Source organism: Sphingopyxis sp. USTB-05, assembly GCF_023822045.1.
In the GTDB taxonomy this organism is placed as follows: domain Bacteria; phylum Pseudomonadota; class Alphaproteobacteria; order Sphingomonadales; family Sphingomonadaceae; genus Sphingopyxis.
The window spans coordinates 2726285-2841210 of record NZ_CP084712.1; the positions used below are offsets into that span (position 1 = coordinate 2726285).

Annotated in this window: 101 protein-coding genes, 2 tRNA genes and 2 riboswitches (2 of these 105 running past the window's edge); of the genes, 32 read left to right on the plus strand and 71 right to left on the minus strand. The window is 64.6% G+C overall.

What is annotated here, in order from left to right; genetic code table 11:
- Positions 1-187 carry the 5' portion of a family 20 glycosylhydrolase gene (locus KEC45_RS12620; RefSeq protein WP_238586585.1) on the minus strand. 2366 nt of this gene lie to the left of the window's left edge, so only the first 187 of its 2553 coding nucleotides appear in the window; the start codon lies at positions 185-187; its stop codon lies off the left edge, out of view.
- 377 nt (positions 188-564) lie between these two features.
- On the opposite strand from KEC45_RS12620, the gene KEC45_RS12625 reads away from it, so the two are divergent.
- The 5 genes from KEC45_RS12625 to nagE all read left to right on the plus strand — a co-directional run bounded on the left by KEC45_RS12625 (position 565) and on the right by nagE (position 8046).
- A complete protein-coding gene (locus KEC45_RS12625; protein ID WP_062178739.1) occupies positions 565-1302 on the plus strand; it encodes a GntR family transcriptional regulator in 738 nt (245 codons plus the stop codon).
- A gap of 322 nt (positions 1303-1624) precedes the next feature.
- Entirely contained in the window at positions 1625-2662 is a 1038-nt protein-coding gene (locus KEC45_RS12630; RefSeq protein ID WP_062178736.1) for an SIS domain-containing protein, read from the plus strand.
- Positions 2659-3801, plus strand: coding sequence for an N-acetylglucosamine-6-phosphate deacetylase (gene nagA, locus KEC45_RS12635; RefSeq protein WP_252171092.1), 1143 nt, complete (start codon positions 2659-2661; stop codon positions 3799-3801). Before KEC45_RS12630 ends, nagA begins: the two co-directional genes overlap by 4 nt.
- Positions 3802-3871: 70 nt before the next feature.
- Positions 3872-6367, plus strand: a complete 2496-nt coding sequence (ptsP, locus tag KEC45_RS12640) for a phosphoenolpyruvate--protein phosphotransferase (protein ID WP_083435697.1) — start codon at positions 3872-3874, stop codon at positions 6365-6367.
- Positions 6364-8046, plus strand: a complete 1683-nt coding sequence (gene nagE, locus KEC45_RS12645; protein WP_252171094.1) for an N-acetylglucosamine-specific PTS transporter subunit IIBC — start codon at positions 6364-6366, stop codon at positions 8044-8046. The genes ptsP and nagE overlap by 4 nt, the downstream gene beginning before the upstream one ends.
- 26 nt (positions 8047-8072) lie before the next feature.
- On the opposite strand, the gene ndhC is transcribed toward nagE, so the two are convergent.
- The 3 genes from ndhC to KEC45_RS12660 all read right to left on the minus strand — a co-directional run bounded on the left by ndhC (position 8073) and on the right by KEC45_RS12660 (position 9090).
- On the minus strand, positions 8073-8489 hold the full coding sequence (gene ndhC, locus KEC45_RS12650) for an NADH-quinone oxidoreductase subunit A (RefSeq protein WP_062178716.1): 417 nt from the start codon (positions 8487-8489) through the stop codon (positions 8073-8075).
- A 115-nt stretch (positions 8490-8604) separates the two neighbouring features.
- Entirely contained in the window at positions 8605-8925 is a 321-nt protein-coding gene (locus tag KEC45_RS12655; RefSeq protein ID WP_062178715.1) for a multidrug efflux SMR transporter, read from the minus strand.
- An 89-nt stretch (positions 8926-9014) separates the two neighbouring features.
- Positions 9015-9090, minus strand: a tRNA-Trp gene (locus tag KEC45_RS12660).
- 182 nt (positions 9091-9272) lie between these two features.
- On the opposite strand from KEC45_RS12660, the gene KEC45_RS12665 reads away from it, so the two are divergent.
- Entirely contained in the window at positions 9273-10151 is an 879-nt protein-coding gene (locus tag KEC45_RS12665; RefSeq protein ID WP_368389945.1) for a DMT family transporter, read from the plus strand.
- Complete coding sequence (locus KEC45_RS12670; RefSeq protein ID WP_062178710.1) at positions 10148-10771, plus strand: glutathione S-transferase family protein; 624 nt, start codon at positions 10148-10150, stop codon at positions 10769-10771. Before KEC45_RS12665 ends, KEC45_RS12670 begins: the two co-directional genes overlap by 4 nt.
- A 977-nt stretch (positions 10772-11748) precedes the next feature.
- On the opposite strand, the gene KEC45_RS12675 is transcribed toward KEC45_RS12670, so the two are convergent.
- The 32 genes from KEC45_RS12675 to KEC45_RS12830 all read right to left on the minus strand — a co-directional run bounded on the left by KEC45_RS12675 (position 11749) and on the right by KEC45_RS12830 (position 45823).
- The gene (locus tag KEC45_RS12675) at positions 11749-12102 is read right to left on the minus strand and encodes a hypothetical protein (protein WP_062178704.1); all 354 of its coding nucleotides are present in this window, start codon (positions 12100-12102) and stop codon (positions 11749-11751) included.
- 74 nt (positions 12103-12176) lie between these two features.
- Complete coding sequence (locus KEC45_RS12680; RefSeq protein ID WP_062178702.1) at positions 12177-13736, minus strand: fatty acid--CoA ligase; 1560 nt, start codon at positions 13734-13736, stop codon at positions 12177-12179.
- Between the two features lie 101 nt (positions 13737-13837).
- Positions 13838-14473 (minus strand): DUF938 domain-containing protein, encoded by a 636-nt coding sequence (locus KEC45_RS12685; protein WP_062178700.1) that lies wholly within the window; start codon positions 14471-14473, stop codon positions 13838-13840.
- The gene (locus tag KEC45_RS12690) at positions 14470-14916 is read right to left on the minus strand and encodes an ABA4-like family protein (protein ID WP_062178697.1); all 447 of its coding nucleotides are present in this window, start codon (positions 14914-14916) and stop codon (positions 14470-14472) included. Before KEC45_RS12690 ends, KEC45_RS12685 begins: the two co-directional genes overlap by 4 nt.
- A gap of 19 nt (positions 14917-14935) precedes the next feature.
- Positions 14936-15283, minus strand: coding sequence for a hypothetical protein (locus KEC45_RS12695; protein WP_062178694.1), 348 nt, complete (start codon positions 15281-15283; stop codon positions 14936-14938).
- Complete coding sequence (gcvPB, locus tag KEC45_RS12700) at positions 15283-16791, minus strand: aminomethyl-transferring glycine dehydrogenase subunit GcvPB (protein ID WP_083435897.1); 1509 nt, start codon at positions 16789-16791, stop codon at positions 15283-15285. The genes KEC45_RS12695 and gcvPB overlap by 1 nt, the downstream gene beginning before the upstream one ends.
- A 32-nt stretch (positions 16792-16823) precedes the next feature.
- Positions 16824-18182: an aminomethyl-transferring glycine dehydrogenase subunit GcvPA gene (gcvPA, locus tag KEC45_RS12705; RefSeq protein WP_062178687.1), complete on the minus strand. Its 1359-nt coding sequence runs from the start codon at positions 18180-18182 to the stop codon at positions 16824-16826.
- 3 nt (positions 18183-18185) lie between these two features.
- Positions 18186-19001 (minus strand): glycosyltransferase, encoded by an 816-nt coding sequence (locus KEC45_RS12710; RefSeq protein WP_062178684.1) that lies wholly within the window; start codon positions 18999-19001, stop codon positions 18186-18188.
- A gap of 52 nt (positions 19002-19053) precedes the next feature.
- Entirely contained in the window at positions 19054-19425 is a 372-nt protein-coding gene (gcvH, locus tag KEC45_RS12715) for a glycine cleavage system protein GcvH (RefSeq protein WP_062178681.1), read from the minus strand.
- A gap of 3 nt (positions 19426-19428) precedes the next feature.
- Positions 19429-20553, minus strand: coding sequence for a glycine cleavage system aminomethyltransferase GcvT (gcvT, locus tag KEC45_RS12720; protein ID WP_083435696.1), 1125 nt, complete (start codon positions 20551-20553; stop codon positions 19429-19431).
- A gap of 56 nt (positions 20554-20609) precedes the next feature.
- Positions 20610-20718, minus strand: a riboswitch (glycine riboswitch).
- Positions 20719-20809, minus strand: a riboswitch (glycine riboswitch).
- 58 nt (positions 20810-20867) lie between these two features.
- Positions 20868-21515, minus strand: a complete 648-nt coding sequence (locus tag KEC45_RS12725) for an NAD-dependent dehydratase (protein ID WP_062178678.1) — start codon at positions 21513-21515, stop codon at positions 20868-20870.
- Positions 21508-22680: a deoxyguanosinetriphosphate triphosphohydrolase gene (locus tag KEC45_RS12730; RefSeq protein WP_062178675.1), complete on the minus strand. Its 1173-nt coding sequence runs from the start codon at positions 22678-22680 to the stop codon at positions 21508-21510. Before KEC45_RS12730 ends, KEC45_RS12725 begins: the two co-directional genes overlap by 8 nt.
- Entirely contained in the window at positions 22677-24527 is a 1851-nt protein-coding gene (locus tag KEC45_RS12735; protein WP_062183641.1) for a tetratricopeptide repeat protein, read from the minus strand. Before KEC45_RS12735 ends, KEC45_RS12730 begins: the two co-directional genes overlap by 4 nt.
- Before the next feature lie 61 nt (positions 24528-24588).
- Positions 24589-26034: a cell division protein FtsZ gene (gene ftsZ / locus KEC45_RS12740; protein ID WP_062178672.1), complete on the minus strand. Its 1446-nt coding sequence runs from the start codon at positions 26032-26034 to the stop codon at positions 24589-24591.
- A gap of 152 nt (positions 26035-26186) precedes the next feature.
- A complete protein-coding gene (gene ftsA, locus KEC45_RS12745) occupies positions 26187-27443 on the minus strand; it encodes a cell division protein FtsA (protein WP_062178669.1) in 1257 nt (418 codons plus the stop codon).
- 4 nt (positions 27444-27447) lie between these two features.
- Entirely contained in the window at positions 27448-28386 is a 939-nt protein-coding gene (locus KEC45_RS12750; RefSeq protein ID WP_062178665.1) for a cell division protein FtsQ/DivIB, read from the minus strand.
- Positions 28383-29309: a D-alanine--D-alanine ligase gene (locus KEC45_RS12755; RefSeq protein WP_062178662.1), complete on the minus strand. Its 927-nt coding sequence runs from the start codon at positions 29307-29309 to the stop codon at positions 28383-28385. Before KEC45_RS12755 ends, KEC45_RS12750 begins: the two co-directional genes overlap by 4 nt.
- The gene (gene murB, locus KEC45_RS12760) at positions 29306-30205 is read right to left on the minus strand and encodes a UDP-N-acetylmuramate dehydrogenase (RefSeq protein ID WP_062178659.1); all 900 of its coding nucleotides are present in this window, start codon (positions 30203-30205) and stop codon (positions 29306-29308) included. The genes KEC45_RS12755 and murB overlap by 4 nt, the downstream gene beginning before the upstream one ends.
- On the minus strand, positions 30202-31632 hold the full coding sequence (gene murC / locus KEC45_RS12765) for a UDP-N-acetylmuramate--L-alanine ligase (protein WP_062178656.1): 1431 nt from the start codon (positions 31630-31632) through the stop codon (positions 30202-30204). The genes murB and murC overlap by 4 nt, the downstream gene beginning before the upstream one ends.
- The gene (gene murG, locus KEC45_RS12770; protein WP_062178653.1) at positions 31632-32816 is read right to left on the minus strand and encodes an undecaprenyldiphospho-muramoylpentapeptide beta-N-acetylglucosaminyltransferase; all 1185 of its coding nucleotides are present in this window, start codon (positions 32814-32816) and stop codon (positions 31632-31634) included. Before murG ends, murC begins: the two co-directional genes overlap by 1 nt.
- Entirely contained in the window at positions 32813-34045 is a 1233-nt protein-coding gene (locus KEC45_RS12775) for an FtsW/RodA/SpoVE family cell cycle protein (RefSeq protein ID WP_193749114.1), read from the minus strand. Before KEC45_RS12775 ends, murG begins: the two co-directional genes overlap by 4 nt.
- Positions 34042-35346: a UDP-N-acetylmuramoyl-L-alanine--D-glutamate ligase gene (gene murD / locus KEC45_RS12780; protein WP_062178650.1), complete on the minus strand. Its 1305-nt coding sequence runs from the start codon at positions 35344-35346 to the stop codon at positions 34042-34044. Before murD ends, KEC45_RS12775 begins: the two co-directional genes overlap by 4 nt.
- Positions 35343-36413 carry a phospho-N-acetylmuramoyl-pentapeptide-transferase gene (gene mraY / locus KEC45_RS12785; RefSeq protein ID WP_062178647.1) on the minus strand — a complete coding sequence of 357 codons (1071 nt, stop codon included), beginning with the start codon at positions 36411-36413 and terminating at the stop codon, positions 35343-35345. The genes murD and mraY overlap by 4 nt, the downstream gene beginning before the upstream one ends.
- Positions 36413-37789: a UDP-N-acetylmuramoyl-tripeptide--D-alanyl-D-alanine ligase gene (gene murF, locus KEC45_RS12790; RefSeq protein WP_062178644.1), complete on the minus strand. Its 1377-nt coding sequence runs from the start codon at positions 37787-37789 to the stop codon at positions 36413-36415. The genes mraY and murF overlap by 1 nt, the downstream gene beginning before the upstream one ends.
- Entirely contained in the window at positions 37786-39225 is a 1440-nt protein-coding gene (locus KEC45_RS12795) for a UDP-N-acetylmuramoyl-L-alanyl-D-glutamate--2,6-diaminopimelate ligase (RefSeq protein WP_062178641.1), read from the minus strand. The genes murF and KEC45_RS12795 overlap by 4 nt, the downstream gene beginning before the upstream one ends.
- Positions 39225-40913 carry a penicillin-binding protein 2 gene (locus KEC45_RS12800; protein ID WP_062178638.1) on the minus strand — a complete coding sequence of 563 codons (1689 nt, stop codon included), beginning with the start codon at positions 40911-40913 and terminating at the stop codon, positions 39225-39227. The genes KEC45_RS12795 and KEC45_RS12800 overlap by 1 nt, the downstream gene beginning before the upstream one ends.
- Positions 40910-41518: a hypothetical protein gene (locus KEC45_RS12805; RefSeq protein ID WP_062178635.1), complete on the minus strand. Its 609-nt coding sequence runs from the start codon at positions 41516-41518 to the stop codon at positions 40910-40912. Before KEC45_RS12805 ends, KEC45_RS12800 begins: the two co-directional genes overlap by 4 nt.
- Positions 41512-42507, minus strand: coding sequence for a 16S rRNA (cytosine(1402)-N(4))-methyltransferase RsmH (gene rsmH, locus KEC45_RS12810; protein ID WP_062178632.1), 996 nt, complete (start codon positions 42505-42507; stop codon positions 41512-41514). The genes KEC45_RS12805 and rsmH overlap by 7 nt, the downstream gene beginning before the upstream one ends.
- Positions 42504-43004, minus strand: a complete 501-nt coding sequence (locus KEC45_RS12815) for a division/cell wall cluster transcriptional repressor MraZ (RefSeq protein WP_062178629.1) — start codon at positions 43002-43004, stop codon at positions 42504-42506. The genes rsmH and KEC45_RS12815 overlap by 4 nt, the downstream gene beginning before the upstream one ends.
- Positions 43005-43281: 277 nt before the next feature.
- A complete protein-coding gene (locus KEC45_RS12820) occupies positions 43282-44445 on the minus strand; it encodes a GldG family protein (protein ID WP_238586584.1) in 1164 nt (387 codons plus the stop codon).
- A complete protein-coding gene (locus tag KEC45_RS12825) occupies positions 44442-44837 on the minus strand; it encodes a hypothetical protein (protein ID WP_062178626.1) in 396 nt (131 codons plus the stop codon). The genes KEC45_RS12820 and KEC45_RS12825 overlap by 4 nt, the downstream gene beginning before the upstream one ends.
- Positions 44834-45823 (minus strand): cysteine synthase A, encoded by a 990-nt coding sequence (locus tag KEC45_RS12830; protein WP_062183631.1) that lies wholly within the window; start codon positions 45821-45823, stop codon positions 44834-44836. The genes KEC45_RS12825 and KEC45_RS12830 overlap by 4 nt, the downstream gene beginning before the upstream one ends.
- A 192-nt stretch (positions 45824-46015) precedes the next feature.
- On the opposite strand from KEC45_RS12830, the gene KEC45_RS12835 reads away from it, so the two are divergent.
- Positions 46016-48142: a TonB-dependent receptor gene (locus KEC45_RS12835; RefSeq protein WP_062178623.1), complete on the plus strand. Its 2127-nt coding sequence runs from the start codon at positions 46016-46018 to the stop codon at positions 48140-48142.
- A gap of 42 nt (positions 48143-48184) precedes the next feature.
- Here the strand turns inward: KEC45_RS12835 and KEC45_RS12840 are convergent, their stop codons facing one another.
- The 5 genes from KEC45_RS12840 to KEC45_RS12860 form a co-directional block, all read right to left on the minus strand.
- Complete coding sequence (locus KEC45_RS12840; RefSeq protein ID WP_152682304.1) at positions 48185-48724, minus strand: hypothetical protein; 540 nt, start codon at positions 48722-48724, stop codon at positions 48185-48187.
- Positions 48725-48758: 34 nt separating this feature from the next.
- The gene (gene fabG / locus KEC45_RS12845) at positions 48759-49499 is read right to left on the minus strand and encodes a 3-oxoacyl-[acyl-carrier-protein] reductase (RefSeq protein WP_062178617.1); all 741 of its coding nucleotides are present in this window, start codon (positions 49497-49499) and stop codon (positions 48759-48761) included.
- A 1-nt stretch (position 49500) separates the two neighbouring features.
- Positions 49501-49932, minus strand: a complete 432-nt coding sequence (locus KEC45_RS12850) for a GxxExxY protein (RefSeq protein ID WP_062178614.1) — start codon at positions 49930-49932, stop codon at positions 49501-49503.
- A gap of 71 nt (positions 49933-50003) precedes the next feature.
- A complete protein-coding gene (fabD, locus tag KEC45_RS12855) occupies positions 50004-50942 on the minus strand; it encodes an ACP S-malonyltransferase (RefSeq protein ID WP_062178611.1) in 939 nt (312 codons plus the stop codon).
- A gap of 45 nt (positions 50943-50987) precedes the next feature.
- The gene (locus KEC45_RS12860; RefSeq protein WP_062178608.1) at positions 50988-51815 is read right to left on the minus strand and encodes an LD-carboxypeptidase; all 828 of its coding nucleotides are present in this window, start codon (positions 51813-51815) and stop codon (positions 50988-50990) included.
- Positions 51816-51968: 153 nt separating this feature from the next.
- Between KEC45_RS12860 and KEC45_RS12865 the strand changes: the two genes are divergently transcribed.
- The 4 genes from KEC45_RS12865 (at position 51969) to rplI (ending at position 54761) form a co-directional block, all read left to right on the plus strand.
- On the plus strand, positions 51969-53357 hold the full coding sequence (locus tag KEC45_RS12865; protein ID WP_062178605.1) for a Mur ligase family protein: 1389 nt from the start codon (positions 51969-51971) through the stop codon (positions 53355-53357).
- Positions 53358-53516: 159 nt separating this feature from the next.
- Positions 53517-53882, plus strand: a complete 366-nt coding sequence (gene rpsF, locus KEC45_RS12870; RefSeq protein ID WP_037517585.1) for a 30S ribosomal protein S6 — start codon at positions 53517-53519, stop codon at positions 53880-53882.
- 11 nt (positions 53883-53893) lie between these two features.
- On the plus strand, positions 53894-54118 hold the full coding sequence (rpsR, locus tag KEC45_RS12875; protein ID WP_037517582.1) for a 30S ribosomal protein S18: 225 nt from the start codon (positions 53894-53896) through the stop codon (positions 54116-54118).
- Between the two features lie 13 nt (positions 54119-54131).
- Positions 54132-54761 carry a 50S ribosomal protein L9 gene (gene rplI, locus KEC45_RS12880; RefSeq protein ID WP_062178602.1) on the plus strand — a complete coding sequence of 210 codons (630 nt, stop codon included), beginning with the start codon at positions 54132-54134 and terminating at the stop codon, positions 54759-54761.
- A 483-nt stretch (positions 54762-55244) separates the two neighbouring features.
- On the opposite strand, the gene folE is transcribed toward rplI, so the two are convergent.
- On the minus strand, positions 55245-55847 hold the full coding sequence (folE, locus tag KEC45_RS12885) for a GTP cyclohydrolase I FolE (protein WP_062178599.1): 603 nt from the start codon (positions 55845-55847) through the stop codon (positions 55245-55247).
- Between the two features lie 435 nt (positions 55848-56282).
- On the opposite strand from folE, the gene KEC45_RS12890 reads away from it, so the two are divergent.
- Positions 56283-59336: a TonB-dependent receptor gene (locus KEC45_RS12890; RefSeq protein WP_062178596.1), complete on the plus strand. Its 3054-nt coding sequence runs from the start codon at positions 56283-56285 to the stop codon at positions 59334-59336.
- Positions 59337-59477: 141 nt separating this feature from the next.
- On the opposite strand, the gene KEC45_RS12895 is transcribed toward KEC45_RS12890, so the two are convergent.
- Complete coding sequence (locus KEC45_RS12895) at positions 59478-62051, minus strand: TonB-dependent receptor (RefSeq protein WP_062178593.1); 2574 nt, start codon at positions 62049-62051, stop codon at positions 59478-59480.
- A gap of 324 nt (positions 62052-62375) precedes the next feature.
- Between KEC45_RS12895 and KEC45_RS12900 the strand changes: the two genes are divergently transcribed.
- Positions 62376-64097: a sulfatase-like hydrolase/transferase gene (locus tag KEC45_RS12900; protein WP_083435694.1), complete on the plus strand. Its 1722-nt coding sequence runs from the start codon at positions 62376-62378 to the stop codon at positions 64095-64097.
- A gap of 48 nt (positions 64098-64145) precedes the next feature.
- Positions 64146-65666 carry a lipopolysaccharide biosynthesis protein gene (locus KEC45_RS12905; RefSeq protein ID WP_083435693.1) on the plus strand — a complete coding sequence of 507 codons (1521 nt, stop codon included), beginning with the start codon at positions 64146-64148 and terminating at the stop codon, positions 65664-65666.
- Here KEC45_RS12905 and KEC45_RS12910 read toward each other — a convergent pair.
- From KEC45_RS12910 to KEC45_RS12945, 8 genes are all read right to left on the minus strand, one after another.
- A complete protein-coding gene (locus tag KEC45_RS12910; protein WP_062178586.1) occupies positions 65663-66595 on the minus strand; it encodes a hypothetical protein in 933 nt (310 codons plus the stop codon). The two genes, KEC45_RS12905 and KEC45_RS12910, sit on opposite strands and share 4 nt — an antisense overlap.
- 185 nt (positions 66596-66780) lie before the next feature.
- Positions 66781-66856: transfer RNA gene (locus KEC45_RS12915), tRNA-Phe, on the minus strand.
- An 84-nt stretch (positions 66857-66940) separates the two neighbouring features.
- On the minus strand, positions 66941-67123 hold the full coding sequence (locus tag KEC45_RS12920) for a DNA gyrase inhibitor YacG (RefSeq protein WP_062178583.1): 183 nt from the start codon (positions 67121-67123) through the stop codon (positions 66941-66943).
- Positions 67113-68105: a ribonuclease gene (locus KEC45_RS12925; protein WP_062178581.1), complete on the minus strand. Its 993-nt coding sequence runs from the start codon at positions 68103-68105 to the stop codon at positions 67113-67115. The genes KEC45_RS12920 and KEC45_RS12925 overlap by 11 nt, the downstream gene beginning before the upstream one ends.
- Positions 68098-68670, minus strand: coding sequence for a nucleoside triphosphate pyrophosphatase (locus tag KEC45_RS12930; RefSeq protein ID WP_062178578.1), 573 nt, complete (start codon positions 68668-68670; stop codon positions 68098-68100). Before KEC45_RS12930 ends, KEC45_RS12925 begins: the two co-directional genes overlap by 8 nt.
- Positions 68671-68696: 26 nt before the next feature.
- Complete coding sequence (gene infA, locus KEC45_RS12935) at positions 68697-68915, minus strand: translation initiation factor IF-1 (protein ID WP_010162480.1); 219 nt, start codon at positions 68913-68915, stop codon at positions 68697-68699.
- A 119-nt stretch (positions 68916-69034) separates the two neighbouring features.
- Positions 69035-69901: a cupin-like domain-containing protein gene (locus tag KEC45_RS12940; RefSeq protein ID WP_252171095.1), complete on the minus strand. Its 867-nt coding sequence runs from the start codon at positions 69899-69901 to the stop codon at positions 69035-69037.
- Entirely contained in the window at positions 69898-71082 is a 1185-nt protein-coding gene (locus KEC45_RS12945) for a GNAT family N-acetyltransferase (protein WP_062178572.1), read from the minus strand. Before KEC45_RS12945 ends, KEC45_RS12940 begins: the two co-directional genes overlap by 4 nt.
- Before the next feature lie 681 nt (positions 71083-71763).
- Here KEC45_RS12945 and KEC45_RS12950 point away from each other — a divergent pair.
- On the plus strand, positions 71764-72339 hold the full coding sequence (locus KEC45_RS12950) for an NUDIX domain-containing protein (RefSeq protein ID WP_062178569.1): 576 nt from the start codon (positions 71764-71766) through the stop codon (positions 72337-72339).
- Positions 72340-72440: 101 nt separating this feature from the next.
- Here KEC45_RS12950 and KEC45_RS12955 read toward each other — a convergent pair whose 3' ends face one another.
- The 12 genes from KEC45_RS12955 to KEC45_RS13010 form a co-directional block, all read right to left on the minus strand.
- On the minus strand, positions 72441-74336 hold the full coding sequence (locus KEC45_RS12955; protein ID WP_062178566.1) for an XrtA/PEP-CTERM system amidotransferase: 1896 nt from the start codon (positions 74334-74336) through the stop codon (positions 72441-72443).
- Between the two features lie 10 nt (positions 74337-74346).
- Complete coding sequence (locus KEC45_RS12960; RefSeq protein ID WP_062178563.1) at positions 74347-75825, minus strand: EpsI domain-containing exosortase; 1479 nt, start codon at positions 75823-75825, stop codon at positions 74347-74349.
- The gene (locus KEC45_RS12965) at positions 75822-77027 is read right to left on the minus strand and encodes a TIGR03087 family PEP-CTERM/XrtA system glycosyltransferase (RefSeq protein ID WP_062178560.1); all 1206 of its coding nucleotides are present in this window, start codon (positions 77025-77027) and stop codon (positions 75822-75824) included. Before KEC45_RS12965 ends, KEC45_RS12960 begins: the two co-directional genes overlap by 4 nt.
- Positions 77027-78109: a FemAB family XrtA/PEP-CTERM system-associated protein gene (locus KEC45_RS12970; protein WP_062183625.1), complete on the minus strand. Its 1083-nt coding sequence runs from the start codon at positions 78107-78109 to the stop codon at positions 77027-77029. Before KEC45_RS12970 ends, KEC45_RS12965 begins: the two co-directional genes overlap by 1 nt.
- The gene (locus KEC45_RS12975; RefSeq protein WP_062178557.1) at positions 78091-78951 is read right to left on the minus strand and encodes an XrtA system polysaccharide deacetylase; all 861 of its coding nucleotides are present in this window, start codon (positions 78949-78951) and stop codon (positions 78091-78093) included. Before KEC45_RS12975 ends, KEC45_RS12970 begins: the two co-directional genes overlap by 19 nt.
- 45 nt (positions 78952-78996) lie before the next feature.
- Entirely contained in the window at positions 78997-80226 is a 1230-nt protein-coding gene (locus KEC45_RS12980; RefSeq protein WP_062178554.1) for an XrtA/PEP-CTERM system-associated ATPase, read from the minus strand.
- 22 nt (positions 80227-80248) lie between these two features.
- On the minus strand, positions 80249-81961 hold the full coding sequence (locus KEC45_RS12985; protein ID WP_062178550.1) for a hypothetical protein: 1713 nt from the start codon (positions 81959-81961) through the stop codon (positions 80249-80251).
- The gene (locus KEC45_RS12990) at positions 81961-82986 is read right to left on the minus strand and encodes a P-loop NTPase (protein ID WP_062183620.1); all 1026 of its coding nucleotides are present in this window, start codon (positions 82984-82986) and stop codon (positions 81961-81963) included. The genes KEC45_RS12985 and KEC45_RS12990 overlap by 1 nt, the downstream gene beginning before the upstream one ends.
- 14 nt (positions 82987-83000) lie before the next feature.
- On the minus strand, positions 83001-84527 hold the full coding sequence (locus KEC45_RS12995) for an XrtA system polysaccharide chain length determinant (protein ID WP_062178547.1): 1527 nt from the start codon (positions 84525-84527) through the stop codon (positions 83001-83003).
- A gap of 48 nt (positions 84528-84575) precedes the next feature.
- Positions 84576-85232 (minus strand): XrtA/PEP-CTERM system exopolysaccharide export protein, encoded by a 657-nt coding sequence (locus tag KEC45_RS13000; RefSeq protein WP_062183617.1) that lies wholly within the window; start codon positions 85230-85232, stop codon positions 84576-84578.
- A gap of 172 nt (positions 85233-85404) precedes the next feature.
- Complete coding sequence (locus KEC45_RS13005) at positions 85405-86634, minus strand: pyridoxal-dependent decarboxylase, exosortase A system-associated (protein WP_062178544.1); 1230 nt, start codon at positions 86632-86634, stop codon at positions 85405-85407.
- The gene (locus KEC45_RS13010) at positions 86631-88163 is read right to left on the minus strand and encodes an acyl-CoA ligase (AMP-forming), exosortase A system-associated (RefSeq protein WP_062178541.1); all 1533 of its coding nucleotides are present in this window, start codon (positions 88161-88163) and stop codon (positions 86631-86633) included. The genes KEC45_RS13005 and KEC45_RS13010 overlap by 4 nt, the downstream gene beginning before the upstream one ends.
- 74 nt (positions 88164-88237) lie before the next feature.
- Between KEC45_RS13010 and KEC45_RS13015 the strand changes: the two genes are divergently transcribed.
- Genes KEC45_RS13015 through KEC45_RS13030 form a run of 4 tightly spaced genes read left to right on the plus strand, consistent with a single transcriptional unit; the run spans position 88238 to position 90919 of the window.
- On the plus strand, positions 88238-89194 hold the full coding sequence (locus KEC45_RS13015) for a GNAT family N-acetyltransferase (RefSeq protein WP_238586583.1): 957 nt from the start codon (positions 88238-88240) through the stop codon (positions 89192-89194).
- Complete coding sequence (locus KEC45_RS13020) at positions 89191-89457, plus strand: phosphopantetheine-binding protein (RefSeq protein ID WP_062178535.1); 267 nt, start codon at positions 89191-89193, stop codon at positions 89455-89457. Before KEC45_RS13015 ends, KEC45_RS13020 begins: the two co-directional genes overlap by 4 nt.
- A gap of 14 nt (positions 89458-89471) precedes the next feature.
- The gene (locus KEC45_RS13025; RefSeq protein WP_062178532.1) at positions 89472-90140 is read left to right on the plus strand and encodes a hypothetical protein; all 669 of its coding nucleotides are present in this window, start codon (positions 89472-89474) and stop codon (positions 90138-90140) included.
- Positions 90125-90919: a hydrolase 1, exosortase A system-associated gene (locus KEC45_RS13030; protein ID WP_062183614.1), complete on the plus strand. Its 795-nt coding sequence runs from the start codon at positions 90125-90127 to the stop codon at positions 90917-90919. The genes KEC45_RS13025 and KEC45_RS13030 overlap by 16 nt, the downstream gene beginning before the upstream one ends.
- Before the next feature lie 487 nt (positions 90920-91406).
- On the opposite strand, the gene trxB is transcribed toward KEC45_RS13030, so the two are convergent.
- On the minus strand, positions 91407-92372 hold the full coding sequence (gene trxB, locus KEC45_RS13035; RefSeq protein WP_062178529.1) for a thioredoxin-disulfide reductase: 966 nt from the start codon (positions 92370-92372) through the stop codon (positions 91407-91409).
- Positions 92373-92465: 93 nt separating this feature from the next.
- Here trxB and KEC45_RS13040 point away from each other — a divergent pair, with 93 nt between their 5' ends.
- Both KEC45_RS13040 and KEC45_RS13045 read left to right on the plus strand, forming a co-directional pair.
- Entirely contained in the window at positions 92466-93089 is a 624-nt protein-coding gene (locus KEC45_RS13040) for a class I SAM-dependent methyltransferase (RefSeq protein ID WP_062178526.1), read from the plus strand.
- Between the two features lie 15 nt (positions 93090-93104).
- Positions 93105-94409, plus strand: a complete 1305-nt coding sequence (locus KEC45_RS13045) for a caspase family protein (RefSeq protein WP_062178523.1) — start codon at positions 93105-93107, stop codon at positions 94407-94409.
- A gap of 459 nt (positions 94410-94868) precedes the next feature.
- Here the strand turns inward: KEC45_RS13045 and KEC45_RS13050 are convergent, their stop codons facing one another.
- The 3 genes from KEC45_RS13050 to KEC45_RS13060 form a co-directional block, all read right to left on the minus strand.
- Positions 94869-95597, minus strand: coding sequence for a rhodanese-related sulfurtransferase (locus tag KEC45_RS13050; RefSeq protein WP_083435692.1), 729 nt, complete (start codon positions 95595-95597; stop codon positions 94869-94871).
- Positions 95598-95716: 119 nt separating this feature from the next.
- Positions 95717-97729, minus strand: coding sequence for a GMC family oxidoreductase N-terminal domain-containing protein (locus KEC45_RS13055; protein ID WP_062178520.1), 2013 nt, complete (start codon positions 97727-97729; stop codon positions 95717-95719).
- Positions 97730-98184: 455 nt separating this feature from the next.
- Positions 98185-100278, minus strand: coding sequence for a malate synthase G (locus KEC45_RS13060; protein ID WP_062178517.1), 2094 nt, complete (start codon positions 100276-100278; stop codon positions 98185-98187).
- Between the two features lie 171 nt (positions 100279-100449).
- Here KEC45_RS13060 and KEC45_RS13065 point away from each other — a divergent pair, with 171 nt between their 5' ends.
- Positions 100450-100749, plus strand: a complete 300-nt coding sequence (locus tag KEC45_RS13065; protein ID WP_062178514.1) for a hypothetical protein — start codon at positions 100450-100452, stop codon at positions 100747-100749.
- 3 nt (positions 100750-100752) lie between these two features.
- On the opposite strand, the gene KEC45_RS13070 is transcribed toward KEC45_RS13065, so the two are convergent.
- Positions 100753-101928, minus strand: a complete 1176-nt coding sequence (locus tag KEC45_RS13070; protein WP_062183611.1) for a GGDEF domain-containing protein — start codon at positions 101926-101928, stop codon at positions 100753-100755.
- Between the two features lie 193 nt (positions 101929-102121).
- Here KEC45_RS13070 and KEC45_RS13075 point away from each other — a divergent pair, with 193 nt between their 5' ends.
- The 8 genes from KEC45_RS13075 to KEC45_RS13110 all read left to right on the plus strand — a co-directional run bounded on the left by KEC45_RS13075 (position 102122) and on the right by KEC45_RS13110 (position 108938).
- Positions 102122-103333, plus strand: coding sequence for a hydrolase (locus tag KEC45_RS13075; RefSeq protein WP_062183607.1), 1212 nt, complete (start codon positions 102122-102124; stop codon positions 103331-103333).
- Complete coding sequence (locus KEC45_RS13080; RefSeq protein ID WP_062178511.1) at positions 103330-104343, plus strand: arginine N-succinyltransferase; 1014 nt, start codon at positions 103330-103332, stop codon at positions 104341-104343. Before KEC45_RS13075 ends, KEC45_RS13080 begins: the two co-directional genes overlap by 4 nt.
- A gap of 3 nt (positions 104344-104346) precedes the next feature.
- On the plus strand, positions 104347-105597 hold the full coding sequence (locus KEC45_RS13085; protein WP_062178508.1) for an N-succinylarginine dihydrolase: 1251 nt from the start codon (positions 104347-104349) through the stop codon (positions 105595-105597).
- Positions 105598-105603: 6 nt separating this feature from the next.
- The gene (locus KEC45_RS13090) at positions 105604-106272 is read left to right on the plus strand and encodes a spermidine synthase (protein WP_062178503.1); all 669 of its coding nucleotides are present in this window, start codon (positions 105604-105606) and stop codon (positions 106270-106272) included.
- Positions 106273-106533: 261 nt separating this feature from the next.
- Positions 106534-107493: a DUF5996 family protein gene (locus KEC45_RS13095; protein WP_252171096.1), complete on the plus strand. Its 960-nt coding sequence runs from the start codon at positions 106534-106536 to the stop codon at positions 107491-107493.
- Positions 107490-107792 (plus strand): UBP-type zinc finger domain-containing protein, encoded by a 303-nt coding sequence (locus tag KEC45_RS13100; protein WP_062178497.1) that lies wholly within the window; start codon positions 107490-107492, stop codon positions 107790-107792. The genes KEC45_RS13095 and KEC45_RS13100 overlap by 4 nt, the downstream gene beginning before the upstream one ends.
- Before the next feature lie 104 nt (positions 107793-107896).
- On the plus strand, positions 107897-108136 hold the full coding sequence (locus KEC45_RS13105) for a hypothetical protein (protein WP_062183604.1): 240 nt from the start codon (positions 107897-107899) through the stop codon (positions 108134-108136).
- A gap of 46 nt (positions 108137-108182) precedes the next feature.
- On the plus strand, positions 108183-108938 hold the full coding sequence (locus KEC45_RS13110) for an alpha/beta fold hydrolase (protein ID WP_062178494.1): 756 nt from the start codon (positions 108183-108185) through the stop codon (positions 108936-108938).
- Here KEC45_RS13110 and KEC45_RS13115 read toward each other — a convergent pair.
- The 3 genes from KEC45_RS13115 to KEC45_RS13125 all read right to left on the minus strand — a co-directional run bounded on the left by KEC45_RS13115 (position 108889) and on the right by KEC45_RS13125 (position 113174).
- Positions 108889-109932 carry an alpha/beta fold hydrolase gene (locus KEC45_RS13115; protein ID WP_062178491.1) on the minus strand — a complete coding sequence of 348 codons (1044 nt, stop codon included), beginning with the start codon at positions 109930-109932 and terminating at the stop codon, positions 108889-108891. The genes KEC45_RS13110 and KEC45_RS13115 overlap by 50 nt on opposite strands.
- A 60-nt stretch (positions 109933-109992) precedes the next feature.
- Positions 109993-111660: an MFS transporter gene (locus KEC45_RS13120; RefSeq protein ID WP_062178488.1), complete on the minus strand. Its 1668-nt coding sequence runs from the start codon at positions 111658-111660 to the stop codon at positions 109993-109995.
- Positions 111661-111791: 131 nt separating this feature from the next.
- On the minus strand, positions 111792-113174 hold the full coding sequence (locus KEC45_RS13125; RefSeq protein WP_062178485.1) for a DEAD/DEAH box helicase: 1383 nt from the start codon (positions 113172-113174) through the stop codon (positions 111792-111794).
- Positions 113175-113533: 359 nt separating this feature from the next.
- Here KEC45_RS13125 and KEC45_RS13130 point away from each other — a divergent pair, with 359 nt between their 5' ends.
- Positions 113534-114926: the 5' portion of a glycerol kinase gene (locus tag KEC45_RS13130; protein ID WP_062178482.1), read on the plus strand. 80 nt of this gene lie beyond the right edge of the window; 1393 of the gene's 1473 nt are visible here — the first part of the coding sequence; its start codon is at positions 113534-113536; its stop codon lies off the right edge, out of view.

Below are 114926 nucleotides of genomic sequence, written 5' to 3' on the forward strand. Positions count from 1 at the left end.
TGATCGTGGACAGGAAGCAGCCATCGATCCCCGCGGGGCATGCAGGCCCGTTGTCGACGACCCTATATTGGTAGTCCAGCGTATCGGCGAGACGGTCGAGCGCGGCCTGCGACGGCGCTTCGGCAGCCTGTGCGGCCGACGCTGCCAGCGCAACCATCGCGATTCCCGTCAACGCTTCGACCCGCATCCATAGTCTCCCATTCAAAATTTGTATCTAATTTGTCATGTACGATCGCGACGGTCAACGCTTATCAGATTTGGCTGTTTTGACGATAATCATCGACAATTTCCAGAAAAGATCGACGGACAGCCTCGACGCGAGATGCCGATTGGTTTCATATTAGTATTATATTCGGGGTCCGCCGACCAAGCACCCGCAGCGCGCGGATCAACCACCACCTCACGGCACTTAGGGGTCAGGGCGACCATCCTTCCGGACCCATGCTCTGCGCCGGGCGGTGCGAATAGCTCGCAGCAGGATTGACGCGACGATACCAATGCAACACATGGGACAGAGACACCGGCCCTGTCGGCCGTGTCCGTCGCAACGGTGGAGCAACATTCTTGTCACTGATCGCACGCGTGGGCCCGCTTCAGAAGGATGATCCGACTCCGCTGTACCTGCAATTGCAGAAGATCTTGCGCGACGCCATCGAAGGACAGGTGGTCAAAGCCGAAGAGGCGATCCCGACCGAACGCGACCTTGCCGAAGAATTCGAAGTGTCGCGCATCACCGTGCGCAAGGCGATCGACGGACTGGTCGCCGACGGGATAGTGACACGGCGCCGTGGTGCAGGAACCTTCGTCACCCGGCCGCGCGTCGAGAAAAGCTTTTCGAAGCTCACATCCTTTTCGGAAGACATGGTGTCTCGCGGGCGCAAACCGCACAGCAAATGGGTAAGCAAGACCACAGGAGCCGTGACGCCCGAGGAGGCGCTGTCGCTTGGTCTTTCGCCGGGGTCGCTCGTCTATCGCTTCCACCGCATCCGCTATGCCGACGACACATCGATGGCACTCGAATATGCGACGATCCCAGCCTATTGCCTGCCGTCGGTCGAGGCAGTGGGCACGTCGCTCTATGAAGCGCTCGAAGCCGCAGGCCATCTGCCCGTCCGCGCGCTCCAGCGGTTGCGCGCAGTCGCCTTCTCCGCCGAACAGGCCGAAGTGCTCGGGATCGAAACGGGCGCACCGGGACTGTTCATCGAACGGCGCGGTTTCCTGTCCGACGGTCGGACCGCCGAGTTCACGCAGAGCTATTATCGCGGCGACGCTTATGACGTCGTTGCAGAGCTTAACGGCTAGGCCTCAAAAAAACCTCCACGAGAGATACCGGCAAGCCGCGCCCGACGCGCGACCGAATCCGTTCTTCCTCCGGGATATTCACAAGACCAATACCGGCCGATTCTTATTACCAATACGCTACAGGCTTCCCCGTCGCTTGTCGCTAAGCGGCATCCGGGCCGCCCGTAATCAATCGCCGCTACTTAGCCAAAACGCCCACATAGCCTGGACTGGGCGCCCAAAATCCGCGCGTAGCAAACATATATCTTGCTGGAATGGATATAACCTATATAGTACCAATATATCGGATGGTCACACACCACCGGCCGGGAGACAGAATATTATGACGCCGAACGCCGCATCGGACGGACGACAGACGCTGATGGAGCAGGAAGCGGGCGAGGCAGCGGACGCCGTCGCAAATATGCTGGAAGCGAATCGCGATGCGTTCGGCGCGATCGGCCGGCGCCTTCGCGCCTCCCCCCCGGCCGCCGTCGTGACCTGCGCACGCGGATCTTCGGACCATGCCGCGACCTATGCCAAATATCTGATCGAGACGATGACGGGAACGCCGACCGCATCCGCAGCGCTGTCGATCGCATCGCTCTACGATGCGCCCGCGGTGGCCGGAAACCGGCTGTGCCTTGCGATATCACAGTCGGGCAAGAGCCCCGACCTGCTCGCCGCAGTCGAACAGCAGCGCGATGCGGGGGCGTTTGTCGTCGCGCTCGTCAATGCGGAAGACTCGCCGCTCGCAGCCCTTGCCGACGTCGTGATCCCGCTGTCCGCCGGGGTCGAACGGTCGGTGGCGGCGACAAAATCCTATATCGCCTCGCTTGCGGCGATCGCAGCGCTGGTGGCGGCATGGACCGAGGATGCCGCGCTCGAAAACGCGCTGACCGCCCTCCCCGGTCAGCTTGCAGAGGCGTTCGCGCTCGACTGGTCGCCCGCGATCGGCGCCTTTAAGGGCGCGACAAATCTGTTCGTTCTCGGGCGCGGTTATGGCCTGGGCGCCGCGCAGGAGGCAGCGCTCAAATTCAAGGAAACGTCGGGACTGCATGCCGAAAGCTTCAGCGCCGCCGAAGTGCGCCACGGCCCGATGGCGATCGTCGGCGATAGCTTTCATGTCCTCGCGCTGGGCGGCACCGACCGCGCCGCAGCCGGTGTTCGCAGTGTCGCCGACGAGTTCCGCGGGCGCGGTGCAACCGTCTTGCTGGCCGACCCCGCTGGCGGCGACCTCCCCGCGATCGCAGCGCACCCGGCGATCGAACCGATCCTGCTGATCCAGAGCTTTTACCGCATGGCGAGCGCGCTGGCGCTGACACGCGGGCGCAACCCCGACTCGCCTCCGCATCTCAACAAGGTTACCGAGACTTTATGATCTTTCGTTTCCATAACGGCCAGGTCGTGTTGCCAGGCGATGCCGTCGGCGCCGTGGACATCGCCGTCACCGACGGCACCGTCACCGCGGTCACCCCCGCCGCCGACGCGCCCGCGGACCGCGAGATAGATTTGGGCGGCGGCTGGTTACTTCCCGGTTTCGTCGACACGCAGGTCAATGGCGGCGGCGGGGTGCTCTTCAACGACCAGGTCGATGTCGAGGCGATCGCAGCGATCGGCGCCGCGCATGCGCGTTTCGGCACGACTGCTTTTCTGCCGACGTTGATCAGCGACACACCCGCGCAGATCGCCGCGGCACTCGCGGCGGTCGACGCCTCGATTGAGCAAGGCGTTCCCGGTGTCGTCGGTATCCATATCGAAGGCCCTTTCATCAACGAGGTGAAGCGCGGCATTCACGAGGCGCACCGTATCCGCCGTCTCGACAACGATATTCTCGCGACGCTTACCGCGCCGCACCGCGGGCGCGTGATGCTGACGCTCGCGCCAGAGCTTTGCGACGAGGAGGACATCCGCACCCTCGTTCGTCATGGCGTGATCGTCAGCGCGGGGCACAGCGACGCGACCTATGACGAGGCGCAGCGCGCGGTCGGCGCGGGCCTCTCGGGCTTCACCCATTTGTTCAATGCGATGTCGCCGTTGCACCACCGTCATCCGGGCGCGGTTGGCGCGGCGTTTGATTCCGATGTTTATTGCGGACTCATCGTCGATGATGTCCATCTCCATCCTGCGGTCGTGCGACTGGCGGTTCATGCGAAAGGCATGGACCGCATCATGCTGGTCACCGACGCGATGCCGAGCGTCGGCACCGACGTCAGCGAATTCACGCTGCAGGGTAAGCGCATCGCCGTGAAGGATGGTGTTTGCATTTTCGAGGATGGCACGCTGGCGGGGACACATCTCGACATGGCGTCGGCGCTGCGCAAGACAGTCGAGGTGACCGGCTTGTCGGTACCCGACGTGTCGGCGATGGCGAGCGCAACTCCGGCGACCTTCCTATCGCTGCGGGACCGCATTGGTTTGATCGCGGCCGGACAGCGGGCAGACTGGGTCTGGCTGGACGCGGACCTGGCTCCGCGCGCGACATGGATCGGTGGGCGGCCCGTTTCCGAAACCGCCTAGATTCCTGTTCAAATACACAATGATAGAAGCCGTGCGACAACAAGCGGCGAAAGTTTTGGGGAATGAACCGATGAGCCTGATCATCACCTCTCCGCTCAGAGGATGGGCGACGACGCTGGACAGCGTTCCGGACCCGGTCTTTGCGCAGCGCATGATGGGCGACGGCGTTGCGATCCAGCCGCTCGGCGACACCGTCGTCGCGCCGTTCGACGGCGAGGTGGTGACGCTTCACGACGCGGGCCACGCCATTTCATTGCGCAGCGCCGAGGGCGCCGAAGTGCTGATCCATATCGGGCTCGATACGGTGATGCTGAAGGGCGAAGGCTTTACCCCGCTCGTTGCAATCGGCGACAAGGTGTCGCGCGGCGATCCGTTGATCCGCTTCGATCTGGACGCCGTCGCTCTCGCGGCCACCAGCCTGATCACCCCGGTCATCGTGACCAACGCCGACGCCTTTGCAATCAGCCGCCGCACCGTCGATTGTTCGGTCGGCGCATGCGAGGCGCTGATGACGCTCGTTCCGGTGCAGGCCGAGGCGAGGCGCCGGTCGGATGACGGAACCGTGGTCGAGCAGGCGGTGACGCTGTCGCTGCCGCACGGCATCCATGCCCGCCCTGCCGCGCGGATCGGCGAAACCGCGCGTGGCTTTGAAGCCGACATACATCTGCTGAACGGCGACAAGCGCGGCGATGCGCGGAGCACCGTGGCGCTGCTCGCACTTGGCACCCGTCTGGGCGACGAAGTCCTCGTGCAGGCGCGCGGCGCCGATGCCGAAGCGGCGCTTGCCGCCATCGTCGCGTTGCTGGCAACCGATATGGGTGAAAGCGCGCCTGCAGCCCTCGTCGCGACGGCCGGATCGGTTGAAGCATCGTTGCTGCGCGCAGGACAGATCGGCGGTGTGATCGCCTCGCCCGGCCTTGCCAAGGGGCCGGCGGCGCGGCTGCGGCAGGTCGCCATTGCCGTCGCGCGCGACGGCAATGGCGCCTCCGCGGAACGAAGCGCCCTGCGCGCCGCACGCGACGATGTCCGCGGCCGGATCGCCGCGCGAGCCGACGACGCGGAGGGCAGCGTCGCGGCGGTCATGCACGCGCATGTCGCGCTGCTTGACGATCCTGAACTGCTCGCGGGCGCGGAAAAGCGCATAGCTGAGGGACGTAGCGCGGGCTTCGCATGGCGCGGCGCAATCCACGATCAGATCGACGCGATCCGCGCCACGGGCAATGCGCATCTGATCGAACGCGCCGACGACCTTGTCGACATCGAGCGGCAATTGCTGGCGGCGCTGACCGGCACGTCGCTCGACGGTACTGCGGTTCCGGCCGGGGCGATCGTCGTTGCCGAGGATTTACTGCCGTCGCAGCTGCTCACTCTTGCCGCCGCGAAACCGGCGGGCCTGTGCCTCGTTCGCGGCGGCCCGACCTCGCATGTCGCAATCCTGTGCGCGGGGCTCGGCTTGCCCGCACTCGTCGCGATGGGCGATGCGCTGGACAATATCGAAGACGGCACGCCGTTGCTGCTCGATGCCGAACTCGGCCATCTGACCGCAAATCCGGGGACAGTGGACGACGAGGCCTTTACCTCACGGCTCGCAAAGCGCTATGCGAGGCGCGCGGCGGCGCAGGCGGCGGCAAGCGACGCCTGCCAGACTGCCGATGGCGCGCGCATCGAAATCTTCGCGAATATCGGCACGGTCGAGGACGCCGCGGTCGCCGCCGCGCAGGGCGCCGAGGGATCGGGGCTCGTCCGCAGCGAATTCCTGTTCCTGGACCGCGACACCGCGCCGTCGGAGGAGGAGCAATACGCCGCCTATCAGGGCATCGCGGACGCGCTCGCGGGCAAACCGGTGATCATCCGCCTGCTCGACATCGGCGGCGACAAGCCAGCCGGCTATATTCCGTTCGCCCACGAGGAGAACCCCGCGCTCGGCCAGCGCGGCATCCGCGTTGCGCTTGCGCAGCCCATACTGTTGGAAACGCAGCTCCGCGCGATCCTGCGCGTGGCGCCCGTCGGTCAGTGCAGGATCATGATCCCGATGGTCGCAAGCGTCGATGAACTGCGGCAGGTCCGGGCAATCGTCGACCGCCTCCGCGGCGAAATGGGAATCGCGTCGCCGGTCGAAGTGGGCGTGATGGTCGAAACCCCGGCCGCTGCGATGACCGCCGACCTGCTCGCCACCGAGGCCGACTTTCTGTCGATCGGCACCAACGACCTCACCCAATATGTGCTCGCGATGGATCGCGGCAATCCTGCGGTCGCTGCCGGGGTCGACGCGATGCACCCGGCGGTGCTGCGCATGATCGGCGAGACCTGTCGCCTCGCGGCCCCGCGCGGGCGCTGGGTCGGGGTGTGCGGCGGGCTCGCTTCCGATCCCGCGGCACTGCCGATCCTGATCGGGCTCGGCGTCACCGAATTGTCGGCCGTCCCCGGTTTCGTCGCAGAGGCGAAGCAGATTGTGCGCGGGCTGACCCGGATCGAAGCGCGTGCGCATGCCGAGCTCGCGTTGCAATGCAAGTCGGCAGCCGAGGTTCGTGCGCTCGCCCGCGCTTTCGAGGAGACACGTCGATGAGAAAGATGCTCGAAACGCTCCAGCCGCTTGGCCGCGCGCTGATGCTGCCGATCGCGGTGCTGCCGATCGCGGGTCTGCTGCTGCGCATCGGTCAGCCCGACCTGCTCGACATTGCCTTCATCTCGGCTGCGGGCGCCGCGATCTTCGAGAATCTGGGCATCCTCTTCGCGATCGGCGTGGCGGTCGGTTTCGCGCGCGACGGCAATGGCGCCGCAGCGCTTGCGGGCGTCGTCTGCTATCTGGTCACCACCACCGGCGCCCAAACCTTTCTGACCGCGCCGCTCGACGTGGGCGCAGGCTTGCCCGAGGCGGCAGCGGCCTTGGCCGCGAAAAATTGGGCGCTGACACAGATCGACAAGCTGGAGGTCCCGATCGGCATATTGTCGGGGCTGATCGGCGGCAATTTCTACAACCGCTTCGCGACCATTGCGCTGCCCGAATACCTCGCCTTCTTCGGCGGCCGGCGCTTCGTGCCGATCGCAAGCGGTGTCGCGGGGCTGCTGCTCGCGGCCGTGCTGGGCTATGGCTATGCGCATATCAGCGGCGCGATCGATGCCGCGAGCCGTACGGTCGTCGAAAGCGGCGGCGCCGGCCTGTTCGTCTATGGCGTGCTGAACCGGCTGCTCATCGTCACCGGTCTCCACCACATCATCAACAATGCCGCCTGGTTCGTCGTCGGCGATTTCCAGGGAGCGACTGGGGATTTGCGCCGCTTCTTCGCCGGCGACCCCAATGCCGGCGCGTTCATGTCGGGGTTTTTCCCGGTGATGATGTTTGGCCTGCCGGCCGCGTGCCTCGCGATGTATCATGAAGCGCGGCCCGAACGACGCAAGGCGGTTGGCGGCATGCTCTTCAGCCTTGCCTTTACCAGCTTTCTGACCGGCGTGACCGAACCGATCGAATTCACCTTCATGTTCGTCGCGCCGTTGCTCTACGCGATCCACGCGCTGCTGACCGGAGTCGCAATGGCGCTGATGAACGCGCTCGACGTAAAGCTCGGTTTCGGATTCTCGGCGGGGCTGTTCGACTATGTGCTGAACTTCAGCCTCGCGACGCGGCCGTGGATGCTGCTGCCGGTGGGGGCCGTATATGCAGTGCTTTATTACGGCCTGTTCCGCTTCTTCATCCGCCGTTTCGACCTCGCGACGCCCGGACGCGAAAAGGGCGTGGTCGCCGAAACCGCCACTGCATCGGCGGGCGGCGCGCGGGGCGAAGCCTTTGTCGCGGCGCTCGGCGGCGCGGCCAACCTGGTCAGCGTCGATGCCTGTACCACGCGCCTCCGCCTGATCGTCGCCGACCAACAAGCGATCGACGACGCCGCGCTGTCCTCGCTCGGCGCGCGCGGCATCATCCGCCCGTCGAAAAAGGCGGCGCAGGTGGTGCTCGGACCGATTGCCGACCTGGTCGCCGAAGAGATCCGCGGCGCGCTGGCGTGGAGCGGCGCCGCGGTCGCTGCCACACATCGGCCGGTGATCGCCGGCAGCACCGATGCTTCCGGGCTGCCCGCCGAAGTCGTTGGCGCGCTCGGCGGCGACGCCAACCTCCGCACCGTTCACGCGCTTCACGGCCGCTTCCGCGTCGAGCTCGCCGACCCCGCGCGCGTCGACGAGGGCGCTCTCGTACGGATCACGCACGGGATCGCCCGCCCGCAAACCGACGTCTGCCACATCCTGCTATGACTTAGCGCGGTCGCCTTCGGCCCTGGCTAGTCCCAATCGAGCGCGCCCTTTTTCCATTCGTAGATGAAACCTACCGTCAAGATGCCCAAAAAGACCATCATGGCGCCCCATGCTTCCCAGCCGAGATCGTCGACGACGATGGCCCAGGGAAAGAGGAAGGCAGCCTCAAGGTCGAAAATGATAAACAGGATCGCGACCAGATAGAAACGGACGTCGAACGGCTTGCGCGGTGCTTCGAAGGCGGGAAAGCCGCACTCATATTCGGAGAGTTTCTCACTGTCCGGCGCGTGAGCGCCGGTGACGCGCGACACCGCCATCGGCAAGAAGACGAACAGGAGCGACAGCGCCAGCGCGACGCCCATGAAGATCAGGATCGGAAGATAGTCGAGCAACAGCGTGGACGACGACGCCAGATTGGCGCCGGATACGGATTGGGACGGCATGGCGGCCTCCTTCGAAGTCGCCGGGCCGTCCCGGACCTGATGCCGACGCACCCGCCCATGCCAGAGCCGAACGCGCCGGGGAGGACGTGGCCTCGCTGATTTTGGTCAACGCCGGTCAGACGGACGATGAAAGCTTCATCATCACCAGTCCGCTGACGATCAGAAGCGCGGCGGCGATCCGCATCGCATTCGCCTGTTCACCGAGGACGAAGATGCCGACAAGAAACGCCCCGACCGCGCCGATCCCGGTCCAGATCGTGTAAGCGGTGCCGAGTGGCAGCGACTTCATGGATAAGGAGAGCAATGCGAAGCTTATAATCATCGCGCCGATCGTGATGGCGGTCGCGCCAGGGCGCGTGAAACCCTCGGACTGCTTCATCGAATAGGCCCACACGATTTCGAAAATTCCGGCGATCGTCAGATAAATCCAGGCCATGACAGCCTCCTTCAAAGGCTGCCGGGCCGTCCCGGACTTGGGAAACCCGCATCATGTGCAGGCGAGGACGTGGCCTCTGGAAGGCGGCCTGGCAGGGGCAGCAGGACTCGAACCCGCGACCCTCGGTTTTGGAGACCGATGCTCTACCAACTGAGCTATACCCCTAGGCCGGAGTGCGCCACTAGCCGGATTGCAGGGGCGGGGCAAGAGGGATGACGGGTTGCGCGTGCGGGCGGGGCTGATATGCGCAATTTTGCATGAGCGCAGCGCCGTCCCCCGCCCGGTCCCCGTCCCCGGCCCCCGCCCCGCCCGACGGGCCTCCGCAAAATTATCTGGGCGGAATCGGATTGCGCCTGCTCGCGATGGTCAGCCTGTCGCTGATGTTCGTGCTCGTCAAAATGATCGACGCTGCCGATATCCATATCGTCGAGAGCCTGTTCTGGCGCCAGGCGCTCGTCCTGCCCTTCCTGCTGGTCTGGGTACAGGCGACCGGTGGCCTGTCGTCACTGAAGACGCAGCGCATCGGCGCGCATGCACGGCGGATGCTGATGGGCCTGACCGGCATGGCTTGCAATTTCGGCGCCATGATCCTGCTGCCGATGGCGGAAGCGACGACGATCAGCCTGTCGGTGCCGATTTTCGCGGTGATCTTTGCGGCGATCCTGCTGGGCGAGGCGACAGGGTGGCAGCGATGGAGCGCGGTGATCATCGGCTTTGTCGGCGTCCTCGTCGTGCTCGACCCGATTTCGGGCTTTGCCGGCGGCTTCGGCGGAACGCATGGCGTCGGCACGCTGATTGCGCTCACCGGCGCGGTCATGACGGCGCTGATCACGATTGCGGTACGCGACCTTGGCCGAACAGAAAATGCGGGGACGATCGTTTTCTGGTTCAGCCTCTTGTCCATGATCCCGCTCGGGATCGCCCTGCCCTTTGTCTTCACGCCGCATGACGGCCGCGAATGGCTGCTCCTGGTCGGCCTCGGCTTTCTTGGCGCCGTCGTCCAGATGTCGCTGACCGGCGCGCTGCGCCTCGCCCCCGTGTCGGTCGTCATCCCCATGGATTATTCAAGCCTGCTATGGGCGATCGCCGCCGGCTGGTGGTTCTTTGGCACGCTGCCCGCCGACACGACCTGGGTCGGTGCCCCCTTGATCATCGCGTCGGGCCTGTTCATCGCCTGGCGCGAGCATCGCCGCCATATCGACCGGCCCAAGGAGGTTGCTGCATGACATTACCGATCCTCTATCACTGCCCCGACGCCCGCTCGCTGCGCTGCCTGTGGGCGGTCGAGGAAGCCGGGATCGACGTGGACCTGCGCCTGCTGAAATTCCCCCCGCGCGCGTTCGAGCCCGATTATCGCGCCGTCAATCCGTTGATGACGATCCCCGGCTGGGTCGAGAACGGCCAGTTGATGACCGAGTCCGCCGCGATCTGCGAACGCATCGCCGAAGGAACTCCGCTGGAGGTTCACCGCGACGAGAATGATTATTGGGCGTGGCGCAACTGGCTGCACCGCAGCGATGCGACGCTGACCTTCCCGCTCGCGATCATGATCCGCTACACGCGCGTCGAACCCGAGGAGCGCCGGCTTGCCCAGGCGGTCGAGGACTATAAGGCGTTCTTTGGCGGCCGCGCGAAGAGCATCGAGGCAGCGCTGGCCGACGGCCGCGAGTGGCTCGTCGCGGATCGCTTTACCATTGCCGACATCGTGATCGGCTATGCAGCCTTCCTCGCGACGACATTGCGTGCTGACGATGTACTTGGCGATGCGACGAAGGCGTGGCTCGGCCGCTGTATGGCGCGCGAGGGGTTTCAGCGCGCGCGGCAGCGCCAGAAAGCAGCCGAATAACGAAAAAGGGCTCCACCATTTGGTGGAGCCCTTCGTGCCCCCCGTGCATGGCAAAGCCAACGAGGAAAACGCATCGGCCTTTCGGGGTGTAGGTCGCGTGAAAGGCCGTATGTGGGGCCAATTTATGGTGCGCCGCAGAAGTTGGCTTTCACATTCTCCCGCGCTTAAAGCGACAAAAGATACGGACGTGCGCGTCGAAAATGTTTCCTTTGTCGCTTTAGGGGCGGATGGCGAAGGCCGACGATGTCTAAGAGCGTGCTGGCGGCTGGCACGACGGGACGATGTAGGACAGCGGCTTCTGGTATCGGGGTGGCGGCGACTTTGGGGTACCCTCTTTGGACATCGCCCGGCTGGATCCGGATCGGATCGGCGCAACAGCCGCGCAATATTCCAAAGTTCAGGAAAGTTCAGCCCTGTGAGCGCCCCGATTTGCAAGTCGCGGAATGCTGGATGTCCGCGGCACGTCCGATCATGGCTGCACTCGCAAGCGGGGCAGCGACCATCTTTTTGTTCACCGAATGAAAGAGCCGGATGAAGGCTGGCACAGCCGAATAATGTAGGAAAGACCTATTTGAAGGCGATGTCTGTTTTGGCGTGGGAGCAGGCGTTTGCTACTATGTTGTACCCCGGCGAAGGCCGGGGCCCAGGGCTTTCGAAAGCCGAGCTGTGCGGATTGCCGCCCTGGACCCCGGCCTTCGCCGGGGCACACATTACCGTCGTTAGTGTCCGGTCGTTTCTTCGCCTTGTCATCCCGGGCTTGACCCGGGATCCCGCTTTTTGACGCACTCACCGACTTCTAGCGGGACCCCGGATCAAGTCCGGGGTGACGAGGATGTGGAGGGCAGCTTAAGCCACTCTCTTTCTCCGTTCGTGTCGAGCGAAGTCGAGACATCCATCGACGTCGAGCCTGGCCCGAGGGGCATCTCGACTTCGCTCGATGCGAGCGGGCCGATAAGCCAGAGCGCAGCAATCGGTCGCTACCCGTCGCCTTGCTCCGATCCGCGTGCGCGTTGGAAACCGTCCGGGCGTGCCCGGCGCCAGCGTAGCCCGACCATCAGGACGAACGGCCAGAATATCGTATTGAGGACATCGAACGCGCTGTCGGGCATTCGCCAGGCACCATGTGCGATGCGATCGGCGACCTCCTTTGCGATGGCCGCAGCCAGGACGAACAGAAACGGCGTCCATGTCGCAAGCGAACGCCGTGTCACGATTCGCGCAAGAAACAGGACGACCATGCCGCCGTGGACGTGCAGCAGGCTGTCCGACGCACCGGTGCTCATGCCCAGCGCGGAGCTCAGCGGGCGGTAGAAATCGATGAGGTTTTCCATCGCGACGCGCTAAAGCATCAGGCAAATGAACCTGCCGTTACCGACGACATGTGCGCCAAAGAAACGTCAGGCGTTCAATTCACCATCCGCTCATAGCCCTCCCAATAGGGAGCGCGCAGGTCTTTTCTCAAAATCTTGCCGCTGGCGTTCCGGGGCAGCGCATCGATCACGTCGATGCTGCGCGGGCATTTGAAGGGAGCAATGCGTTCGCGCGCCCAGGCGATGATGTCGGCTTCTTCGACGCTCGTTCCGGGTTTGGCGACGACGACCGCCTTCACCGTCTCCCCCCACTTCTGGTCGGGAATGCCGATCACAGCGACTTCCTGCACCGCCGGATGGCCGAAGATCGCGCTTTCGACTTCGGCCGGATAGACATTCTCGCCGCCGGTGATGATCATGTCCTTCATCCGGTCGTGGATGAAGAGATAGCCGTCGGCGTCGAGATAGCCCGCATCGCCGGTACGGATCCAGCCCTCGTCCGTCATCGTATTTGCCGTCGCGTCGGGCAGATTCCAATATCCCAGCATATTGTTCGAAGAGCGGGTGACCACCTCACCCACTTCGCCCGTCGGAACGGATTGACCGTCGGGTCCGAGGATGACGATTTCGACGCCGGGAAGCGCCTTGCCCGCCGACCGCATCCGCACATTGCCTTCCGGGTCGTGATCCTCGGGCGGCAGCATCGAGATCGTGCCCGTCGTCTCGGTCATCCCATAAGCTTGGATGAACTGCGCGCCGAAGACCGCGATGCACTGGCGCAGCAGTTCGAGCGGGATCGGCGCGGCGCCATAGAGGATATATTTGAGGCGGCTGTAATCGACGCTGGCGCAGCGCGGGTGCATCAGCAGCATCTGGAGCGCCGCGGGAACCATGAAGAAGCGGGTGACGCCGTGCTGCTCGACCGCGTCGAACACCCCGTCGGGGTTGAACTCCGCGAGCACGACGCCCGGCAATCCAGCGGCAAGCGCCATGATGCCGAGCCCGGTGCCGCCGATATGCGCGCACGGCATCGCGACCAGCACCGCCTCATCATCTTCCCATTTCGTGTACGGCAGATCGAGCGTGTTCGAATGTTTGCGCAGCGCGAAGAGATTGCGGTTCGACAGCACCGCACCCTTGGGGTTGCCGGTGGTGCCCGAGGTATAGAGCTGAAGCACCGCGTCGTTGGTACCCGACGGATCGAAGGACAGGCGCTCGGCCCCGTCGATCATCGACCATGCGTCGGCGGCGCCGACGATCTTGGGATCGTTCTGAAGCTTTCCCGCTAGCTGTTCGGCGAGCGCATCGAACCCCGGGCCAGCAAAGACCATTTTCGCCTTCGTATCATTGACGATGAAGGCCCATTCGGTCGGCGAGAGGCGCCAGCCGATCGGTGCCATCACGATCCCCGCGCGCGCCGCGCCGTAGAAAAGGGTGAAATAGAGGTCGCTATTCTTGCCGATCCACGCGATGCGGTCGCCCTTCCGGAGCCCCGCCGCGATCAGCGCCGACGCCGCCCGCGCAGTGCGGTCATCGAGTTCGGCATAGGTATAGACGCGGTCCTCTTCGCGCAGCGCCACCCGATCGGGGCGCTCGCTGGCCCAATGGGTCAAGAATTCGTCAAATGTGAAAAGGTCCGAAACGTCGCGGCCCATCGCCTCTCTCTCCTCGAATCGCATCTCTTTCGTGCAATTGGTGAGAGGCTAGCGCCTGCGGGGGCCGCGTAAAGCGCCGATCGCCCATACTGTCAGGTCCGTCAGGTGCGGCGGAACAACAGCATCAGGTTATTTGCAGGCATCGCGCGGCGTTCAGCGAAGGCGAGACCGGCATCGACGGCGGCTGCTTTTACGGCGTCGGTATCGCGAAGCCCCCACGCAGGATTACGGCTGCGCAGGCTGGCATCGAAGGCTAGATTGCTCTCCGCCGTCGGGGCATCGGGCTCAAAATAGGGGCCGTAAAGGATCAACGGCGCGCCGCGGGCAAGCAGCCGGACTGCGCCAGCGAGCAGGCCCGTCGTCGCCTCCCACGGGCTGATATGCACCATATTGATGCAGAGGATCGCATCGGCGCGGTCCAACGGCCATACATCGGACGCCGCATCGAGGGCGATCGGCGGAGCAATATTCGCCAGCCCGGCGTCAACGCGATAGGCCGCGATCGACGTCAGCCCGGCGGGGTCGGGATCGGTTGGTTGCCAATCCAGATCCGGAAAAGCAGCGGCGAAATGCACCGCATGTTCGCCCGATCCGCTCGCGACTTCCAGCACTGACCCGGTCGCAGGGAGCCAATCGCGCAGAACCGCAACGATCGCGTCGCGATTGCGCAGCGTTGCCGGTGCATGGCGCTTGTCACCCGGCGCGCCCTCCCCCGGCGTCCAGGGTTGCGGCGTCACTTGGTCGCCTGTGCCCGCGCGCGGCGTTCACGCACGATCAGCCAGCCGAACAAGCCCACCGGGCCGGCCATCAGCGTCAGAAACAGGAAGGGAAATTGCACGATGCGGCTGAAGCCCTTCTGATCGGCGTCGCGCGCGATCCACATGCCGGTAAAAAGGTCGAAGGCCAGGTAATGGATCCACCCCATCGTCGCGCCGCCCGGGCTGTCGAACAGCTTCATCACGCCCTTCAGCGTGGTGAAGTCCGCCCCGCTCGCTCCGCCGGGGTCGATGCCGCCGGTCAGGAAACCGACGATCAATATCGTATAGGCAAGGCAGAGCAGGAAGACGCCCGCATAGAGGATCGCCGCGAGGATTTTCGGGCTGCGCGGCAGAAAGGCGAGTGCGATCCAGCCCGCGAAAGCCCAGTAATTGGCCAACAGAAAGATATTGTCCCAGCTCATCGCGCGCTCCCCCGCCCTGTCAGATCAGTCCGCCGAGCCCGAACAGCACGACGCCCGCCAGCAAAGCAATGGCGCCGGTGACGGTGATCAGCAAGGTCATTCGCGCGGCCGACGCGCGGCGCGAGATGAAGAAGGCCGTCGCGAGGCCGAGCCCGATCGCGAAAAGCGGTGCGTAGACGAACGCCCAGTCATAGCTGAACTCGCGGCGAACCCGGACCATCTCCCATTGCTCGACGACAAGACCATAGGCAGTGATCGCGATCAGCCAGCCGAGAAGCGCGACGATCGCGAACAACGCACCGGCCGCGATGCAACCCGCGCCGGAGCGCGGCTGGGGACGTTCGGGGCCGGGCGCCGGTTCGGTCATCAGCCCTCCCAGGCGAGGACGGGCTTGCGTGCCGCGAGCGTCTCGTCGAGGCGCGCGCGCGGTGCGAAGTGCGGCGCGGTCTTCAGCGCCGGGTCGCCGTTCTTCGCGCGCATTGCGATGCTGCGGAGGGCGCCGATGAACTGGTCGAGCACGGCCTTGCTCTCGGTCTCGGTCGGCTCGACGAGCATCGCGCCATGGACGACGAGCGGGAAATAGACCGTCATCGGGTGATAGCCCTCGTCGATCAGCCCCTTGGCGATGTCGAGCGTCGAGAAACCCTCGGCGAGGCCTTTATCGCTGAACAGTGCTTCGTGCATGCACGGCCCCGAGCGGCCGAAGGGCGCGTCGAGCACATCCTCGAGGCTGCGCAGCACATAGTTCGCGTTGAGCACCGCATCTTCGGCAACCTGCTTGAGGCCGTCGGCTCCGTGGCTGAGGATATAGGTCAGCGCACGGGTGAACATGCCCATCTGACCGTGGAAGGCGGTCATGCGGCCGAAGGTCTGCGGATGATCCTCGCCCGCATTTTCCTCTTCGATCAGGCGGAAGCTGTCGCCTTGCCGGGTCACGAAAGGCAGGGGTGCGAAGGGCGCGAGCGCCTCGGACAGCACGACCGGACCCGAGCCAGGACCGCCGCCGCCGTGCGGGGTCGAGAAGGTCTTGTGCAGGTTGATATGCATAGCATCGACGCCAAGGTCGCCGGGGCGCACGCGCCCGACGATGGCGTTGAAGTTCGCGCCGTCGCAATAGACATAGCCGCCCGCAGCATGGACCGCATCCGAGATCGCCTTCATGTCGCGCTCGAACAGGCCGCAGGTGTTAGGGTTGGTGATCATCACCCCGGCGACGTCGGGGCCAAGGCGTGCCTTCAACGCTTCAAGGTTGACGCGGCCGGCCTCGGTCGCCGGGATATCCTCGACGGTAAAGCCCGCAAAGGCCGCAGTCGCGGGGTTGGTGCCGTGCGCGCTTTCGGGGACGAGGATGACACGGCGGTCTTCGCCGCGCGCCTCGAGCGCCGCCTTGATGCAGAGGATACCGCAGAGTTCGCCATGCGCGCCGGCCTTGGGCGACATCGCGACGCTGTGCATGCCGGTGAGCGTGATCAGCCATTCGGCGAGCTCGTGGATCACCGCATAGGCACCCTGCACCGTTTCCTGCGGCTGCAGCGGGTGGACGTCGGCAAAGCCGGGCATCCGCGCCACCTTTTCGTTGAGGCGCGGGTTATGCTTCATCGTGCAGCTACCGAGCGGGAAGAGACCGAGATCGATCGCATAATTCTGGCGGCTGAGGCGCGTATAGTGACGCACCGTTTCGGACTCGCTGAGGCCCGGCAGGCCGATGGGCGCGGTGCGCGCAAGGCCGCCGAGGTCAAAGGCAGGTGCCGTTTCGTCGAAATCGACCCCGGTCGTCTCGCTGCCGCCAATCTCGAAGATCAGCGGTTCTTCGAGCATCAGCGCGCGGTTTCCTGTAAAGGTGACATTGTCGTCGGCACCGCCGGCAACATTCATTTCGGGGCGCCAGCCGGCGCGGTTGAGCGCGGTCATGCCAGCACCTCCTTCAGGGCAGCGGCGAAGGCGGCGATATCCGCCTCGGTCACGGTTTCGGTCACGGCGACGACGAGGCCGTTTTCAAGGCCTTCATTGTCGGGATAGAGGCGGCCGAGCGAGACGCCGCCGAGGATATCCCGCTCCGCAAGCTTGTGGATCACCGGGCGTGCCGCGGTGGGAAGCAGCAGCGTGAATTCGTTGAAGAAGCTGTTGTTCAGCACCGACACGCCCGGCAGCTTCGCGAGTTCGGCGGCAGCAGCCTGCGCGCGGCCGTGATTGATCGCGGCGAGTTGACGAAGGCCCGCTTCACCGAGCAACGTCATATGGATGCTGAAGGCCAGCGCACAGAGCCCTGAATTGGTGCAGATATTGCTCGTCGCCTTTTCGCGGCGAATATGCTGTTCGCGCGTCGAGAGCGTCAGCACGAAACCGCGCTTGCCATTGGCGTCGACGGTTTCGCCGCACAGGCGACCCGGCATCTGGCGGACATATTTGGTCTTGCACGCGAACAAGCCGACATAGGGTCCGCCGAACTGCAGCCCGACACCAAGCGATTGGCCCTCACCCACGACGATATCCGCGCCCATTTCGCCCGGCGACTTGATGAGACCGAGCGCGACGGGTTCGGTCACGACCGCGATCAACAGCGCACCCGCCGCCTGGCAGGCCTCGGCCAGCTTCGTCATATCATCGATGCGGCCAAGGATATCGGGATATTGGACGACGACGCAGCTTGTGTCCTTGTCGATCGCCGAGGCCAGCGCCGCCCAGTCGGTCCCAGCCTCGAGACTGGGGTCGCCGTCGACGAGCGTATCGCCGGTATATTTCGCCATCGTGCGCGCAACGCTGCGATAATGCGGGTGAAGCCCGGTCGAGAGCAAGGCCTTGGCGCGCTTGGTGATGCGGCGCGCCATGACGATTGCTTCCCAGCACGCGGTCGAGCCGTCGTACATCGACGCATTGGCAACGTCGGTGCCGAGCAGCCGCGCGACCTGCGACTGGAATTCGAACAGCATCTGCAGCGTGCCCTGCGCGATTTCGGGCTGATAGGGCGTGTAGGCGGTCAGGAACTCGCCGCGCTGGATCAGATGATCGACGCTTGCCGGCACATGATGGCGATAGGCGCCGGCGCCGAGGAAAAAGGGTCCCTCGCCCGCGGCGCGGCTGCGGCGTGCGAGCGCGCCCATATGACGTTCGACCGCAAGCTCGCTCGCATGGTTCGGCAGGCCGGCGATCGGGCCGTCCAGTCGCGCTTCGGCGGGGACGTCGACGAACAGATCGTCGATCGACGACGCGCCAACGCTGGCGAGCATCGCCGCGCGATCATCGGAAGTCAGAGGGAGATAACGCATGAACTACTCCGGGGAAGAGGCTGGATTGACGGAATAAAGCCGGGCGGTGTCGGCAAGTGTGCCGGTGAAAACGGTCGGTCCCGCATGGGTCGTATGGACCCATGGCGCGAGCCAGATACGAAAGCCGGCGTCGCGGACGCGGCGGCAGAAGGCATAGTCGTCCGAGAGCAAAGCCTGGCTTTCGGGGTCGATGAGCGGGCAGAAGAAAGCAGTCTCGGTTTCGCCAACGCGGTGCGCCTGCCGCTCCGCCGGGTCGGGACGGAAGACCAGGTCGGGAAGAGATGTGCGCAGCCCCTCCAGCACCTCGCGGCGGATGAGCATCATCGCGGTGCCGAGCCGCGACAGCTCGACCAGATCGGTCAGCTTGAAATTCTGCTCGGGATGCAGAAAGTGCAGCGCAAATTCGCCAGCATAACGTGCAAGCTCGGCCGGATTCTCCTTCGCGAGGCCAAGCTCTGCCGCGCGCGCGACATTGCTCCAGTTGACCATTCGCCGCGGATAGGCCGCGCCGAGGACGCCGACTTCCGGGTTGGCGTCCATCGCGCGGACCATCGAGAATATGTCGTCGGGCGAAAAATCAATATCCGCATCGATGAACAACATATGCGTGCAGTCGCTGGCGAGGAACATCGCCGCCAGCATGTTTCGCGCGCGCGAGATCGACGGCTGATAGAGGATGAATTCGAACCGGACCGGCACGCCCATCGCCTGCGCGCGGAGCGCAAGATCGAGCGCCGCGCGGACATAAGTGCCCTGCGCGCCCTCATAGATGGGCGTCGCCACCATCAGGCGGCAATTGGCTGGCGCGGCGTCGGTCATCTTGTCCCTCCCCCTCCCGCCCGCGGGAGGGGCTATCGGTTACAGGCCAGGTTTACAGGGCGTCGCAGAAGACCTTGTACGCAGCAGCGTCCATCAGGCCGTCGAGCTGGCTCTTGTCGCCGAGTGTCATGCGGAAGAACCAGCCTTCGCCTTCGGGATCCGAATTGACGAGCGAGGGATCTTCCTCGAGCTGGCCATTGCCTTCGGTCACGGTGCCGTCGACCGGCGCATAGACGTCGCTTGCCGCCTTCACCGACTCAACGACCGCGGCATCGCCGCCCTTGCTGAGTTCGGCGCCGGTGTCGGGAACTTCGACGAACACGATGTCGCCAAGCTGGCCCTGCGCGAAGTCGGTAATGCCGACGGTCGCGACATCGCCGTCGACATCGATCCACTCATGCTCTTCGGTAAAATAACGCGGCATCACTCAACCTCCTGTTTTACGAACATATCGATGCGGAACGAACGGCATCGCCGCGACCGTGCAATGGACGAGCTTGCCGCGCACCTCGGCGGCAACCGCGGTTCCGGGCACGGCATGGTCGCGCGGGACATAGCCCATCGCGATGGGCGCGCCGACGCTGGGGGCAAAGCCGCCCGACGTCACGACGCCGATCTCATCCTCGCCGTCGAAAAGCTTGGCACCCTCGCGCACCGGAAGCTTGCCGTCGACGAGCAGGCCGACGCGTTTGCGCGGTGGGCCATCCTCAAGATGACCGAGAATGCGCGCGGCGCCGGGAAAATTCTCTTCTTCGCGGCGGCGTTTGCTCACCGCAAAGCCAAGGTCGGCTTCGGCGGGATCGGTCGCGGGAGTCAGGTCGTGGCCGTAGAGCGGCAGGCCGGCTTCGAGCCGCAGCGAGTCGCGGGCGCCGAGACCTATCGGCTTCACTTCCTCCATTGCGCAGAGCGCATCGGCGAAGGCTTCAAGCGCTTCGTTCGGGAGCGAAATCTCGAAGCCATCTTCACCGGTATAGCCCGAGCGGCTGAGCGCGATCGCATGGCCCTGCCAGATTGTACGCGCCGCCTGCATGAAAACGAGATTTGCGGCCTCGGGGACCAACCGCGCGAGCGCATCGACTGCCTTTGGCCCTTGCAGCGCGAGGAGGCCATAATCCTCATTATGGTTGAGCGTGATGTCGTCGGGCAGATTTTCGCGGAGGTGGCCGATATCTTCCCATTTGACCGCGCCGTTGACGACGATGCCGAACTGGTCGCCTTCGTTGGTGATCATCAGATCGTCCAGAATGCCGCCATCTTCATCGAGCAGCAGCGAATAGCGCATCCGGCCGGGCTTGAGCCCCGAGATGTCGCCCGGAACAAGTGCCTCCAGCGCCTCGGCAACGCGATCGCCCGACAGCGATAGCTGGCCCATATGGCTTACGTCGAACAGGCCGGCGCTTTCGCGCGTCCAGAGATGTTCGGCCATAATGCCTTCATATTGGATCGGCATCCAGTAGCCGGCGAATTCGACCATTCGGCCGCCCTTCGCCCGGTGCCAGCCGTCGAGCGGCAGGGTGGCTGTTTCGATCGGAACTTCTTCATCTTCGCGCATGTCGCACTCCCGTCGTCGTTGACACGGCAAGGCGCGGCCCGGTGCCGCCCTGTTGCCATGCCCCCTCTGTCACGGGAACCTGAGAGTTTTCCTCCATATATTATGGAGTTACCCCTTCGGTGGTTCCGGCAATGAACAGCCGGAACGCTTTCCAGAGTGTCCGTTCCAGCCTGCGCGGTCCTGCTGACCTGAGAGTTTCCGGGGCGGTTGCTCCTTCGGTGGTGGGGTTTCCCCCACGCTCTCCCGCGCGGCCGGTCGAATCTCTTGCGAGGCCCGACAGACGTTGCGAGCCTTGGCGCTGCCCCTTTAAGGAGTCAATCGGCGAGCGCGCGGATTTCGTCGTTTTCGTGGATATGCACGCCCGAACCATCCTGCGCGGCAAGCGCCACGATCGCGGCGGCGACGCAATTGCCCGAAATCGAACGGTAGCGGCGGAAGCTGCCGTGCAGCAATGCGTCGGTGAACGGCGCGGCGATCGTCGCCAGCCCCTCGCCCAGACGCTGCGGCCCCGGCCGATCGCCGCGGAGCAGGCCCGGACGGATCAGGTCGAGCCGCGCGAAGCCGAGCGCTGCGAGATCATCCTCGGTCTCACCCTTGGTGCGGAGATAGAAGTTGGCGCTCTTCGCCGCGGCGCCGACCGAGCTGACCGCGATCATGTGCGGCGTGCCGCCCGCCCTTGCTCCGCGTGCGGCAACGAGGACAAGGTCGTGATCGACGGCACGGAATGCCTCTTGCGAGCCCGCGACCCGGATCGTCGTGCCGAGACAGGAAATGAGAAGCTTCGGTTTTTCGGCGGCGATGACATCGCCCCAGCGTTCTGATGGAGCAATAAGTGCCTTGTGCTGCAGTGCCAGCCCCTCCACCTCGCGTCGGGCCAGGACAGTGAGGGGCGCCGATCCGAAGCGTTCGATCACCGCGCGTCCGACGAGCCCCGTCGCGCCGACGATCAGCGCGTCAGGCATGCGCGAGAGCCTGTGGCACGGCGTCGCGCCCAAAGATTTCGGCATAGCGGTCGATGGCGAAGCGGTCGGTCATGCCGGCGATATAATCACCGATATGCCGGTTTGTCGCGCATTCTTCGCAGGGCAGACGCCCGGACCAGTCCTCGCCCATCAGTCGCGGGTCGCCAGCATAAGCGATGAAGAGGTCGCCGACGACCTTGTTCGCGGCCTCGGCGGCGGCGAGTTGTTCGGGATGGTGATAGAGGTTCGTGTACATGAACCGCTTGAGTTCGCGTTCCTGCACCGCGAGTTCGGGCGAAAAGCCGCCGAGCATCTGGCCTGCGGCGCGCACCTCTTCGACGCTCGCGACCCCGGCTGCGGCGACATTGGCGGCCGTCGCGGCGATCACGTCGTTGACCATCACGCCGATCTGGTCGCGGACGAGCTCGCGTAACAAACGGTCGCGCGGGGCGCCGGGGAAACGATCCTCCACTGCGCGGTAATTGGCGGCAACGAAGGGTTGCTCCATCAGCTGGTCGAGATCGAGCAGCCCGGCGCGCAGGCCATCGTCGATATCGTGATTGTCATAGGCGATATCGTCGGCGATCGCCGCAATCTGTGCCTCAAGGCTCGCGTGGCTTTCAAGTTCGAGCCCGAAATCGGCGTCAATCTCGGCAAGTGCCCAGCCGGGGTTCCTGACGGGGCCATTATGCTTGGCGAGCCCTTCGAGCGTTTCCCACGTCAGGTTGAGGCCGTCGAAGCGCGGATAAGGGCATTCGAGTCGCGCGAGCGTGCGCAGCGTATGGCCGTTATGGTCGAAACCGCCATGGCCGGCCATCGCCGCCTTCAACGCATCCTCGCCCGCATGGCCGAAAGGCGGATGACCGATGTCGTGCGCAAGACACAGCGCCTCGGTCAGATCTTCGTTGAGCCCGAGCGCGCGGGCGATGCCGCGGCCGATCTGCGCAACCTCGATGCTGTGGGTCAGGCGGACGCGATAATGGTCGCCGTCGGGGGCGACGAACACCTGCGTCTTGTGACGCAGGCGCCGGAAGGCGATCGAATGGATGATGCGGTCGCGGTCGCGCTGAAAGTCGTCGCGCGGGCCGCGGACGACGCGGCCAAGCTCCGCATGACGGCGCCCGCGGCTGGATGCGGGGTCGCTGGCGCAGGCTGCTACGCTCACTTGACCGGATCGACGGACTGGCCCGCCTCGCTGTTGAAAAGGAAGCCGTCGCCGCCGGCCTTTTTATAGTCGGCCAGCCAGTCCTGCGCCGCCTTGCGGTCCTTGAACGGGCCGACGAGCAGGCGGCGGGTCTTGCCCCATTCGGTCGTGGCGCCCGACTTGCCCTTGAACACTGCCGGGCTCTTTTTGGCGAACTTGCCAAAGTCGGTTGCAAGAGCCTTGGCATTTGCGCCGGTCGCGACCTGGATCCAGATGCGCGCGGGATTGGCCTTTTTCTCTGCGGCTTCTTCCTTTGCCTTGGCATCGGCCTCGGCCTTGGCTTTCGCGGCGGCCGCGTCTTTTTCGCGCTTCACCGCCTCGGCGGCTTCGGCCTTGCGCTTGTCATCCATCAATTTGGCGAGCGTGTCGGCGCCAACCGCATTTCCCGATTGCGCGAGTTCCTCGGCCGGAATCTCGATCGACCCGACGATATCGGCGAGCGAGGCGAGCGGCGCGGCCGAAGCGGGTGCCGGTGTAACGGTTGCCGCGGGTGCAATTGTGCTGGAAGGTGCCGACGCCGTAGCTTGGGGAACAGCGGCCGTCGAACGGCCCATTTCCGAGATTGAAAAGCCCGGACCGATCGGCCCCTTGTCGGCTTCGACGCTGGCGCCGATGGGCGCGGATGCCGCAGCCATCGCCGTGGGAACCGATGCTGGCGTTGCCGATTGCGACTGCGCCGCGACGGGTGCGGGCGATGATTCGACGGGCTGGCGAATGGTCTGCCGAAACGGCGACTGCAGCACGGGCGCACCCGTCGCCGGAGCGGCGGCCGGAGCGGACGTCGCTGGTGCCGCGGCCGACGGTGTCGCCGAAGCGGGCGGCGTCGCCACAGACGCAGATGCAAGTTTCCGCGGGGCTGGCGCGGGCGTCGGGGTCGAAGCGACAGACGTGCTCGGCTGGCGCTTGTCGCTGATCGGAGTGCGCTTCGCGGCCGGAGCCGCAGCCGGAAGGACCGGAGCAGGCGCCGCCGCGGCGACCTGTACCGGCTTGCGCTTGGGCCCGAGCTGACCATTCGGGAAACGACCGAAATGCGCGGCAGCCGCCTGCTGCGCGGGATTGAGCCGGTCCATCTGCGTCAGATAGGGCTGAATATTCTGCGCCATCGCGGGCGGCATCGTTGCATTGAGAATCTCGGTCGCTTCCTTGTCGCGCCCGTTCATTGCGAGGATCATCGCGCGCAGGCGCCATGCCCCGCGGTCCTGCGCCCGCAATTGCGGCGTGAGCAGTTGGATCGCGCGGTCGGCATCGCCGCTGATCCCGAGCGAGAGCGCATAGCGCCGCGTCAGTTCATCGTTCGGCGCGATCGACAGCGCGAGTTGATAGTCGCGCTGCGCCGCGTCCTGCTGGCCGAGAAGATCGCGCGCCAGACCGCGGTCGGCAAGGAACAAGCGTTCGGGCGCACCGAGCAACTGCGCCTCGCCGAAATAGTCGAGTGCGCGCGTCGGATTTTCGGAATGAACCATCGCCGAACCGAGCGCCGCCTTGACCGCGCCGTCGCGCGGGCTGGCCTGTTCGGCGCGGACGAGGAAACCGAGCGCGGCGCGATAATCCTCCAGCTCTATCGACGCACGGCCGGCGTCGAGCAGCGCGGAAGTGTCGCTGTTGTTCGAACCGATGCGGGCAAGCGCCGACGACAGGAGCGCGCGCGCGGTACTGCGCTTTTCCATCGCGGCCTTCGTCGCCGCATCGGGCGGCGTCACCTGTGCATATGCGGACGACAAAGCCGCCGTCCCAAGCAACAGCGCACCGAGCGCGCGAACATAATGATGCGCGCGCACCGGCTTCGCCGTCAATTTCACTTGCCGCATGGGCACAATCATCCCGATCTCCGGCCTGCCGTGCCCGGCGGGCGGCCGCGCGACAGCCCTGTTACTGGTTGTTCTGGCGTCCGAGGAAGCGCGGGATATCGACCCCGTCTTCCTTACCGCCATCTTCGCTTTCGGGGGCGGAAGCCCCGCGCGAGAGACGCGACATCCGTTCGAACAAGGTGCCGCCGCCAACGGAGCGAGCCGGCGATTCGGCGGGAGCTTCGGCAGCAGTCGACGGGCGATATTCGGCCGGCGCTTCGGGCGCTTCGAGTATCAGCTCGTCGGCGGTATCGTCATAGGTCGCGGCGACCTGCGACAACTCCATCGGCTCTTCTTCGGCCGCTGCAGGCGCAGGTTCAGCGGTATCGCCGAGCGAGAAACCGGGCGCCGGGTCATTGTCCTGGCTGATTGGCGCTTCGACGACGGGCTCTTCCTGAACCACCGGCTCAACGACCTCTTCGGCAACCGGCGCAGGCGTCGCTGCGCGTGCCGGAGCGAAGGAGAAGCTGCGCGTCGCGGGTGCGGCCTGCGCCGCTTCGCCCGTGCCATCGATGCCGGTCGCGACGACCGAGACGCGGATCTTGCCGTCGAGGTTGTCGTTGAAGGCGCTGCCCCAGATGATGTTCGCGTCGGGATCGACCAGTTCGCGAATATGGTTCGCGGCCTCGTCGACTTCCATCAGGCGCATGTCTTCACCGCCGGTGATCGAGATGATGACGCCCTTCGCGCCCGCCATCGACACGCCGTCGAGCAGCGGATTGGCGATCGCTTTCTGAGCAGCTTCAAGCGCGCGGCCGTCGCCTTCGGCTTCGCCGGTGCCCATCATCGCCTTGCCCATCTCACGCATCACGCTGCGCACGTCGGCGAAGTCGAGGTTGATGAGGCCGGGCATGACCATCAGGTCGGTGATACCGCGCACGCCCTGTTGAAGCACTTCGTCGGCCATCGTGAACGCTTCCTTGAAGGTCGTGTTCGGATTGGCGACGAGGAAGAGATTCTGGTTCGGGATGACGATCAGGGTGTCGACATGATCCTGAAGCTCGGCAATGCCGGCCTCGGCCGAGCGCATGCGACGATTGCCTTCGAACGTGAAGGGCTTGGTCACGACGCCGACGGTCAGAATGCCACGGTCGCGCGCCGCCTTGGCGATCACCGGTGCCGCACCGGTGCCGGTGCCGCCGCCCATGCCCGCCGCAACGAAGCACATATGCGCACCGTTCAGCGCCTCTTCGACCTGCGCGATGCTTTCCTCGGCGGCTGCGCGTCCGACCTCGGGCCGCGAACCTGCGCCCAGCCCCTGGGTGATCTGCGTCCCCAGCTGGATGCGCCGTTCGGCCGGCGAAGCGTTCAGCGCCTGCGCATCGGTGTTGGCGACGACGAAATCGACACCCTCGACGCGCGCTGCGATCATGTTTGCGATGGCATTGCCGCCCGCGCCGCCGACGCCGATCACCGCGATGCGCGGCTTCAGCTCATCGACCTGCGGCGGGCCAATATTGATGCTCATCAAATAGTCTCCCTGCAGCGGCGGACAGGTGCCGCTTCCCCAACCTTGCGACCCGACCGGGCGGTAGTCCGACCGTCCGGTTTTCTGTTGCCGCATTGCACTATTGTGACGTGGGAATCACCCAAAAAATTAACCTTTTCGACGCGTATCATTCAAAAACTGCTTTTCAGTGCCGCCATGAGGCGGTGGAGGATCGAAGTCCCCGCCGGCTTGTACACATCCTGTGCCATCATCGGCAGGTCGCGAAGATCGACGGGGTCCGATGCGGCATAGAGAACCAGACCCGCGAGCGTCGCGAAAGCGGGGCCACTATGCGCATCGGGCAGGCCGTGCAAGCCGCGCGGCCGCCCGACGCGCGCCGCACGCCCGAGCGCACTTTGCGTGTAGTCGGCGATGCCTTTCAGGTCGGCGCCGCCGCCGACGAGAACCACCTGACGGCCGATCGGGCCGACGAAATGCAGGTCCTTCAGCGTCCGGCCGATCTCGCCCATCATCGCATCGAGCCGCTGGCGGATCACCGTGACAAGCTGAGCGCGCGTGATGCGCGGGGAATCGCTGCCCGACGGGGCGCCGGGTTCGAGTTCGATGATCTCGTTATTATCGCGCGGACTGGCCGAAGCCGAACCGTAGAAGCTTTGCAGCCGCTGTGCCTGGCTGCGGCGAATGCCGAAGGCCGAGGCGATATCATCGGTGATGTCGCTCGCGCCGAAGGGCAGCGACACCATCTCGACGAGCATGCCGCCCGCGTAGAGCGACACCGTCGTAACCGCGGCGCCGAGTTCGACCAGCGCAACGCCGAGGTCGCGTTCCTCGTCGGACAGGCAGGCGAGCCCTGCAGCGATCGGCGACGCCACGACCGCGTTGACGTCGAGATGCGCCTGCCGCACCGCGGCTTCGAGGTTTCGTACCGGCGCACCGTCGGCCATGATGATGTGAATATCGACGCCGAGGCGATCGGCGTGGAGACCGATCGGGTTCTTGACCCCGGTGAGGCCGTCGAGCGTGTAGAGCGCGGGCTGCGCATGCAGGATCATGCGGCCCTCGGGATCGATGCCCGCGCGGCCTGCGGCGAGGAGGTCGTCGATATCTTCCTGCTCGATGCGGTGGCCGCCGAGTTCGCTTTCGATCGGCGCGACGTCGCTGAGCAGCCCGCCCGCCGAGAAACTGACCCAGACGTCGTCGATATTGAGCCCAGCGATGCGTTCGGCCTGTTCGATCGCCTCACGCACGATATGCTCGGTCTGTTCCATGTCGGCGACATAGCCACGCTGGACGCCACGGCTTTCGCGCTGGCCGGTGCCGAGCACATGGAGTTGGCCGTCGGCGGTCTGTCCCGCGATCAGCGCGCAGACTTTCCACGACCCGACATCGAGCGCGGTGATGATCTTTTCGATGCGCGGCGGCGCCATCGCCCTATCCTTCGTTCGACTGGGCGACGGCGACCGCGTCGACGGCTGCGCGCGCATCCTCTAGCTTCGCGGGAGCGACCTGCCCCTCGTGCGGCAGACGGAGCACGAAGCGCGCGGGGTCGCGCATGTCGAAACGCAATATGCCGCGACCGAGCAGACGGTTGGCGCCGTCCATATGTGCGAATTTCGCAAGCGCGGCCTTGGCCTCGGCCTCGCCCTCGGGAAGCGAAAGCGTCTCGCCGCTGCGGAAGCGCAGGTCCCATCGGCGGTTGCCGACCCATGTCGCGCCCGCGAGCAATTCCTTGAGGCTGCTCGCCTCCGAAAGCAGACGATCGAGGTCCTGCGAGCGCTGGTTCGCCCGCGGCCCGATGACCAGCGGCAGGTCAGGCATCGTCGCGACGGTGACGGGTTCGAGCACGACGCCCTTTTCGTCGATCAGCGACAGGCGATTATTATGCTGCCAGATCGCCGCGGGCGTACGCTCGACGATATCGACGACGAGCGTGTCCGGAAGGCGGCGGGATACGCGCGCATCCTTGATCCAGCCATATTTCATAAGGTCGCCGCGGACATCTTCCAGATCGACCGCCGCCATCGAGCGGTCCTTCTGCGCAAGCGCGATGTCATAGACTTTGAGCCGGTCGATGCGATCGGCGCCGACGACCTCGACCTTCTTGACCTGAAATCCCGCGCGGCCGACCAACTGCGCATATTCCTCATGAACCTTTGCGGTCACGCCTGTGGCATGGGCGGCGATGGCGGCAACCGCGCACAGGCTGAGCCCGACGGTCCAGTTGGCGATCTTCTGCAGCCGTTGCGGGCTGATCGGCAGCGCGTTGATAATCGCATTGAGGCGCGAGGTCTGTACCCTCCGCCGCTTTTTCGGCGCACGCGCCGGCCGGCGCGGCGGCGCCTTCCCCCGCTTGATCTGTGTCTTGCTCATGATAACGCTTCCCCCACGATGCGTTCGACGAGTTCGGCATAATCCATGCCGACGGCGCGCCCCTGTTCGGGCACAAGGCTGAGCGGCGTCATGCCGGGCTGGGTGTTGACCTCGAGCAGGAAAATCCCCGCAAGGCCATGTTCGTCGTCCCAGCGGAAATCCGAGCGGGATGCGCCCTTGCAGCCGAGCAGGCGGTGCGATTGCAACGCCAGATCTTTCATCCGCTGCGCGACGTCATCGGGGACGTCGGCGGGACAGACATGTTCGGTCAGGCCGTCGGTATATTTGGCGTCATAGTCGTAGAAGCCCGACTTGACGCGGAGTTCGGTGACCGCAAGCGGCGTGTCGCCGAGCACGGCGACGGTCAGTTCGCGACCCTTGATGAAGGGCTCGGCCAGCAGCCGTTCAAATTCCTGCCAAGGGCCCACGGCTTCGCGCGCGATCGGGTTGCCGTAATTGCTGTCGTCCTTGACGATCGCGACGCCGACCGACGAGCCCTCATTCACGGGTTTCAGGACATAGGGGCGCGGCAAGGGGTCGACTGTGAAGAGGCTTTCGCTGTCAACCATCGTCCCCGTCGGCATGGGGATACCATGCGGCACCAGCGCCTGTTTCGTCAATTCCTTGTCGATCGCGATGACCGAGGTGACGAGCCCGCTGTGGGTGTATTTGAGACCCATCAGGTCAAGCATGCCCTGCACCGTCCCGTCCTCGCCAGGGACGCCGTGGAGCGCGTTGAACACGACGTCGGGTTTTGCCTCGGCAAGCCGCTGCGCGACATTGCGGTCCATGTCGATGCGCGTGACCTTGTGCCCACGGCTTTCGAGCGCGTCGGCGACGCCATTGCCGCTCATCAGCGACACTTCGCGCTCGGCCGACCAGCCGCCCATCAGGACGGCGACATGCCACGGACCCCGGCTCACTTCATGACTCCCACGCGCTGTATTTCCCATTGCAATTCCACGCCGCTCTTCGCTTTCACGCGGCGGCGGACTTCCTCACCGAGCTCTTCGATATCGGCGCTGCTCGCCTCACCGGTGTTGATCAGGAAATTGGTGTGCTTTTCGCTGACCTGCGCCCCGCCGACCATGAAGCCACGGCAGCCGGCTTCGTCGACGAGCTGCCATGCCTTGTGTCCGTCGGGGTTCTTGAAGGTCGAACCGCCGGTTTTCGAACGCAGCGGCTGCGAGGCTTCGCGGCTTGCCGAGATGCGGTCCATTTCGGCCTGGATCGCGCCGGGTTCGCCGGGTCGGCCGCGAAAGGTCGCGCCGATCACGACCGCGCCCTCGGGCAACTCACTGTGCCGATAGGTGTAGCCGAGTTCGGCGAGCGGCAGGGTCTTGCGCTCGCCCGAGCGCAGCACGACGTCGCAATCGATCAATATGTCCTTGACCTCGCCGCCGTAGGCGCCGCCGTTCATGCGCACGAAACCTCCTACGGTGCCCGGGATCGAGCGCAGGAATTCCATGCCGGCGATGCCCGCGTCGCGCGCGGTCGAAGAAACAAGAATGCCCGACGCGCCGCCGCCGCAACGCAGCGTCGTCGCATCGACCGCTTCGACCTTCGCGAACGCCTTGCCAAGCCGGACGACGACGCCCGGGAAGCCGCCATCGCGGACGATGAGGTTCGACCCGAGGCCGAGCGCCATCACCGACACGGCAGGATCGAGATCGCGGAGGAAATCGGCGAGGTCGTCGGCGTCCTTCGGCTCGAAAAGCCAGTCGGCGGGGCCGCCCGACTTGAACCAGACGAGCGGCGCGAGCGGCGCCTTTGCCGTCAGTTTGCCGCGTACGGCAGGAAGCGTGTCGGCACTGCTCATGCCGCTTCCACCGCCGCGGCGAGGCCCGCAGCCATCTTGGTGATATCGCCCGCGCCGAGGCAGATGACCTTGTCGCCCGGCCCGAGATCGCCGGCAGCGATGCTGGCGGCGATAGCAGTGGCCAGCGCGCCGGCGTCGGCCACGACATTGGCCTGACGGTGACCCCGGTCGCGCAGACCCGCGACCAGGACATCCGACGACACGCCGTCGATCGGCGCTTCGCCCGCGGTATAGACGGGCAGCGCAAGCACGATGTCGGCGTCGTTAAACGCCTGCTGGAAATCGTCCATATGATCGCGCAGGCGCGTAAAGCGATGCGGCTGGACCACCGCGACAACGCGCCCCGCCCCCACGCCTTCGCGCGCAGCCGACAGCACGGCACGGATCTCGACGGGGTGATGGGCATAATCGTCGATCACAGTGACGACGCCCTCGCCCACCGCAATCTCGCCGACCTTGGTAAAGCGGCGCTTCACCCCGGCAAAACCGTTGAAGCCCGACACGATCTTGTCGTCCGAAACGCCCATGTGCAGCGCGACGGCAATCGCCGCGAGCGAATTCTGGACATTGTGGCGGCCCGACATTGGGAGGTGAATGCCCTCAATCGTCCGGCTGTTTCCGTCGCGGTCGCGCACGACGACGTCGAAGCGATTGCCGTCGGGGCCGGGCGTCACATTGGTGCCGCGAACGTCGGCTTGGGCAGAGAAGCCATAGGTCACGATCCGGCGGTCGCGGATGCGCGGGATGATCGCCTGGACCTCCGGATGGTCGAGGCAGAGCATCGCCGCGCCGTAAAAGGGTACATTCTCGATAAATTCGACGAAGGCGTCCTTGATCGCGTCAAAGCTGCCATAATGGTCGAGATGTTCGGGATCGATGTTGGTGACGACCGCGATCGTGCCGTCGAGGCGCAGGAAGCTGCCGTCGCTCTCGTCGGCCTCGACGACCATCCAGTCGCTGGCGCCGAGGCGCGCGTTCGAGCCATAGTTGTTGATGATTCCGCCGTTGATCACCGTCGGGTCGATCCCGCCCGCGTCGAGCAGCGCGGCGACGAGGCTGGTCGTCGTCGTCTTGCCATGCGTGCCTGCAATCGCGACGGTCGATTTCAGCCGCATCAGTTCGGCAAGCATTTCGGCGCGGCGGACGAGCGGGATGCGGTTCGCGAGCGCGGCCTCGACTTCGGGATTGCCGCGCTTGACTGCGGTCGATGTGACGACGACCGCCACCCCGTCGACGTTCGAGGCTTCGTGCCCGATCGCGACCTTGATCCCGCGTTTGCGCAATCCCTCGACGACGTAAGAGTCGGCGATGTCGCTGCCCTGCACCTGATAGCCCAGATTGTGCATGACCTCGGCGATGCCCGACATGCCGATGCCGCCGATGCCGATGAAATGGATGGTGCCGATATCCGTCGCAACGCCGCGCATCATTTATCTCCCGCGCGGGTGGCGGCAATGCCGCCGGCTACCGCAGCCGAGCGCGACGCGGCGCCGACGCGGATGACATCCATCATCGGCGGGGCTGCGAGCGATTCGACCAAATCGGCAAGATCGCGCGTCGCGTTCGGCAGGCCGCAGCTTGCCGCACGTTCGGCGGCTTCTTCGAGCGCGCCGGGTTCGAGCGCCATGCGCTGGATATGTTTGGCGACCTCGGCAGCGGTGAAGTCGGGCTGCTGGAACGAAATCGCACCGCCCGCCTGGACCAGGTCGACGACATTATAGGTCTGATGGTCGTCCATCGCGCTGGGATAGGGAACGAAGATCGCCGGGCGCCCGGCACAGGCGAGTTCGGCGACCGTCGATGCGCCCGCGCGCGCGATGACCATATGCGCCCAACGCAGCCGCTCGGGAAAGTCCTTGATGTAGGATGCGCATTCTGCGGCGACGCCGAGTTCGGCATATTTGGCGCGGACCGCTTCGATATCATCCTCGCGGCACTGCTGCACGACCTGCAAGCGGTCGAGCAGAGCACGCGGCAACATCGCAACAGCGGCAGGTACGACGTCGCTGAGCACCGTTGCACCCAAGCTTCCCCCAACCACGAGCAAGCGGAAAATGCCATCTTCGGGCAGCGGCGGGAAACCGTCGTCACGGATCGCGATGATCTCCTCGCGCACCGGATTGCCCGTGATATGGAGCTTCGCTTCCTGCCCCGCGGGATAGCGCTGGATATTATGATAGGCGACCGCCACCGCGTCGACGCGCGGCGCCATCATGCGGTTGACGCGGCCGAGCACGGCATTTTGTTCGTGGAGCACGCGCGGCCGCTTCGTGGCGCCGGCAGCGAGCAGACTGGGGAGCGAGGGATAGCCGCCGAAACCGACGACGACGGCGGGGTCGAATTCATCGATCAGGTCGATCGCCATGCGGCGCCCCTTGCGGATCGCGAGAGCAGCCTTGACCCAGCCGGCGGGGCCTCCCGATACGCGGCCCGCGGGCAGCACATGCGTGTCCATCTCCGCCGGAGCACCGGGAATTCTGAGGCCGCGGTCGTCGCTGACAAGCGCGACGCGGTGTCCGCGCGCGATCAGTTCGCCGGCGAGGGCGTAGGCGGGCAGCATATGTCCTCCCGTCCCGCCGGCGGCGAGAAGGAAGTGGCGGGTGGCAGTCATTTCTTGTTCCAGTTCCGGGTCATCGATACCCGAGCCGCATAGGGGTTTCGCCGGGTCAGCGACAAGAGCAAACCCATGCCGATCGACAGAGCGATGAAGGACGAGCCACCATAGGAGATGAAAGGCAAGGTCATCCCCTTCGACGGGAATATCTGCGTGTTCACGGCCATGTTGATCACTGCCTGCCCACCGAACTGCGCGATCAGGCCCGCGACGGCGAGAATCAGGAAGCTGTCTTCCTCATCGAGCAGGCGGACAAGAACACGCACGATGATCGCGAGATAGAGCACCGCGATCGCCATGCACGCGATCATCCCGAACTCCTCGCCGATTACCGAGAAGATATAGTCGGTATGCGCTTCGGGTAGCTGGAACTTGGCGAGTCCCGCGCCGGGGCCGGTGCCGATGAGGCCGCCCGCGGTCAGCGTCGCATGCGCCTTATCGACCTGAAAACTGTCACCCTCGGCAAAGAGCCAGATGTTGATGCGCTGCTGCGCGACCGGATAGAAGAAATAGGCGAGCACGATGCCCACGACACCCGCACCCGCGAGTGCGCCCATAATCCGCATCGACAGCCCCGCAACGAGGACGAGGACGAACCAGGTCGCCGCAAAGATGATCGTCTGCCCAAGGTCGGGCTGGCCCATGAGCAGCAGCGCGATGACGCCGGTGAGCGCCGCCGCGAGCGGCACGACGGGCAGGCTCTGGTCGTGGAGGCGCAGCGACAGCACCCACGCGAGCGACACCGCGAAGAAGGGCTTCAGGAACTCCGACGGCTGCAGCCGGAACACACCGCTGCCGATCCAGCGCTGCGCGCCGTTCACCGAGGTGCCGATCAGCGGCACCATGAAGAGCAGGAAGAGAAAGGCGATGGTGCCATAGATGGCGAAGCGCCGCGCCTGCGGCTTTGGCAGCATCGACACCATCAGCATCACCGGCACGCCGACCATCACCCACATAAGCTGGCGATAGAAATAATAGAGCGGATCGAGCGACGCGGTCGAGGTCGAGAGTTTCTGTGCCGCAACAGGCGACGCCGCCGCAACTGCGACTAGCCCGACCGCGACGAGGATCGATACCAGCAGTAATAGAACCCGGTCGATTTCCCAAAACCAAAGGCCGAGCGGTGTGCGGTCGGCACGGCTGAGGCGCGGGCCGCGGCGTTTCGTCGTTCGCGTGGCGGCAATCACCGGGCGTTCGGTTGTGTCCAAATTATCCCCCCCGCTCATGCCCCGAGCGCCTGTACCGCAGCGCGGAACACATCGCCGCGCTGCTCATAATCCTTGAACTGGTCGAACGACGCGCAGGCGGGCGACAACAGCACGATATCGCCCGGCTTCGCCATGGCCGCCGCCTGCTTCACCGCCGCAGCCAGATCCCCCGACCGCTCGACCGGGATCGCGTCGCCAATCTCGTCCGCGAAGGGCTCCATCGCCTCGCCGATCAGATAGGCGCGTTGGACATGGCCGAACCAGGGACGGCACGCCGCCAGCCCGTCGCCCTTGGCCTTGCCGCCCGCAATCCAGTGCAAACGCTGGTCCGGCGCCGGCGGAAAAGCCGCCAGCGCCGGTGCAGCGGAAGCCGCGTTGGTAGCCTTGCTGTCATTGAACCAGCTGACCCCCCCGACTTCGCCGACCAATTCCATCCGGTGCGGCAGCGACTTGTAGGTCGCAAGGCCGCGTTCGATCTGTTCGTCGTTCAGCCCCAGCACGCGGCACACGGCGATCGCGCAGACGGCGTTCTGCGCGTTGTGCGGCCCCTGCAATGCGGGCCAGCGCGCCTGATCGACCGGATCGACATCCTTTGCCGACACGCGGTGGAGGCGGTGGTTGATGCGGCTTGCGATCATCTTCGACGGATCGTCATCGACCGCGACGATCGCCACCTGATCGCGATGTTGCAGGCCGAACAGCCGCGCCTTCGACGCCGCATAGCCGGCGAAGCCGTCGTAGCGGTCGAGATGATCGGGGCTGAGGTTGGTCAGCACCGCAACGTCGCAGGCAAGGCTGTGCGAAAGGTCGATCTGGTAGCTTGAAAGTTCGAGCACATAGACGCCGCCTTCGGCAAGCGGATCGCGGCTGAGGATCGGCAGCCCGATGTTGCCGCCCATCAGCGTCGGCACGCCAGCACTTTCGAGCATATGCGTGATCAGCGCTGTAACGGTCGATTTGCCGTTGGTGCCGGTGATGCCGACGACTTTATGCGCGGGCAGTTCGTCACGAGCCTCGGCAAAGAGTTCGATGTCGCCGATTACCGGCACATGCGCCTCGCGCGCGTGCGCCGCGATCGGATGGCGGTTAAGCGGGACGCCCGGCGACACGACGACGCCCGCGAAGCCGATGAGATCGATGTCGAGCGGATTGCCGATGTCGGCGCCAAGCGCCATCGCATCGTCGCGCGCTTCCTCGCGGTCGTCCCACGCGGTCACGCCCGCGCCACTGGCAACGAGCGCCTCAACCGTCGCGAGGCCCGAGCGCGCCAGTCCCAGCACCGCATAGCGGCGACCGGCAAAGACGCGCGAGGAGATCAACGGAGTTTCAAGGTCGCGAGCCCTGCGAGCGCGAGGACGATCGAGACGATCCAGAAACGGATGACGACGGTGGATTCGGGCCAGCCGAGCTGCTCGAAATGATGGTGGATCGGCGCCATGCGGAAGACGCGCTTGCCGGTGCGCTTGTACCAGAAGACCTGGATGATCACCGACAGCGCCTCGACCACGAACAGCCCGCCAACGAGGACGAGGACAAGCTCATGCTGCGCGGTTACAGCGATCGTCGCGAGCGCGCCACCAAGCGCGAGGCTGCCCGTGTCGCCCATGAACACTGCCGCGGGGGGCGCGTTGAACCACAGGAAAGCAAGGCAGGCGCCGATGATCCCCGCGGCAAAAACCGCGAGTTCGCCCGCACCGGGGACGTGCGGAATGCCGAGGTAGCCGGCGAACTTCACGTTGCCCGACAGATAGACGATGACGAGGAAAGTCAGGCTGGCGATGATCACCGGGAAGGTTGCGAGCCCGTCGAGACCGTCGGTGAGGTTCACAGCGTTGCCGAAACCGACAATCAGCACCATCGCAAAGACATAGTAGAGCGGGCCGAGTTCGAGCACGACGCCGCTGAAAAATGGCAGATACAGGTCGGTGCCGGTGCGCGACACGATCAGGAACACCGCAACGCCAGCGATCAAAAATTCGATCAACAGGCGCACGCGCCCCGGAATTCCGCGATGGCTGGCCTTGGTCACCTTGTCGAGATCATCGAGGAAGCCGACCGCTGCAAAGCCGCCGGTCACGAATATGCACGCCCAGACGAAGCGGTTGGAAAGGTCCATCCACAGGAGCGCCGAGATCATCAGCGAAATGAGTATCATCAGCCCGCCCATCGTCGGCGTGCCCTTTTTCGCCAGGTGGCTCTGCGGCCCGTCCTCGCGGATCGGCTGCCCCTTGCCCTGCCGCATCCGCAACATCAGGATGAAGCGAGGGCCGATCCACAGCCCGATGATCAGCGCGGTCGCGACCGCGGCCCCCGAACGAAAGCTCAGGTAGCGAATGAGGTTGAGAGCCCCCGGAAAGCCAAGCCATTCCGCCAGCCAATAAAGCATCAATAGTCCCCGTTGGTCAGAGCCGCCACGACATGCGACAACCCGACGCTGTTTGACCCCTTAACCAGCACGGCGTCGCCCGGACGGATCAGGTCCTTCAGCCGCCCTACCGCGGCCGAGTGGGCGGCCACATGCTCGAAATCGACGCGTCCCTCAAGCGCTTTGGCAAGCGGCGCCATCTCTTCGCCGACAAGCAGGGCGAATTGCACCCCCGCCGCGACGAGCGGAGCCGCCAGACCCGCGTGATATGCCTCTCCGCCCGGTCCAAGCTCCTTCATCGCGCCGAGAATCGCGAGCTTGCGATCGGCGGATTCGGTGCCGAACTGGTTGATCGTCGCGGCCATCGAGGCCGGATTGGCGTTATAGCTTTCGTCGATGACGAGGATGTGGCCGCCGGGCACCGCGACGCGGTGACGCGCGCCGCGTCCGACGAGACCGCCCATTTCGGCGAAGGCGAGGCCCGCGGCGGGCAGGTCGCCGCCGACGGCCTTGATCGCCGCCAGCACCGCAAGCGAATTGGCGACCCAATGTGCGCCAGCCTGCGCGATGTTGAAGCAGAGCAGCGAGTCCTGCACCTGCGCGGTGACGAGCGAACCGCCCTTCCCGTCCGACAGCCAGTCGACCGCGCGGACGTCGGCTCCTTCACCAAGCCCAAAGCTCACGACGTGCGCGGCGTGCTGCTCGGCTTTCGCACGAAGGCGCGCATAATGAGGGCTGTCGAACGGAACGATCGCCGTACCGCCGGGCTCCAGCCCCTCGAAAATCTCACCCTTTGCATCCGCAATCGCTTCCTCGCCGCTGAAGAATTCCATGTGGGCGGGGGCGATGGTGGTGACGATGGCGACATGCGGGCGGACCATCCGCGTCAGCTCGGCGAGTTCGCCCGCGTGGTTCATCCCCATTTCGAATACGCCGAAATCGGCGGTCGAGGGCATGCGCGCGAGGCTGAGTGGGACGCCTACGTGGTTGTTGTAGCTTTTAACCGAGCGATGTGCCCTTCCCGGGCGGAAACGGTCGAGTGCGGCGAACAATGCCTCTTTCGTCCCCGTCTTGCCCGCCGAGCCGGTGACGCCGATGATGCGGCCGTGGCTGCGCGCGCGCGACGTGGTTCCGAGCGCGTTCAAAGCCGCCGCGCTGTCGGCGACGCGGACATGCGGATGATCGATCGCGGTTTCGCAGACGATACCGGCGGCGCCCGCGGCGATCGCCTTGTCGATGAAGGCGTGGCCGTCGGCAAATTCGCCCTTCATGGCGACAAAGAGGTCGCCCGCCGTGACCTCACGCGAGTCGAAGGCCACGCCCTGCACGGTGAAATCGGCGCTGGCGGTACCGCCCGTAGCAGCGGCGATGGCGCGCGCGGTCCAGAGCGGATTCATGCCGCCACCTCGCGTGCGACGGTCACATCGTCGAAGGGAATGACACGCATGTCGTCACCGCGACCGACAATCTGGCCCTGCTCGTGCCCCTTGCCCGCGATGCAGACGATATCGTCGGAGCGCGCTTCGGCGATGGCGGCGGCAATCGCGGCACGGCGGTCGCCGATGACCCGCGCGTCGGGTGCCGCGGCCGCGATCGCATCGCGGATGACGGCGGGATCTTCGCCGCGTGGATTGTCGTCGGTGATGATCAGCACGTCGGCCTTGGCTGCGGCAACTTTGCCCATTTCCGGGCGCTTCGCCTGGTCGCGGTCGCCGCCGGCCCCGAAAACGAGGATCAGGCGGCCGTTCGCATGCGGGCGCAGCGCGTCGAGCGCCGCTTCGATCGCGTCGGGCGTGTGGGCATAGTCGACATAGACCGGGGCACCGGTTCGGGCGATCGCGGCGCGTTCGAGGCGGCCGCGCACCGGCTGGAGCCGGGCGAGATTGCCGAGCGTCTGCGCAGCGTCGCCGCCGGTCGCGATCACGAGGGCCGCCGACACGAGCGCGTTCGCAACCTGATAGGCTCCAATCAGCGGCAGATCGACCTTTTGCGTCAGATCGCCCGCCGCGATGACGAGCGCCTGGCCGAGCTGCGTCGGCTCGCGCGAGACAAGGCGAAGTGTTTCGCCCTTTGTACCGACGGTCAGCAGACGGACGCCGCGCGCTTTCGCAGCCGCGATCACCGGCGCCGAATATTCGTCGTCGGCCCACACCACCGCCGCACCACCGGGCTCGACGACTTCGGAGAAGAGCCGCAACTTGGCCGCGAGATAGGCGTCCATCGTGCCGTGATAGTCGAGATGGTCGTGGCTGAGGTTGGTGAAAGCAGCCGCCTTCACCGGCAGACCCTCGGTGCGATACTGGTCGAGACCGTGACTCGACGCCTCGAACGCGGCGTGGGTGACCCCCTCGACCGCGAGACCCGACATGTTCGAGAGGAAAGTGACGATGTCTGGGGTCGTCAGCCCGGTGGATGCGCTGTCCTGTGACGTCGTGATGCCAAGCGTGCCAATCGACGCGGCGTTGAACCCCGCCATCCGCCAGAGCTGGCGCGTCATCTCGACGGTCGAGGTCTTTCCGTTCGTGCCCGTCACCGCGACGCAGGTCGCGGGAAAACGATGGAAGAAGCGCGCCGCGATATGCGCGAAGGCCCGGCGCGGGTTGGCATCGGCGATATGCACCGCACCCTCGACCTGCGCCTCGGGACGACCAACGATTGCCACCGCCCCGGCGTCAACGGCGGCTGCAATAAAGTCCTCGCCATTGAATTTTTCGCCGACGAATGCGCCGAAGACCGTGCCCGGCGCGACCTTGCGATGGTCGATGGCGAGCCCCGTAACGACGGGATCGCTGCCCTCCAGCGACTGATCTTCGAGCAGCGCGGCGAGACGCATCAGTGCGCTTCCTCGCCTCTCCGCAGCAGCGGGGTCAGTTCGGAAACATCGACATCGCGGCTTTCGTCAGGAAACACGCCGAGCATCGGGCCAGCGCGCGTCACGACCTTGCGCACCACCGGTGCCGCGGTCCAGCCGGCGGTCCGCTGGCCGGAACTGAAGGCATTGCCCTTGGGCTCGTCGATCATCACCAGCACCACATAGCGCGGATTGTCCATCGGGAAAGCCGCCGCGAAGGTCGAGACGAGCGAATGCCGGCGATAGCCGCCTGCGCCAGGCTTTTCAGCCGAACCGGTCTTGCCGCCGACGCGGAAGCCCGGCGCCTCCGCCTGTTTGCCGGTGCCGTCGGAGACGATGAGACGGAGCAACTGGCGCATCCGCGCACTGGTCGACGCCTTGAACACGCGGCGCCCCTGCGGCGGCGCCTTGTCGCCGAGCTTGAGCATCGTCGCAGGGCGATAGATACCGCCGTTGACGAGCGCGGCATAGGCGCTGGCGAGATGGAGCGGGGTCACCGCGATGCCATGGCCATAGCTGGTCGTCATCGTCGTCAGGCGGCCCCAATCCTTGGGCCACAGCGGGAAAGCGCGCTCCTTGAGCTCGATCTGCGGTCGCTTGTCGAAATCGAGATTGCGGAACAATTTTTCCATATTCTCGCGGCCGAGTTCGTCGGCGATGCGCGCGGTTGCGATGTTCGAGCTTTCGATCAGCGTTTCGGGCACATTGTACCAGCGGCCGGGATGGCTGTCGCGGATACGGAAACCCGCGATCGCGAGCGGTGCCGAGGCATCGTAGCGGCGCGCCATATTGGTCACCACGCCATCGTCGATGGCAGCGCCGATCGACAGCGGCTTGAAGGTCGACCCCAGCTCATAAAGATTATAGGTCACCGCGTTGCGGCGTGTCGCCGGATCGCTGCCGGTCAGCTTGTTCGGGTTAAAGGTCGGGAGCGAAGTCATCGCCGCGACTTCGCCGGTGTGGACGTCGAGAATGATCCCCGCCCCGCCGATTGCCTCAAGGTTCGCGACCGCCGAACTCAGCTCGCTTTCGAGTACACCCTGTACGCGCGCGTCGATCGACAGCGCGAGCGGCTGCCCGCGCGTCGCCTTGTCGATTAGCCGCTGGTCGAAGGCACCTTCGACGCCGGTCACGCCATGCCCCTCGGCGTTGGTGAAGCCGAGGACGTGGGCAGCAAGCGTCAGCTGCGGATAAAGGCGTTCCTTTTCGCGCGGAAAGTCGAAGCCGACGTCGCCGATTGCGTTCACCGCCGCGACCTGATCGGGCAGCGCGCGGCGGCGAATGTAGGTCGGCCGCGACCCGCTGACCTTTGCCAGCAATTCCTCGCGCGGCGTGTCCGGGAATATCTTGTGGAGCTCGTCGGCGAGATATTGCCGGTTGTTGAGCAGCTTCGACGGAACGACGCGGATCGAATAGCCGTCGATGGTACGCGCCAACGGCACGCCGTTGCGGTCGACGATGTCGGCGCGCGCCGGAACAAAGGCCGTCGCCGCGCCGCGGTTCGACGCGGTATCGAACAGCGCGAAATAAAGGAGCCGCACCGATACAACCAAAAATGCCGCCATGAACAGCAGCATCAGGATCATCAAACGCTGTTGTGCGGTCAGCAATATCTGCTGCCGCACCCCAGCGGTTCGGACCCGGGTCGGACGGACGACCAGCGTGTTCATCGGCCGGACTTACCCCCTGCAGCCTCGACCGCCGCCGCACGCTTGAGGTCTGCGAGCGTCGATTCGGCGAGGAGTTGGTCCTCGATCATCTTAAGCTGTTCACGGCGACGTGTCGGCGCCATCCGCGGCGTCACGTCGCTGCGGATGGCCGTTTCAGCCTGCGCGAGCACCACAGGCTTGATCGCCGCCGGCTTGGCTGCGACCGGGCTTTCCTTTGTGGCCGTATTGGCCGAAGCGGGCGGCGTCCCGACGGGCGAAACCATCGCCATCAGCACAGGCGCGACTTCGTTGGCGCCGCGCGCGCGCGGCAAGCGGTCGAGCGAAGCGAGCTGGCGCTCACTTTCCAGATACTGACCCGCATCGGGCGCCGAATAGCCGAAGGTATCGGCGTTCCACTGTTCGAGCTGGCGCATCGAGGCCCGCACCGCGAGTTCGGATTCAAGGTAGCGGATATTGTCGCGCGTGCGGTCGATCTGCCGCTCTATCCGCGTCAATTCGCTGCGCGTCGCCGCAACCTTCAGCGACACGGGATAGAGCATCATCGCGAAGATGAGCACGAGCAGAACCAGGCCAATCCCCTGGACCTTGCGGGCCGCCATCAGCATGACATCGCCTCCTTCCCTGAATTTCCCTGGACCGAATGCGCCGGAGCGGCCGTCCGGATCGCGCTGCGCAATGTCGCCGAACGAGCACGCGGATTGCGTGCCTCTTCGGCCTTGCCCGGACGCACTTTGCGCGCCGGGGTTTCGAAAGTTGCGGCCCGCGCCAGAGGGATCGGCGCGGGCCGGTGGCGCGAACCCGCGGCATCGCCACCGCTGCGTTCGCGCAGGAAGTTCTTCACGATCCGGTCTTCGGTGCTGTGAAAGCTGACGACCGCGAGCCGGCCACCGGGGCGCAGCAGACGCTCGGCCGCGTTGAGGCCGGCCATCAACTCGTCGAGCTCGCCGTTCACATGGATGCGGATCGCCTGAAAGCTCTTGGTCGACGGATCCTTGGGCGCGCCGGGCGGATGGCGCAGCGCTTTACGGATCACCGTCGCAAGCTCGCCGGTACGGGTCAGCGGGCGCGCCGCGACGATCGCGCGCGCTACGCGGCGCGACTGACGTTCATCGCCATAATGGAAAAGCACGTCGGCGATTTCGCCCTCGTCGGCGCTGTTCAGCCAATCGGCCGCGCTTTCGCCTTCCTGCGCCATACGCATGTCGAGCGGCCCATCCTTCTGGAACGAAAACCCGCGCTCATCGCGGTCGAGCTGCATCGAGGAAACGCCGATATCGAAAGTGATGCCGTCGACCGCCTCGATCCCGCGCTCGGCGAGCAATCGGTCGATCTCGCCGAAGCGGCCGTGGATCAGCGTCAGCTTGCCGCCGGCTTCCTCGACCAGCGCCTGCCCTTCGGCAATCGCATCGGGATCGCGGTCGCAAGCGATGACCTCGGCACCCGCGGCGAGCATCGCGCGGGTGTAGCCGCCGGCGCCGAAGGTCGCATCGACATGGCGCTCACCGGGGGCGATGGCGAGTGCTGCGAGGACTTCTTCACGGAGGACCGGATCGTGGCGAGGATCCCTGGGGAGCTCGGGAAGGACGTCGGTCACTTGCGCCCCTTCCCTTTGGTCGCATCCCACGACGCCGCGAGCCGCTGAAGCACCGGATCGGCCTCGGCACATTCGGCCAAGGTCGGCAGCCACCAGATTTCCAGACGGCGGCCCGAGCCCACAAAAGCCGTCGCGCCGGCATCGCCGACGCGGTCGCGGTGGATGAAGCTGGGAAGGAAGCGACCGCTGTCGTCGAGCGTATATGGCTCGGTATAGCTGAAGCGCTTCTTGAACTCGCTGTCTTCGTCGAAGTCGAGGTCGCGCAGCCGCGCTGTTTCGCGGTCGCGCTCGATCTCGCCGTTCAGTCGGTCATACTGGTCCTGGCCATAGGCGACGAGGCACGGCAGCTTTTCATGAAAGCCGACCCAGAGCACGCGCTGACCGTCCGCAGTGAGGGGCACATTGTTGCGGAACTGTGAGGGGACAGCGATGCGCCCCTTGCCATCGATCGCGGCGAAATTGGTGCCCGCATACTGGCCGGGCGTCACAATCGCCATCGCTCTGTCCCCCGTATTCGCGCCACCGGGCAAAACTTCCCCGTCTCCGAAATCACGCGATTTCAGCTGGTTCGGCACGGGTGGAGAATGCCCCTCTCCGATTGCTTGAGTACCAACTATAGATCGGGGTGAAAAGGGGTAATTTAGGGTGAAATAGGGAATCTAAGCCCTATTCGCCGCAAAAAGCGCTCCAAATTGGGTAAATACCGGTGCCACGGCGCGCGAAGGCACCGGGCATGTTGTTTCGATACGGGTGAAAAGGGGCGAAAACCCCGACTCAATCGGGGCGGCTGCGAATCCAGAGCGGATGCAATGCGGCACGTCCGGCGCCCGGCCAAAGGCGGGCCGAAAGCCATTCCATCGTGTCGGCTTGCCGCAGATGGTCGGCGCCCGGCACAAGCGGCTGCCATAGCGGCGCAAACAGCAGGTCGGCATCGCCCACCAGCCATATCTCGCCCCGCCCTATCCGGCAGCGCGCGGCGCGGCGATCGGCAAAGGCGCGGCAAGTTCCGGGCAGACGCTCCAGCCGCCCCGCGCTGAACAAGCGAAGCCGAGCCCCCTCGACATCAGCAGCCAGCGCCCTGCCCCCGTGCTCGGGGGCAGCACCCAGAGTCACGCCCCAATGGTCCAGCAGCGGCGTGAGCAGGCTCGTTACCGGCGGATTGCGCGGATCGCCGAGCGGGTGGCGCGCCGGCCAGCCCGACAGCGCATCGGCGAGCACGACTGCGTGTCCGCCGCCGCGCACGAACGCATCGATCGCGACCAACTCCCGCGGTGCCAGTGCGCGCGTGTGGGCTATGAGAAGCGTTCCGCTTGGTGGCGGGACATGGTCGGCGATACTGTCGACCAGCAAGAGTGGTCCGGTCGCGGTCAGCCGTGCGAGCGCCGGATCGTCATTTGCGCCTTCGGCGATCATCGCGGCGATGTCGCCGCCGCCTGACCATCGCAGCGGCAGGCCAGTGAGCATGGTGACGGCCGGCGCCCCCGCCGCTGCCGGTGTCGGGCGATAGAGCGCGGCCAGCAACATATGCCCTGCCCCGAACCAAGCGGCCGCGAGCAACAGTGCCGCAGCCCATGGCAAGAGCCGGAATCGCGGGCGCCAGCGAACGAGCGCGTCGGCGATCAGAGCCGCGAGTCCACCCGCCAGGATCACGAGAAGGAGCTGCCACGGGCCGGAAGACCCGGCGAGGGTCAAGCCAAGCAACGCTTGCCCGGCGACCAGAAACAACAGCGAGAGGAACAGCGTCTGCAGCCGGTCCCGGGTGGGCTTGCCGCGCTCGCTCCAGGCGAGAAGCATCATCGGCGGCGCAAGCAACGGAACGGCAAGCGCGGGGTCGATACGGCCGAGCGCCGACTGCCCGCCCGCAACCCACGTCAGCGCGGTGATCGCGATGGCGGCGACAAGGGCGCGCAGCATCGAGCCGCGCGAGACCGCCGTCACTGTTTCGACTGGCGCGCGCGCTGGAGGGCGGGGTCGGGTTCTAGGTCGGGGACGGTCGACGGCGGCGCCGCCTGCGGCACCTTTACCGGCGTAGCGGCATTTTCGTCCTTCGACGAAGGCTGAACCGCCTGAACCCCCAGTTCCTCGAGCGGAGCGCCGCTGGTCTTCTGTTCATCGCCAGGCATCTTAACTTCGGCGGTGGCGGTCACATCGTCCCCTGCGCGCTCGCGCGCTCGTTCGCCGATCAGCCCGGCCATTCCCACGAGCAGCAATACCGTGAGCACGCCCGCTATGCCGATCTGCAAGCGGCGTACCGTATCGTTGATCGGCGCGGGCGGCGGCGGCACGGGTTGCGGCTTGGGCGTCGACGGGATTTCGATGCGGACGCTCATGCCGCAGCCTCCTGTGGTGTCTCCAGTCCTTTGCTCGCCAGCCATTCGGGGTTGTAGAGCGTCGAGAGATAGCGAAACCCGCTGTCACACAGCATGGTTGCAATGCGCTTCCCCGGCCCGAGGTGCCGCGCGAGCGCCATCGCCCCAGCGACGTTGATCCCCGATGAGAGGCCGAGGCACAGCCCCTCTTCGTCGAGCAGTTGGCGGACCACCGCGAGCCCCTCGGCATCCGAGATGCGGAACTGCGTGTCGATCGGCGCACCGTCGAGGTTTGCGGTGATGCGGTTCTGGCCGATCCCCTCGGCAACGCTGCTGCCTTCGGCCTTCAACTCGCCGCACTGGTAATAATTATAGAGCCCCGCACCATGCGGGTCGGTGAGTGCGATGACGATGTCGGCACTCTTCGCCTTTAGGCCCAGCCCGGTGCCCGCGATCGTGCCGCCGGTCCCCGCCGCGCAGGTAAAGCCGTCGATACGCCCGTCCATCTGCTCCCAGATTTCCTCGGCGGTACCGAAGATGTGCGATTTGCGGTTGGCGATATTGTCGAACTGGTTCGCCCAGATCGCATTGTCGGTCTCCTCGGCGATGCGGCGCGAGGTGTGGACGAAATGGCCGGGGTTGGCGAAAGGCGCGGGCGGGACAAGCACAAGTTCGGCGCCGAGTGCGCGAATCGTCGCCATCTTCTCGGCACTCTGGTTATCAGGCATGACGATGATCGTCTTGTAGCCGAGCGCATTGCCCACCAGCGCGAGGCCGATACCGGTGTTGCCCGCCGTCCCCTCGACGATCGTGCCGCCGGGTTTCAGGCTGCCGTTCGCCTCTGCATCACGGACGATATAGAGCGCGGCGCGGTCCTTCACCGACCCGCCGGGATTGGCATATTCGCACTTGCCCCAGATTTCGCAGCCGGTGGCTTCGCTCGGCCCTTTGAGCAGCACCAGCGGAGTGTTGCCGATGAGGTCGAGGCTGTTTGCAGCAATAGTCATGCACATGATCTAGGGCGCCGCCCGCGGCCTCGCAAGACAGCTTCGCTTGCCCCGCCAATCTTCGGGCTTTGTCGACCAACGGGCAATGAGGTCCGACGAACGACAGTCCCGGCGAACCTCAGGGGTTGCGATTGTAACAGTATATCATTACTGCCGCGCCGACAGGTCGCCATAAAACAGGACTCTCCCCTTATGCGTTTGCTTTGCTCTGCCGGTTTCACTTTTGCCATGTTCCTCGCCGCTCCGGCTTTTGCGCAGGACCGCGCCGCCACGGGCAGCGAGGACGATGTGCACGCAGGCGGGCCGATCGTCGTCACCGCACCCTATGTCCGCAGCCTGGACATCCTTGGCAATGTATCGGTGCTTGAGGGCGACGAGCTGGCGCGCGACATTCGCGGGCAGATCGGCGACACGCTCACGCGCCAGCCGGGTGTATCGGCGACCAGCTTTTCCCCCGGCGCATCGCGTCCCGTCCTTCGCGGTTTTTCGGGCGAGCGCGTACGCGTGCTGACCGACGGCATCGGGTCGATCGACGCCTCGAACACATCCGCCGACCACGCGGTCACCATCGACCCGCTGACCGTCGAACGCATCGAAATCCTGCGCGGCCCCGCGGTGCTGCTGTTCGGCAGCCAGGCGATCGGCGGCGCGGTGAATATGTTCGACCGCCGGATTCCCCGGAAAGTCCCCGCCGACCATGTCCATATCGACGCGATCGGTGGCTATGCGACCGCGGCGAACGACCGCAACATCGGCAGCTCGATCGACGTCGCGCTGAGCCCGCAGATCGTCGCGCACCTCGACGGTAGCTGGCGCAAGACGGGCGACACGCGCAGCGGCGGCTTTGTCTATGCACCCAACATCCGCGGCGACCTGCTCCATCTTGCCGAGCATGAAACCGAAGAGGGGCACCTCGACGAAGCGGCCGAATTGACCGCGCAGGCGGGCAAGCGCGGCAAGATCGACAATACGCAAAGCGAGACCTGGACCGCAGGCGGCGGGATTTCGCTGATCAACGACGGCGGACAGCTCGGCATTTCGGTCGGCTATTTCGACACCAACTATGGCGTCCCCGACCGTCCCGACACCGCGCACGACCATGGCGGCGAGGAAGGTGAAGGCGGTCATGATCATGGCGAAGGCCCCGTTACCATCGGCATGAAGCAATGGCGCGCGGACCTGCGCGGCGAGGTGGAACTGGGCGACGGCTTTTTCGACAAGCTGCGCATCCGTGCCGGCTTTGCCGATTACAAGCACACCGAGTTCGAGGGCGACGAGGTGGGCACCGTCTTTACCAACCAGGGCGTCGAAGGCCGGATCGAACTGGCGCAGAACGACCGTGGCGGCTGGCGCGGCGCGAGCGGCGTGCAGTATAGCCACCGCGATTTCGACGCGATCGGTGCCGAGGCATTCGTACCGCGCAACCTGACCGATCAGTTCGCGCTTTTCACGCTGCAGGAATATACGATGGGCCCGCTCGGCCTGGAAGCCGCGGCGCGCTACGAAAAGACCAATGTGCGCGCGCAGACGCTTGGCTTTGACCGCAGCTTCGACAGCTTCTCGGGCGCGCTCGGCGCGACCTATGATCTGTTCGAGGGCGCGAAGTTCGGCATCTCCGTGTCGCGCGCGGTCCGTGCGCCGTCGGCCGAGGAATTGCTGTCGAACGGCCCGCATATCGCGACGCAGAGCTTCGAGCTGGGCGATCCGAATTTGAAGCGCGAATCCAACTGGGGTGCCGAGGCATCTTTCAAGATCAAGACCGACGCCTTCAACCTCAGCCTGACCGGCTATTCGAACTGGTTCGACAATTTCATCTATTCGGCGGCGACCGGCGCGGAAGAGGATGAGCTTCCCGTCTTCCAATATTTCCAGCGCGACGCGCGCGTCTATGGCTTCGAAGCCGAGGCGAGTGCCCGGCTGGCGCAAATCGGCGGGTTCAACATCGTCGGCGACGTCACCGCCGACATGACCCGAGCGAAGATCAAGAATGCCGGGCTCGACCGCAATGTGCCGCGCATCCCGCCGCTGCGCATCCTCAGCGGGCTCGAAGCGCAGGGCGAACGCGTCGATGCGCGCGTGGAAGTCGAATGGACCGACGACCAGACGCGCACCGCGCAGTTCGAGACGCCGACCGACGGCTTCACGCTGGTCAACGCCTCGCTGAGCTGGCGCCCGCTGCCCGACACGAAAAATCTGACGCTGAGCCTGTCGGCGAACAATATCTTCGACGTCGAAGCGCGCCGTCACGCCAGCTTTACCAAGGATTATGTGCCGCTGGCCGGACGCGATTTCCGTCTGACGGCGCGGGCGAGCTTCTAAGAAATTCGTCGCCCCCGCCATTGCGGGGGCGACGGATCTTAATCAGAAGGCGAGCTGCTTGCGCTTGTTCCAGTAGATTGAGGTCGCAGCGGCATAGGCGCCCACCTTTTCCCAGACTGCACCGTCGATCTTTTCGATATCGACGCCCGCATCGATATAGGCCTGGACGATCTTCATGATCTGCTCCTCGGTCATATCGCCCGACAGATCGGGGTTCGCGCCATTGGGACCGAAATCGAGCGCCTTGTCGACGGTCACGTTCGACAGCCCCAGCGCCGCGATATCGCCGATCAGCCATTCGCGCGAAATGCGCGCAAGGCTGTAGTCGAAATAGGTCGGCTTTTGTTCATCCGTGATGCCGTGACGCGTCACGCAATCGTCGGTGACAGCGCCAAGCTGCTTGAACAACGCCTCGCGCGATGCCGCGTCGCCGCCGCCGGCCATTGCGGAACCGATCGAACTTTTGGTGCCGGCCGGAATCGACGTGACGACGCAATCGAACTTCTCGCCCTCCTGCGCCAGGGCCACGCCCGGCAACACGGCCAATGCAAGCATCGCGCTTGCCATCAAACCCTTCGACATCGGCGAATCCTTCATACGCAAGAGAGATCGACCCTCAGGACAGCATGGCCATCCCGCCGTTCACATGCAACGTCTGCCCGGTGACGTAGCCCGCCTCTTTCGACGCGAGATAGACGACCGCTGCGGCGATATCGCTCCCCTCGCCCATCCGGCCGGCGGGGATACGCTGGTTCAGCGCCTCCTTCTGCGCATCGGGCAGATCGGCGGTCATCGCCGTGGCGATAAAGCCGGGCGCGACGCAATTCGCGGTGACGCCGCGGCTCGCGAGTTCCTGTGCCAGCGCCTTGGTCATGCCGGTGACGCCTGCTTTCGAAGCGGCATAATTGGCCTGCCCCGGATTGCCGGTCGCGCCGACGACGCTGGTAATCGAAATGATGCGGCCGAAGCGCGCCTTCATCATCGGCTTCGCGGCAGCACGCGCCAGGCGGAAATTGGCCTCGAGATTGATGCGAATGACGTCCATCCACTCGTCGTCCTTCATGCGCATGATCAGGTTGTCGCGCGTCACACCGGCATTATTGACGAGGATGTCGAGCTGGCCGAGCGCATCGACCGCCGACGGGACGAGCGCGTCGACCGCAGCCGCATCGCCGAGATTGCAGGGCAATGCGATATGATCGCCGCCGAGCGTATCGCGAAAGGCATTGAGCTTGTCGGCGTTGGAACCCGACACCGCGAGCCGAGCCCCCTGCGCGGCAAGCGCCTGCGCGACGGCCGAACCGATGCCGCCCGAGGCGCCGGTGACAAGGGCGGTCATGCCGGTGAGATCGAACATTTTATTCTCCTGATGATTGCCGGTTCACGCGGAGACGCGGAGACGCGGAGGGTTTATGATCGTTGACGATGCGACGCACACCTTCCTTGAGTGTAGCGCCGCCAAAATTGATAAGGAGACCAACAGACTGGCCAGTAAGACGAAGATAGGTCAGCAACTGTTTGCCATGCGCCGGGTTCAGCCGTTCAACCGATTTAATCTCCACCAGCAAACGGTTGTCGACGAGCAAATCAATACGAAAAGCAGCATCGAAGCGAGAGCCTTCGAAATATATATCGATCGGCATTTGCCGATCGACGCGATAGCCCAGCGCCACCAGTTTTCCGGCAAGAACGGTTTCATAGACGCTTTCCAATAGCCCCGGCCCCAGTTCCCGATGCAAGCGAAGGGACAAGTCGAGCACATCGCCGCTCACCACGTCTATGTCCCGCACAATCCCTCCGCGCCTCCGCGTCTCCGCGTGAACTTCTTTCGTCGCTACCTCTGCGCCTCTGCGCGAATCTTCTAAAGCGTTTTCAACAGCGCTTCGATGTCGTCCATTGAAATCACGCTCATCGTCTCGACTTCGCCCGATGCGCTGCGCTTGACCATCGGTGAGAGGACTTTGCCGCCGAATTCGACGAAGTGCGTCACACCGATATCCTCCATCGACGCGACGCTTTCGCGCCAACGGACGCGGCCGGTCACCTGCTGGACGAGGAGGTCGCGGATCGTGTCAGGGTCGCTCACAGGGCTCGCGGTGACATTGGCGACGACCGGGATGAGCGGCGCGACGGGCGGGTTGGCGCCCAGGGCCTCGGCCATCGCGTCGGCAGCGGGCTGCATCAGCGGGCAGTGGAAGGGCGCCGAGACGGGCAGCAGCACGCCGCGCTTGATTCCATAATCCTTGACCAGCGCGACCGCGCGTTCGACGGCGCCCTTGTGGCCCGAGATCACGACTTGCGACGGGTCATTGTCGTTGGCGACGGTGCACACTTCGCCCTCTGCCGCTGCGTCGGCGAGCTTCTGTGCCGTCTCGATATCAGCCCCGAGCAGCGCCGCCATCGCGCCGACGCCGACGGGCACCGCTGCCTGCATCGCCTGCCCGCGCGTCTTCAAAAGCCGCGCAGTGGTCGCGAGGTCGAACGCGCCGGCGGCGCAAAGCGCGCTATATTCGCCGAGGCTGTGGCCCGCGACATAGTCGGCCTTGGCTGACAGCGTCACGCCACCTTCCTTTTCGAGCACGCGCAACGTGGCAATTGCGTTGGCCATGATCGCCGGCTGGGCGTTTTCGGTGAGGGTGAGCTGGTCCTCGGGACCTTCGCTCATCAACTGGAACAGCTTCTGGCCGAGCGCGTCATCGACCTCCTGAAACACTTCGCGCGCGACTGGCGACGCTTCGGAAAGCGCCTTGCCCATGCCGACCGCCTGGCTGCCCTGACCCGGAAAAATAAATGCACGCATGATGCGTCCCTTCGCATGTTCTTGAATGGGCTCGCGCCTATTCCTTCACCCCGCGCGATGCAAGCCGAAGGGCACGACCTTGTTCGCCGCGTCGTGGCCGATGTCCGCCCGGCCGAGCCACGAGATCCCGGTGCGCGCGCACCAGCCCTGCGCGATCTCCTCGGCCTCCATGCCGAACGGGCGGTCGTTTTCAGGGACGTCGCTGACACGCCCCAACCGCAACCCGGCAAGCCCGCGCGGGCCCAGATAGCTCGCGATATGGAAGAAGGCGCGGTCGAAGGCGTAGAGATATTCGCTGACTTCTTCGACGAGCAGGACATGCCCGGAAAGGTCAGGTTCGAGCGGGGTGCCGAGCAGCATCGACAGCGTCATCAGGTTGAACGCCGCGTGCCGCGCGCCGTGCTGGAGGCCGGGCTCGCACGCAGCCGGGTCACGCGCAACGAGCCAATCGAGAGCGCGCAGCACCGCGGCATCGCCCCCGTCGCGGCGGATATCGGCGACCATAGGACCGTGCGCGACATGGTCGAAGCCGTCCCGATACAGCGCGCCGAGCAGATTGCCCTGATCCGAATAGCCGAGGAATGCCTTGCCGCGCGCGACATCGGTCATCGCCGCGACCGCATCCTCGGCGATGCGGCATGCGCCATAGCCCCCGCGCGCAAACCAGACCGCGTCGATATCGGGCCGGTTCGCCATCTCGACCAACGCGGCGAAGCGGTGGCCGTCCTCGCCCGCAAAATGGCCGTGGGTGGCAAAGCATTGCGGGTCGAAGACGAGTTCGACGTCGGGGTAACCAAGGCTTGCCAGCGCGCGCACCGCCTCGGCATCGTCGGGCAGGATCGGGGTGGATGGGGCAACAATTCCGATGCGCATGGAGCGACCTATAAATCCGTTCGTGTCGAGCGAAGTCGAGACACCCATCGTCGACGCACAAGGTCGAGGGGTATCTCGACTTCGCTCGATGCGAACGGGAAAGAGTATGCCGCTCTGGTTGCAAACCCTTCGTCAAAGCCATATCGCGCCGCGATGGCCGAAAACAAATCCTATTTCTTCTGCGGCATCGGCGGGTCGGGAATGCTGCCGCTGGCGATGATAGTCGCAGCGCGCGGCGCGGCGGTCTCGGGATCGGACCGCAGCCGCGATCAGGGCCGGACGCCCCAGAAATTCACTTGGCTCGAAAGCCAGGGCATCGCCTTTTATCCGCAGGACGGCAGCGGGCCACGCGCGGGACAAATTCTGGTCGCGTCGGCGGCGATCGAGGATAGCGTTCCCGATATCGCCGCCGCCAATGCGCTCGGCCTTGCGCGGATGACGCGCGCCGACCTCAACGCCGCGCTGTTCAACGACGCCGACACCGCGATCGGTGTCGGCGGGACGAGCGGCAAATCGACCGTCACCGGGATGATCGGCTGGATCCTCGAAAATACGGGTCGCAAGCCGACGGTCATGAACGGGGCCGTGATGCGCAATTTCTCGGGCGACGACCGCCCCTTTGCCAGCGCACTCGTGGGCGAAGCCGCCATTTACGTCAGCGAGGTCGATGAAAGCGACGGTTCGATCGCGCTCTATCGCCCCGACGTCGCGGTCGTCACCAACATCAGCCTCGATCACAAGAGCCTTGAAGAGTTGCACCGTTTGTTCGGCGATTTTGCCGCAAAGGCGCGCGTCGCGGTGGTCAATGCCGACGACCCCGAATCCGCGCCCCTCATCGGCGGCGACAATGTCCTGAGCTTTGGCTTCAGCGACGCTGCAACAGTGCGCGGCGGCGATTTCGAGGCATTGCCCGACGGGTGCCGCTTTTCGGCGAATGTCGACGGTTACCCGTATAAGGTCCATCTTCGCATGCCGGGGCGCCACAATGCCGCCAACGCCCTGGCCGCGATCGCCGCGGCACGCGCGGCCGATATCCCGGTTGCCGAGGCCGTCAACGCACTGGCGAGCTTCGCGGGCCTCGCGCGGCGATACGAGGTCCTCGGACAAGCAAGCGGCGTCACCGTCATCGACGATTTCGCGCACAATCCCGACAAGGTGGCCGCGACGCTGGCGGCGGTCGCCGAGCTGCCGGGCCGCGCCTTGCTCTTCTTCCAGCCGCATGGCTATGGCCCGCTGCGCCAGATGGGCAAGGAACTCGCCGCAAGTTTCGCCGCGGGAATGCGCCCCGACGACAGGCTGTTCGTGTGCGACCCCGTCTATTTCGGCGGCACCGTCGACCGCAGCATCGGCAGCGAGGCGCTGGTCGCGGACATCGTCGCGGGAGGGGCCGACGCGGTGCATATGACGACCCGTGCGGCTTGCGGGGCGGCGATGCTGGATGAAGCGAAGGCGGGCGACCGTATCCTGATCCTTGGCGCGCGCGATGATACGCTTACGGAATTCGGCCGCGAACTGCTGGAAAAGCTGGCCATCCGCGCTTGATTTCTCCCCGCGAATCTGTATAGGCGCGCTCATTCGGGGCGAGGCCACGTTGCCATCGCCCCGTTTGCTTTGCACTTATTCGCAGAGCGAGACGACAGCCGGAGGGGTTTCGCGATTGGCGCGAAATCAGCGATCGGCCAAATCGAAGGAAGCGCGACCATGCCGTTTTACGAGCATGTCTTTATCGCGCGTCAGGACCTGAGCCAGGCTCAGGTCGACGCGCTGGCGGAAACCGTCACCAACGTCATTGGCGAGTATAAGGGCACGGTCCACAAGACCGAGACCTGGGGCCTCAAGCAGCTCGCTTACAAGATCCAGAAGAACCGCAAGGGTCACTATGTGATGCTGTCGGCCGAAGTGTCGGGCGAAGCGATCGCAGAGATCGAGCGTCAGGCTGCGATCAACGAAGATATCATCCGCTGGCTCACCATCAAGGTCGACGAACTCGAAAAGGGTCCGTCGGTGATGATGCGCAAGCAGGAACGCCGCGGCGGCCGTGGCCGTGACCGCGACGGCGAAGAATAAGGAACAGTAGCATGGCACGACCCTTTTTCCGCCGCCGCAAGACCTGCCCCTTCAGCCAGAAGGACGCACCGGTCATCGATTATAAGGACGTCCGTCTGCTCCAGGGTTACCTGTCGGAGCGTGGCAAGATCGTCCCGTCGCGGATCACCGCGGTGTCCACCAAGAAGCAGCGTGAGCTGGCAAAAGCGATCAAGCGCTCGCGCCACATCGGCCTGCTCCCCTACATTGTGAAGTAAGGAGGGCGGACCGATGGAAATCATCCTGCTCGAACGCATCGAGAAACTGGGCGGTATCGGCGACGTCGTCACCGTCAAGAACGGCTTTGCCCGTAACTACCTGTTGCCGAACAACAAGGCGCTTCGTGCAAACGACGCCAACCGCAAGCTGTTCGAAGCCAATCGTTCGAAGATCGAGGCCGACAACGCCGAGCGTCGCACCGACGCCGAAGGTCGCGCCAAGGACATCGACGGCAAGCAGATCGTCCTGATCCGTCAGGCATCGAACACCGGCCAGCTTTACGGTTCGGTTTCGGTTCGCGACATCGTCGACGCGCTGATCGAAGACGGCGTCGAGGGCGTTACCAAGTCGATGGTCGAACTCGAGCGTCCGATCAAGTCGCTCGGCTTGGTCGACGTCAAGGTCAAGCTGCACCCCGAAGTCGCCCTGACCGTCGGCGTCAACGTCGCGCGTTCGCCGGACGAAGCCGAAATGCAGAAGCAGGGCATCGACGTCATCGCGGCGATGTTCGAGGAAGAACAGGCCGAAGCCGTCGCTTCGGCGCTGGAACCCGACAGCGAAGACGAATTCGAAGACGTGGGCGCCGCTCCTTCGGAACTCGCTGCCGAAGCTCCGGCTGCAGACGAGGAAGAAGAGGCCTAAGCCCCTTCGATCTCGCACGAGACAGAAAAGGCTCCGGAACCCAGCGTTCCGGAGCCTTTTTCTTTTGGTTTGATCCGACGTCTGTTTTGGGGTGGTGAGCGGGCGTTTGCTACTAGGTTGTACCCCGGCGAAGGCCGGGGCCCAGGGCTTTAGAAAGCCGAGTTATGCGGATTGCCGCCCTGGACCCCGGCCTTCGCCGGGGAACTCATTACCCGCGTTAGTGTCCGGTCGTTTCTTCGCTCTCGTCATCCCGGGTTTGACCCGGGATCCCGCTTTTTGACGGCACCGGCACGCTTCACGAAATAGCGGGACCCCGGATCAAGTCCGGGGTGACGATATGGAGAGTCCGCACTCGGTCGTTAGCCGATGACTTCGTCATTCCCGCGAAAGCGGGAACCCAGCGAGGCGGCGTTGTCATTGGGTTCCCGTTTTCGCGGGAATGACGAAATGTGGGGATGGCAACTTCCGGCCGAAAGCCCCTTCTCAATAACCCATCAAACTCAGCACTTCCTTGCGGCTGCTCTGGTCGTTGAGGAAGCAGCCGAGCAGGCGGCTCGTTACCATGCCTACGCCCGGGGTGCGTACGCCGCGCCCCGTCATACAGCCGTGCTGCGCATCGATGACCACCGCGACGCCTTGCGGTTGGAGATTATCCCAAATGCACTTAGCGACCTCGGCCGTCAGACGTTCCTGCACCTGCAGCCGCCGCGCATAACCGTTGAGCACGCGCGCAAGCTTGGAAATGCCAACGACGCGGTCGCGCGGCAGATAGGCGATCGACGCCTTGCCGGTGATCGGCGCCATATGATGTTCGCAGTGCGACTGGAACGGGATGTCGCGCAGCAGCACGATCTCGTCATAGCCGCCCACTTCCTGGAACGTGCGCGACAGATGGGTCGACGGATCCTCGTTATAGCCCTGGCAATATTCCTTCCACGCGCGCGCAACGCGGCGCGGCGTATCGAGCAGCCCCTCGCGCTCCGGATCGTCGCCCGCCCACTCGATCAGCGTGCGCACGGCCTCTGCGACATGGTCGGGGACAACCACCTTGCCGTCGGGTCCCAATTCGGTCTTGCTGTCGCTCATCGCCGCGCTTTCACTGTTGCCATCATGTCGCACATTTCGGCTCCCAAGAGCCGATAAGCAAGGCCCGGACAAGAAGAATTTATGCCAGCCGTGCAAGTTTACGTTGCGGAATCTTGGCTTTTTACCTGTTCGAAGAGGCGCGGTTTCGCGTCCTTTTTTGGGCCAAACAAGTTACTTGACGCTTTCGTCAACTCGGCGCACCTTTGTGCCCATACAGAACTCGCTCAAGCGGGTCGTATTCCGGAGAGGCCGGCGTTTTCCCCGACGCCGGCGGGAGAGGACGATGACCAGCACAGCTGGCAGGTGGGATTTACAAGGGCACATGGCCGCTTTGGCCCGGTGCCCTTTGCCATGTCTGGTCGTTTCCCCTCCCCTTACAACAATTTGACGTTGGGCGGCCCCGCATCGCGCGGGATCGAAAAAGGGAGGCTATAGATGAAGTTCAAGGCACTGATCGGAACCTCGATCCTTGCGATGTCGGTGGCGACACCCGCATTTGCGCAGGATGCGGCGGATGAAGTGGAACGCGATGCTTTCGGCGGCGAAATCGTCGTCACGGCGCAGCGCCAATCGGAACGCCTGCAGGACGTGCCGATCGCGGTCAGCGCCTTCTCGACCGAGGCGCTGGAAGCACAGCAGATCAAGACACCGTCGGATCTTCAGCTAACCCTGCCCAACGTCACCTTTACCAAAACCAACTTTACCGGCGCGAGCTTCACGATCCGCGGCATCGGCGACCTTTGCGTCGGTACGACCTGCGACAGCGCGACCGCGATCCACCTGAACGGCGACCCGCTGTTTTCGACGCGCCTGTTCGAAACCGAATTCTTCGACCTTGAGCGCATCGAAGTGCTGCGCGGGCCGCAGGGCACATTGTTCGGCCGCAACGCAACCTCCGGCGTGGTCAATGTGATCACCGCCAAGCCGAAGCTTGGAGCGTTCGAAGCAGCCGCCGAAGCCGAATATGGAAATTATGATTCCATGAAGGGCAAGGCGATGGTCAACATCCCGCTCGGTGACACCGCGGGCATCCGTGTCGCCGGCATTTACCTCAACCGCGACGGCTATACGAAGAACGAGTTCCTCGACACGCGCATCGATGACCGCGACCTTTATTCGGTCCGCGGCTCGTTCCGCTGGGAACCGTCGCCCGACACGACGATCGACCTGCTCGCGTCCTATTTCCGTGAAAAGGATCAGCGTACGCGCATCCAAAAGCAGCTCTGCCAACGCGACCCGACCGGCATTCTCGGCTGCTTGAACAGCCGCCTCGACAATTCGCCTTTCAACGGCAATGCGACCTTCACCGCCGCGCTGACATCACGCGAATTCCTGGCGACGCAGGGAATTCCGACCGCCTTCGCCCTGGGCAGCCTCTATGGCCCCGACGTCTATGCCAATACGACCATTCCGTCGGACCCGCGCACGGTGAATACGGCTTATACGCCGAGCTATTTCACCAGCGAACTGACACTGCAGGGCCAGATCGAACATAATTTCGGCCCCGTGGCTTTGCAGGTTTCGGGCCAATATCAGAAGGTCAAGCTCGACGCGTCGCAGGACTATAACAGCAATGTCGGCAACCGCGCGCTCTATGCCGGCGGTCTTGCCACGCTGGCGGCGGCAGCAGGCGGCGCGCTTGGTCCGGCACTCCAGGGTTATTTCGCGCCTGTTGCCGCGGCGCTGATCCCCAACGGCCCGACCGGCCAGCTCTGCACCTCGCTGGCCGAGGAAAGCGGCACCGGATCCTTTGGCGGCAACAAGATCTGTAGCGACCAGTCGCTGCAGTTCGACCGGTCGAACCAGTATAACAGCAGCTGGTCGGCGGAAGCGATCCTGACCAGCGACTTCGACGGTCCGTTCAACTTCCTCGTCGGCGGCATCTATGCCGACTATCATCTGACCGAGAACAGCTATTATGTGAACGCCTTCCCGATCGACTATCTGACGGGCGTTCTCGGGGCTTTTTCGTCCGTCGCGAACGTGAACAAGACTCCGGCGGGCGTGATCACAGGAGCAAATCCGCTGGCCCCGGGCTATCTCGGAACGCCCTTCTTCCGCAACAACACGGCCGACCTCTCGATTAAATCCTATGGCCTGTTCGGCGAAGCCTATTTTGAAATCAGCGACCGGCTGAAACTGACCGCTGGCCTGCGCTACAACAACGACAAGAAGAGCGTGGTCGCCCGTTCGACGCTGGCAAGCTTCCTTGTCCCGCACGGTTCGACCGACGCGTTCGCTTCGCCGACGGCGGCCGGCTTCGACGCCGACCCGGGTACGCCCTGCCCCGTCCACAGCAGCGAGACGTCAAGCACGGTGGGGCCGATCGGATCGATCGCGGGCTGCGAAGCCTTTCAGGAGCGTTCGGTCAAGTTCAACAAGCTGACCGGCCGTTTCGTGATCGACTTCAAGGTCACCGACGACAACCTGATCTATGCCTCTTATTCGCGTGGCTATAAATCGGGCGGTATCAATCCGCCGCTGCAGCCGATCTTCGAAGTGCCCGAAAGCTTCCGTCCCGAACAGGTCGATGCGTTCGAAATCGGTTCGAAGAACAGCTTTGACAATGGCGCGCTGCAGCTCAACCTCACGGCCTTCTATTACAAATATAAGGACCTGCAGCTCAGCAAGATCGTCGCCCGCACCGCGGTCAACGACAATGTCAGCGCCGACGTCTATGGGTTTGAGGCCGAAGCGATCGTCCGCCCCGACCCGGCTGTCGTCATCAACCTGGGCTTCAGCTACCTGCACAGCAAGGTCACCGATGACAAGCTGACCAGCAACCCGCGCGACTTCGGCGGCGGCCGCAGCGATGCGGTGATCATCAAGGACATCACGAACGCCGCCAACTGCGCCGTTGCCTCGCGCTCGGGTAATGTCGCAGGGGTCAACGCCTTCGTGAACGGGGTCCAGCAGGTCATCAACGGGGGCTTCGTCCCCGGTGTGGCTGCCGGCGCCGGCCTGCGGCCGACAACGACGTTCCCGGCAGATGGCGGCATCGCTTCGACCGGCGCCTTTAGCATCTGCGCCGTCATGAGCGCGGCGGCATCCGGCGCTTTCGCAGCGGCGGGGCTGAATCCGACGGCGTTCGGCGGGATCGAATATTTCTCCGCCGGCGTTCCGGTCAACCTGAAGGGCAACCAACTGCCGCAGGCGCCGAATTACAAGTTCAGCGCAGGCGTGCAATATACGGCGCAGATGGGTGAAATGTCGCTCGTTCCGCGCGTTGACGTCGCTTATACCGGCGAAAGCTATGGCAGCATCTTCAACGGCAATGTGAACCGCATCAAGGGCTATGCCCAGGTCAATGCCCAGCTGCAGCTGAACGGCCGCGACGACAAATGGTATGTGAAGGGGTTCATCCAGAACGTCTTCGACGCCAACAGCGTCACCGGCCTGTACATTACCGACCAGTCGTCGGGGAACTACACCAACATCTTCACCCTCGAACCGCGCCGCTATGGCATCGCGGCTGGCGTGAAGTTCTAAACATAACGGCGGCAACGCCAAAAAAGCCCCGGCCTCTCAAACGAGAGGCCGGGGTTTCTTTTTGACCGGGACGAAAGAAAAAGGCCGGACCATCATCGATGGCCCGGCCCTTTCTATTGATCCGGCGGATCAGTGCCGAAATCAGAATTTCGCGCGCAGCTTCACCCCATAGAGACGCGGCGGAGCGGGATAGACCGCAAAGCTCGCGCTCTGTTCGGGGATCGGGAACGAGGTGATGTTGTAATATTTGTTGAACAGGTTCTCGACGTAGAATTCGATGGCGTAATTCTGGTCGGGGCCGAAGTTGAGGCCGGCCCGGGCGTTGACGATCGAATGGCCGTCATTCGCCGTGAACGGCACCGCGACGGGGTCGTTGATCGTGTTGGCGTCGCTGTTCATCCGCCAATCGACATGCACGAGACCGCCGACATTGCTGCTGATCTGCGGGGTCCAGGTGACCGCGCCGGTGACGACATGCTTCGGCGAATTGGTGAGCGGCAGTCCGTTATCGTCGCCAGCCGCCACGTCCTTCACCTCGGTATCGATATAGGAATAGCCGAGCGTGAAGTTGAGGTTCGGGGCCGGACGGATGACCGATTCAAGCTCGACGCCCTGCGCCACGACCTTGTCGAAGTTCTGGACGACGAAGTTATTCCCCATGAACGCAAGGTTCTGATAGCCCTTGAGTTCGGTGTAGAAAACGTTCGCGTTGAACTGGAACGCCGAGCTGAAGTCGGTCTTCACGCCGACTTCAAACGAGTCGACGTCTTCGTTGCCGAATTCGAGATCGGATGCCTGCGCGCCGTTGCCACCAAGGAAGGCGGTGTCGAACGAGCCACGATCGAGGTTGTAGCCGCCCGATTTGTAGCCGCGGTCATAACCACCATAGACCATGATGCGGTCGTCGAGCTTGATCGACAGCTTGGCCGTGCCGGTCAGCTTGCTCTCACTGCGCTTGTCGCGATAAATCCCGTTGAATTCGGGATTGACCACGGGGTTGCAGACGAGGTTGAAGATCGCGTTGCCGAGGCCAGACGGCAGTCCCTGCAGAGCCTGGCGATAGAGCGCGTAGCGGGGACCCTGCAGCGTCGAGCAACCGGGCAGGTTCGACTGCAGGTTGGCGTTGAGCTTCTTCGATTCATGATTGTAGCGCAGACCGAGGGTCAGCGAGACATTGTCGTTGAAGTCGATGATGTTGTGCGTGAACAACGCAAAGGCTTCGGTGTTGACGCGGTACGCATCGCCGATCTGTCCCTGCCCTGCCTGCGGCGCCGGAAGCGGCGTCAGGAAGGTGTCGAGCACACCCGCCTGCGCGGCCGCAGCCGCGAGCTGCGGGTTCGATGCGAGCAGCACCTGGCCCACCAGCGGCGAATTCGGGATCGACTGGAAAATCTGGAAGCCGGTCGGTCCGGGCACCGCGGCATCGGTCAGCGCGTTGATGAAGGCGTCGACATATTGCGCGCCCTGCGTGCCGAAACGGGTCCGTTCGGTATATTTCAGCTTCTCGTTCAAATAGAAGCCGCCGATCAGCCAGTCGACATGATCGTCGAAGGCCGTGCCCTTGAGCCGGATTTCCTGCGTGAAGTCGCGCATGCCGATCGGCATATTCTCACGATAGGCGCGGTCGATTCCGGAGAAATCGACGTCCATGCCACGCGTCGCTTTCCAGTCGCGCCATGCGGTGATCGAGGTCAGTTCGACGCCGCCCAGATCCCAGTCAAGCTGGCCCGAGACGCCCCATTCGCGCATCTTTTCGGTGAGGTCGCGATTGGGCGAATAGGCAACTTCGCGATCCTTGGGGTTATAGGGCCGCACGATGCCGGTCAGGCCATTGGCGGCGGCCAGCCCCTGAATCACCGAGCTTGCGGCAAAGGCAGGCGTGCCCGGCTGCGCAAAGCCCGAATTGGTATTGAGCGCGCCGCAGCATTGTTCATCGGTCTTGGCATAGTCCGCGATCAGGCGGAACGAGACGTCGTCCTTCTCGAACAAGGCCTGTCCGCGCACCGACCAGCGGTCGAGGTTGTTGAAGCGGCGGTCGCTGTTCACGTCTTTGATATAGCCGTCACGCTTGTGATATCCGCCGTCGAGGCGCAGCGCGATCGTTTCGGAAACCGGCCCCGTAATCCCTGCCTTCAGCTCGATTTCGTCGAGATTGCCATAGCTTGCCTCGGCATAGCCACCAAGTTTGAAGCTCGGCTTTTGCGTGACGATGTTGAGCGCACCCGCCGACGTGTTGCGGCCGAACAGCGTACCTTGCGGCCCGCGCAGCACTTCGACGCGATCGATCGGCGGCAGGTCGGCAAGGGCAAGGCCCGCACGCGCACGGAAAACGCCGTCGACGAACACGCCGACCGACGGTTCGAAACCGGGGTTGTCGCCCGCCGTGCCGATGCCGCGGATGCGAAGCACGACGCCGGTAGCCGACGACTGGCCGGTCGTTGCCTGAAAGCTCGGCGCAATCTGGCGAAGACCGCGGATATCGCTGATGCCCGAATTTTCGAGCTGTTCACCGCCCACGACGTTGACCGCGATCGGAATATCCTGCGAACGCTGCGCACGGCCCGTCGCGGTGACGATGATGTCATTGCCATAGTCGGTATCGTCGGCCGCGGTTGCCGCATCGCCGGCGGGCGCGGTGTCCTGGGCGAAGGCGATGGTGGGGGTGGTTGCGGCGCACAACATGGTGGCGCCCAACAAAATGTTGCGCAAAGTCATGGTTCTCTCTCTCCAAACCCACCGAAGCGCAGCCAAAGGCTTATCGGGAGATGCCCGGTGGTAGGTTTCCGGTCTAACGCGCCGCCCGTCCGCGTCAACGCGCGCGCGATCCAAACGGCCGATTTTCCGCAAATTCGTGACTAAATAGCAACAGTTTACGTTACGGCAGACAGTTGCGTCCGTTGCAGAATAAAATTAGCACCGTTGTGGAGCAGACGCGGCGCCGATTTGCCAAAAATTCAGAAAGGCGCATTATCGGCGCTGGATGCTCCGGTCCTTGCCTTATTGGCCCGGTGCCGAATTTCCGGTCGTGAAGGATGGTTGATGCGGGCGCAGAGTTTGCCGAGCCCAGGAACGTTGACCAAGACAATCCTGCTCGTCATCGGCCTGGCCTTCGAACTTCCCGACATTGCCGCTCGTGTGGCCACGCTGGGGCTCTCGTTCTCGCTCCTGCTCTACGCAAGCCTTTATTGCGGGCTTGCCGCCTGCCTATGGGGTGCGGCCTTTATCCGCCGACCGATATTGCGTTGGGGCTGGGCCCTGCTGTTCGCTCTCGCCGCTATTCTCATCGGCAGCTTTCAAGGCGCCATCGGCGATGCGATGAGCTATGATGCGTTCGTCACCATGATCTATTCGGCGGGCTTCGCCGATGATGCCGCAGCGCAATACAGCGCGGCGATCGCCTGGTCTTCCGCTGCTGCATTCTTCCTGTTGCTTGGCGTCGGACTGAAGCCCCGCGGGCGGGCGCCCATACCGGGCATCGTCGCCATGCTTGCGCCCGTTCTGGGGCTGGCAATGCTGACCCTCCTGCTCTTCGTCCGGGGCGGCGAAGGCGGCCGCGGCCTGCCGAACGCATGGGTCGGGATGGCCTATTCGGCGCTTGCGGCCTTCGAAGCCGCGACCCAGCCATCGGCGGCACGTCAGTCCGTGACGATCGCGCATGGGCCGAGCAAGCAGCAAGGCGATATCGTCCTGATCATCGACGAGAGCATCGCCGGCCGCTACCTCGATATCAACGATCCCGCAGGCGTCCGGTCGGGCCTTTTGTCGCCGCCGACGGGCGTCACCGTCAGCAATTTCGGTCTCGCGGCGTCGATCACCCATTGCAGCTTCGGAAGCAATCTGACGCTCCGGCACGGGGGCACACGAGACGCCTATCACCGGATTAATGCGACGATGCCGTCGATCTTCGCTTATGCGAAGCAAGCGGGGTTCGCGACCACCTATATCGACGCGCAGCGGACCGGCGGCGCCTATCAGAACGGCATGGATGATAGCGAGCGGCGACAGATCGATCACTTCGTGCAGTTCGGCGACACGGCCGTCGTCGATCGCGATATGGCCGCGGCGGATGCGCTGATCGCGGCGCTGGGCAATGAACGGCGTGACTTCGTCCTGATAAACAAGATGGGCGCGCATTTTCCCGTCGCCGACAAATACCCCGACAGCGCCCGCATTTTCGCGCCGACGCTGCCACGCAACGAAGCCGCGGCCGTGACCGAAACACAGCTTCCGGAAAATCTGTACAGCGGCGCCGAAAGCTGGCGGCTTTATCGCAACAGCTATCGCAACACGGTGGCGTGGACGGTGGGCGATTTCTTCGACCGCCTGTTCGCCCGCGCGCGGCTCGATGGAGCGCTGATCATCTACACGTCCGACCATGGACAAAATCTGCACGAACGCGGCGATGCGGGAACGACCACGCATTGCAGCCCGTCGCCGGCCAGCGAAGAGGGATCGGTCCCGCTAGCGATCATCGACACATCGGGACGCTGGGATGATGCCGCAAGGCGAAGCTTCGATGCGTCGAGCCACTATCGCATCTTCCCGACCCTGCTGAACGCGATGGGCTATGATCCAGCGGCGGTGCGCCGTCAGTATGGCGAAGCACTCGATTCCCCGCTGGCCGACCCGGCGACGTTCAACAGCCTTTTCAACGCGCGGCTGGGACGCAAGCCGATATGGATCGAGGTGAAACGCAGTAAGGTTTCCCGACCTCCGGCCAGCGACTATGCGCCGCGCAAATATGGCATTGCACCACGATGACGCGCGCGTGCAATGCTTTGCCAACGAATAGTTGCTAGGCTGCTCGCCATGTCAGGTCGCGCACTGCCCCCGGAAACCACGCTTGGCCCCGACAGCCCGATTGCGCCCGATTTCGGCCAGCAAGTACGCCGTGCGGTCATCTGGCGTTCGGGGTCGCAAATCGCAGGGCAAATCGTCGCCTGGGCCTCCACTTTCCTCGTCATCCGCATCCTGACGCCCGAAGATTATGGCCTGTTCGCACTGACGCAGGTGATGCTGATGCTCTTCACCCTGCTCAATGGCTATGGTCTTGCGAGCGCGGCGATCCAGCGGGACGAGATCGCCCCGCACGAGCTGCGACAGATTTTCGGATTGATGCTGCTGCTCAACGGCGCGCTCGCGATCGCGCAAATCCTCTGCGCCCCGCTTGCCGCCGCTTATTATCGCCAGCCGATGGTTGCCGACCTGCTGCGGGTACAGTCGCTGATCTACCTTACCATCCCCTTCTCCGCGCTCGCCTATGCGCAATTGGCGCGTTCGATGGAGTTCCAGCGTCAGGCGCAGGTCAATCTGGTCTCCGCACTGATCGGTGCAGGCGTCGCGCTCGGCGGCGCGCTGGCGGGATGGGGGGTGTGGGCACTGGTCTGGGCGCCGATCGCCATGTTCGCGGCGCGCGCGCTTGGCCTAACGATCGCGGCGCGCAGCTGGATGTGGCCAAGCTTCGATTTCCGCGGCGCGGGTTCGATCGCACGTTACGGCGGGCTGATGGCGGTCGGGCAATTGTTCGGCTTTGTCCAAAGCCAGGCGGACATATTGGTCGCCGGTCGCTGGTTCGATGCGCATCTGGTCGGCATCTATACGACAGCGTTGCTGTTGACGCAGATCTTCAACAACAAGGTCGTCCCGCCGCTCAACGAAGTGGCCTTTGCCGCCTATGCCCGGATGCAGAACGACCGGCCCGCGCTGGCCGCCGGTTTCACTCGCTCCACGCGCGCGATCATGGTCGCTGCGATGCCTTTCTTCTTCGGGCTCGCCGCAGTCGCGGAACCCCTCGTTCTCACTTTGCTCGGCGAAAAATGGCGCGAGATTGTGCCGTTGCTCCTGCCGCTGGCGCTCGCCATGCCCTTCTGGACGCTGTTCACGCTGCTTCGACCCGCGACCGATGCCCTCGGCCGCCCTGGCATTGCTTCGGGCAACGCCATCGCCGGCGCGCTGCTGATGCCCGTCGTGTTTCTTGTCGGCGCACAGTGGGGCATCATCGGCATCGCATGGGCATGGCTGATCGCCTATCCCTTGCTCCTCGCCTTTGCCGCTACCCGGTCGCTGCCCGTCATCGGAGTCGGGGCAAGCGAATTGCTCCGCGCGGTCGCGACGCCAGTGCTCGCCGCCGCTGCGATGGCGGCAGTGGTGCTATTGGTCGACCGCCTGCTGCCAGCAATGCCCGAACCGCTTCGGCTCGCGATACTCGTCGCGACCGGAGGACCGATTTATTGCCTGTGGCTGATATTGTTCGCGCGCGAGACGGTGCGCGACCTCATCGGGATGGTCCGAGGCCGGCGTATGCCGACAAGCCCCGACACTGCCGTCTAGGCTTGGCCCAAAGCCGCTACGGCCGCGCGCGTGGCGTCGATATAGGCGGTACCGCTGAAACGATAGCTGCCGATGAAATGGACGAAGCGCGCGTCGTCCGGCACGCCTTCGTCCCAGAAATTGAGATAATGGTCATATGGCAGCAGCAACGCATCGGGCTCGTTCGCGATGACCATGTTCGAGGTCACCTGTTCGCTCCCCCAGCGCGCCCAGCGCTCGGCGCCGAGCAACCGTTCCGCTTCGCGGGAAAAGGCTTCGGCAAGCATGCGCCCATTGCCGCCCCGCGCGAACCCGGCAAATCCCGAGCATCCCCGCACATAGAGCGGGTGGGCAAGCATCGGCAGTTCTACGCGATCGAGGCCACTCTCGATCGCGCCCTGCACATGCGCGTCGGGATTGAACAGGAAGGCGTCGTCATCGGTGCGGCTCGCCAACTCGGCAAAGGACAAAAGCTGCGAATCAGGATCGCCGCGCAAGGTGAAGCTGCGATTCCCGGCGATCGCTTCCGCGATCTCGGGCACGGCGCCCAGCGTCACCGTGTCGGAATCGAGCTGGATCACATAATCACCGGCACGAATGTCGAGGATGGTGAGCAGCCGTTCCCACGTTCCGCCGCGCGGGCACGGGCCGGTATCGACATCGGCAATCGAAATGACGCGCGGATTTCCAAGATGTGCGGCGAGTATCGCGCGGTCGGTGTCGGTCAACGTGCCATCGTCGAGGATTGCGATACGACCCCGGCGAAGCTGCGCGTGCAGCGATTTGACCGCTACCAGATAAGGCAGCAGCACGCGCGTGCCGATCATCGAAAACAGGACCACGCCATCGTCGGCCGGCACCACCGCGGGCGTATCCAGCACCGCGCGGGCGGCGGCGCGATGCGTGCGCTCTTTCCACAAACGGTTGAGTTTGTTTACGATCCTGTTCATCGCGCGGCCGTAACACGCGCGACCACCCTTGGGTAGAGGCGATAATCCCAGCATTTGCGCCCTTTCAGGACGTTTTGTGCCACAGATATCCGGGGCGCTCGCGGGCGCCGATGACCTTGCATCACCGAACCTTCAACGCGCGCGGTTGCACACGCAAGGCCCGGCATGGTTTTCGGTGAAGGAAGTGGTGCCTGGGGACGGGATCGAACCGCCGACACTGCGATTTTCAATCGCATGCTCTACCAACTGAGCTACCCAGGCGAGCCGCTGCGGCCGGTCGGCCGCGCTGGCGAGCGGCGGCTATAGGCAGGGCTTTGCGTCCTGTCCAGCACCTTTCTTCGCGATTTATCCCTCGTCGAAACGATCCTCGTCGGCGGTGCCGTCGGGCGCCTGATCGACCGGAACGCGATAGCCTTCGCCGAACCAGTTCAGCAGGTCGCGATCGCGGCAACCACGACTGCAAAAGGGTTTGAATTCGGGATCACGCGGCTTGCCGCAGAGCGGACAGCGCGGGGGTTTACTGGGCATGGCCCACTCCTTTCACGGCGGAATCCGCGGCAAGGCGGACAGTGCGCCCGGTACGATTCTGCAGCGCCTCCACCCAATGATGATGCGCGGCAATATGATCGATCACGGCGCCCCGCGCGGTCAGCGTCAAAACGCCGGTTCCGACGGTGCGTTCCGCCTGCCGCAGCAGGAGCGCGGCATCGGTCGCGACGGGATCGAGCCGGACCTGTTCGATCAGCGAGGGACGGTCGCGGCGGCGGATGATCTGCATGAAGCCGAAGCCGTTGACCGCAGTCCGCTCGAACGGCTGCGGAAGTGCGGCATCGACCGCGGCGTCGATCGCCTGTCGTCCGGCGCGATCGGGCAGCGACGGAAAGTCGATCCCGATCGATCCTCCAACATCGCAGCGACGGATCACCGACGCCGCCGCCCCCGCGCCAGCCTTGGCGAGCGCCAGTGCCTCGCCCTCGCCGTCGATATCGATCAGCAGCATCGCAGGCGTGGCATCGACCCAGAGCGCACCGCCCGCGAACGGCCAATGGCCGGTGCGGACGCAGTCGATCAGTTCGGACCAACCCGCCTGCTCAAGTCGGTCGCCGTCGGTGGGACGCAGGTCGACGACGGGAAGGCCGCTGGCCGCGATACGCGCGCGCAGATCGGGTCCGTCGGCAAGGGCTGCGCCTGCCTCGGCAATCCGCGCGCGTGCCGGTTTGTCGCGGCCGCGTTCGCGCAGCGCCATTCGCGTGATTTCGACGGTCAGCCGGGCGCCCACAGAGGTCGACGGCGGCAAGCCGGCAAGCGTCGCCGGCGGTTCGCCGGGCAAGTCCAGCGCGACGAGTGCGCCCTTGGCGCCCCTGCCCGCCTCGATCAGTTTCGCGCCGACGACCGCACCAAGGCGCGGCCCTTCGTCCTCGCGCTCGATCCGGGCTTCGACGATTTCGCCATTCTCGATCAGCGCCGCGCGCGCCTCGCCGATGCCGGCTTCATATATCCACTCAGCCAAGCGGGATACCGACGCTGGTCAGAAGGGCCCGCGTCTCGAAGAGCGGCAGGCCGACGACGTTCGAGTGGCTGCCCGACAGGAAACGCACGAACGTCTCGGCGCGTCCCTGGATCGCATAGCCGCCCGCTTTGCCCATCCCCTCGCCCGATTCGACATAGGCATCGATCTCGGTGGCACTCAGCGCCTTGAACGCGACGATCGTGTCGACGACGCGCACGCGCGCCTTTCCGTCGGTACCGACGACGCAGATCCCCGAATAGACATGGTGCCGCCGCCCGGACAGCAGACCCAGCATGCGGCGCAGATCGGCCTCGTCGGCCGGCTTTTCGAGGATGCGGCGTCCGACCGCCACCGTCGTGTCGCCCGCGAGCACGACCTCTTCCGCCGCGCGTTCGACGGCGAGCGCCTTGCCCTTCGCAAGCCGCGCGACATAATCGCGCGGCAGCTCTGCCTTCAGCGGCGTTTCATCGATTTCTGGCGCGGCAATGCGCGCCGGCACAAGCCCGATCCGCGCCAGCAATTCGCGCCGACGCGGTGAGGTCGAAGCCAGTACAAGTGCCGGCATTGGCGCGGGGGAGTTCGCCGCGCCGCTCACTTGAAGCGATAGGTGATCCGACCCTTGGTCAGGTCATAGGGGGTAAGTTCGACGAGCACTTCGTCGCCCACGAGAACGCGGATGCGGTTCTTGCGCATCTTGCCGGCCGTGTGACCCAGAATTTCGTGGTCGTTTTCCAGTTTGACGCGAAACATCGCGTTGGGCAGCAGTTCGACCACTTGGCCGCGCATTTCCAGAAGTTCTTCTTTCGCCATCAGTCCTCTATGGGTCGAAAATTCAAGGATGCGCGCCCATAACCGCAATTTGCGCCAATTGAAAGCAATCTGTCATCTGTGTTTTGAGAAGGCGTCGGCCCGCTCTGGCCAAGCCGATTTCAGGAGACGAGTTTCAGCCTGCGCGCGATGCGCCAGCCGATTGTTTTCGCCCAGGCATAGCTCGGCCAGCGCGGCGGCATCGCCGGGTCGAGGCCCATGCGGCGGAGCGTCGCATTGGCGGCATGCGCCTCGGACTCGCGATAGCTCCATTCGCTGCGCCAGGTGATCGACAGAGAGATCGACGGCGCATCGCCATTGGCGACGAAATGCGGGGCCATCACCGGCATCAGCACCGCATCACCGGGCCCGAGCGGCACTTGCTGGGCGTCGCCATGATATTCGTCCTGCCAGGGCAGATTCCGGTGACCGCCGGTGTGATAGCGTTCATGCTCGCGGCGATGCGCAAAGCGCTCATCACCGGCGGGCCAGACGTTCATCACCTTCCTGCCGCGCAGTTGCAGCAGGATATTATGTTCGGGGTCGAAGTGGAACGGCGTGATCGAACCGGGCGACGAGATGAAGATAAAGCCCTGCGGCGTCAGCATCGCGCCGGTGCGCAGTTCGACCACCGCTTCCAGTTCCCCGAGCAGACCCATCAGCAGGGTGCGATAGGCGTCCACATTCTCGATATTCTTGAGAACCGCCCAACTGCCGTTGCTGTCGATCGTTCGAATCGTCTCGCCGATCGACAGGCCGTTCGACGGGACATCCTCGGGGCGGATACCGATCGGCACATTGCCCGGGTTATACTCGACCTCGCTCGCGGGCAGATTTTCGCCGAGCGTTGCGAGCGCTTCGAGCGACAGCAAAGGATGATCGGGCAGATGATGATGCAGCAGCCCCGCCTGCTGCGGATAGAGCATCGCCATCCGCTCAAGCGTTTCGATAGGGAATACGGGCCGGGTGATCGGCTGATGCACGGTCATGACGGGCTTTCTACTTCATTTTCGGGCGCGGCGGCGCCCCTCCAGCGGCGCCACAGCCGTTCGGTCTTCGTCAGCATGGCGAAGCGAAGACGGTCGGGCGCCGACGACAGGGCCACATTGACCCAAATCAGGGCGCGGCGTTCGCGCCAGACGCTGTCGATCATCGGATGGCCAGGCGCGGCACAACTGTCGACCCACTTGACCTGCCTATTGTCGAGCAAATCGAGATTCGCCTGTTGAAGCAGCACGCCGGGCGAAAAACGGGCATAATCCTCATCGAACGCGGTCTTGAACGAAAAGCCGCCGGGCGGGCAAAGGAAGTTGACGAGCATCGCAAGCGGACGCCCGTCGAGATCGAGCGAGCGCATGTCGAGCCGTCCCGCGTCTCCCGCCGCAAGGAGGATCGCGTGGAACCACGCCTGCGTGTCGCTCTGGCTCGCGAGCGCCGATTTGGCGCGCCCTTTCCAGCCACGCGCCTCGAGATCGAGGAAGGCCTCGATCCACGGATCGATTGCCTCACCCGGCTGCCAGCGACGAAACTGCACCGCGCCATGCTCGGACAGCCGGTTTGCCTGTCGCCGCAGTTCCTTGCGCTTTTTCGCGCGCACGGCGGCATCCCAATATTCTTCTGGCGACAGGCTGCTTTCGAGCAGCGCGCGCTCCTCGCGGTGCACCACCTCGGCCTCGCTGCCGCGCTGCCGCGCCACATCGACGAGCGCGCGGTGCAGCGGCCCGCCTTCGGTAAGGCGCGGAAAATGCACCAGCGTGCGTGCCCAGGGCGCGGCGTCGCACCAACCGAGCAGGATCGACCAGAACATCCTTTCGAAACCCGCGCGAACGAGCGGGAGCCCGAGAAAATGATTGGGATGCGCCCATCCCGCAACATGGCGCAGCGGCACGCGGCCATAGTGCGTCGCGGGGGCAAGCGGCATGATCCCGATCATCGGGCCATCGCTGCCGTCGCGTACGACGACAAGCCGCGCTTGGCGATCAGGGTCGAGCAGATGCAGCGCCGATTGCAGGCACCAGCGCTCAGCGAAGGGGTTGGGCTCGCTCGCTTCGTCCGCGAGCCGATCCCAGGCAGCGGCAAGCCCGGGCGACAGCGCCAGCGGGTCGACGACACGCACGGTCAATGGCGCCGCTTCGGTGGTGCTTGCCGGAAAGGCGGGATAAACCGTCATGGGCCGCGAGCCTAGCACCCAAGCGTTAAGGATGGGTGGCAATTTGACGCCGCACGGCTCGAAGGGGCCTGACGGCTAACGACCGGGTTGCTGCCGTTGCAGGTGTGTGCCCCGGCGAAGGCCGGGGTCCAGAGCGCAACGAGCAGAGGTCGGCTCTCTGAAGCCCTGGGCCCCGGCCTTCGCCGGGGTGCGCAAATGGGAAACGACCGGTTGCCGACCAATCCTTTTTCGTCACCCCGGACTTGATCCGGGGTCCCGCTTGAGGCCGAAGCCAGTGAGTGCGTCAAAAAGCGGGATCCCGGGTCAAGCCCGGGATGACGGAAGTGGGTGACGGAATGTCAGCTCACCACCCCAAAACAGACATCGCCTCCAAAAAGGTCTTTCCTACATTATCCGGCCGTGCCAGCCTTCATCCGGCTCTTTCATTCGGTGAACAAAAAGATGGTCGCTGCCTGGCTTTCGGGTGCGACCATGATCGGACATGCCGCGCACATCCAGCAGTCCGCGACTTGCAAATCGGGGCGCTCATAGGGCTGAACTTTCCTGAACTTTGGAATATTGCGCGGCCCTTGCTCCGACCCGATCCCGGATCCAGCCGGGCGATATCCAAAGAGGGTAACGACAGCTCTCACCCCAATATCCGCCGTTCACCGCCAATCTGGATGGAATGGCCGGAAACGAATGATTTTTGTCGATCGCCGTCTTGGTGCGGCTTGCGGAAAGCGGACGGTCAGGACAATCTCGGGCAACATCCTGCAGGCCGGAGTTCATATGACATTTGCGGATAGCTACCTCGGAAGGCTCAGGTCGTTGGTAGGGAGCCGATGTCTGCTTGTTCCTGGCGCGCGCGTCATCATCGCCAGGGAGGATGGGTCGATCCTCTTGCAGCATCGAAGTGACTTTTCGGTCTGGGGATTGCCCGGAGGAAATGCGGAAGAAGGCGAGGATCTGACGGAGGTGGCGATCCGCGAGACTTTCGAAGAAACCGGGCTCAGAATACGAAATCCCAGACCTTTTGGCTTTGGCAGCGATCCGCAATTTGAAACCGTTCGGTTTCCGAACGGAGACGTCTGTCAGTTCTTCGTTATGATGTTCTACGCGACAGAATATGAGGGCCATATTGCGGCGGATAGTTCGGAAACTTTGGATTTACAGTGGTTTAATGCGAATGAACTACCGACAATGCTGGAGAATATGCGTCGAAGTGTCGAGGCATATACCGCGTTTTCAAATACCGGGACATTTCAGATGATATAGGGATGGAATTTCTATATTTTCTGCCCAGCCCGCGTCCAGTTCGAGCGGATTTTTCTCGATAAACGCCAGTCTGTTTCCGATCCCAACGCCGTCGCCGCGCATCAAATTCCGAACAGCTTGGCCAGCGACTTTTCAAGCATGAAAAATTGCCAGATCAGCCGCCCATGGTCGCGCCGCCCCGATTGGTGCGCGGCAACGATGCGCTCGATTTCGGCCATGTCGAACCAGCCCGAGCGCGCGAGCGTCGACGACGTCGCGAGCGCCTTCGCATGCTGGGCGAGCGGGCCGCGGAACCAGTGCGAAACCGGCGTCACGAACCCCATTTTGGGCCGATAGAGAATGTCGTGCGGCAGATAGCGTTCCATCGCCTGTTTCATGATCGCCTTACCCGTCCCGCGCTTGACGCGCATCGATGCGGGCAGGCTCGCGGCGAATTCGATCAACCGGTAGTCGAGGAGCGGCTCGCGCGCCTCCAGGCTGACGGCCATGCTCATCCGGTCGGTCTTGGTCAGGATATCGCCTGGCAGCCAGATCATCAGATCGGCATATTGCGCGCGATCGAGCGCCTCGCGCGCGGGCGCCTCGGCCATGGCCTTCCAATAGCGCGCCTCGGCGACATGGTCGCCGAGTGCGTGATGGGCCGCATCGTTGAACAGCCGCGAGCGTTGCGCCTGTCCCGTCACGCCGACCGCTTCGGCGTAGCCCTCTGCCCCGCTCTTCGACAGGCTGGCCAGCGTGGCGCGGGCGCGGAGCGGACGCGGCGCCCAGTCCATCTGCGGCCAGACGTGCGACAGCGGACCGAGCACGCCGCGGCGCAGGAAGCGTGGAATCAGGCCGCGCAACCTTTCTTCCTGATGCTGAAAGACCAGACGGCGATAGCCGGCGAACGCCTCGTCGGCGCCGTCGCCCGACAAGGCAACCGTCACCTCTTCACGCGCGAGTTCGCACACGCGGTAAGTCGGCAGCGCGCTTGCATCGGCGAAGGGTTCGTCGAAATGATCGGCGATCCTGTCGACGAGCGCGAAGTCGCCCGACGACACGGTGCGCGTGCGGTGATCGGTCGCGAAGCGCTCGGCGATTTGCTGGGCGTAAGCCGTTTCGTCGAGCGCGGCCTGATCAAAACCGATCGTACAGGTCTTGACCGCCTTCGCGCTCGCCTCAGCCATCAGCGCGACGACCGCGCTGCTGTCGACGCCGCCCGAGAGGAAGGCGCCGAGCGGGACGTCCGATACCATGCGGTCGGTCACCGCCGCGCGCATCAAATGGACGAGATGCTCTGCCGCCTCGCCTTCCGAAGCCCGGACGCGCTTCGAGAAATCGGGAGCCCACCAGCGCGTCGGCGCAGGCACCGGCTTGCCGCGTTCGAGCATCAGATAATGGCCGGCGGGCAGCTTCTCTACGCCTGCGACGATGCAATTGTCGTCGGGCACATATCCGAAGGCCAGGAAATCCTCGATCGCGGTCAGGTTCGCTTCCTGCCGCAGCAGCGGATTGCGCAGCAGGCCCTTCAACTCCGACGCAAAGGCCACCGACCCATCCGAGAGACGGACATAGTGGAGCGGTTTTACCCCGAGCCGGTCGCGCGCGAGAAACAGGCAGCCACGCTGATGATCGTGGATCGCAAAGGCGAACATGCCGTTGAGCCGCGACAGGCAGTCGGGACCCCATTGGCGCCACGCCGCGATGATGACCTCGGTATCGCCGCTGGTGCGGAAGCGGTGGCCGCGATCCTCAAGCTCGGCGCGGAGCTCGCGGAAATTATAGATTTCGCCGTTATAGGTGAGCGTGACGATCTCGTCGTCGCTCGCCATCGGTTGCGGGCTGCCTGCGATATCGATGATCGAGAGGCGCAGGTGGCCAAGGCCGACGCCGGGGGCGGTCCACTCGCCCGATCCGTCGGGTCCGCGGTGCTGCATCGGCTGGAGCATGGCGCGGAGGCGCGCGGGATCAACGGGCTTGGCCGTTTCAAGATGATAGATACCCGCGATGCCGCACATATTCTGACGCTTAGCTGCTTTTCAGCGCGCGGTCAGCCATCGCTTTGGCTCCGCCGGACGCGGAAAGGAAATCCTCTATCGCATTGCGGCCCCCGCGCCGCTCCTCGCTCGATATAATCAGCGACAATGCGCGCGGGTCGCCGCCGAGCAGCCGCGCCCTCAGACCCGCGAGTTTCGCCGCGCGCGAGCTACCCGTGATCTTGCCATCGACGAGATACCAGGTCGCCGCGTCGCGTAGCACCGGTCCCGGATGTAACAGTCGTTCGGTCTTCGCACCATCGATCGCGGGCAGCGAGGCGCTCCACGCCCATTTGCTGTCGGGATCGACCGCGCCCTGCCCGAAAGCGACGACCTCGCGCCCTTCGGCCTGCCGTTCATAGCCGCCGATCGCAACTGTTACGACTTGCCCCTTTTCATTGGAAAAATGGTGTAGCTGCCGCCGATCGGCGCCGTCGAAGCGTGGCACCCACGGCATTCCCTCCACGCGAACATCGCGCCATCCCGGCGGCGCGCCGATCGCGATCGTCGCGGGCAAGGCTGCGCTGCGGGAGCCCACCAAATTGCCCCAGCCGACGAACAGCAACGGAACAGCCAACGCCGCGGGGAGCACCAGTTTGGCGGGCCCGGCAAAGCGCGGCACGCCGTCCAGCCCGCGCACATCGACCGCGGCGTCATTTGCCGGCCGGTCGAACCAACGGCGCGCAACAAGCATGACGAGCAGGATCACGGCGCCAAAGAAGAACCAGCCATAAAAGATATGGTCGATCCCGCCAGCGGCCTCGATCCCCCAGATTTCTGCCGCGACCATCGTGCCATAGGCGCGCAACGCGTTGGCGAGGATCGTTGTCGCGAGCGCCGCCACGACAAAGACGATCCGCCGCGTCCAACTGCGGAAACAGAGATGCGCCGCGGATATCGCATAGGCCAGCATCGCGATCAGGAAATTGACGCCCGAGCAGGCTTCGGCAACCTCGAAGAAACCGGCAGGCGTGGTAATGAACACGCCCTCCATCTCCGCCGTTATGCCCGAGAGGTGGAGGAGGACCATGCTGATATGCGCAGTGAGCGTCTGGAGCAGCGGCACCAACTCCTCGCCGAACGGCACCAGCAGCAGCGCATAGCCGAGCGGGAAGAGCAGAGCGCGTACGAGCTTTTCGCCCAGTGTCGCCGCGACGGCCCCTTGCAGCATCAGAATGAGGCCAAGCTGACGGAACAAACCGACGCCCGCCGCCTCACCGACGAGCCATACCAGTCCCGCGCCAGCCATCCATATCAGCGCCGGCCACCAATAGGCCGGCGTCAGCGGTCGCAGCAGCGACACGCGTTGCGACACCAGCCAGCCGATCATCGGCACGATCAGCAGGCAATGGGTAAAGGTCGAACTGTTCCACCAGATTCCCGCTACATCGGCTGCTTCGCGCCAGAAGATCGCAAGGATCGCCGCCGATAGCAGCGCCAGCGCGGCAAGATGGCGTTGCCAGATCGTCATGCCGGCAGCCCGAGCAACTTACCGAGCGGCGCCAAGCGCGCGTTCCACCCGTAACGCGCGATCATCTGCGCACGCGCCGCCTGCCCCATCGCCCGCGCAGCCGCCGGATCGTCGAAGAGAGAAACGACGGCGCCCGCCATCGCGCCCGCGCCGTCAGCGACGAGCAGATGCTGGCCCGGCGCTGCATCGATCCCTTCGGCAGCCGCGACGCTCGCAACCACGGGCCGCGCCATCGCCATCGCTTCGAGCAGCTTGTTCTGGACGCCGCGTGCGAGCAGCAACGGCGCGACGACCACGTCGGCGGCGGCGAGCCAGGGGCGAACGTCGGACACTTCGCCGGTGACAGTGACGCCAGGGAGCGCCGCGAGCGAGCGCACCTCTTCGGTCGGCGCGCGGCCCACGATCGCGAAGCGCGCTTGACTATGGCGCTGGCGGATCAATGGCAGGATGTCATTTGCGAACCACCGGACCGCATCGATATTGGGACGATAATCCATCTGGCCGGTGAAGACGGCCAGCGGCCCAGCGCCCCGCCCGACCGTTTCCAGCGCGGTTTCCGGATCGAAGCGATCGGTATCAATGCCATTCTCGACCGCGCGGACCTTGTCCGCGTTAAGTCCGCTATGGTCGCGAAACAATGCCGCCTCGGCCTCGCTGACGAACAGGCTAGCGCCGACGTGGCGCGCCACCTCAACCTCATAGGCCCCCAGCACGCGCGCCTCGCGCTTATGAACCCAGTTCAGCGGCTGACCTTTATCCTGTTCGGCATAGGTCGCAAATTTGGCGGAATCGACGTCGACGAAATCCATCAGCACCGGCCCGTCAAAGCCAGACGGAATATATTGCGCCATCTGGCCCGAAAAGGCGACGATATGCGTGACATTGCCTCGACCGACGAGGTCATCGACGTGGCGGGCCAGCGCAGCGTTGCGGAACAAATGGTTCGACACGGGCTCGCCGCGCAATATGGCCCGCGCCAGCGCTACGGGACGCGAGCCCTTGCGCACTTCGATCGTCAAGCTCTTGCAAAGCGGCGCCATCTTCGTGCGCGCGGCGGCAGCGTCGGCGTCATTGTCGGCGAGCGCCGCGACATGCATCGGCCCGAGCTTCGAGAGCGCCTCAAACATATGCCAGCTGCGGATCCGGTCGCCGCGGTCGGGGGGCCAGGGCGCGCGGTGAACAAGGAACAGGATCTCGGGCATTAGCCGAGCCCGCGGGCGATCAGCGGGCCGATCCGGTTTGCCGCCCACAGCGGCAGCTTTTTCCACAGGTCGACCTGCAGGCGATATTTAGCGCTGTTCGGATTGGTATCGCGCGGAGCCTCACCCGGAGCGAGCCAGCGGCCGTAGAATAGCGGCTGCGGTTCGAAACCCCAGTTCTTCTTATAGGCGAAGGGACCCGTGCCGGCCTTTGAGCGGCCGAAATCAAAGCGCGTGCAGCCCCGCGCGCGGGCGTGGCGCATGAGGGCAAAGTACATCAGCTCATTGGCGCGGAGGCGGCGGGCGTCGGTTGTGCCGCCGCCCCAATAGGGCATCACCGTGCCACGCCAAAAGAGGCTGAGGACGCTGGCGACCGGGCGCCCGTGTTCGCGGACGGTCAGGATGTCGGCAGCGTCGCCAAAGGCATCGAGGACGGCATCGAAAAGCGCTTTCGGAAAAACCGGAGTACCGAGATTGCGGACGCTTGTCGCATAGATGCGATAATGATCGCGGCGTTCGGCCGGATCGCGACCCGTCGTGACCGTCAGCGTGCTTTCGAGAACTTTGCGGACCTCGGCACGCTGCTTGCGCGGGATGGCAAGAAGCTCGGCGTCGTCATCGGCGGCAAGGTCGCGGGCAAAGCCTGCGTAAACGTCGCCCTCGCTGGTCCAGCCCTCGCCCGCGGGCAGCCCGCCGCCGCGCAATTCGACCGACGGAACGCCGAGCGAACGAGCCATATCCGCCGCGCCCTGCCCGAGCGTCGCGGCCACTGCGGCATTGTCGGCAAGAATGCCGCCATCGACCGCGAAACCGCTGCCGACCAGCGCCTGACCGAACAGCGGCGAGCGGATGTGGTGGAGCGGCAGAATACCAGTCAGCGCGCCGGAGGCATCACGCGCCGTGATGAGATGGCAGCGATGGCCCGTGGCCTTCGTGATCGCCTCGCACCATACACGGCTATGGAACGGCGTCGCGTCGGGATGCGCGGCGACATAGGCATCCCATTCGCCCGCGTCCGAAAGCGGCGCGCCGGAAAAACCCTCCTTCACGGCAAGCGTCGGCGCGTTCACGCCGCGATGCGCCATGGCTGCGCGCGCTGCTGCTGCGCCGAGAGCAGCGCGTCGGCGCGAGTCCACTCGAAGTCGGCGAGCAATTTCCTGAGCTTGCCGGCCATGGCCGATAAGCCGCTGTAATGGCGTATCTTCGACCGGATAGGCGCATCGGCGACCCGCGGCTGGCCGGGATCGATTTCCCATGGGTGAAAATAGAGGATCGCCGGATGCCCCTCCGCGTTCATCCGCGCTATCGCCCAGCGCGTGAAGCCATAGGGCAGAATCCGCATGAACCCGCCGCCGCCGGCTGCCAATGTCCGCCCGGCGAAGCGCGCGGTCGTGACCGGCCATTCGACGAGATCGCTGTCAGGAAGCGGCCGCCATGCGTGGCGCGGGCTTTGCGGCCAGCCATAATGGTCGTGGACCACCGGCGCGACGCTCGACGAATAGGCATAGCCCTGTTCGGCAAGTACGGAATGCGCCCACGGCGTGCGCGTATCGACCGAAAAGCTCGGCGCCCGATAACCGCGGATAGCCAACCCGCCCAAATCCTCAAGGATCGCCTGCGTCTTCTTGAGGTCCGCTGCGAATTCGTCGGCGGTCATGTTGAAGACGCGCTTATGGTCATAGCCGTGGCTGGCAAGTTCGTGCCCGGCCGCGACGATGCGCTTGATCAGCGCGGGATAGCGTTCGGCAACCCAGCCCAGGGTGAAGAAAGTGCCCTTGGCGTTTGCATCGGCAAAAATCTGCAACACCGCGTCGCAATTCGCCTCGACGCGACATTCGAGCGCCGGCCAGTCGGCACGGTCGATCGTGCGCTCAAAGGCGCCGACCTGGAACCAGTCCTCGACATCGACCGACAAGCCGTTCTGCATTTTTGCTCACCTTCATCAGCGGGATAGCCGATTTTGGCTGGGTTGTCAGGCCGCCCAGGTCCGCGAATTCGCCGGATTGGGGGCATTGTCCGGATCGCGTTCAACCCATTCGATCAAGAGGTCGAGCACGCGGCGCAGTGCGGCGTCCTGTTCGACGAGGCGTTCCTCGAGCGACGCGATCTGTTTTTCGAGCGTTGCGAGTTGTTCGGGGTCGATGGTCGGCGCGGCAGGCGCGGCGTCGGATGGGGTCGGCGTGACGACCGGCGCGGGTTCGGTAGGCGCGGCGAAGGGCGCGGTCGCGGCGGCCACGGGTGCTGCTGCCACACGCTGCGGCCATTCACGTGCCGTTTCGTTCGCCGCGGTCGGCGCGACAAAGGGCGCGGGCGTGGGTGCGACCGCAGTCGCGGCCGCCGCAACGATCTCGTCCACCGGCAGCGGCGCGAGCGTCGATGCATCGATGCCGCGATCGGCCTCGATCTCGGCGATGACCGAGCGCACATTCTGCGCGGTGATACGGTTCATCTGCTCAACGGCGCCATAGAGCAGCAGGCGGCTGACCAGCACGTTCAATTTGCGCGGCACGCCTTCGCTATAATCAAAGATTTCCTCGAACGCGTCGGGGCTGAAACTGGGATTGCCCGTCCAACCAACCTTGCCGAGACGGTGGAGGATATAGGGCTCGACCTCCTCGGGCTCCATCGGATCGAGGTGGTGCGTCGCGATCACGCGCTGACGTAGCTGTTCGAGCGTCGGCGAATGGAAAAGCGTCTGACGAAATTCTGGCTGGCCGAGCAGGAAGATTTGCAGCAGCGAATGACCTCCAAGCTGGAAGTTCGAGAGCATGCGCAGCTCTTCGAGCGCCGAGATGGCAAGATTCTGCCCTTCGTCGACGATCAGCAAGGTGCGGCGACCGGCGCGCGCCTGTTCGCGCAGATACTCTTCCATCGAGCGCAGCATTTCGGCCTTGCTCTGCCCTTCCCACTCGATGCCGAACTGTTCGGCGACGAGGCGGAGCAGATCGTCGCCCTCGACCTGCGTCGACACCAGCTTGACCGCAGTCAGCCGGTTGGGGTCGATCGTGTTCATCAGATGGCCGACGAGCGTCGTCTTGCCCGCCCCGACATCGCCGGTGATGACGATGAAGCCTTCGCCTTGGGCTAGGCCGTAACCGAGGTAGGACATCGCCTTTCGGTGGGTGCCGCTTTCGAAATAGAAATGCGGGTCTGGCGTCAACTGGAACGGACGTCCGGTGAAACCATAGAACTGATCGTACATCGCAAAAAATCCCGTTGCTTGGTCAGAAGTTGTAACGGAGTCCCACCAAGGCCGAACCGATAAGCTGACTGTTGAAGCCTTCTTGGTCGAAGGCGTTGATGCTGGCCGCCGCGGTCCCCGTGAGACCGCGCCAGAAGCGCCGCGAATAGGATGTGGTCAGGCCCGCCGACTGAACGTCGCTGGCGCCCGGCGCGCCATTGTCGAAATAATTGACGTAACCCGACAGGGTGAGGTCGGAATCAACGTCGAGCTGACGGCCCGCCGACAGGAAGAGATAATAATTCTCGTCCTTGATCCCGTTGAGATTGCCGATCGGCGACAGCAAGGGCGCGAGCAATTTGCGCCGGTCGTAACCGATGCCGACGCCATAATGCCAACCGCCGAAGCGTGACGACAGTGTCGCTTGCACGCCGCGGCTGCGATATTGCGCCGAGGTCGCGTTACCGAGCTGGTTGCTCAAACAGCCGCCGCCCTGCTGGCCGAACACGCACGGATTGATGTCGCCGCTGATGGGATTGCGCGTGGGGTCGAACTGCGTCGGCAGCGCGGCAAGTCCGCCCGACAGGCCGCGGCCGAAGCTCGAAAGCCCGTCATAGACCCCGACCTGGATCGAGGTCGCATGATCGGCGCGATAGGAGAAGCTACCGGTGTAGATGGTGTCACCGTAACGGCGCCCGACGCGGGCGGTCAGCGAGGTGCGGCGGCTCGGCTGCCACATCACGCCAGCGTCCCAGATCAGCCCGTCGGTGTCGAACGAAAGCTGGCGCGGCGTCGATTTGTCGGTGACGAAGCGGCCATTGGAATCGCGCACCGGTATGCCGTTGGAGTCCACGACCGGATTGCGCTGGCCGATTTCGATATCCTCATAACCGACGCCCCCGAGCAGAGCGACAGTCGGGCCGATCGGCACCGTCACATCGGCGCGGGCGAATTTGCCTTCGTAGCGCTGGTCGAGCTGGCTCGCATCCTCACGCTCATATCCGCCCGACACCTGCCATCCGAACGGCAGGTCGCCCGGCCGCGCACCGACGCTGGCCCATGCGACATGGTTCGTCGAGCTGTCGAAAATATCCTGCGGCTGCGTGCCCGGCGACAGGATCGCGGGTTCGTCGACGTCGACCTTGGTATAGCCGAAACGATAGCCCGCCCCGACGTCGAGCCCGCCGATGCGGCGCGCAAAGGTCGGACCGGCGTAGACCGAATAGAGGTTCGCAACATTGCTGGCGTCGCCGATGAACAGGCCGCTCGCCGCGCCCTGCCCGTCCGCGCGCGTGCGCGTCGCGAGCGCGCCAGCTTCGAGATTGAGGCCACGCGCGGCCTCAATCCGGCCACGGAGAAGGCCGCTGATCGTGTCGGAATCTCCAAGGCCGCCATTCCATCCGATGCGATGTTCATAGCGCACGGTCCCGGCGAGTTCGGCGCGGTTCGTCGCGATCGACGCATCGACGCCGACCGCGAGGTTCGTGTAGGTGAGGACGTCGCCGCCGTTTTTGAGGTCGGCTGTCAGCACCTGATCGATTTCGAGATAGGGGCTGACGTCTACCGTCCGCTGGGTACGGCGCCGTTCAGCGCGCTTTTCGGCGCGCCCTTTTTCGGGAGCAGCCGCGCCGGCCGAGGTCGCGTTACCGCCGCCCGAGGCGGGATCACCCGAAAATTGCGCGTGCGCGCCCGTCGCCGTCCCGGCGAGCAAGAGGGCCGCCAGCGCCGCGCCGCGACGCATGGGGGTGGTGCGCATCACGCGCCTCCTTGTCCGTAATAAGTGCCAAAGCGGCGACCGCCCGGCGAATATTTCACTCCATTGAGGAGCAACTGCATATGCGGACATGCACCCATCAGACCGATTGCGTCACGCAGCGCCGATTCGAGCGTTTCGTCGGCACGCACGACCATGATCGTCTGTCCGACATGTCCCGCGAGCACCGCGGCGGGTGAAGCCGCGAGCACCGGCGGCGAATCGATGATAAGAATGCGCCCCGGCGCGCCCGCTTCGAGCTGCGCGAGGAGCGCCTCGGTCCGCGCCGAGGCGAGGAGTTCGGTGTCGTGCATATGCCCAGTGCCAGCAGGCATCACTTTTAAACCCGGAATGTCGGTCTGGATCAGGCAGTCGCTGAGCGGCAGATGTGGATCGGCGAGCGCGTCCATCAGGCCGGGGCCGTCTTCGAGGCCCAAGGCTTCGAGAACGCTCGGCTTCGCGATGTCGGCGTCGATCAGCAGGACATCATGGTCGGCCTCGACCGCGAGGCTCAAGGCGAGGTTGACGGCCGAGAAGGTCTTGCCCTCGCCCGGGTTCGCCGAAGCGATCAACACGCGGTGGCCGCGCGGCAGGATCGGACGATTGCCGACGCCACCGAAATTGCGGATCAGCTCGCGCTTCACGATGCGATATTCTTCGGAAATGCCTGTAACAGGCGTACCGGGAACGATCATGCCGCGCGACGCGAGGCGTGCACGATCGATGGTGCCCTGCCGCGATGGCACGATCGCGGGAGCTGCCTTTGCGACGACCTTGCGCGGCGACGGCTTCGGCGCGGCGGGCGCGGCTTCGGCGGCCGGCGCCGTCTCGACGACAGGCTCCAGGATTTCAGGCTGCGGCGTTTCCGCCACGGGATCCACCTTGGCCGTCTTCGCCTTTTTGGGCGCTTCGGGCGGCAGCTTTGATACGTCGATCGTCGGCGCATTCGCGACGGGGTCAAGGCCGAACATGTCGGCTGCGCGTTCGAGGAGCGAGGGCGGGCGCTTGACTTTGCGTTGGTCGTTCATGTCATCGTCCCCCGTCACGCAACCATGCCGCGCTGGATGAATTCCGCGACCAGCAGCAAGGCATAGAGACCGACCAGCGCCCCGCCGCCGCCAGCGAGCCACACGAGCTTCTTGCGCCGGTCGAGGTGGCGTTCGGGCGTCACCACTTCGGTGATCGATCCGATAACGGGCAGCCCGCTCGCGCGTTCGAGCTTGGCGGCGGTCGCATAGCTGGCGCGCACCTGACCGAGGCCGAAGGCGACCCCGATGCCGCCGCCGATGCCGGCGAGCAGAACGAGCGTCAGGAACAGCGGCCGGTTGGGCGCTGCGGGGCTGGTCGGTTTCGACGGCGGATCGAGCAGTTCGATCTTGATCGCGTCGGTTTCGGTCTGCACTTCGCCGCGCAGGCGGACCTGCTCACGCTGGCCTAGCAGCTTATCGTACTGAGCCTTGAGCGCGGTATATTCACCGTTGATCCGGTCATACTCGGCGGCGATGCCGGGGTTCTGGATCTGCTGCGTCGTGATTTTCGATATGTCGCCCATAAGCTGGCTCTTGCGGGCCGACAGCGCGCTGACCGTCGCCTGACGTTCGGCACGCATCGCGGCGAGCGAGGCATAGGCAGGGTTCTGCATTCCGCCGCCGCCCGTGCCTTCGCGGTCGGCCATGGCCTTGAGCGACGCGATCTGGCTCTTCAATGCGATAATGTCGGGGTGCGCATCGGTCAGGCCCCGCGCGCGCATCGACGACAGTTCATTCTGCGCGCCCGCAAGCTGCTGGCGCGCCACGCCGCCGCCAACGCCACCGCCTGCGCCGGGGATCGATTGCGGCGTGGAAGCGAGCTGGCCGTTTGCTGCGGCGAGTTGCGCCTGCGCTGACACGAGCTGCGAATCGATCTGGCTGAGCTCGGCGCGCGCCGCGTCGACACGCTGCGCCGGTGACCCACTGCCGCCGGGGATCAGGCCGATGTTCTGCGCCTCGAACGCTCCGCGGCGCGCCTCGACCTCGCGCAGCGCCTTTTCGCGATCGGCGATCTGGGCGTCGAGGAACTTCAGGCCCTCGCGCGCATTCATCCGGCCGCCGCGCAGCTGGTCATCGCGGAACACGGTGATGAGGCTGTCGAGCACGCCCGATGCGAGCTTGGCATTGTCGGCGTCGGACAAGCTGCCAACCGCGACGCTCGAGGTGATTTCGAAGATATTGTCTTGCTGCGGAACGACCTTGATACTCTTTTGCAGCATCGCGACCGCGCCGGCCTTGTCGCGCTCGCTTGCTCCCGGGGGAAGCAGGCCCGTCGTTGCCGCGACCTTTTCCATATTGCGTGCGCTGGTCAGCGTTTCGCGGATCTGGTCGAGTTGCGGACGTCCGCCGCCCTGCGCGTCGTCGGGCAGGATTTCGTTGACGTCGACCAGCAGCCGCGCACGGCTGTCGTAGCGATTGGGGATCGACGCGATCGCGAGCCAGCCGAGGATGCAGATACCCCACGCCACCGCCAGCACGAGCCACCGGCGCGTCCAGACGCTGTGCAGCGCCACCCGGAATTCGTCGTAAAGGCTATTCATCGCTCGCAATCTATCCTTGGGAGATGGGTGGAAGGCGGTCGCTCGATATCAGAACATGCTTTCGGGGATGATGATCACATCGCCGGGCTGAAGCCGCACATTCGCCTTGATATCGCCGCGCTTGATCAGGTCGTTCAGGCGCAGGCCGAACTCCTGCTGCTTCCCGCTGCCCTTGTCGAAACGGACGAGTCGCGCTTTGTTTCCAGCGGCATATTCGCCAAGCCCGCCGACTGCAATCATTGCATCGAGCACGGTCATATTGGCGCGGAACGGGATCGACGCGGGCTTCTCGGTCGCGCCCACAACGCGCACCTGCTGCGAGAAGGTGCTGTTGAAGCTGGTGACGATAACGCTGACGATCGGGTCGGTGATATATTGGCTGAGCTGGAGCTTGATGTCCTGTTGCAGCATGGTCGGTGTCTTACCGACCGCAGGCATGTCGGTGATCAGCGGCGTCGTGATACGGCCGTCGGGGCGGACCTGGACCTTGCCGCCGAGTTCGGGGTTGCGCCACACAAAGATCTGGAGCTCGTCGAGCGGGCCGATGATATATTCCTCGCCCGGCCCTTCCTGGTTCGCGACGAAGTTCGCGCTGGGCAGTTGTGGTGCGCTGCCCCCGGCGCCCATGCAACCCGTCAGCGCGGTCGCAGCGATGCCCGAAACCAGCGCGATGCGCGCGACACGAAGCGAGGAGAACGAAGCCATAATCCAATCAACCTTTCGAGCCGTCAGGGGAACCGCGGTCCGGAAACCCGCGGCGACAGCCATTGCGTCAGCCTAGCCATTGCTCGAAAAGGGTGAACATAATGTTAGTATTGAACTAAGTTTGGACCACGCTTGTCGGAAGATGTCCCGATAAGGAACAAAATCAGGCGTGTCACACGAGCATTTCCCGCGCCGGTCCCTGCCCCAGGAAGCTCGCCGGGCTCGCGCTCGCCCCATAGGCGCCCGCAAGGAAGATCGCGATGATGTCGCCGACCTCGGCGCGCGGTAGCGCGACCTGATCGCCAAGGCGGTCGAGCGGGGTGCAGAGGCAGCCAACGACCGACACGGTTTCGACAGGCTCCCGGCCAAAGGCGCCCGCCACCGCGATCGGATAGTTACGGCGGATCACCGTGCCGAAATTGCCGCTGGCGGCAAGCTGGTGGTGGAGGCCACCGTCGGTGACGAGGAAGGTTTCGCCATGGCTGACCTTCCGATCGACGACGCGGGTCAGATAGACGCCCGCTTCGGCGACGAGCCAGCGGCCCAGTTCCATCGCGAAATGGCTTTTGGCGAGCACCGGATCGCGCGCCGCCAGCGTCTCGCCAAGCGCAGCCCCGACCGCCCGCACATCGACCGCCTTGTCGCCGGGAAAATAGGGCACGCCCATGCCGCCGCCGAGATTGACGAGGGGCGGTGTCTCCCCGATCTCGTTCGCGAGCCGCGCTGCGAGTGCAACGGTCTGCGCCTGTGTTTCGGCGATGGCCGCGGCGTCAAGCGCCTGCGATCCTGCGAAAATATGGAAACCCTGCCAGTCGGCACCGGCATTGATCAGGCGTCCGACGAGCGCCGGAACTTCGGCGGCATCGACGCCAAAGGGCTTGGCGCCCCCACCCATCTTCATGCCCGACCCTTTGAGGTCGAAGTCGGGATTGACCCGCACGGCAAGACTGGGAGTAAGGCCAAGATGCTCGGCGATCGACAGTGCCCGTTCGGCCTCGCCAACGGATTCAAGATTGAGCGTCGCTCCGGCAGTGATCGTCGCTTCGAGTTCGCGGTCGCGCTTGCCGGGGCCGGCAAAACTGATGTCGCCCGCCGGCATCCCGCTAGCGAGCGCGGCTTTGAGTTCGCCGCCTGAGGCGACGTCGAAACCGTCGACCAGCCGCGCCATGAAAGCGAGCACAGGCGCATAGGGGTTCGCCTTCATCGCATAATGAAGCTGCACCCCGCCGGGCATCGCGGCGCGCCATTCGGCGATGCGCGCGGTCAGCATCGCGCTGTCATAGGCGAACAGCGGGGTGTCGCCCGCGACGTCTGCAAGCGCCTCGGCGCGGTCGCCGCCGATGAGCAACATACCGCTAGTGTCGGCACGGAAGCCGGGCGGGATCGGACCGTGCGGTTTCATGCCGCCACCTCCTGCGTCCAGTCAGCGGCGATTGCCACGCGGTCGAGCTTGCCATTGGGATTGCGCGGCAAGGCATCGCGCCATTCGATCGCCTGCGGCTGCATGAAATTGGGAAGATTCTGGCGGAGCCAGGCGGAAAGCCCCTCTTCGTCGGCGACGCCGTCTTTCCCGCGCACGATCAGGACGATCGCGGCGCCAAGCCGCTGGTCGGGAACGCCGAAAGCGACGGCTTCGTAGATCAGCCCCGATGCCACCGCGACATCCTCAACCTCGGTCGGGCTAACGCGGTTGCCCGCGGTCTTGATCATCGCGTCGTCGCGGCCGACGAAATAGAGCAGGCCATCGGCGTCGCGGCGAACCGTATCGCCCGACCATACCGCCGTCCCACCATAGTGCGATGCGGGCGGTGCCGGTTTGAAGCGATGCGCGGTGCGCTCTTCGTCCTGCCAATAGCCCCGCGCCACCAAGGGCCCGACATGGACCAGTTCCCCGGGTTCATCGTCGAGGACAACGCTGCCGTCGGGACGGCAGACGAGGATTTCGGCATGCGGGATCGCGCGACCCATCGACGTTGGGTGGTCGGCGACGAGCGCCGGATCGAGATAGGTCGAGCGAAACGCCTCGGTCAGCCCGTACATTGGATAGATGTCGGCCTTAGGAAAGGTCCGGCGCATCGCGTCGATCAGCGAGGGCGTCAGCGCGCCGCCGCTGTTGGTCAGCCGCTTGAGCCACACCGCCGTTTCGGCAGGCCATTCTGCCTCGACGACTTGTACCCAAAGCGGCGGCACTCCGGCGAGCGTCGTTATTTTGTGGCGCGCCACCGCCTTCACGACGTCGCGCGCGGTCAGATAATCCAGCGGTGCGACTGCCGCGCCGGCGTACCAGCTCGAAAACAGTTGGTTCTGTCCATAATCGAAACTGAGCGGCAGCACGCCGAGTACCCGGTCGTCGGGTGCGATCTTCAAATAGGAAGCAACGCTTTCAGCGCCCAGCCACAGGTTCGCGTGACTGAGCATTACGCCCTTGGGCCGACCGGTCGAGCCGCTGGTGTAGAGGATAGCGGCGAGATCGTCGGGTTCAGCGATCGATAGCGGAAGCCCCTGCCCGCCCGAATCAATGACCTCCTCACCGATCTTGAGATCCTGCACCACGCATTCGTCGGGCAGGCCGCCGCCGAGCATCTCGGCGCGCGCACCGTTGGTAACGAGCAATTTCGCCCCGCTGTCGGACAGAATATGCGCGACCTGCGGCCCCTTGAGCAGCGGATTGACCGGCACATGGATCAGCCCCGCGCGCGCTGCGGCAAGCGGCATCAGGCAGGCGAGCCGCGTCTTGGCGCTCCAGCTTGCGACGCGTTCGCCCGGACCGCCCGCCTGTTCGAGCAGCCAAGACGCCAGCCGTCCGACGCCGGCGTCGAGCTCAGCGTAAGTTGTGACCCGGTCGCCGATCAGCAGTGCGTCCGCGTCGGGCGCACCGCGAAGGGCGAGATGGTCGATCGGCCTTGAAGATGGGTTTTCGGCTTTGGTCATCGGCTGTTAGGACAGAAGTGATAGAGGGCGCCACCATGCAAGGGAACGGTGAACATCACGCTAATGATGAGCGATTGCCCGCCACAGCGCGCGCGGACGGATTTGCGTCGCCTTTCGACCGCGCGGCGTGGTACGACCTGCTCGCCGCGCATGGCTTTGCCGGTCGTGGCCGGATCGACGCATCGGGTAGCGCGGGTGCGATGCGTGCGTGGTTATCGCTGCGATTCGAGACGCCCGGCGACCTCGTCGGCCTCACCAACTGGTATAGTTTTTCGATCCGCCCGCTTTTCGAGGGTGACGGCGATCGCGGCGATGCCCTTCGCGCGCTCTTCGTCGACCTTCGCCAAAAGGCCGCGCGTCTTACACTCTACCCCGTCATGGAGCCCGACGCGCTGACGATGGCGCTGCGCGCCGCGGGTTGGTGGGTGAAGGCAACGCCGGTGGGCGATCGCCATTGGCTCGACCTCGGCGACATGGACCATGACAGGTGGTGGGCGAGCCGCCCCGGCGCGCTGCGCAATACCGTCCAGCGCAAGGCGAAGAAGGGCATCGTCGACATCCAACTGCTCACGACCTTCGATCCGGGAAGCTGGGCCGCCTATGAGCAAATCTACGCTGCGAGTTGGAAGCCCGAGGAAGGCGATCCCGCTCTGCTGCGCACCTTTGCCGAGATGGAAAGCGAGCGTGGCACATTCCGCATGGGCATTGCACGGATCGACGGCATCCCTGTCGCCGCGCAGTTCTGGACGGTCGAGGACGGCACCGCCTTCATCCATAAGCTGGCGCATGTGGAGGATAGTCTGAAAGCCTCGCCGGGGACTTTGCTGTCGGCCGCGCTATTCCGCCATGTGATCGAGATCGATGGCGTGGAGCGCGTCGATTTCGGCACCGGCAACGATGGTTACAAGCGCGACTGGATGAACCGGCACGACCCGCTGTGGCGCATCGAGGCTTTCAATCCGTCGCGCGTCGCGGCATGGGGTCCGGCATTGAAGGCATTCGCCCGTTCGCTGCGCAGGAAAGATTCATGACCGAAGCCAAGACCGTCGACGCCACTCTTCGCGCATTGCTCGCCGATGTGCTAGGCCTCGGCGAAGCACGCGCGGCCGCGCTCAGCGAAGGCAGTGGCTTGTTCGGCGAACTGCCCGAGTTCGATTCGATGGCGGTCGCGACGGTGCTGACCGAGATGGAAGACCGGCTCGGTATCCTGATCGACGATGATGAGATCGACGGGGAAATCTTTGAAACCTACGGTAATTTGCTGGCCTTTTCGCTGCGCAAAGTGACCGACTGACCCCGGATGCGCGCATGAGCGAACATCGGCTGCGCATCGATCCCGCGGGCACACCCCGCGCCACCATCCTGATCGTCCCGCCGCTGTTCGAGGAAGCGAACCGCACGCGCCGCACGCTGGTGCTCGCGATGCGCGCGCTTGCGGCCGAGGGGTTTGCGGCCGTGCTTCCCGACCTGCCGGGACAGAATGAGAGCCTTGTTCCGCTGGAGCGGGTCGATCTGGTTGGCTGGAAGGATGCGGTTGCCCAGATTGCAGTGGCGATCGAAGGGCCGGTCATTATAGCCTCGGTCCGCGGCGGCGCGTTGGTCGATCATCAGGCGAAGGCAGAAGCATGGTGGCGCCTTGCCCCCATCGGCGGAGCGTCGCTGCTCCGTACGTTGATGCGCGCCCGCGTAGGCGCCGACCGAGAAGCCGGCGTGGCGTCTTCACTCGACAGCCTGCAGGAAGAAGCGAAAACCGCGTCGCTGTTGCTTGCCGGCAATCGCCTGTCATCCGCCATGATCGCGCAGCTCGGTGTCAGCGAGGCGCAGGCGGTGGCGCCTTTGCGCAGCGTCGGGCTCGGCGCCGACGGAATCGCGGGAACGCCGTTATGGCTGCGCGCCGAGCCCGATGAGGATGCTGCGATGGCGGCGGCGATCGCTGCCGACATTTCCATATGGAGCAAGACGTGCGGCATCAGCTAAGCTTTAGCTGCAATGGCGCCAAGCTCGCCGCGACCCTTGACGAGGCGGCGGGAAGCACCGGCCTGTTGATCGTGTCGGGCGGCAACGAGATTCGTAGCGGCGCGCATCGCGGAATGGCGATGCTGGCAGCGCGGATCGCCGACGCGGGTTATCCGGTGTTCCGTTTCGACCGGCGCGGGATCGGCGATAGCGAGGGCACGAACGGCGGCTTCGAAAGCAGCGGCCCCGACATCGTCGCGGCGATTGGGACGTTCCGGGAGGCAGCGCCGCATGTGACACGCATCGTCGGCTTCGGCAATTGCGATGCGGCAAGCGCGTTGTTGCTTCACCAGCCGCTGGCACTTGACGGGCTGATCGTCGCCAACCCATGGACATATGACAACGACACGGACGAAGCCGAAGAACCTGCGCTGCCGCCGGCCTCGGCTATCCGCGCGCGGTATCTGGCGCGGCTGAAGGACCCCAAGAGCCTGTTCAGATTGCTCAAGGGCGAAGTCGATTTCCGGAAGCTGTTTCGTGGACTGTCGGCGCTCAAGACGCCATCGCCGCCTGCGGCACCCGACAGTCTTGCGGGGCGGATCGATAGCGCGATCTGCGCGGTCGGGTTGCCTGCGACGATCCTGCTAGCGACGGGCGACCGGACCGCGCAGGCCTTCATGGAGAATTGCCCGGCGGCGCTGGATCGCGTCCCTGTCGAGCGCCTCGCCAGCCCATCGCATAGCTTTGCGGGGGACGATGGGGAGTGGCTGGCGGCACATATTCTCGCAATATTGAAATAGTCGTGTCGCCGTACGGGATGCCGATGTCGGTTTTGGGGTGGGGGGCTGCCGTTACCCTCTTTCGACATTGCCCGGCTGGATCGGGATCGGATCGGCGCAAGAGCCGCGCAATATTCCAAAGTTCAGGAAAGTTCAGCCCTATGCGCGCCCCGATTGGGAAGCCGCGGGGTGCCGGATGTGCGCGGCACGTCCGATCATGGTCGTACCCGTAAGCCGGGCAGCGACAGCCTTTTTGTTCACCGAATGAAAGAGCCGGATGAAGGCTGGCACAGCCGGATAATGTAGGAAAGACCTATTTGAAGGCGATGTCGGCTTGGGGGTGGTGAGCGGACATCCCGTCCCCCACTTCCGTCATCCCGGGCTTGACCCGGGATCCCGCTTTTCGACGCATTCGCTGGCTTCGGCCTCAAGCGGGACCCCGGATCAAGTCCGGGGTGACGAGGATGTGGAGGGCGGCTCCCGGTCGTTTGCTGACGCCGGTCGCGACTTAGGCCGTCGCCATCGCGTGATATTCAGCCTCGGCCAAGAAGCGTTCCGCGTCGAGGGCGGCCATGCATCCCATGCCCGCGGCGGTTACCGCCTGGCGGTACACCTTGTCGGCGACGTCGCCCGCTGCGAAGACGCCGGGGATCGAGGTAAGCGAGGTACCCGGCGTGATCTGAAGATAGCCATCGTCGTCCAGCGGCAGCTTGCCCTTGAACAGTTCGGTCGACGGGCTGTGGCCGATCGCGACGAAGCCGCCGTCGGTTGGTTCATGGCTCGCCTCGCCAGTGACGGTGTCGATCAGGTCGACGCCGACAAGGCCGGTCAGCCCTTCGCCCGCCACGAAACGCTCGACGCGCTTGTTCCACAGCGTCTTGATTTTCGGGTTCACCGCCAGCCGGTCCTGAAGGATCTTTTCAGCGCGAAGCGTATCGCGGCGGTGGATCAGGGTCACGTCGTCGCTGTGATTGGTTAGGTAAAGCGCCTCTTCAACCGCAGTATTGCCGCCGCCGATCACCACAACCTTTTTGCCGCGATAGAAGAAGCCGTCGCAGGTCGCACATGCCGAGACACCCTTGCCGCCGAGTTCCTGCTCGCCCGGAACGCCGAGCCATTTGGCCTGCGCGCCCGTCGCGATGACGAGCGTTTCGGCCATATAGACGTCGCCGCCGTCGCCCGTCAGCTTGAACGGACGGCGCGAGAAATCGACGTCGACGATCGTATCCCAGATCATGCTGGTGCCGACATGCATCGCCTGCGCGGTCATCTGTTCCATCAGCCAGGGGCCCTGCACGACTTCGGCGAAGCCGGGGTAATTTTCGACGTCGGTGGTGATCGTGAGCTGCCCGCCGGGCTGCAGCCCCTGAACAACGATCGGCATCATGCCCGCACGCGCCGCGTAAATAGCGGCCGACAGGCCGGCGGGGCCGGAACCGAGGATGAGCATCTTGGTGTGGTGAACGCTGGGCATGACGGTCTTTCTTGGGCTGTGCGGACACGCACAGATGGGTGTTGCCAACCGCGCTAGCAAGGGTCACCTTCCGCGCCAAGGGGAGACTGGCGAATGGCAAGCTGGTGGGAACGTCATGGGGTGCCGCGACTGATCAAATGCGCCTGTTCGCAAGGGCAGATCATGAAGGTGCGCAGCAAGGTGGTGCCGCATGCGCGCGGCCATGTGCTCGAGCTCGGCTGCGGCGGTGGAATCAACATGGAATTTTATCGACCGGGGCAGATCGAGAGCTTTAGCGGGCTCGATCCCTCGCCGGAGTTACTCACGATGAGCGTCGCGGCGGCGGCGGCGCGCGGGATCGACGCCGATATCCGCGAAGGTGTCGGCGAGGCGATGCCGTTCGAGAGCGCGGCGTTCGACACCGTCGTCACCACTTTCACTCTGTGCTCGGTGAGCGATCAGGCGGCGGTGCTGGGGGAAATCCGCCGTGTACTGAAGCCCGGTGGGACCGCGCTGTTCCTTGAGCATGGCGGCGCGCCCGATACCGGCGTCGCGACGTGGCAGCGGCGGATCGAGCCGGTGTGGAAGCGCATCGGCGGCAATTGCCACCTGACCCGCCCGATCAGCGATGCGTATGAAAAGGCTGGATTTTCGGTCGATCGACAAGGCGCCGACTATTTGCCCAAGACGCCGCGCCCATTCGGCTGGGTCGAATTTGGCGCGGCGCGCCTCGCCTAGAGAAAGGATTGCGAGATGATGCGATTCTGGCTTGTCACCCTCACCGCGGCGTTGTTTTTTGCGCCATCGGCCGCCGATGCGCGCAAGGTCGCGCTGATCATCGGCAATAGCGATTATGCGAACACCAGCCGGCTGGTGAACCCGACGAACGACATCAAGATCATCGCCGCGTCGGCGAAGCAGGCCGGATTCGACGACGTCACCGTCGCCGCGGACCTCGCGGTCAACGATTTCCAGAAGGCGATGCGCGATTTCCGCGCCAAGGCCGACGGGGCGGAGGTCGCAATGGTCTATTATGCAGGGCACGGGATCGAGGCGCAGGGCAAGAACTGGCTGATCCCGACGGACGCGCAGCTCAAATCCGACCTCGACCTGCCCTATGAGGCGATCAACCTCGACCGGTTGATGGAGTCGGTTTCGGGGGCACAGATTCGAATGGTCGTGCTCGATTCGTGCCGGAACAATCCGTTCGGGCGGTCGTGGCGATCGGGGACGCGCGCCGTGGTGAATGGCCTCGCGGGGGTCGAAGCCGACGATGTGCTGGTGATCTTTGCCGCGGCACCAGGACAGACCGCAGCCGATGGAACGAGCGGCAATTCGCCATTTGCAACTTCGCTCGCAAAGCGCCTGCCGCAGCCCGACATGCCCGTGCAGTTGCTGGGCGGGCTGATCCGCGACGATGTGCTGCAGGCGACCGCCGGCAGCCAGCGCCCATTTGTCAGCGCCAGCATTACGGGAACCCCCGTCTATCTGGTCCCGCGCACAGCGCCCGCTGGCGCGCCCCCGACTTCGGGCAACCGCTCTGCGCTAGAGGATCTGCTGTGGAAGGGCGCGGTAACAGAGAACAGCATCAGCGCCTTCAAAGCCTATCTCGCCGAATTTCCCTCGGGTAAATATGCGGCGCAGGCGGGCGAAAGCATGGCTCGGCTGAACGGAAATCCGGCCGCTGCAACCGTGATGGCGAGCGCGCCCATGACGAGGAAATATATCCTGTCGAACATCCGCATCGAGGCGGTGAAGCTGACCGGGCGGCTTGGCCTCGGCCTGCCCGACCAGCTTTTCCTGCGCTTCAACACCGGCGAACGTTTTCCCGAGGGTTCGCGCGAAATCTTTTCGATCAAGCGCGGCGAAAGCTGGGTCGTGGACCGGAATTTCGCGTTCGAACAGCCGGTGAGCTTCCAGCTCCGCGAATTCGACGACATCGGGGGCAGCGACAATATCGGGACGATCGACCTTGGCGATGCGCCGGGGACCTTCACGAAAACGCTCGACGGCGACGCCAGCGATTATCGGGTGACCTATACGATGACGGTCGGCTGATGGCCCTAAAGCGACAAAAGACACGGACGAACGCCTCCGGAATGTGTCCTTTGTTGCTTTAAGGCGATGGTAGGCACTGGACTTGAGGAGGCGCTCTGCCGGGCAATCAGTGCGGTCATCCACGAGGATAGATCATCGCCCGATTTATTAGGAAAGCGGTTTTTTGTCGTGCGGGGTTCTGGCTGGTTTCGACCGATTGCGGACCTCTCTCCTTTCGTCACCCCGGACTTGACCCGGGGTCCCGCTTGAGGTCCAGGCCGGTCGATGCGCAAAGAAGCGGGATCCCGGGTCAAGCCCGGGATGACGAAGGTAGGAAAATGCCGATAGAGATGTGCACCCCGGCGAAAGCCGGGGCCCAGAATTCCAACGCTGACTTTGCGCTTTTCCGCACTGGGCCCCGGCTTTCGCCGGGGTGCACAAAGGGCAGCTCACCACCCCAATGCAGCAGCAACCGCCAGCCTATTCCTTCTCGCCGACCTCGACGAGGCGATGCCCGACACTCACCCGCTCATCGAAGACGAAGCAACTGCCGTGCCAGCGGCTTTCCGCCTCGGGCACCTGTTCGAGATAGGCAAGAATGCCGCCCTTCAGATGGACGACATCCTCGACGCCTTCGTGGCGGAGGAATGCGGTCGATTTTTCGCAGCGGATGCCCCCGGTGCAGAACATCGCGACACGCTTGCCCGCGAAGCGTTCTGCATTCGCGCGCCACCAGTCGGGGAAGTCGCCGAAGCTCTTCGTTTCGGGATCGATCGCGCCCGCGAAGCTGCCATAGCCAACCTCGAAGCCGTTGCGCGTATCGATGAGCACCGTATCGGGGTCGTCCACAAGCGCATTCCAGTTGGCGGGATCGACATAAGGAGCGGCCTCGCGCGCGGGGTCGAGCCCCGGCACTTTCATCGTGACGATCTCTTTCTTCAAGCGCACCTTCATCCGCTGGAACGGCATATCGGCGGCGGTTGAATATTTGACGTCGAGTTCGGCGCAATCGGGCAAAGCGCGGATATGATCGAGAACGGCCGCAATCCCGGCCTCGGTCCCCGCGATCGTGCCGTTGATCCCTTCGCGCGCAAGAAGCAGCGTCCCCTTCACGCCCTCTGCGGCGCAAAGGTCGATCAAGGGCTGACGCAGCGCGGCGGGCTCGTCGAACGACGCGAAGCGATATAGAGCGGCAACGGTGAAGGTCATAACGGCGGCCGCCTTAGACAAAAGCTTTCGTCATTGCGAGCGGAGCGAAGCAATCCAGGGCGGCTTACACACGCGCTGGATTGCCGCGTCGCCTTCGGCTCCTCGCAATGACGCAGCTTTTACCCGAAAGGATCGTGCCGCCCGGTCGCGTAATGCGCCATCGCCATCGTCGTCCATTGCGCGTTGACGCGGATGCAGCTCGGAAAGACGCTGGCGTCGGTCACGAAGACATTGGTCGTGCCGTGAACGCGGCATTCGGGATCGACAACGCCATATTGCGGGTCTTCGTTGATCGCATTGCCGCCGTGCGGGTGGCTGCTGGAAAGCGTCACATCGTCCTGCTCGCGGATCGCCGCCTCGAAGAAGGCGTCGACGTCGATGTCGGACGTGATCTTTTGCCCCTTCGCAAGCGCCGGATAGCATTCGAGCGCGCCAGCGGCGAAATGGACTTTGGTCAGCGTTGCCATCGCGCGGCGGAGCATCGGGAGGTCGTCGTCGACGTCGAGGCGGAATTTAAGCTTGCCGTCGACGATCTGTCCGCGCCGGTCGGCCGGAAAGAGGATGCCGGCCGAATGGATGCGGCCGAAATTCTTCATCCGCTCCGAATGGTCGGCGAACCAGCCGGGCATCAACGAGGCCATCGACATCGGTGGCTGGAAATGGCTTTCGAGAAGGAAATCGCCGCAGTCGACATAGCTCGACATCTGATCCTCGTCCCACGCATCGCCGCCGACGCCATCGGGCATGAGCGCGACCACGGGCGACGCGACGTTGAGCGAAACCTGATAGCCAGTGCCGTCGATATCGCTGCGATCGAGCAGCTTCGACGAGGCGATCGTGCCCGCCGCGACAACGACGCCGACGCGCGCACGGACAAGGCGGTTCGAACCGTCGGGCAGGATGAGCTTCACCGCCTCCGCCTCGCGCCGGCCGTCGGCGGCGGTCTGCCACATGATCTGCTGCGCCTTGGTATTCGGCAGGATGCGCGCGTGCCGATCATGGCACGCCTTGGGCAGGTAGGTCTGCGCCACCCCCATGCGGCGGCCGTAAGCGCAGCCCGAATTGCAATAGCCGCAATAAGCGCAAGCCGTCGGCGTGTTCGGCGGACCGAAATTCTTGTCGAACCAATCGGTGACCGCACGCTTGTCCATCGCATTGTCCGAGGCGTCGGCATAGGCGTGCCAGCCGTTGATCAGATGCGGGCCGTTGTGGCGGCCGCTACGCGGCTCGATCCGCGCGATACCGAGCATGTCCTTCACCGCGTCATAGCTGTCGTGAAAGGCCGCGGCGTCGACGGGTGCGCCGATGCTCGCCCATTTCGCTAGGACGTCCTTTGCATCGGGGTGCGTCCGCCCGGGCTCGTTGACGCGCAAACATATCCCATTGTTGATCGTCGAAGATCCGCCGACGCAGCGGCCCTGGAAAACGACGAAATCGCGGTTGGTCGTCGTCTGGACCGCGCCATGTTTGTAAAGCTTTGCGATCATGTCGAGTTCGTGATGCGTAATCGCGTGGCTGGGATAAAAGGGGCCCGCCTCGACGATCAGCACCTTATAGTCCCAGCCCGCGATATTATAGGCCGCGACCGCCCCACCCGCGCCCGAGCCGACGACGATCACGTCATATTCGTCCTCGAGACTGGCGGCATCGAGGATATAGGCAGGATCGATCTCGCGCCCGCGGATCGGCGCGAGCGGCATGTCCTGGCTACCCCGCTGGCGGAATTTTGGCAGCGTGAAGCCGATCTGCCGGTGAACGGGATTGGCGGCGTTCGCATCCTGATCCCCAGGTTCGAGCCCCGGCTGCCAATGGCCATAATAGCAGGCGTAGATGATGCCGCGCAGCCGGCCCATGTCCTGAAACAAATCGATGCTGCTGTCGCGCAATCGGTCGTCGATGCGCTCGACGCGGGTTTCGACATCGACCGCGGCGAACATGGGGCCGAGCACGATTTCGGTCGCGGTCAGCGACAGCCGAATCTCGTCGAGCTTGGTGCCGCCGACCTTCCCAAACAGTTCGGCGACATTGGCGACGACCTGATCGGGCGTGATGGCCATTTCGGCGCCGTGAAACAGCGCCTCGGTCAATGCCTTCAAAAATTTGAGCTGCCCGAAATTAAACGGTGCCGTCATCGCCCTGCCCCCCCGATTGCGCACGCATCAAAATGCCGGATTATAGTGGGCCTGGGCAAGCTGTATTGTATCGAAACGGCGGGAATGGGGTGGGGAGCGGACATTCCGTCACCCACTTCCGTCATCCCGGGCTTGACCCGGGATCCCGCTTTTTGACGCACTCACTGGCTTCGACCTCAAGCGGGACCCCGGGTCAAGCCCGGGGTGACGAGGATGTGGAGGGCAGCAACCGGTCGTCAGCAGTCACTCTGTTCCGGCTCATGCTTCAACCAGCTACACCGCGCCCTCGAACACATCCTCAACCCAATGCGCGCGCGCCGCATCGTCGCGCGGCGAAGCGAGGTAGCGGATAGTGGCGATAGGCGGCGTCGACGGCGGTGGACATAGGTGGCCCCTTTGATTTGTTCCACTTATGTTCTAGTCGCCATCGACAGCCCCGGCAATCCTCTTTTGCGTCAGCCCGCCTTTTTCGCTTGCCGATATTTGTGGAGCAGCGGTTCGGTGTAGCCCGACGGCTGGGTCACACCCTCGAAGATCAGCGCGCGCGCAGCTTGCCAGGCGATGCCGTCGGGAGTCAGCTTTTCGTAGAGCGCGTCGCCCGCATTCTGCGCATCGACCTTTGCCGCCATGCGCGCCAGCGCGGCGTCGACCTGTTCGGGGGTGCAGACGCCGTGGAGCAGCCAGTTGGCAAGTGCCTGGCTGGCGATGCGCAATGTCGCGCGGTCCTCCATCAGGCCGACGTCGTCGATATCGGGGACCTTCGAGCAACCGACGCCCTGATCGATCCAGCGCACGACATAGCCGAGAATGCCCTGGCAATTATTGTCGAGCTCGCGGGTGATTTCCGTCTCGCTCCAATTGCGGCCGGTGGCGACGGGGATGTTGAGCAGGCGGTCGAGCGAGGGCACCGCCTCGCCGGCGATTTCCTTCTGACGCGCGAAGACGTCGACTTGGTGATAATGCAGCGCGTGGAGCGTCGCGGCGGTCGGCGACGGCACCCATGCGGTGTTCGCGCCGCTCTTCGGATGGCCGATCTTGGCGTCGAGCATCGCTTTCATGAGATCGGGCATCGCCCACATGCCCTTACCGATCTGCGCCTTGCCGCTGAGGCCGCACGCAAGGCCGATGCGGACGTTGCGGTCCTCATAGGACGCGATCCAGTCGCTCGCCTTCATCTCGCCCTTGGGGATCATCGGTCCCGCGCGCATCGAGGTGTGGATTTCGTCGCCGGTGCGATCGAGGAATCCCGTGTTGATGAAGACGATGCGGTCCTTCACCGCATGGATGCAGGCGGCGAGGTTCGCGCTGGTGCGGCGCTCCTCATCCATCACGCCGACCTTCATCGTGTGGCGCGACAGGCCGAGCATGTCCTCGACGGCGTCGAACAGCCGGTCGGTGAAACCGCATTCCTCGGGCCCATGCTGCTTGGGCTTCACGATATAGATGCTGCCCGCGCGGCTGTTCTTCAGCGTGCCGAGACCCTTGAGGTCATGGAGCGAGCAGAGGCCGGTGATGACCGCGTCGCAGAGCCCCTCGGGCGCTTCGGCGCCGCCGGCGAGCTTGATCATCGGGGAGGTCATGAGATGGCCGACGTTGCGCACGAACATCACGCTGCGGCCGTGGAGCGTGATGGCCTCGCCCGACGGCGAGGTCCATTCGCGGTCGGCCTCCATCGCGCGCGTCACCGTCTGCCCGCCCTTGGCGAAGCTTTCGACGAGGTCGCCGCGCATCAGGCCGAGCCAGTTGGTATAGCCGAGCGTCTTATCCTCACCGTCGACCGCGGCGACCGAGTCTTCGAGGTCGATGATCGTGGTCAGCGCCGCTTCGAGGATGACATCGGCGATGCCCGCGGGGTCGGTCTGTCCGATCGCGCTGCTGGGATCGATCGCCAATTCGATGTGCAAGCCATTGTGCTTGAGCAGAATACCGCCGGGCTTGCTGGCGACCCATTGCGCGGGGTCGGCGAGCGCGGGCTGTCCGCCCTGCCAGTCGGCCCAACTGCCCGAGGCGAGCGGTACGGCTTCGTCGAGGAACGCCTTGGCACGCGCGATCACCGCCGCGCCGCGGGCGGCGTCGTAGCCGCCGGGCTTTGCCGGCGGCGCGTCGAGCGCGTCGGTGCCGTAGAGCGCGTCGTAGAGGCTGCCCCAGCGCGCATTCGCCGCGTTGAGCGCGAAACGCGCGTTGAGCGCGGGCACGACAAGTTGCGGGCCCGCCATCGTCGCAATCTCGGGATCGACATTCTGCGTGCCAATCTGGAACGTAGCGGGTTCGGGGACGAGATAGCCGATCTCGCGAAGGAACGCCTGATAGGCCGCGGGGTCGTGCGCCTGTCCCGCACGCGCTTCGTGCCAGGCGTCGATCTGCGCCTGCAAATCTTCGCGCTTCGCCAGCAAGGCCGCATTTTCGGGTGCAAATTTGCCGAGCAAGGCCGCGAAATCGTTCCAGAATTTGGCGACGTCGAGCCCGGTCCCCGGCAGCGCGCGCTGCTCGATGAATTCAGCGAGACGCGAATCGACGGACAGTCCGGAACGATCGAGATATTCAGTCATGTAGCACCCTCTGGTCGGCGCGCCTGCGCCAGTGAATCCGGGGAGGAAAGGGCCGCCGCGCTATGCCGCGATTGGTTTCAATTGGCAATGGAGCTTTCCAAACCTGTTCGTATATATTATGCTGCAACGCACAACATAATAAACTCCTCCCCAAGAACGATCCTGGAAACCATGGACGACACACGACTTAAACTGATGGAAGCCATCGCCCGCAAACGGCTGGTGACGGCGCATTATAATGGCCAGGTTCTGACGCTGGCGCCCCACCTGTTGTTCGAGCGCCGCGGCGACCTGTTCATCAGCGCACTGAACCTCAACAAGAGCTGGCGATCGGACGAAGAGCCGCGGCTTGGCCATTTCAAGCTCGGCGGCCTCGCGTCGATCGAGCTTAGCGAAGACGAATTCGCTCCCCTGCCCGGCTTCGAACCCGCGCCGCCGCGCGAGGAAGACACGCCGCTGCTCGCAGTCTGAAATTCAGGCAGCGCCGAGGGCGGCGGCGGGCGCGAGCTCGCCGATCGCGACCCGCACCTGATTCCGCCCGCCGGCTTTCGCGCGATAAAGCGCTGCATCGGCGCGGCGTGACAGATCGAACAGCGAATCGTCGGACGTGCGCTGGGCGACGCCGAACGATGCCGTAAAACCGCGGTCGACTCCGAGCACGGGTAGCTGCGCCGAGGCAAAATGTTTGCGCACCGTCTCTGCATAGAGGCGGCCGTCGGATAGCAACGCATCGGGGAGCAGAACGGCAAACTCCTCGCCCCCGATCCGGCCGACGATTGCACCTGCCGGCGCCGCGTCGACGAGCATCGCCGCGAAATGCGCGATCACCCCATCGCCGGCGGCATGACCGAAGCTGTCGTTGATCTTCTTGAAATCGTCGAGGTCCGCCGCGACCAGCACCGCAGCGTCGCTGCCGCGGAGCAACGCCAGTTCGGCATGATGTTCGAAACCGCGACGGTTGAGCACGCTCGACAGCGGATCGGTTTCCGATCGTGCGACCATCTCGGCCGTCGTGTCGCGCATCATGACGAGCAGCATGACGAGCGCGATCGCCATCAGCGTGACGACGCTCCCGCTCTGCGAGATGGCAGCATAGGTCGTCGCCATATAGCCCTGCGGCGCGCTTGCCGTGCCGATCGCCGCGGCGATGAAAGGCTTGGCGACATAGATGGCCGCCGCGACGATCTGGAGCGCGATCAGCAACAGGTCGAGCGCCTGACGACGGCGCGATCGCCAGATCACCAGCCCGAGCAGCACCTGCATGGCGAAGTAAGGAATCTGATAAAGGGTCAGCCGCGGCGTCGAGCCATAGGTCAGGCTGAAGATCGCGGGCACCGCAAGGATCGTCGCAACCCAGATCGCGGCCATCGCCGTCCACGGCGGCGGCGCGCGGTAATGACGGGCGACGCCGATCAGGGCGAAGCTCAGAGCGAGCAGGAATACCAGGAATATGCCGATCCCCACCGGGGTAGGATCGACCTGCCGCGGCAGAAGAAATTCAAGACCGACATAGACGATCCCCATGCCATAGCCCGCCGCGAGCCACCCGGCGCCGCGCGCGGTCCGGTTCGTCGCCGCAACCACGGCGAACGCAACGGCGAAAATGCCGGCGACAGACATGTTGATGCCAAGCACAAAGGCGGCGGTCATTGATCCACTCATCATCTGTCCGGCCAGCGTAGGAAGCGGGTCCCGAACTTTCGGTTAATATATTGCGATTCGGGATAATAAACGCGTCCCTCTAGCCGGATATGACGCCGGTCACAGTGACATACCGTATCGCATCGACAAAATAGCCGGCCCGGGGGTGCAAAAGGCGTTCGCCGCTCGCTATAGCCACAAGATGGTCAGTCTTACCGCAACTGAAAATGCCGCACTGGAGCGTGCCGCCGACGCGCCGATGCTGGCACAGGTCGAGAAATGGGCGGCGATCAACAGCGGCACCGGCAATCTGGCGGGATTGAAAACCGTCGCGGGCGAGCTGGCCGATGCCTTTGCGATACTCCCGGGCGATGTCCGGCTCGTCGCCGCCGATCCGGTCGAGAGCGTCGACAGCGCCGGCACCGTCAATACCATCCGACGCGGCGACCATCTGCACGTGCGCGTACGGCCCGAGGCGCCGGTGCAACTGCTGCTTACCGGGCATATGGACACGGTATTCGCCGCCGACCATCCGTTCCAGACGTTGAAATGGCTCGAAGACGGTGTGCTCAACGGTCCCGGCACCGCCGATATGAAGGCGGGCATTTCGGTGATCCTCGCGGCGCTCACCGCACTCGAAGCGTCGCCGCTCGCCAGCCGCGTCGGCTATGATGTGATGATCAACAGCGACGAGGAAACGGGGAGCCAGGCGTCGGCACGGCTGATCGCCGAACTCGCGAAGGGCAAGACTGCGGCGCTGACTTATGAACCCGCCCTGCCCGACGGCACGCTCGCCGGTGCGCGGCCGGGAAGCGGCAATTTTTCGGTCATCGTCCACGGCCGCGCCGCGCATGCCGGGCGCAATCCGCAGGACGGGCGCAACGCGCTGCTCGCTGCCGCCGACCTCGCGCTGCGGCTCGGGGCGCTCAAGTCCGATACTCTGAAGGTCAATCCGGCGAAGATCGATGGCGGCGGGCCGAACAATATCGTTCCCGACAGCGCTATCCTGCGGGTCAATATGCGCCCGTCGACGCCCGATGCGATGGCGGCGGCCGAGGCAGCGATGCGCGACGCGATCGCCGCCGTCTCGCGCGAACATGATGTGCATTGCCATGTCCATGGCGGCTTCAACCGTCCGCCCAAGCCGCTCGATGCGGCGGCGACGCGCCTGTTCGAACTGGTGCGCGATTGCGGCGCCGCGCTCGGCCTGCCCCCGATAAGCTGGAACGCGACCGGCGGCGTGTGCGACGGCAACAATATCGCCGCGTGCGGCGTGCCGGTGGTCGACACCATGGGCCCGCGCGGCGGCGCGATCCATTCGTCGGACGAATTTCTGATCGTCGACAGCCTCGCCGAACGCGCGAAGCTGTCGGCACTAACCATGACAAGAATAGCGGAACGGGGGACTGTGTGAATTATGTGATCCGGGCGGCCAAGCCGGGCGACCTGCAGAGCATTTACGAAATGGCGAAGCTGACCGGTGGTGGCTTTACCAATCTGCCCCCTGACAAAAAGGCGCTGTCCGCCAAGCTTGAACGCACCGAAGCGTCGTTCGCGAGCGACAAGGAATATCCGTCGGACGAGCTGTACCTGCTCGTTCTCGAAGATATGGATAGCGGCGAAGTACGCGGCACTTGCCAGATTTTCGGGCAGGTCGGCCAGCGCTGGCCTTTCTATTCCTATCGCATCGGCACCGACAGCAAGCATAGCGAACAGCTCGACCGGACCTTTCACGCGCAGGTGCTGATGTTGAGCAACGACCTTAACGGTGCGAGCGAGGTGGGCGGACTGTTCCTGCACCCCGCGGCGCGTGCCGGCGGGCTTGGGCTGCTGCTCGCGCGTTCGCGCTATCTGTTCATCGCGCGCCACCGCGCGCGCTTTGGCGACCGTATCCTCGCCGAACTGCGCGGGGTGATCGACGAGGCGGGCGGATCGCCGTTCTGGGATGGGGTCGCAGGCAAATTCTTCGGGATGAATTTCCAGGAAGCCGACCAGTTCAACGCGGTCCACGGCAACCAGTTCATCGCCGATCTGATGCCCAAGCATCCCGTCTATATCGCGATGCTGAGCGACCATGCACGCAGCGTCATCGGGGTGCCGCACCCGACCGGGCGCGCCGCGATGCGCATGCTGGAGAACGAAGGCTTTGCGTTCGAAAATTATGTCGACATCTTTGACGGCGGCCCGACGATGACAGCGCGCACCGATCAGGTCGCGAGCATCCGTGACGCGAAGCATATCGAGATATCGGCGATCGCCGGCGCCGACGACCTTGGGGGCGAAGATGCTCTGGTCGCGACGGGACAGCTCGCCGATTTCCGCTGCTGTTTCGGCAAGGTCGGCGGGGGTTCGACGATCGATAGCGAGTCCGCAAAATTGCTGGGCGTCGGCAAGGGCGGCGAGATTAGCTGGATCGGCCGCTGAACCATGCTCACTGAAATCAACTTCGACGGCATCATCGGCCCCAGCCACAATTATGCCGGGCTCAGCCGCGGCAATATCGCATCGGCAAGCAATGCCGGCGACGTGTCGCAGCCGCGCGCCGCGGCGCTGCAAGGCATCGAGAAGATGCGCCACAATCTGGCGCTTGGCCTGCCCCAAGGTTTCTTCATGCCGCTGGATCGCCCCGACGCGCCTTGGCTGCAGACGCTTGGCACGACGCCCGAAGGCGCCGAGGAGCATTTGCGTGCGCAGGCCTGGTCGGCCTCGTCGATGTGGGCGGCAAACGCAGCAACCGTTTCCCCCGCTCCCGACAGCGCCGACGGCAAATGCCACCTGACCGTCGCGAACCTCGTCACCATGCCGCACCGCAGCCACGAATGGCCGGGCACGCTGGCGCAGCTTCGCCTTGCCTTCGCGCACCCCGCCTTTGCAGTGCATACGCCGATCCCCGCGCCGTTCGGCGACGAGGGCGCGGCGAACCATATGCGGCTGTGCAGCGGACATGATGGTGAGGGTGTCGAAATCTTCGTCTATGGCGTCGGTGGCGGCCGCTTTCCAGCGCGCCAGCATCTCGACGCGTCGAAGGCGATCGCGCGCAACCACCGGCTCGACCCGGCGCGCACGCTGTTCATCCGTCAGTCGGATACGGCGATCCAGGGCGGCGCGTTCCACAACGACGTCGTCGCGGTCGCGAACGAGCATGTGCTCTTCACCCATGAAACGGCGTTCGAGGATCGCGACGCCGCACATGCCGAAATTCGCGCGGCCTTCCCCGCAGTCGAGATCGTCGAGGTTCCCGCGAGCGCGGTGAGCCTGCCCGATGCGATCAAATCCTATCTGTTCAACGCACAGCTCGTCAGCCTGCCCGACGGGGGCGGCATGGGCCTGGTGCTGCCGACCGAGGCGCAGGATACGCCCGCGGTTTGGAACTGGCTGGAGGCGCATGTCGCGGGCAACGGTCCGATCCGCCGCCTGCTGCCGGTCAACGTCCGCCAGTCGATGGCGAATGGTGGCGGGCCCGCATGCCTTCGTTTGCGGGTCGTTGCCGATCCTGCAACGGTCGACCCGCGTTTCATTGCCGACGATGCGAAGCTCGACCGGATCGCCGATGTTGTGGCGAAGCACTGGCCCGAAGCGATCGCGCCCGGCGACCTCGCCTCGGCGACGCTGGCGGGCGACGTGCGCGCGGCGCGCGCGGCGCTGCTCGAAACGCTCGACCTCGGCGAGTTGGGCTGAAGCCGCTTGCAGGTTCGCGAACTAGTCGACACGGCGCAAATCCCGGGAGGCGACGAACTGCGCCTGTACCGGCGCGGCGGTGATTTCATCATCGCAATCGGCGGCAACGAGCTGATGAACAGCCGGATGAGCGGGTCCGAGGAGGCGCTCGCCGTGATGAGCTGCGAGCGGCTGCGGAGCCCGGACGACGCGCATCTGCTGATCGGCGGCTATGGCATGGGCTTTACCCTGCGCGCGGCGTTGGCGGCGCTTGGTCCGTCGGCGCGCATCACGGTGGCCGAGTTGGTCCCCGCGATCATCGACTGGGCGCGCGGACCGATGGCGGAGCTGGCCGCGGGATGCCTGGACGATCGCCGCGTCGAACTCGTCGTCGGCGACGTCGCGGCCGCGATCGCCGAAGGGCGCAGCCGCTATGACGCGATCCTGCTCGATGTCGACAATGGCCCCGACGGGCTGGTCCGGCAGGCGAACGACGGCATATATTCGGCCGCGGGGCTCGCGTCGGCAAAGGCGGCGCTACGCCCCGGCGGCATATTGGCGATATGGTCGGCGGCGCCCGACCCGCGTTTCATGCGGCGTCTTATGGCGGCGGGGTTCCGGGTCGACGAGGTCACGGTGCGCGCGCGCAGCAACGGCAAGGGCGCGCGCCACACCATCTGGTTTGCGAAAGTGTAGGTCGGGCGGTTCGCCCGATTGCTGACATACTCTGTCATCGTCACCCCGGACTTGATCCGGGGTCTCGCTTGATGTCGAAGCTAGTGCGCGCGCAAAAAGCGGGATCCCGGGTCAAGCCCGGGATGACGGGCGTGGGTGAGTGAACATCAGCTCTCCACCCCAAACCGACATCGGTAAATCCCGCCACTGGCCCATCACGTGCCAAGCCGCTAAGCATCTTGGCAAGGGCGGGACTCTAATCCTTTGGCGAGGAGAGCCGAGATGTCATCGAGCGAGGGACCCGCGATCTGGCCCGATCTGTGCTGGGCCGACTGGCGCGACACGGCGATCACGCTGCAGCTATGGACGCAGATCGTCGGCAAGATCCGCCTGTCGCTGACGCCCTGGCTCAACCACGGCTGGCAGGTCCCGCTCTATGTCAGCGCGCGCGGGCTGACGACATCGCCGATCCCCGTCGAGCATGAACTGCTCGAGATCGAATTCGACTTCATCGTCCATCGGCTGATCTGCCGCACCAGCACGGGGCAGGAACGCGAACTCGTCCTCGAACCGCGCAGCGTTGCCGATTTTCACGACCGGCTGCTCGGGCTGCTCGCCGACCTGGGCATCGCGGTACGCATATATGGCGTACCCAATGAAGTGCCCGACCCCATCCCCTTCGCGCGCGACGAAAGCCACGCGAGCTATGACGCCGATGCAGCGCATCGTTTCTGGCGCGCGCTGGTACAAGTCGACCGCGTGTTCAGGCTGTTCCGCAGCGGCTTCCTTGGCAAGGCGAGCCCGGTGCATTTCTTCTGGGGCAGCTTCGACCTTGCGGTCACGCGCTTTTCGGGCCGCGCGGCGCCGCCGCATCCGGGCGGTGTACCGGGGCTTCCCGACGCAGTGACGCGCGAGGCCTATTCGCACGAAGTCAGCAGCGCGGGCTTCTGGCCGGGCGGCGATACGTTCCCCGAGCCGGCCTTTTATTCCTATGCCTATCCCGAACCGTCCGGGTTTCGGGACTATCCGGTGCCCGCCGCGGCACGCTTCGATGCCGGCATGGGCGAATATATTCTGCCCTATGAAGCGGTGCGGACGGCGGCGTCGCCGGATGCACTGCTCCTCGATTTTCTGGAAAGCACCTATGGTGCGGCCGCCGATGCCGCGCGCTGGGACCGCGCCGCGCTAGAATGTCCGATGGGAGCACCGGCGCGGGTGCGCGAGACAAAGGAGGATGCATGACGGGCTGTTCGCACGAAAACGCGATCCAAGAGGTCGTCCCGAGCGCCAAGGGGTGCGAGGAATGCCTGCGTACGGGCGGCATCTGGGTGCATCTGCGCCTGTGCCGCACCTGCGGCCATGTCGGCTGCTGCGACGATTCGCCCGCACGCCACGCCCGCGCGCATTTCCACGAGACGGCGCATCCGATCATCGAGGGCTATGATCCGCCAGAGGGGTGGGGCTGGTGCTATGTCGACGACGTCGTCGTCGCGCTTCCCGGCCAGACGCCGCAGATCGGACCGATCCCGCGCTATTTTTAGGCACCCTTCCCTGTTCTGTCGGATTAACTTACAATTTACCATAAGCCCGGCGCGCCGAATCACGCATTTGCGCCAGTGGCACGACGCTTGCTTAGGCTATGGTGATGCTGAAAAAGATCGGACGCCTGTTCGTCATCAAGACACGCTTCGAAGCGTGCCTCATCATTTATGCGCTTGCCGTCGGGGCGATGGCGCGCGGCGCGAACTATATCCACGAATATCCCGGCACCGGCGGCAAGCTGCTGCTGCTCGCATGCACCGGATCGGTGTTCCTTGCGGGCGCAAAGATTTTCGACTGCCTGCGCTATGAGCAAGCCGCGGAGGCGGCGCGACAAGCGGAGTAGATCAGCGGTCTTTCGCCGGTCATCCAGATATGCGAAGGCATCGGCCATGAGCAGGATCAGCGGCCGGCCGGCCATCCGCAGCGAGCATGTTTACGGCCTCAGCCTGCGCGTCGCGCGCTGGCGCGAAGGCGCGCCTGGTACGCCCTTGCTATTCCTCAATGGCATCGGTGCCGACCTGGTCGCCGCCGCACCGCTGCTCGCGCAGATTACCGGTCGCGAAATATGGACGCTCGATATGCCCGGCGTCGGCGGCTCGCCTGACGCGCTGCTGCCTTATGCCGCGCCGACGATCGCGGCGGTGGTGATGGAGATTGCCGATCGCCTTGGCCACAGGACAATCGACGTCGCCGGTTTCAGTTGGGGCGGCGCGCTGGCGCAACAGGTCGCGATCCAGTTCCCAGGACGCGTGCGCCGGCTGGTGCTGATGGCCACAACACCGGTCATGGGTGCGCCTGGAATCGGATGGGCGGCTATGTTCGATCACGACATGCTCGCGAGCGGGCTCAAGATCCAGACCGCTACTCCGCTAGGCATCGCATATCAGAGTGCCGCAATGATCGGATGGAGCAGCATGGCGTTTCTGTCGGGGCTGAACAAGATTCCGACGCTGGTGCTGATGGGCGAACAGGACGGCGTAATGCCCGCCTGTTATGGCGAGATGCTTGCCGAGCACATCGACGGCGCGGTGCTGGAAGTCGTGCCGGGTTCGCACCTCTTCCCCTTCACCCACGCCGCAGCCATCTCGGCGCGAATCAGCGCGTTTCTGGATCAGGCGCCGACGGGGCAACAAGCCGCCGCGTAAGAAAGTCTGCGATCGCATTCGCGGTCGCGTCGGGCGCCTCTTCCATCGGCAGATGGCCGATGCCGGGCAGGATCACGACTTCCGACCCCGCGATGCGCTCGTTGAACGTCTTTGCGGCGCTGGGGTTGATCAACCGGTCCTTGTCGCCAAACAGGATCAAGGTGGGCGCCTTGATCTCACCTACCCGCGCCGCCATCGCCGGTTCACGGTCCATCCGCGCCCGCAGCACGGTTGCCGCCCGATTGCCTGGAAAACGCAGCAATTCCCAATAGCGGTCGATCATCGCGTCATCGACGATCTCCTGCTTCTCGACCGACCCGCGCAGCGACTGTTCGACGAGCATCCGTGGCGTCACCCGCGTCGCGAGCCAGCGCCCGAAGGGATATTCGAGAACCCGGAAGCCGACATTCGATTCGGGCCGTTTCTCACCCGGCCGCAGCGGCATCCCCGCGGCATCGATCAGCAACAGCGCATCGACGCGTGCGGGCTGCGCAAGTGCGTAGCGCCAGGCGACCCAGCCGCCCATCGAATTGCCGCCGAGGATGAAATGATCGAGCCCAAGCTTTGCCGCGACGACATCGACCGCATCCATCATCCCCTGCGCCGAATAATCGGTGTCGGGAATCGCGCCGGTCAGGCCGTGCCCGGGCAGATCGAGCGTGACCACGCGATAGGTCTCGCCGAGCCGCTTCACCAGCGGTTCCCACGTATGCAGGCTGGCGTTGGCGCCATGGATCAGGATGATCGCCCGATCGCCGCGCTTGCCCTGATCGCGGTAGTGGATGCGCTGTCCCGCCGGGCCGGCCACGAAAGCGCCAGCGGGCCCGCTATATTTGGCGATCATCGCATCACGGTCGGTGTCGGGCGTCAGGAGCAATAGGAAACCGACGACGATCGTAACGAGCAGCGCGAGTGGGATCAGTACCCGCTTGCGGCGGAAGAACGGGCGCCGCGGTGGCGGCGGCGGGTCGAAATCCATGTCGTCAGCGATCATCACGCCCCCCTCTAGGCTCGAGCGCGAACCTAACGAACAAGTCGGGTGGGTCAATCTATCCTAAGGATGAAGCGACCGGCGGAAGGTTTCGGGCAGGAAGAGTAGCCCGATGACCAGGGTTATCACCGCGACGATCACCGGATACCACAGGCCATAATAGATATTGCCTGTCGCGGCGACCATCGCGAACGCCGTCGTCGGCAGGAAGCCGCCGAACCAGCCATTGCCGATGTGATAGGGCAGCGACATCGCGGTGTAGCGGATGCGGCTGGGAAACAGTTCGACCAGCAGCGCCGCGATCGGACCGTAAACCATCGTCACGAGCAGCACGAGGTAGAAGAGAATCGCAACGACCAGCGGCTTGTTCATCGCATCGAGATCGGCCTTGGCAGGATAGCCCGCAGCGGCGGTCGCGGCGGAAAGCTCCTTGCGGAACGCTTCGGCCGCGGCGGCGCGGTCTTCCTCTGCGAGCCGCCAAGGCTCAGGCGCGACGAGCACACGATTGCCGACCCAAACGTCTGCGGCCTCGCCGGTGCGACGCGGGCGCGTCACGCTGGTGTAGCTGACGCCAGCCTTGGCGAGCGCCGACTTGGCGATATCGCAGCCGGTGCTTTCGAATTTTTCCTTGCCGATCGGATCGAACTGGAACGCGCAGGCGCCGGGGTCGGCGTTGACCTTTACCGCAGCGGTCGCCTGCGCCTTTGCCATCGCGGGATTGGCGGCTTCGGTCAGCATATGGAACGCCGGGAAATAGGTGATCGCGGCGAGCGCGCAGCCCGCGAGGATGATCGGCTTGCGTCCGATCTTGTCGCTGAGCCAGCCGAAGAAGATGAAGAAAGGCGTACCGAGCGCGAGCGCAATGGCGATCAGGATGTTCGCGGTCGCGCCATCGACCTTCAGCGTCTTTTCGAGAAAGAAGAGCGCATAGAATTGCCCCGAGTACCAGACCACCGCCTGCCCCGCGACCGCCCCGAAGAGCGCGACGACGACCCATTTCAGGTTTTCCCAGCGACCGAATGCCTCGGTCAGCGGAGCTTTGGAGGTCGTGCCCTCCTCCTTCATCTGCTTGAAGACCGGGCTTTCCTCGAGCTGGAGGCGGATCCACAGCGACACGCCGAGCAGAATGACCGAGATCAGGAAGGGAATACGCCAGCCCCAGTCGGCGAAGGCTGCCTCGCCCATTGCCGAGCGAATGACGATCACGACGCCGAGCGCCGCGAACAGCCCGAGCGTCGCGGTTGTCTGGATAAAGCTGGTGAAGAGGCCGCGTTTGCCGTCGGGGGCATGTTCGGCGACATAAGTGGCGGCGCCGCCATATTCACCGCCGAGCGCGAGCCCCTGAACGAGGCGCAGCAGCACAAGCAGGATCGGCGCCGCAACCCCGATCGAGGTATAGCTGGGCAGCACGCCGACGAGGAAGGTCGAGGCGCCCATCAGGCCCATGGTGACCAGAAAGGTGTTCTTGCGCCCGACGAGATCGCCGATGCGCCCGAAGACGAGCGCACCGAATGGCCTTACGGCAAAACCCGCGGCAAAGGCCGCGAGTGCGAAAATGAAACCGGTGGTTTCGTTGACGCCCGAAAAAAATTGCGCCGAGATGATCGTCGCGAGCAAGCCGTAGAGGTAGAAGTCATACCATTCGAACACCGTGCCAAGCGACGAGGCCAGGATGACCTTTCGTTCGCTCTGCCGGGCATCGACCGTAACTGCTGCTCCGCCTTCGGCCATCCTTCACCCCTCTCATACGCCCCGCCATTTTGCCGGGCTTTTGTTTGAGCGAGGAATAGCGAAGCTGGCTTGCACCGAGCTTTCGTCCCCCTCTCAAAGAGAGGGGGAACCTAGCGGCGCGGTTGCTCGCGTCAACCGACGCGCTTCACCGCACCCTTATGCGCTCCGACGCTTTTGTTGCGCGGGCGAAAACGGCGCTTGCGCTGACCTTCGGCGCCTTCGCCGGCGGGCGCATTGTCGCGGCGCGGACCGCGATCGCCGCGCGGCTTGTTGCCGTCGCGGCCGCGCAGCGCGTCTTCGCGCTGGCGCTGCGGGTTGCGGCCCTGGCTGCCAGTGTCGCGCGGCGGCTGAGCCGGCTTTGGCAGGTTACGCACCAGCTCGTTGAAATTCTCCGGCAGCGGCATCGGCTCGGACTTGCTCCGCGTCACGCGCTCGATGTCGCGCATATAGGGACGCTCATCGGGCGCGATGAAGCTGATCGCCTTGCCCTCGGCGCCGGCGCGCGCGGTGCGGCCGATGCGGTGGACATATTGTTCGGGAACGTTCGGGATCTCGAAGTTGATCACATGGCTGACGCCCGATACGTCGATGCCGCGTGCGGCGATGTCGGTCGCGACGAGCAGCTTGATGTCGCCCGAACGGAACGCCTGCAGCGCGTGGGTGCGCTGCGACTGGCTCTTGTTGCCATGGATCGCCATCGCCTTGATGCCTGCACCCGCGAGATGGCGCACGACGCGGTCGGCGCCATGCTTGGTGCGGGTAAAGATCAATGCGCGGTCGATATCTTCGCTGGCGATGACCGAGTGCAGCAGCGCCTGCTTTTCCTTCTGTTCGACGAAGGTCGAATATTGGCTGATCTTTTCGACCGTGGTCGCCGCGGGGGTGACCGACACGGTGACCGGATCTTCGAGGAACTGTTCGGCCAGATGCGCAATCTCCTTCGGCATCGTCGCCGAGAAGAAGAGGTTCTGGCGGCGCGAAGGCAGCAGCTTGGCGATGCGGCGCAGCGAGTGGATGAAGCCCATGTCCATCATCTGGTCGGCTTCGTCGAGGACGAAGATTTCGACGTCGTCGAGACGCAGGGCGCGCTGGTCGATCAGGTCGAGTAGACGGCCGGGAGTGGCGACGAGAATGTCGACGCCGCCCGAAAGGTCACGGATCTGCTTGTTGATCGGTACGCCGCCAAAGACGGTCGAGACGCTGAGCTTGGTAAAGCGGCCATAGTCGCGGCAGCTCTGCGCGATCTGCGCAGCAAGTTCGCGCGTCGGCGCGAGAACGAGCATGCGGCAGCTCCGCGGATTGGCGCGGTGCGGATAGGTCAGGAGGTGATGGATCGAGGGCAGCGAGAAGCCGGCGGTCTTGCCGGTACCGGTCTGCGCGATGCCGCACAGGTCGCGGCCCTTCATCAGCGGCGGGATCGCCTGCGTCTGGATCGGGGTCGGCTGGGTATAATCCTTGGCGGCAAGCGCGCGATTAATGTCGGCGTGCAGGCCAAAGTCGTTAAAAGTCGTCATAAGATACTCACATAGGGCGACGCGCAGGCGCATCCGTTCGCATCGAACGGACGGCGCACGGCCGCGGGTTCGAAACGACCCGCGTGAAAGGGTGCCTCTGGGGACAAAGCGCTGGTCCGGCTCGTCCCGCGCCTGATTTGGACGGGAAAATCACGCTGCCGGTGGTTGCGGCGGGTGGCCCCGCCATGCTGCGCTGCACAATATATGGCATATGGCGCGCAGTTTTGCAAGCGCCGACAAGCTGCTTACCTATTCCGTTCGCCCTGAGCTTGTCGAAGGGCCGTTCTTTCTGCATCGTAGATGGAAGAAAAGGACGGTGCTTCGACAAGCTCAGCACGAACGGATGAGGGGATAGTGCTTTGACAGAGAAGATCATCGTCATCGACGAAGGCACGACGTCGACGCGAACGATGCTATTCGACGCCGACGGCACTCCGCTCGGCAGCGCGCAACGCGAAATCCGGCAGCATTATCCCGGTCCCGGACTTGTCGAACATGACGCCGCCGAAATCTGGGAGGCCACGCTCGCTTGCACACGCGAGATGATCGCACAGGCGGGCGGCGCCGATCATATCGCCGCGATCGGGATCACCAACCAGCGCGAGACGGTAGTATTCTGGGACCGCACGACTGGCGAGCCGCTCGCGCACGCAATGGTGTGGCAGGACCGGCGCTCGGCGGCGGATTGCGCGGCACTGAAAGAGGCGGGCCATGAGCCCATGGCACAAGCGAAGAGCGGCCTGCTGCTCGATCCCTATTTCTCGGGGACCAAGATCGGCTGGGCGCTGAAGCATTGGCCGCAGCTCAAGGAAGCTGGCGACCGGCTTGCCGTCGGGACGGTCGAATCCTACCTCATCTATCGGCTGACCGGCGGCGTACATGTCAGCGATGCAAGCAACGCATCGCGCACGCTGCTGATGGACATCAACGGTCAGGGCGGCTGGGACGAAGAACTCTGCGGCCTGCTCGGCGTACCGATGGGACTCCTTCCCGAAATCGCCGGCTGCACGACGCGCGTGGGCACGACCGATCCGACGCTGTTCGGTGGTGCCATCCCGATCTGCGGCATGGCGGGCGACCAGCAGGCGGCGACGATCGGCCAGGCATGCCTGTCGCCGGGACAGACGAAAGCGACCTTCGGCACCGGTGCCTTCATCCTGTCGGCGAGTGGAACGGCGCGGCCGCAATCGAAAAACCGACTGCTTGCGACGGTGCTGGTGCAGGAAGGCGACGTCCGCTCCTATGCGCTCGAAGGATCGGTATTCGTCGCCGGAAGCCTGATCAAATGGCTACGCGACGGCCTAGGCCTGCTCGCCAGCGCGAGCGAGAGCGAGGGCCTTGCACGGTCGGTCGCCGACAATGGCGGCGTCTATCTTGTCCCTGCCCTCACCGGGCTTGGCGCGCCGCACTGGCGCCCCGATGCCCTTGCCGCCCTGTCGGGGCTGAATTTTGCGACAACGAAGGCCCATGTCGCGCGCGCGGCGCTCGAAGCGCAGGCCTATCAGGCGCATGACCTGAAGTCGGCGTTCGCGGCCGACGGCGTCGACTGGGCCGAGGTTCGGATCGACGGCGGCATGGCGGCGAACGACTGGATGGCGCAGGATCTGGCCGACATGCTCGACATCGCGGTCGAGCGGCCCGATTTCGTCGAGAGCACTGCGCTTGGCGCCGCGATGCTCGCCGCGACCGGTGCGGGGCTCTATGCGGACCTCGCGAGCGCCGCCGGGGCGATGCGCGGCACCGCGACCCGCT

Excerpts from the sequence above, each read along its gene's own strand:
- KEC45_RS12990 (WP_062183620.1), bottom strand. The coding sequence starts at position 82,986 with ATGAACGACCAACGCAAAGTCAAGCGCCCGCCCTCGCTCCTCGAACGC.
- KEC45_RS12985 (WP_062178550.1), bottom strand. The coding sequence starts at position 81,961 with ATGCGCACCACCCCCATGCGTCGCGGCGCGGCGCTGGCGGCCCTCTTG.
- KEC45_RS12735 (WP_062183641.1), bottom strand. The coding sequence starts at position 24,527 with ATGCGGCAAGTGAAATTGACGGCGAAGCCGGTGCGCGCGCATCATTAT.
- gcvT (WP_083435696.1), bottom strand. The coding sequence starts at position 20,553 with ATGCGCGAAGATGAAGAAGTTCCGATCGAAACAGCCACCCTGCCGCTC.
- KEC45_RS13070 (WP_062183611.1), bottom strand. The coding sequence starts at position 101,928 with ATGACCGCCGCCTTTGTGCTTGGCATCAACATGTCTGTCGCCGGCATT.
- KEC45_RS13025 (WP_062178532.1), top strand. The coding sequence starts at position 89,472 with ATGAGCGAACATCGGCTGCGCATCGATCCCGCGGGCACACCCCGCGCC.
- KEC45_RS12940 (WP_252171095.1), bottom strand. The coding sequence starts at position 69,901 with ATGACCGTGCATCAGCCGATCACCCGGCCCGTATTCCCTATCGAAACG.
- KEC45_RS12630 (WP_062178736.1), top strand. The coding sequence starts at position 1,625 with ATGACGCCGAACGCCGCATCGGACGGACGACAGACGCTGATGGAGCAG.
- KEC45_RS13100 (WP_062178497.1), top strand. The coding sequence starts at position 107,490 with ATGACGGGCTGTTCGCACGAAAACGCGATCCAAGAGGTCGTCCCGAGC.
- KEC45_RS12945 (WP_062178572.1), bottom strand. The coding sequence starts at position 71,082 with ATGACGGTTTATCCCGCCTTTCCGGCAAGCACCACCGAAGCGGCGCCA.
- nagA (WP_252171092.1), top strand. The coding sequence starts at position 2,659 with ATGATCTTTCGTTTCCATAACGGCCAGGTCGTGTTGCCAGGCGATGCC.
- KEC45_RS12835 (WP_062178623.1), top strand. The coding sequence starts at position 46,016 with ATGCGTTTGCTTTGCTCTGCCGGTTTCACTTTTGCCATGTTCCTCGCC.
- KEC45_RS12995 (WP_062178547.1), bottom strand. The coding sequence starts at position 84,527 with ATGAATAGCCTTTACGACGAATTCCGGGTGGCGCTGCACAGCGTCTGG.
- KEC45_RS12950 (WP_062178569.1), top strand. The coding sequence starts at position 71,764 with ATGATTTTTGTCGATCGCCGTCTTGGTGCGGCTTGCGGAAAGCGGACG.
- KEC45_RS13085 (WP_062178508.1), top strand. The coding sequence starts at position 104,347 with ATGCTCACTGAAATCAACTTCGACGGCATCATCGGCCCCAGCCACAAT.
- KEC45_RS12725 (WP_062178678.1), bottom strand. The coding sequence starts at position 21,515 with ATGCCTGACGCGCTGATCGTCGGCGCGACGGGGCTCGTCGGACGCGCG.
- gcvH (WP_062178681.1), bottom strand. The coding sequence starts at position 19,425 with ATGCCGCGTTATTTTACCGAAGAGCATGAGTGGATCGATGTCGACGGC.
- KEC45_RS12825 (WP_062178626.1), bottom strand. The coding sequence starts at position 44,837 with ATGAGCGTCCGCATCGAAATCCCGTCGACGCCCAAGCCGCAACCCGTG.
- ftsZ (WP_062178672.1), bottom strand. The coding sequence starts at position 26,034 with ATGAGCATCAATATTGGCCCGCCGCAGGTCGATGAGCTGAAGCCGCGC.
- KEC45_RS13110 (WP_062178494.1), top strand. The coding sequence starts at position 108,183 with ATGAGCAGGATCAGCGGCCGGCCGGCCATCCGCAGCGAGCATGTTTAC.
- KEC45_RS12975 (WP_062178557.1), bottom strand. The coding sequence starts at position 78,951 with ATGCAGAACGGCTTGTCGGTCGATGTCGAGGACTGGTTCCAGGTCGGC.
- murC (WP_062178656.1), bottom strand. The coding sequence starts at position 31,632 with ATGCGCGGCGTTGCGACGGATATCGGCACCATCCATTTCATCGGCATC.
- KEC45_RS12890 (WP_062178596.1), top strand. The coding sequence starts at position 56,283 with ATGAAGTTCAAGGCACTGATCGGAACCTCGATCCTTGCGATGTCGGTG.
- rpsR (WP_037517582.1), top strand. The coding sequence starts at position 53,894 with ATGGCACGACCCTTTTTCCGCCGCCGCAAGACCTGCCCCTTCAGCCAG.
- murF (WP_062178644.1), bottom strand. The coding sequence starts at position 37,789 with ATGAATCCGCTCTGGACCGCGCGCGCCATCGCCGCTGCTACGGGCGGT.
- KEC45_RS13075 (WP_062183607.1), top strand. The coding sequence starts at position 102,122 with ATGGTCAGTCTTACCGCAACTGAAAATGCCGCACTGGAGCGTGCCGCC.
- gcvPA (WP_062178687.1), bottom strand. The coding sequence starts at position 18,182 with ATGCGTTATCTCCCTCTGACTTCCGATGATCGCGCGGCGATGCTCGCC.
- KEC45_RS13055 (WP_062178520.1), bottom strand. The coding sequence starts at position 97,729 with ATGACGGCACCGTTTAATTTCGGGCAGCTCAAATTTTTGAAGGCATTG.
- KEC45_RS12980 (WP_062178554.1), bottom strand. The coding sequence starts at position 80,226 with ATGTACGATCAGTTCTATGGTTTCACCGGACGTCCGTTCCAGTTGACG.
- KEC45_RS12795 (WP_062178641.1), bottom strand. The coding sequence starts at position 39,225 with ATGCGTCTCGCCGCGCTGCTCGAAGATCAGTCGCTGGAGGGCAGCGAT.
- KEC45_RS13105 (WP_062183604.1), top strand. The coding sequence starts at position 107,897 with ATGCTGAAAAAGATCGGACGCCTGTTCGTCATCAAGACACGCTTCGAA.
- KEC45_RS12750 (WP_062178665.1), bottom strand. The coding sequence starts at position 28,386 with ATGAGCAAGACACAGATCAAGCGGGGGAAGGCGCCGCCGCGCCGGCCG.
- KEC45_RS13125 (WP_062178485.1), bottom strand. The coding sequence starts at position 113,174 with ATGACGACTTTTAACGACTTTGGCCTGCACGCCGACATTAATCGCGCG.
- KEC45_RS12955 (WP_062178566.1), bottom strand. The coding sequence starts at position 74,336 with ATGTGCGGCATCGCGGGTATCTATCATCTTGAAACGGCCAAGCCCGTT.
- KEC45_RS12830 (WP_062183631.1), bottom strand. The coding sequence starts at position 45,823 with ATGACTATTGCTGCAAACAGCCTCGACCTCATCGGCAACACTCCGCTG.
- KEC45_RS13010 (WP_062178541.1), bottom strand. The coding sequence starts at position 88,163 with ATGACCAAAGCCGAAAACCCATCTTCAAGGCCGATCGACCATCTCGCC.
- infA (WP_010162480.1), bottom strand. The coding sequence starts at position 68,915 with ATGGCGAAAGAAGAACTTCTGGAAATGCGCGGCCAAGTGGTCGAACTG.
- KEC45_RS12655 (WP_062178715.1), bottom strand. The coding sequence starts at position 8,925 with ATGGCCTGGATTTATCTGACGATCGCCGGAATTTTCGAAATCGTGTGG.
- rplI (WP_062178602.1), top strand. The coding sequence starts at position 54,132 with ATGGAAATCATCCTGCTCGAACGCATCGAGAAACTGGGCGGTATCGGC.
- KEC45_RS12815 (WP_062178629.1), bottom strand. The coding sequence starts at position 43,004 with ATGGCGATTGTGACGCCCGGCCAGTATGCGGGCACCAATTTCGCCGCG.
- KEC45_RS12695 (WP_062178694.1), bottom strand. The coding sequence starts at position 15,283 with ATGACCGAACCGGCGCCCGGCCCCGAACGTCCCCAGCCGCGCTCCGGC.
- KEC45_RS13065 (WP_062178514.1), top strand. The coding sequence starts at position 100,450 with ATGGACGACACACGACTTAAACTGATGGAAGCCATCGCCCGCAAACGG.
- murG (WP_062178653.1), bottom strand. The coding sequence starts at position 32,816 with ATGACTGCCACCCGCCACTTCCTTCTCGCCGCCGGCGGGACGGGAGGA.
- KEC45_RS12910 (WP_062178586.1), bottom strand. The coding sequence starts at position 66,595 with ATGAACAGGATCGTAAACAAACTCAACCGTTTGTGGAAAGAGCGCACG.
- KEC45_RS12920 (WP_062178583.1), bottom strand. The coding sequence starts at position 67,123 with ATGCCCAGTAAACCCCCGCGCTGTCCGCTCTGCGGCAAGCCGCGTGAT.
- KEC45_RS12775 (WP_193749114.1), bottom strand. The coding sequence starts at position 34,045 with ATGAGCGGGGGGGATAATTTGGACACAACCGAACGCCCGGTGATTGCC.
- ndhC (WP_062178716.1), bottom strand. The coding sequence starts at position 8,489 with ATGCCGTCCCAATCCGTATCCGGCGCCAATCTGGCGTCGTCGTCCACG.
- KEC45_RS12930 (WP_062178578.1), bottom strand. The coding sequence starts at position 68,670 with ATGCCGGCACTTGTACTGGCTTCGACCTCACCGCGTCGGCGCGAATTG.
- mraY (WP_062178647.1), bottom strand. The coding sequence starts at position 36,413 with ATGCTTTATTGGCTGGCGGAATGGCTTGGCTTTCCGGGGGCTCTCAAC.
- KEC45_RS13020 (WP_062178535.1), top strand. The coding sequence starts at position 89,191 with ATGACCGAAGCCAAGACCGTCGACGCCACTCTTCGCGCATTGCTCGCC.
- KEC45_RS12965 (WP_062178560.1), bottom strand. The coding sequence starts at position 77,027 with ATGCCCGAGATCCTGTTCCTTGTTCACCGCGCGCCCTGGCCCCCCGAC.
- rpsF (WP_037517585.1), top strand. The coding sequence starts at position 53,517 with ATGCCGTTTTACGAGCATGTCTTTATCGCGCGTCAGGACCTGAGCCAG.
- KEC45_RS13095 (WP_252171096.1), top strand. The coding sequence starts at position 106,534 with ATGTCATCGAGCGAGGGACCCGCGATCTGGCCCGATCTGTGCTGGGCC.
- KEC45_RS12905 (WP_083435693.1), top strand. The coding sequence starts at position 64,146 with ATGTCAGGTCGCGCACTGCCCCCGGAAACCACGCTTGGCCCCGACAGC.
- KEC45_RS13120 (WP_062178488.1), bottom strand. The coding sequence starts at position 111,660 with ATGGCCGAAGGCGGAGCAGCAGTTACGGTCGATGCCCGGCAGAGCGAA.
- folE (WP_062178599.1), bottom strand. The coding sequence starts at position 55,847 with ATGAGCGACAGCAAGACCGAATTGGGACCCGACGGCAAGGTGGTTGTC.
- ptsP (WP_083435697.1), top strand. The coding sequence starts at position 3,872 with ATGAGCCTGATCATCACCTCTCCGCTCAGAGGATGGGCGACGACGCTG.
- trxB (WP_062178529.1), bottom strand. The coding sequence starts at position 92,372 with ATGCCCAGCGTTCACCACACCAAGATGCTCATCCTCGGTTCCGGCCCC.
- KEC45_RS12865 (WP_062178605.1), top strand. The coding sequence starts at position 51,969 with ATGGCCGAAAACAAATCCTATTTCTTCTGCGGCATCGGCGGGTCGGGA.
- ftsA (WP_062178669.1), bottom strand. The coding sequence starts at position 27,443 with ATGGCGCCGCCGCGCATCGAAAAGATCATCACCGCGCTCGATGTCGGG.
- KEC45_RS12690 (WP_062178697.1), bottom strand. The coding sequence starts at position 14,916 with ATGAGCTGGGACAATATCTTTCTGTTGGCCAATTACTGGGCTTTCGCG.
- fabG (WP_062178617.1), bottom strand. The coding sequence starts at position 49,499 with ATGTTCGATCTCACCGGCATGACCGCCCTTGTCACCGGCGCCTCGGGC.
- KEC45_RS12675 (WP_062178704.1), bottom strand. The coding sequence starts at position 12,102 with ATGGAAAACCTCATCGATTTCTACCGCCCGCTGAGCTCCGCGCTGGGC.
- KEC45_RS12840 (WP_152682304.1), bottom strand. The coding sequence starts at position 48,724 with ATGTCGAAGGGTTTGATGGCAAGCGCGATGCTTGCATTGGCCGTGTTG.
- KEC45_RS12680 (WP_062178702.1), bottom strand. The coding sequence starts at position 13,736 with ATGGGCCGCGACGTTTCGGACCTTTTCACATTTGACGAATTCTTGACC.
- KEC45_RS12960 (WP_062178563.1), bottom strand. The coding sequence starts at position 75,825 with ATGACGATCTGGCAACGCCATCTTGCCGCGCTGGCGCTGCTATCGGCG.
- KEC45_RS12670 (WP_062178710.1), top strand. The coding sequence starts at position 10,148 with ATGACATTACCGATCCTCTATCACTGCCCCGACGCCCGCTCGCTGCGC.
- KEC45_RS12895 (WP_062178593.1), bottom strand. The coding sequence starts at position 62,051 with ATGACTTTGCGCAACATTTTGTTGGGCGCCACCATGTTGTGCGCCGCA.
- KEC45_RS12900 (WP_083435694.1), top strand. The coding sequence starts at position 62,376 with ATGCGGGCGCAGAGTTTGCCGAGCCCAGGAACGTTGACCAAGACAATC.
- KEC45_RS13040 (WP_062178526.1), top strand. The coding sequence starts at position 92,466 with ATGGCAAGCTGGTGGGAACGTCATGGGGTGCCGCGACTGATCAAATGC.
- KEC45_RS13060 (WP_062178517.1), bottom strand. The coding sequence starts at position 100,278 with ATGACTGAATATCTCGATCGTTCCGGACTGTCCGTCGATTCGCGTCTC.
- KEC45_RS12805 (WP_062178635.1), bottom strand. The coding sequence starts at position 41,518 with ATGCTGATGGCGGCCCGCAAGGTCCAGGGGATTGGCCTGGTTCTGCTC.
- KEC45_RS12800 (WP_062178638.1), bottom strand. The coding sequence starts at position 40,913 with ATGAACACGCTGGTCGTCCGTCCGACCCGGGTCCGAACCGCTGGGGTG.
- KEC45_RS13115 (WP_062178491.1), bottom strand. The coding sequence starts at position 109,932 with ATGATCGCTGACGACATGGATTTCGACCCGCCGCCGCCACCGCGGCGC.
- nagE (WP_252171094.1), top strand. The coding sequence starts at position 6,364 with ATGAGAAAGATGCTCGAAACGCTCCAGCCGCTTGGCCGCGCGCTGATG.
- KEC45_RS13000 (WP_062183617.1), bottom strand. The coding sequence starts at position 85,232 with ATGGCTTCGTTCTCCTCGCTTCGTGTCGCGCGCATCGCGCTGGTTTCG.
- KEC45_RS12970 (WP_062183625.1), bottom strand. The coding sequence starts at position 78,109 with ATGGCGCATCGCGGCGTGAACGCGCCGACGCTTGCCGTGAAGGAGGGT.
- fabD (WP_062178611.1), bottom strand. The coding sequence starts at position 50,942 with ATGCGTGCATTTATTTTTCCGGGTCAGGGCAGCCAGGCGGTCGGCATG.
- KEC45_RS12710 (WP_062178684.1), bottom strand. The coding sequence starts at position 19,001 with ATGACCGACGCCGCGCCAGCCAATTGCCGCCTGATGGTGGCGACGCCC.
- KEC45_RS12860 (WP_062178608.1), bottom strand. The coding sequence starts at position 51,815 with ATGCGCATCGGAATTGTTGCCCCATCCACCCCGATCCTGCCCGACGAT.
- murB (WP_062178659.1), bottom strand. The coding sequence starts at position 30,205 with ATGAGCAGTGCCGACACGCTTCCTGCCGTACGCGGCAAACTGACGGCA.
- KEC45_RS13005 (WP_062178544.1), bottom strand. The coding sequence starts at position 86,634 with ATGAAACCGCACGGTCCGATCCCGCCCGGCTTCCGTGCCGACACTAGC.
- gcvPB (WP_083435897.1), bottom strand. The coding sequence starts at position 16,791 with ATGAATGTTGCCGGCGGTGCCGACGACAATGTCACCTTTACAGGAAAC.
- KEC45_RS13050 (WP_083435692.1), bottom strand. The coding sequence starts at position 95,597 with ATGACCTTCACCGTTGCCGCTCTATATCGCTTCGCGTCGTTCGACGAG.
- KEC45_RS13045 (WP_062178523.1), top strand. The coding sequence starts at position 93,105 with ATGATGCGATTCTGGCTTGTCACCCTCACCGCGGCGTTGTTTTTTGCG.